Consider the following 88770-nt stretch of genomic DNA (forward strand, 5'->3'; position numbering starts at 1 on the left):
GCATCGTCTTCGACGGAGCACAGCAGGCGCTGCTCAGCATCGGCACCGGCGTGGTGGCACTCGCCTCGGGGCTGGCGCTGTACCTGACGCGTACGAAGCGGTCCTGAGTCGCCGAGTCCGGCGCCGCCCGCCGGTCAGCCCCGGGACGGCACCGTGAAGTCGCACCACACGCACTTGCCGGTCCCCCGCGCCTCCACGCCCCACGCGTCCACCAGCCGGTCGACCAGGAGCAGGCCCCGGCCCGAGACGCCTACCTCGCCGGTCTCACGGCGGCGCGGGAGGGCGCTGGAGCCGTCCTCGACCTCGACGCGCAGCCGCCGGTCGGCCCCGGTGATGACGCGCAGGGTGACGACGGCGGAGCCCTCGGTGTGGACGAGGGCGTTGGTGATCAGCTCGTCGGCGACGAGTTCGATGTCGTCGGCACGCTCCCCCGCGCCCCAGGCCCGTACGGCGGCCCGGATCATGTGCCGGGCCTCGGTCAGCGCCTCGGGGTCCCCGGGCGCGACCCGCTGGCGCAGCCGGCCCCCGGACTGCGGTGCGCCGGTGCCACGGCGGCGCAGGAGCAGCAGGGCCACGTCGTCCTCGGCGCTCCAGTCGTCGGCGGCCTGGCACAGCGCGTCGGCGAGGCGCCGCAGATCGCGGGGTCCGGCACCGACCAGCGTGGTGAGGGCCTGGAGGCCGTCGTCGAGGTCGACGCCCGGCTGTTCCACGAGCCCGTCGGTGCAGAGCAGCAGGGTCTGGCCCGGGTCGAGTTCGAGGGTGCCGACCGGGTAGTCGAGGCGGCCGAACTCCGCCGAGAGACCGAGCGGCAGCCCCCCTTCCACGGGGACCCGGCGGCAGGTGCCGTCGACCAGCCGGACCAGTGGGTCGAGGTGCCCGGCCCGGACCAGTTGGACGACCCCGGTGGACAGGTCGACCTCCGCGTACAGGCAGGTCGCGAAGCGTTCGGTGTCCAGTTCGTGCAGGAAGACGGAGGCGCGGGCCATCACCGTCGCGGGGTGGTGGCCCTCGGCCGCGTAGGCGCGCAGGACGATCCTGAGCTGGCCCATGACGGCCGCCGCGTGGGTGTCGTGGCCCTGGACGTCGCCGATGACGGCGCCGACCCGGCCGCCGGGCAGCGGGATCACGTCGTACCAGTCGCCGCCGATGTCCCGGCCGAGCGAGGCGGCGCGGTAGCGCACGGCGAGGTCGGCGCCTGGCACGGTCGGGATGGTGCGGGGCAGCATCGCCTGCTGGAGCCCCTCGGCGACGTCCTTGTCCTGCTCGTAGAACATGGCACGCTGGAGGCTCTGCGCGATGCTGCTGCCGAGCGCGACGAGCACGTCCCGCTCCTCCTCGGTGAACCCGTATTTGTCGTGGTAGAGCAGCCCGAGGGCGCCGATGGGCCGGGCCTGCGCGATGAGCGGGAGATACGCGGCGGAGGTGATGCCGAGGCCCGTGATGTGCGGCCACAGCTCCGGGTACGACTCGGAGAAGTCCTCCGGCGACTCGATGAACCGGGGCGCCAGGGTCCGTACGACCTCGCCCATGGGGTACGGCTCGTCGATCCGGGTCACCCGGGTGCCCGGGACGAAGCTGCCGGCCGGGCCCTCGGCGACGAGCTTGATCCGTCCGGCCTCGACCAGGCCCATGACCAGGCTGGTCGCGCCGAGGTGGGTGAGGCCCTGGGTGTCCTTGAGGACGTCGATGACCTCCTTGACGGTCCTGGCGTGGGCGAGCGCGGCCGTGGCGACCTGGACGACGCTGGTCATGCGCCGCCGCGCCGAGTCCTGCCCGCCGCGCTCCCGGCGGGCCGTGCTGTCGTTCAGCTCGTGGGTGGCGTCGCGGACGATCCCGACGATACGGCGGGGCCTGCCGGTGCCGTCGCGGCTGATGTACGCCTGGGTGCGGGTCCAGCGCAGGGTGCCGTCGCGGCGGCGGACCCGGAAGTAGGCGCCGTAGAGCACGCCGCCGCTCTTCAGCGCCTGGGCGACGTGGGCGTCGAGGCGGTGCGCGTCACCTGGCGCGACCCGCGTGGACAGGGTGGCGGGGCGGCCGTCGAACTCGTGCGGGAGCACGTCGAACAGTTCGTGCGCCATGGCGTCCATGTGCATGGCGCCGCTGTCGAGGTCCCAGTCCCAACTGCCCATGCGGTTGAGCGCCAGGATCGGTGCCGGGTGAGCGGGCCAGTCGTCCGGGAGTGACTGGTCACTCGCACCCCGATCAACCATGGGGCCACTTTGTCACCCCTTGCCCGATTCTTCGAGTTGTCCGGGGCCGAGTGGAGTCACCGAGTGGAGTCACGGACCGTCATCGGGCGGGTGTGGATCACAATGGGGGTGTGGAGTGGTTCACGGCACCCGACTACTGGCTCGCCCGACTGCTGTTCCAGCGGACGCTCGCGGCGGTGTACCTCGTCGCGTTCCTGGGCGCCGCGCTCCAGTTCCGGGCGCTGATCGGGGAGCGCGGGATGCTGCCGGTGCCCCGGTATGTGGCCCGTACTCCGGCCCTGCGGGCGCCGAGCGTGTTCCAACTCCACTACTCGGACCGGTTCTTCGCGCTCTGGGCGTGGGCGGGCTGCGCGGTGGCGGTGGCGCTGCTCGCGGGTGTGGACGGGCTGCTGCCGCTGTGGGGCGCGATGCTGCTGTGGGCGGCGCCGTGGGTGCTGTACCTGTCGATCGTGAACGTCGGCCAGACCTGGTACGGCTTCGGCTGGGAGTCCCTGCTCCTGGAGACGGGTTTCCTCGCGGTGTTCCTCGGCAACGACAAGGTGGCGCCGCCGGTCCTGGTGCTGTTCCTGCTGCGCTGGGTGCTGTTCCGGGTCGAGTTCGGCGCCGGGCTGATCAAGATGCGCGGCGACACCTGCTGGCGCAAGCTGACCTGTCTGTACTTCCACCACGAGACCCAGCCGATGCCGGGGCCGCTGAGCTGGTTCTTCCACCGGCTGCCGAAGCCGCTGCACCGGGCGGAGGTGGCGGCGAACCATGTCACGCAACTGGTCGTACCCCTGCTGCTGTTCACCCCGCAGCCGATCGCGTCCGGCGCGGCGGGCCTGATGATCCTCACCCAGTTGTGGCTGGTCCTGTCGGGAAACTTCTCCTGGCTGAACTGGACGACGATCGCGCTGGCCCTGTCCGCCCTGGACTTCTCGCCGTTCATCGGCGCCCGCACACTGCCGCCGGCCCCCCTCTGGTACGAGATCGTCGTCCTGGCCGTGACCGCGCTGATCGTGACGCTGAGTTACCGTCCGGCGCGCAATCTGCTCGCGCGCCGCCAGTTGATGAACTACTCCTTCGACCCGCTGCACCTCGTCAACGCCTACGGCGCGTTCGGCAGCGTCAGCCGGATCCGTCAGGAGATCGTCGTCGAGGGCACGGCGGACCCGGTGGCACGGGCGGACGGGAACTGGCGCCCTTACGAGTTCAAGGGCAAGCCCGGTGACGTACGGCGGTGGCCCCGGCAGTTCGCTCCGTACCATCTGCGGCTCGACTGGATGATGTGGTTCGCGGCGCTCTCGCCCGCCTATGCCAGGTCCTGGTTCGGTCCGCTGGTGGAACGGCTCCTGGAGAACGACCGGGACACCCTGCGGCTGCTGCACCGCTCACCCTTCCCGCCGGACGCGCCGCCGGTGTATGTCCGGGCCCGGCTGTACCGCTACCGGTTCACGACCTGGCGGGAGCTGCGGGCGACCGGGGCCTGCTGGGAGCGGACCTATGTGCGGGACTTCCTGCCGCCGACCCGCCTGGAGTCCACGGCTCAGAGGCCGTAGACACGGGCGGCGGTCCCGCCGAAGACCCGGGCGCTTTCATCGGTGCTCAGTCCGTTCGTCAACTCCCCTGCGGTCTCGGTGACTTGGGCGTACGTGGCGGCCAGGGTGCACACCGGCCAGTCGGAGCCGAACATCACCCGGTCGGGGCCGAAGGCGTCCAGGACCGTGTCCGCGTAGGGGCGGAGCCGCTCGACCGTCCAGGTGTGCCAGTCGGCCTCGGTGACCAGTCCGGAGAGTTTGCAGACCGTGTGGGGCAGCGCCGCGAGGGCGCGCAGATGGTCGGCCCAGGGGGTGAGGTCGCCGGCCGCGACGGGCGGCTTGCCCGCGTGGTCGAGGACGAAGGTGAGGCCGGGCAGGGACGCGGCGGCCCTTATGGCGGCGGGGAGTTGGTGGGGCAGGACGAGCAGATCGTAGACGAGTCCCGCGTCGGCGACGGCGGTCAGGCCCCGATGGACGTCGTCGCGCAGCAGCCACTCGGGATCGGGCTCGCCCTGAACCTGGTGCCGAATGCCCACCAGGTGCTGCCCGCCCGGCAGTTCACGCAGTGCGGCGAGAGTGTCGGCGACATCGGGCCGGGTGAGGTCGGTCCAGCCGACGACTCCGGCGACCAGGTCGCTGTCCGCCGCGAGGGCCAGGAACTCCGGGGTCTCCTCGGCGACGGTGACCGTCTGCACCAGAACCGTGGCGTCGACCCCGGCCGCACGCGCCTCGGGTGCCAGGTCCGCGAGCGAGAAGGCCCGGCGGATCGGTGCCATCGCCGGGCCGGTGATCCACTCCTGGTCCCGTACGTCCAGGTCCCACACATGGTGGTGGGCGTCGATGACCCGTGGTGGCGTCACGGCTGGCGGTGGCACGGCTGGTGGTGGCATCACAGCTCCCAGACGACGGGCAGGCCGGCCTCGGCGCCGTCGGCCGAGTAGTCATGGACGACGTCGAGGAGTTCCGTCATCCGTGCCTGCCAGGCGACGTTGACAGGCAGCGTCTCCAGTTCGGCGAGCAGCCGGGCGTAGTCCTCGCACTCCAGGACGTGGAAGAGGTCCGTGCCGCTGCGCCAGATCGTCCAGGAAGTGGCCCCGGCGGCCCGGATCGCGGCGGTGAGTTCGGCGGGGACCTCACGGTGGGCGGCCTCGTACCGCTCGACGCGGTCGGCGCGGACCTTGGTGTGCAGGGCGACTCTCACGAAGGCTCCTCCGTGGGTACGGGTGCGTGCTCGGGCAGCAGTCCGGACGCGCGCAGTTCGTGCCAGAACCCGGCGGGTACCCGGGCCTCGAACTGCCGTGCCGTGTCCTGGACTTCGGCGGCGGACCGGGTACCGACCAGCACACTGGCGACGGCGGGATGGGCCCGCGGGAAGGCGAGCGCGGCGGCCCGCAGGGTGGTCCCGTGCCGGGCGGCGATGTCCCGCAGCCGGTAGGCGCGGTCCAGGATCTCGCCGGGCGCGGCGGCGTAGTCGTACGTGGCCCCCGGGCGCGGGTCGGCCAGAAGGCCCGAGTTGAACACACCGCCGACGACGACGGAGGTGCCGCGCTCGGCGGCCCGGGGCAGCAGGTCGGACAGGGCGCGCTGGTCGAGGAGGGTGTAGCGGCCCGCGCAGAGCACCACGTCCACATCGGTGTCGACCACGAACCGGGTCAGCATCGCGGTCTGGTTCATCCCGGCGCCGATCGCGCCGACCACTCCCTCCGCGCGCAGCTTCTCCAGCGCCGGATAGCCCTCGCGGAACGCCTGCTCGGCGTGGTCGTCCGGGTCGTGCAGATAGACGACGTCCACGCGGTCCACGCCGAGCCGGGTGAGGCTGTCCTCCAGGGAGCGGCGGACTCCGTCGGCGCTGAAGTCCCATACGCGGCGGTGGGTCGCGGGCACGGCGAAACCGTGCGCCAGGTCGTCACCGTGGGTGGTGCCCGCGTCGGCATCGGTGGGGACGAGGAGGCGGCCGACCTTGGTGGAGAGGGTGTACCGGTCGCGGGGCACGTCGCGCAGGGCGGCTCCGACGCGTCGTTCGGAGAGGCCGATGCCGTAGTGCGGGGCGGTGTCGAAGTACCGGACGCCCTCGTCCCAGGCGGCCCGGATCGCCGCCTCGGCCTGGGCGGCGTCGACGGCCGTGTACAGATTGCCGATACCGGCGGCGCCGAACGACAGGTCCGTCACCTCGACGCCGCCGCGACCCAGGGTGCGGGTCCGCATGGCGGTCACTGTCCCACGGGACGCAGTCGCAGCCCCTGCATCCCACCGTCGACGGCGAGCGCGGTGCCGGTGGTGGCACCGGACAGCGGGCTCGCCAAGTAGGCGATGGCGCCCGCGACTTCGTCGGCCGTCACGAGCCGACCGGTGGGCTGGCGGGCGGCGAGGGCGGCCCGTTCGGCGTCCGGGTCGTCCGCCGAGTCGAGGAGCCGGCCGACCCACGGGGTGTCCACGGTGCCGGGGTTGACGCAGTTCACGCGGATGCCCTCGCGTACGTGGTCGGCGGCCATCGCGAGAGTGAGGGACAGGACGGCACCCTTGGACGCGGAGTACAGGGCACGCTGCGGCAGACCCGCGGTCGCGGCGATGGAGCAGGTGTTGACGATCGCCGCCCGCTCCGACGCGCGCAGGGCGGTGAGGGCGGCGCGGGTGGTGCGGACGATACCGAGGACGTTCACGTCGAGTACGCGGTGCCACTGGTCGTCGTCGTTGTCCTCGACGGTGCCCTGGGCGCCGATGCCCGCGTTGTTCACCAGCACGTCCAGGCCGCCGAGTGCGGCGACCGCGTCGGCCACGGCGGCGCGGACGGACGCGTCGTCGCTGACGTCGGCACGGAATCCGGTGAGCGGCTTGTCCACCTGTTCCGGGTCGAGATCGAGTACGGCGACCCGGGCGCCGCGTGCCGCGAGCAGTTCCGCGGTGGCGCGACCGATGCCGGAGGCGCCGCCGGTGACGAGGGCCGACAGCCCGGCGAAGTCCTGGGGGTGGGGGTGGCTCATGCCGCCGCTCCGTTCCGCTGGGCGAGGTCGGCGGCCCAGAAGGTGCCGCCGGGGAAGGTGAACTCCTCGATGGACTCCGGGCGCATGGTGGCCGAGAAGCCGGGCGCGGTCGGTGCCGCGTAGTGACCGTCACGGATCACGACCGGGTCGAGGAAGTGCTGGTGCAGATGGTCCACGTACTCGATGACGCGGTCGTCGGTGGTGCCGGTGAGGGCGACGTAGTCGAACATCGAGAGGTGCTGGACGAGTTCGCACAGGCCGACACCGCCGGCGTGCGGGCAGACCGGGACGCGGTACTTCGCGGCGAGCAGGAGGATCGCCAGGTTCTCGTTGACGCCGCCGACGCGGGCCGCGTCGATCTGGAGGACGTCGATGGCGCCGGCCTGGAGGAGCTGCTTGAACACGATGCGGTTCTGTACGTGTTCACCGGTGGCGACCTTGACGGGCGCGACGGCCCGCCGGATGGCGGCGTGGGCGAGGATGTCGTCGGGGCTGGTGGGCTCCTCGACCCAGTACGGCGCGAACTCGGCGAGCGCCTTGGTCCAGCGGATCGCCTCGTCGACGTTCCACCGCTGGTTGGCGTCGATCGCCATCCGCACATCGGGTCCGATGACGGAACGGGCGACCCGGCAGCGCCGTACGTCGTCCGCGAGGTCCGCGCCGACCTTCAGCTTGATCTGTGTGAAGCCGTCCGCGACCGCCTCCGCGGCGAGCCGGGTCAGCTTCTCGTCGCTGTAGCCGAGCCAGCCCGGTGACGTGGTGTACGCCGGGTAGCCGCGCCGCAGCAGCTCGGCGGAGCGTTCGGCGGCGCCCTCCTTGCCCCGGGTGAGCAGGTCGAGGGCTTCTTCGGGGGTGAGCGCGTCGGTGATGTACCGGAAGTCGATCTGGCGCACCAGCCATGCGGGTTCGGCGTCCGCGAGGAGCTGCCACAGGGGCTTGCCCGCGCGTTTGGCGGCGAGGTCCCAGACGGCGTTCACGACGGCGCCGATCGCCATGTGCATCACGCCCTTCTCGGGGCCGAGCCAGCGCAGTTGGCTGTCCCCGATCAGGTCGCGGCCCAGCGAGCCGGGGTCGGCGCAGAGTTCGTCCACCGGGCGGCCCACGACATGGCCGCGCAGGGCGTCGATCGCGGCGACCTGGACATCGTTGCCCCGCCCGATGGTGAAGGTGAAGCCGTGCCCCTCCTGGCCGTCGCCCGCGTCGGTGCGGAGCACGACATAGGCGGCGGAGTAGTCGGGGTCCGGGTTCATCGCGTCGGAACCGTCCAGCTCCCGTGAGGTCGGGAACCGGATGTCGTAGGTGTCGACCGCGATGACCCGGGCTTCGGAGGCGGTGGGGGTGGCGGATGGGGTCACAAGGGGCCTTTCCTGGAGTTGCGGTGGTCGGGGGGCTTACCCCTAGTCCTGCGCGCGGCCCGTGGTGACGCGGGCGATCATCAGGGCGACGAGGATGATTCCGCCGTAGATGGCCTGGATCCAGAAGGACGGGACCTGGGCCAAGGTGAGCAGGTTCTGTACGACACCGAGCAGCAGCACACCGGTCAGGGCGCCGAACATGGTGCCCTTGCCGCCGTCGAGGCTGATGCCGCCGATGACGGCCGCCGCGAACACGGTGAAGATCATGTTCTGGCCCTGGTTGGCGTTGATGGCGCCGACGTAGCCGGTCTGCATGAGGCCACCGACGGCGGCGAGCGTGCCGGCCACGATGAACACGCCGAGCATGACGCGCTCGACCCGGATCCCCGCGGCGCGCGCGGCGTCCGCGTTGCCGCCGATCGCGTACAGGGCGCGTCCCCAGCGGTGGTACTTGAGGACCAGTCCCGCGATGCCGAAGGCCGCCGCGGCCACCCAGACGGAGAGCGGGACCGAGAGGAAGGTGGAGGTGGCGAGGGTGTAGAAGGGCTCGGGCATGTCGAAGAGGGTCTTGCCCTTGGTGGCGCCGACGAGGACACCGCGCAGGATGATCAGCATGGCCAGGGTCACGATGAACGCGTTCAGCTTGAACTTGACCACGAGGATGCCGTTGAAGGCACCGATCGCCGCGCCGACGGCGAGGATCGCGAGCAGGCCGACCGCGACGGGCAGTTCGGTGCCGAATCCGGCCTGCACCGCCGGCAGTACTAGCAGGGCGCCGACGGCCGGAGCGATGCCGACGACGGATTCGAGGGACAGATCGAACTTGCCGGTGATGAGGACCAGGGACTCGGCGAGCACGACCATGGCGAGCGCGGCGGACGCGCCGAGGATGGAGATCAGGTTCCGCTCGGTGAGGAACGAGTCGTTGACGACGGCGCCTAGCACCATCAGCAGCAACAGCGCCGGCACCAGGGCGAGTTCGCGGGCCCGACGCAGCAGGACGGACTTGCCGGCGGGCCGGCCCCCGCCTTGCGCGGCGAGGGGTGCGGGGGTGGAGGCCGACGGGGCCTTCGTGTCAGCCATGTCAGCCATGGAGGTCAACTCCTTCGGTTCCCTGGGTCGCTTCGGCGCTTTCGACGCCCTCGATCGACGCGATGAGTTCGTGGTCGTGCCAGCCCGCCGCGTGCTCGGCGACGACCTCGCCGTGGAAGAGGACCAGGACGCGGTCGCAGCGCCGCAGGTCGTCGAGTTCGTCGGAGACGACGAGGACGGCGGTGCCGTCGTCGCGGGCGCTGTCCATGCGGCGCAGCAGGGACTCCTTCGACTTAACGTCGACGCCCGCGGTGGGGTTGATGAGGACGAGCAGTCGGGGGTCCGATGCCAGGGCGCGGGCCATGACGACCTTCTGGGCGTTGCCGCCTGACAGGTCGGACACGGGCTGGTGGGGACCCTCGGCGTGGATGTCGAGGCGCTGGATCAGCTCGCGGGCGAAGCTCCTTTTGCGGTCGGTGCCGATGAAGCCGTAGCGCCCGAGGCGGCCCAGGACGCTCATGGTGGTGTTGTCGCCGATGGTCATGCCGGGGACGAGTCCCTGTTCGTGCCGGTCGCGCGGCACACAGCCGACCCCGGCGCGCAACGCGGCCTGGACGTCCCCGAAGGGCAGGGGGTCCCCGGCGATTCGGGCGGTGCCGGACACCGGGGTGCGCAGGCCCGCGAGGGTCTCGGCGAGTTCGATCTTGCCGCTGCCGCTGGTGCCGGCGAGCCCGACGACCTCACCGCCGCGGACGGTCAGGTCCACAGGGGCGTACGCGTCACCGGCGAGCCCTTCGACGGAGAGCATGACCGGTGCGTCGGCGGGCACGGCGGTGCGTACCGTGGACTGTTCGGTGACGGTCTCCCCCGCCATGGCCTCGATGAGTGCGCCGCGCGGCAGTTCGGCGACCGGTGCCGTGGTGATCCAGCGGGCGTCGCGCAGCACGGTGACGGTCTGGCACACCTCGTACACCTCCTGGAGGTGGTGCGAGATGAACAGGAACGTGACGCCGGAATCCTGGAGCGCCCGCATCCGGGTGAACAGCCGGCCGATCTCCTTGTTGTCGAGCTGCGCGGTCGGTTCGTCGAGGACGATGAACCGGGCGCCGAAGCTCAACGCCCGTGCGATCTCGACCATTTGGCGGTCCTCGACCTTGAGGTCCGCGGTGCGTGCCTCGGGGTCGACATGGACGTCCCAGGTCTGAAGGACCTCGGCGGCCTCGGCGCGCAGGCGGCGCCAACTGATGAGGCCGCCGCGGCCGGTGGGCTGACGGTTGATGAACAGGTTCTCGGCGACGGTGAGTTCGGGGACGACGGTGGGCTTCTGGTAGACGCAGGCGACCTTGCGGCGCCAGGCGTCACGGTCGGCGAGCGGCGGTGCCGGTTCGCCGTCGAAGTGGACCGTGCCCGCGTCCGGGGCCTGGAGCCCGGTGAGCACGGTGACCAGGGTGGACTTCCCGGCGCCGTTGCGGCCGACGAGGGCGTGGGACTCACCCTCCAGGACGGTGAGGCGGCCGTCCTGGAGGGCGACGGTGGGTCCGTACCGCTTGACGATGCCGGTCGCCTCGACCAGCGGTCGTACGTTCGTGGGCCGGCTCATTTGACCGTGTTGCCCCAGAGCTTGGGGTCGTCGACGTTGTCCTTGGTGACCAGGGGTGCCGGGAGCTGGTCCTCAAGCAGGCCGTTGGGCAGCTTGACGATCACCGAGTCGTGGTCCGTCGGGCCGGGCTTGAACGTCTTCCCCTGCATCGCGGCCTTGATGTAGTACATGCCGTACTTGGCGTAGGCGTCGGCGGGCTGCGAGACGGTGGCGTCGATCTCGCCCTTGCGGATGGCGTCGAACTCCTGCGGGATGCCGTCGTTCGAGACGATGCTGATGTGGCCCTTCTCGCCCGCCTTCTTCAGCATGCCCTTGGACTTGAGGGTCTGGAGGGTGGGCGCGAGGTAGACGCCGCCCGCCTGCATGTAGATGCCCTTGATGTCGGGGTTGGAGTTGAGGAGGGTGTCCAGCTTGGAGGCCGCCGTGTCGGACTCCCACTTGGCGGGGATCTCCAGGACCTTGAGGTCGGGGTACTTCTCCTTCACACAGGTGCGGAACGCCTCGGAGCGGTCACGGCCGTTGACGGACGCCAGATCACCCATGATCTGGACGACCTTGCCGGTCTTGACCTGGTCCCCCAGGAACTCGCACGCCTGCTCGCCGTACGCGACGTTGTTGGCGCGCACCACCATCGCGACCTTGCCCTTCTCGGGGGCGACGTCCACGGCGACGACGGGGACGCCCTTGCGCTCGGCCTGGTCGAGTCCGGCGGAGATCGCGGCGCTGTCGAGGGGGGCCACGACCAGGCCCTGGACGCCCTGGTTGAGCTGGTTGTTGATGTCGGTGATCTGCTGGGACGGGTCACTGTTGGAGTTGACCGTCTTGAGCGCGTCGACCTTCTCGGACTCGGCCATCTTCGGCACGTAGTCGTTGTAGGACTGCCAGAACGGCGAGGTCAGCAGGGGCAGGATGACCCCGACCTTGCCGTTGCCCTTGCCGTCGCCGGCGTCGTTCCCGGAGCCTGCTGAGTCCTTCGTGCTGCCGCACGCCGTGAGCGCGAGGGCCGCGCAAGCGGCCACCGCCGTCGCACGGATCGCCCGTGGCGTGATTCTCCCGCTGTTCCGCACTGTCCTGCCGGCCATCTGACGGCTCCTCATCGAGGGGTTCGAGACCTGTGGTCGAGAACTGTGTTCAAAAGCTGTGTCGAGCACTGGGGTGGAACGCGACCGGGTGTCCCACAACCACGGCCGGGACGAATATTTATCAGACCACTTGACCCTCGCAACACCCCTGGGCGCCAGATTCTTCGTTGTTTCAGCCATAGTGGTCCGACCACATCGCTGGTTAGACTGCGGCACACCCGGCCTGCCGGGACGCTCGCCCGGCCCGCCGGGACGGCCTACGGAAGGAGTGGCGTGGACGAGACCGCCCCGCAGAAGGGCACCGTGACACAGCGGGCCATCGAGGAGATCAAGGGCATGATCGCCGAGGGCCGGCTGGAACCCGGGGCGCGGCTGCCGACCGAGCGTGACCTCGCGGCGCAGCTCGGTATCTCACGCAGTTCGATGCGGGAGGCGATCCGGGCCCTGACCGTCCTCGGGGTCCTGGAGGCACGGCACGGCTCCGGGATCTACGTCACACAGTTGGAGGCCGGTGACCTCCTGGAGACCTTCGGCGTGGTCGCCGATCTGTCGCGCGGGCCGCGTCTGGTGGAACTCCTGGAGGTGCGGCGGGTCCTGGAGTCCACGGCGACCGCGCTGGCGGCGGCCCGGATATCGGCGGGCGAACTGGCCGATGTCGAGAAGCATCTGGAGGCGATGAACGCCACCGACGACCCGGAGGAGATCCTGTCGCACGACCTCGCGTTCCATCGCGTGATCGTCGGTTCGGCGGGCAACGACACGATGGCGGCGATCCTGGAGGGCCTGTCGTCCCGCACGTTCCGGGCCCGTGTCTGGCGCGGCTACCAGGAGGAGGGTGCCTTCGAGCGGACGCGCCGCGAGCACGCCCGTATCCACCGGGCGCTGGTGGCGCGGGACCCCGAGGCGGCGCGGGCCGCGGCGGCGGCGCACGTCGGTGAGGTCGAGGAGTGGCTGAGATCGCAGCTCGACGCACAGCTCGATCCGTAGACCGGACCGTGCGCGCGGCTGCCGTACGGGCGGTCGGCTGCCGTATGGGCGGTCGCCTGCCGTATGGGCGAGCGGCGTGCTCACGGCCCCCGCCGGGTACGGGACTTGGGGGCCGTGAACACGTGGGTCACCGGGTCGTGGGCGAGGGTGTCAGGCGCAGGGTCATCAGCTCGAACGGCCGCAGCGTCACGGTGAGCGCGTCGCCGTCGCGTGCCGGTGCGGTGGCGTCGGCGAGCGGGCGTTCCAGCAGGTCCGTGACGGTGACGCCGGCCGACGGGAACCCGGGGGTGAGGGTCGCGCGGGCCCGGCCGCCCCGGGACTCGTGGAAGCGGACGACGACATCACCGCTACCGTCGTCGGCCAGCTTGACGGCGGTGACCACGACGGCGTCGTTGTCCACGGTCACCAGTGGGGCGACCGCGGCACCACCCCGGCCGGGCGCGGTCCGCCGGGGCAGGTTGACCCGGTAGCCCTCACGCACCGCGTCCCCGATCGAGGCACCCGGCACCAGCGCGTGCCGGAACCGGTGCATACCCTGGTCGGTCTCCGGGTCCGGGAAGCGCGGCGCCCGCAGCAGCGAGGCACGCACCGTGGTGGTCGTCCCGGAGTCCTCGGCGCGGACCGTGCGGGTGACGTCGTGACCGTACGTGGAGTCGTTGACGAGGGCGACTCCCCAGTCGGGCTCCGCCAGATGTACGAAGCGGTGGTTGCACGCCTCGAACTTGGCGGCCTCCCAACTGGTGTTGGTGTGGGTGGGCCGGTAGAAGTGCCCGAACTGGGTCTCGGACGCGTACCGTTCGGCGTGCAGGTCCAGGGGGAAGGCGAGCTTGAGGAACTTCTCCGTCTCGTGCCAGTCGACCTCGGTCGCGATGTCGAGCCGCTGCTCGCCGGGCTCCAGGGAGAGGATCTGGGTGACCTTCGACGCCCCGAAGCTACGGACGACACGGACCGACGCACCCTCACCCGCGGTGACCTCGTCGGCGTTCACGAGATCCGTCACGGTGTTGCGGTAGAACTCGTCCACGTCCCACGCGTCCCACATGTTCGGGAAGTCGGGGTGGATCTGGAGCAGGTTGGCGGCCCGCCCGGGAGCCACGGTCTCACGCTCGGCGGCGATGTCGTACGCGGAGACCACGAGGCCGTTGGCGTCGACGGTGACCCGCAGCAGCCCGTTGTCGAGGACGAAGCCGCCGCCGACGCACGGCGCGAGCGCGGTACCCCCGGTCACGGCCCGCTCCCCGGCGCCACCGGCCGGGATCCCGTCCCACGTGTGCGGCGCCGAGTTGAAGACGAGACCGCCGTCCGGGGCGAGGGCCCGATGCGCCCGGGAGATGATCCCGTTCAGCTCGTCGGCGACGGCAGCGTACGTCCGCTCGGCCTCGCGGTGCACCCAGGCGATGGACGAGCCGGGCAGGATGTCGTGGAACTGGTGCAGCAGCACCGTCTTCCAGATCCGGTCCAACTCCTCGTAGGGATAAGGGAGTCCGCTGCGTACGGTGGCGGTGGCCGCCCACAGTTCGGCCTCGCGCAGCAGGTGTTCGCTGCGGCGGTTGCCCTGCTTGGTCCTGGCCTGGCTGGTGAGCGTGGCGCGGTGCAGTTCCAGATACAGTTCGCCGACCCAGACCGGCGGCTCCGGGTACTCGGCCTCGGCCTTGCGGAAGAACGCCTCGGGTGTCTCCCAGGCGACGGTCGCCGCGCCCTCCAGGTTCCGCATCCGGGCGGCCTTGGCGATCATCTCCCGGGTGGTGCCGCCACCGCCGTCGCCCCACCCGGTCGGCGCGAGCGAGTGCCGGGCGACGCCCTTGTCCTTGAAGTTACGGGCCGCGTGCGCGATCTCGCTGCCCTTCATGGAGCAGTTGTAGGTGTCGACGGGCGGGAAGTGCGTGAAGATCCGGGTGCCGTCGATACCCTCCCAACGGAACGTGTGATGCGGGAACTTGTTGGTCTGGGACCACGAGATCTTCTGCGTGAGCAGCCACTTGGCGCCGGCCGCCTTGATAATCTGCGGCAGACCGGCGGCGAACCCGAAGGTGTCCGGGAGCCACGCCTCCTGGTTGTCGACACCGAACTCGTCGATGAAGAACCGTTTGCCGTGCGTGAACTGACGGGCCATCGCCTCCGAGCCCGGCATGTTCGTGTCGGACTCGACCCACATACCGCCCGCGGGCACGAACCGCCCGTCCGCGACGGCCTTCTTCACCTTCGCCCACACCTCGGGCCGGTGCTCCTTGACCCACGCCCACTGCTGGGCCTGCGACATGGCGAACACGAAGTCCGGCTCGTCCTCCAGGAGCGCGGTCATGTTCGACGTGGTCCGCGCCACCTTCCGCACGGTCTCGCGCAGCGGCCACAGCCACGCCGAGTCGATGTGCGCGTGCCCCACGGCGCTGATCCGGTGCGCGGAGGCGGCGGCGGGCTCGGCGAGTACGGGTTCGAGGCGGGCGCGGGCGGCGGCTGCCGTGCCGTTCACGTCCTGGAGGTCGACCGCGTCGAGCGCCTTCTCGACGGCCCGCAGGATGTCCCAGCGGCGCGCCGATTCGACGGGGAGTTCCGCCATCAGCTCGCCGAGCACCTCCAGATCGACGACGAGCTGCCACACCGTCTCGTCGAAGACGGCGAGGTCCATCCGCTCCAGGGTGTACTGCGGCTCGCTGCCCGCGGTCTCCTTGTCGCCCAACCGCGTGGGCAGGAAGGGGTGGTAGTCGAGGATGACCGGGTTGGACGCGGCCTCGATGTGCAGCCGCACCTCTTCGCCACCCTCGACGGGCGCGCCGATCCGCACCCACTGGTTGCGGGGGTTGAGGCCCTTCACCGGGCTGCCGTCGGCCCTGTACACCAGGCCCTCGCACTGGAAGCCGGGCATGTTCTCGTCGAATCCGAGGTCGAGCAGCGCCTCCACGGTCCGCCCGGCCCAAGCGTCCGGCACCGTCCCCGTCACCCGGAACCAACTGGTGCCCCACGGAGCGCCCCAGCGATCGCCGACCGCGATCGGTGACGGATCGGCGGCGAGCCCTTCGGCGACGGGGACCGGTTCGCCGGGCGCGTGCCAGATCGCGATGTCCAGGGGTACGGACTCGGGGTACACGGCGGGCCGGATGCGCTCGTCGAGCACGCGCTTGAGCCGGGCTTCGACCAGGGTGCGGTCGTCATGCATGAGGGTGCTCCGTGGGAGTCGGGTGCGGGTGGTTACCGGGGCGGGTGGTTACCGGGTGCGGGCAGCGGTCGTCATCGTCATGGGCTCACCTGGTCAATGATCACCTGGTCGGGTGTGACCACCTCGGTGATGCCGCGTGACGCGAGATGCGCGCGGTCCTCGCTGCGGCTCGCCAGGACGGTGGTGGGCCGGGCCCCGTCGGCGGTGAGCCGGGCGAACGCCTCGAACACGGCGCCGCCGGGCGCGCACACCGACCGGCGCACCGGCACACCCGCACCGCCGTCCGCCCCTGGCTCGTCCCCCGCGTCGACCACGAGGGCGAGGGTCCGGGGCGCGGGTGTGTGCTCCCGGCCGCGCCAGGCGTCGGCGATCCGTGCGACGGCCTCACCGGCCGGCTTGCGCCGTCGGTCGTCGGTGAGCAGGCCGAGGCTGTACTCCAGTGCGGGGAAGTCGGCGAGCGAGCGGGACACGTCGTGGGAGCACCACCAGGTGACGCCCCAGAGGTCCTGGCAGTCCAGGGCGTTGGTGACGGTCGCCTCGGTGAAGTCGGCGGCGTGCTCGGCGGGGATCAACGGCGCCGGTGCGCCGACCTCCTGCAACCACACGGGCCGGTGCGGGTCGAGCGCCCACGCCTTGGCGAGTTCCACGAGGTACGCGGCGTGGTGCTCGGTAGCCGTGCCGGTACGCCCGTACCGCTGGGCCGTGCCGTTGAACACCCAGGAGTGCACGGCCGTGACCGCGCCGAGCCGGGCGGCCTGCGCCGGGGTGAACGGCTGGTCGTCCTGGTACCAGGCGGCGTCGTACTCGGCGTGCAGATGCAGCTTCCCGGGGGCGCCCTCCTCGCACGCGTCGAGCAGCCGGGTCAGCCAACTCCCGGCCTGTGCGGGCGTGATGCGGTCCGGGTCGGGGTGCGGGCCCGAGGCGAACTGGTTGACCTCGTTGCCGAGGGTCATCCCGATGAAGTTGGGCCGGTCGGCGAGCGCCGATGCGAGGGTCCGCAGATACGCGGCCTGCCCGTCGACCACATCGGGGTCGGTGAAGAGATTGCGCCGGTGCCAGGTCCGGGTCCACGCGGGCAGGAAGTCGAAGCTCGACAAATGGCCTTGCAGACCGTCGACGTTGACGTCCAGACCGCGTTCGGCGGCGGCGTCGGCGAGCTGCACCAACTGCTCGACGGCGCGCGGCCGGATGAGCGTCCGGTTGGGCTGGAAGTACGGCCAGATCGGGAACACCCGGACGTGGTCGAGGCCGAGGCCCGCGATCGAGTCGAGGTCGGCGCGCACCGCGTCGAGGTCGAAGTCGAGCCAGTGGTGGAACCACCCTTGGCTGGGGGTGTAGTTGGCGCCGAAGCGCACGACAGAAGGCATGCGGATCCTGTGGTTCGGAAGGTACGGAGGTACGGAGGTACGGGTCAGCCCTTGACGGCGCCCTCGCCGACCCCGCGGAAGAAGTACCGCTGGAGGCAGGCGAAGAGGGCGATCAGTGGGGCCACGGCGATGATGGTGCCCGCGGCGACGAGCCGTTCGTCGTTGGCGAAGGTGCCGTGCAGATAGTTGAGCCCGATGGTCAGGGTGAAGTTCCCCGGGTCGCTCAGCACGATCAGCGGCCACAGGAAGTCGTCCCACGCACCCATGAACGCGAAGATCGCGACGACGGCGAGGGTGCCCTTCACGGACGGCAGCGCGATCCGCAGGAACCGCTGCCAGGCGTTGGCGCCGTCGACGTACGCGGCTTCCTCGACCTCGTAGGGCAGATTGAGGAAGGCGTTGCGCATCAGCAGTACGTTCATGGAGGCGACACAGGCGGGCAGGACGACACCGACGAGGGTGTTGTTCAGACCGAGGTCCCGCATCGTCGTGAACTGGGCGATGATGATGCTCTCGGTGGGCACCAGCATCGCCAGGACGAAGACCAGCGTGGCGGCGCGGCGGCCCCGGTAGCGGAGCCGGGCGAGCGCGTATCCGGCGAGCGAGGCGCCGACACAGTTGGTGACGACATTGGCGGTCGCGACCTTCAGCGAGTTGAAGGCGTAGTCCCAGACGGGGATCGTCTCGGCGACGCGCTCGTAGTTGTGCAGGGTCGGCGAGCCGGGCAGGAACTTCGGCGGGGAACTGAAGATGTCCTCGTGCGGGCCCTTCAGCGAGGTGGACAGCTGCCAGAGGAAGGGTCCGACGGTGAGCGCCAGGACGGCGAGCAACACGGCGTAGCGCAGGGCGAGTTCCCAGCCGGGCACGCGCCGGCCGTTCTCGTCGGTGAGCCGGGACACGCGGCGCCGGGGTGCGGCGGACGGGCTCCGGCTCTTCCGGGTCCCCTGTGTCCCCCGGACGCGCGGCCTCCCGTGGTCTTCGGGCGTCGTCGTGGTCACGCGTCCTCCTTCCGGTCGGCACGCAGGACGAGCAGCATCAGCACGACGGTGACGACGAAGACGACGACGGAGATCGCGGAGGCGTAGCCGACCCGTCCGGTCAGCCCTGTGCCGGTGCGCTGGACGAGCATCACCAGCGTCGTGTCCTCGCCCGCGGGCCCGCCGGCGGGTCCGGCCATCAGATACACCTCGGAGAACACCTTGAACGCGGCGACCGAGGAGAGCGCCCCCACCAGGACCATCGTGGAGCGGACCGCCGGGACGGTGACGGTGAGGAAGCGGCGGATCGCGCCCGCGCCGTCCACCGCCGCCGCCTCGTGCAGTTCGCGCGGCACATTGGCGAGCGCGGCCAGGTAAATGATCATGTAGTAGCCGAGCCCCTTCCAGACGGTGACGGCCATGGCGCTCAGCAGGAGCAGCCACTGGTCGCTGAGGAAGCCGACCCGGCCGACGCCGACGGTCTCCAGGAGGGAGTTCACCAGCCCGCGTTCGTCGAGCAGCCACACCCAGATCAGCCCGACCACGACGATCGAGGCGACGACGGGGGTGTAGAAGGCGGACCGGAAGAACGTGATGCCGGGGATGTTCTTCTGCACCAGGAGGGCAAGGAGCAGCGGCAGCAGGACAAGGGCCGGGACGACCCCGACGACGTACAGCGCGCTGTTGCGCAGGCCGATCCAGAACATGTCGTCGTGCAGCAGTTCACGGAAGTTGGCCAGGCCGACCCACTCACCGGGGACCAGGGTCCTTCGATCGGTGAAGGAGTTCACCACGGTGGAGACGAACGGGTACAGGATGAACACGCCGACGATCAGCATGCCCGGTGCCGCGAACAGCCAGGGGCTGGTGGGCAGTTGACGCCGTACGCGTGAGGCACGCCGCGACGCGGGTCTCGGGGCCCGCGCGGCGCCGGGGACGGCGGTCCGCGCGGGGGCGGGGGCAGGGCTTTTCATGACGGGGTCTCAGCTCTGCTGAAGCAGCCGGTCGCACGCCTTGACAGCGTTGTCGAGCGCTTCCTTGGGGCTCTCCTTGCCCTGGAGCGCCCGCGCGACGGCGTTACGCAGCTCGACCTTCATCTGCTCGCTGAACAGGACGGGCGTGTAGTTCTCGGCGGTCTTCAGGGACTCGGCGGCGGCGACCCTGACCCGGGTCTCGTCCGTGCCGTCCTGCTTGGTGAAGTACGGGTCGTCCAGGGACCCTTGGGTGCTCGGGAAGATCGCGACCTGCTTGGCGAACTCCATCTGGTGACGCGCGTCGGTGACCCAGTGCGCGAAGGCGACGGCGGCGGGCGTCCGCTTGGTGTTCGCGTTGACCATCACGCCCATCACATACATGTTGACCTTGCCGGTGCTGGTGATCTGGTCGGTGATCCCGATGTTCTTGTAGAGGTTCGGCGCGTCCTTCTTGAACTTGTCGAGGTCGAGGGCGCTGCCCGGGTTCATGGCGACGGCCTCGGTGAGGAACTTCTTCCCGGCGGACTCGGGGGTCGCGGTGAGCGCCTGCGGGTCGAGCGCCTTGGCGTCGTACAACTCCTTGTAGTGGGTGAGGAGTTCGACTCCCTTCGCGTCGTTGAAGGTGAAGCCGGTGCCCTCCTGGTTCATCAGGGGCACGCCGTAGCGGCCGAAGTCCTCGACGGTGGGGACGTTGGCGAGGGTGGCGACCTTGCCCTGGGACTTCTGCGCCAACTGAAGCCCGCTGGCGAAGACTTCGTCGTACGTCTTCGGGGGCTTCGACGCGTCGAGTCCGGCCTGCTCGAACAGGCGCTTGTTGTAGAAGAGGGGCCCGGTGTTGAGGTACCAGGGGAAGGCGTACGTGCCCTTCATGCCCGGTATCTGGTGCCCGGCCCAGGCGCCCGGCAGATACTCGTCGCGGAACTTGGCCGCCGACTTGTCGAGGTCGAGGGCGAGTCCGGCCTTGGCGAGCGGGGCGACGAGGTCCGGCGAGACATTGACGACATCGGGCAGCGTCCCGCCGGCGGCATCCGCGCTGATCTTGTCGGCGTAGCCCTCCCCTGGCTGGTCGACCCACTTGACCTTGGTGCCGGGGTACTTCTCCTCGAAGTCGGCGATCAGGCCCTCGAAGTACGGCTTGAAGTTGGCGCGGAGGTTCCAGGTCTGGAAGGTGATGTCACCCTCGATCTTCCCCGACGCGTCCGTCGAACCACCGCTTCCGTCCCCGGAGCCACAGGCGCTCAGCGGCAGGAGGACGGCGAGAGCGGCGGCAGCGGCGACTGCCCTGCGTGAGATGCGCACGGTGATGAGGCTCCTTTGCTGCGGTGGCGAATCATGCCGAGGCCGACCTTGCAGCGCGGCCGGATGAAAAGTCAATGGATTCACCGCAAATAAATGCACCCGTCCAGCAAAGACCCAGGTCAGAAGGTTGAAATCGCCTCTTGCGGTTCCGGACTAATGCGCTTTAGAGTGTGACTGCTCAAGCGCATTAGTCCGAGCGGGGCAAGGTGCGGTGAACCAGCACGGCGGAAGCCGGCACGGCAGCCAGAGGGGGCACGAGTGCAAGGCAAGAGGTCTCCCGCGCGCCGGCCGACGATGAAGGACATCGCGCGCCGCGCCGGGGTTTCGGAGAGCGCGGTGTCCTTCGCGCTCAACGACCGGCCCGGGGTCTCCGAGATCACCCGCGACCGGGTGCGCCGGGTCGCCGAGCAGTTGGGCTGGCGGCCCAGCACCGCCGCGCGCGCCCTGTCCGGAGAGGGCTCGGCGACGGTCGGTCTGGTGGTGGCCCGGCCCGCCGACACCCTCGGCGTGGACTCGTTCTTCCTCCAGCTCATCTCCGGCGTCCAGGAAGTCCTGGCGGAGCGTCACCTCGGGCTGCTGTTCCAGGTGGTGGAGGACGTGGACGCGGAGTGCGCGGTGTACCGGCGGTGGTGGGCCGAGCACCGGGTGGACGGTGTCCTGGTGGTCGACCCGCGCACCGACGACCCCCGGCCCGCGCTCCTCGACGAACTCGGCCTGCCCGCCGTGGTGATCGGCGGTGTGCCGGACACGGACCATCCGGGCCTGTCCACGGTGTGGGCGGACGACGCGGGCGCGATGGTCGCCGTGGTGGACCGGCTGTACGCGCTGGGGCACCGGCGGATCGTGCACATCGCGGGCCTGCCGGGCCTCGCGCACACCGAGCGCCGGATGCGGGCGCTGCGCGCGGAGGCCGAGCGGCGTGGGCTCGCCGAGGTCCGCTCGGTGCCCACGGACTACTCGGACGCGGAGGGCGCGGCGGTCACCCGAGGGGTCCTCGGGGCGGGCCGGCCGCCGACCGCGCTCGTCTACGACAACGATGTGATGGCCGTGGCCGGGGTCGCCGCCGCCGTCGGGCTCGGCTTCTCGGTGCCGGGTGATGTGTCGATCGTGGCGTGGGAGGACTCGGCGCTGTGCCGCATGGTCAAGCCATGGCTGTCGGCGCTCTCCCGCGACACGGTGTCCTTCGGACGGACAGCCGCGCGGGAACTCCTGGCTCTCCTGGACGGCGGCCCGGCGGGGACCGTACAGGTGCCGGTGCCCACCCTGATCGAACGGGAGAGCACGGGCCCGGCACCCGCGTGAACACGCGTACCGGGCCCGCACTTTGACGGTCTGTCATAGATGACAGCTCGGCGGATCCCTACTGCCAGTCCACCTTGAACACCCACACATGCTTCCCCGACCTGCGCGCCGCCTCCGGGACGTCGATGACGAGCGCACCGCCCCGGACCGTCCAGGTCAGCGGACGCCGGTACCCGAGCAGCGTGACCTTGTCACCGGAGCGGATCGGTACCGGTGCCTCGACGGTGAGCTTCGCGCCGGGCGCCGCCAGGGAGTGGATGTAGAAGGCGCGGTTCTGCCGGACCGTGAACCGCAGGTCCTGGCCGAGCTGCGCCATCCGCGACCAGTACGTGGTGTCGTAGATCGCCTCGCCGTTGACCTTCAGCCACTCCCCCGTCTCCCGTAGCCGGGTCTGCATGATCTCGGGGATCGTGCCGTCCGCGCGGGGGCCGATGTCGAGCAGGAAGTTGCCGTTCTTGCTGACGATGTCGACGAGGCTGTGCACGACCTCCTCGGTGGTCATGTAACGGTCGTCGGGCGTCGCCTGGTTGTAGCCGTAGCTGAACGGGTCCAGACCACGGCTGGACTCCCACTTCGCGACGACCGTGTTCTCGTACGTCGTGTACTCGGGCGTCGTGAAGTCGTGGAACGGGATCCCTGAGCGGTTGTTGACGGCGACCTCGTACGGCTGGGGGCGGTTCTTGCCGTGGTTGAAGTACTCGGCGATGACGTTCCGGCTGTCGTTGACGCCGCCGATGTCGCACCAGATGACCTGCGGGTCGTAGCCGTGGATCAACTCCCGCATCTGCGGGGCCTGGTAGTCCTTCACATAGTCCTTGCCCGCGGTGTAGCCGGTGTACGGGACCGGTGCCTGCGTGTACGGGTTGCGCGGCGCGTGGCCCATCCACGGGTTGTCCGGGTTGAACCACTCGGGCATCGAGAAGTACAGACCGCGGTGCAGCTCGGGCGTGTACCGCTTGGACGCGTCGAAGAGTTCCTTGATCAGGTCCCGTTTGGGGCCCATCTTCACGGAGTTGCGGTCGGAGACCTTGGTGTCCCACAGCGCGAAGCCCTCATGGTGCTTCGACGTCAGGACGTGGTACTGCGCGCCCGCGTCCCGGAACAGCTCCACCCACGCGCGCGGGTCGAACCGCTCCGCGCGGAACATCGGGATGAAGTCGTCGTACGCGAAGTCCCGCCCGTACTTCTGCTCGTGGTACGCGTACACCTCGTTGTCGGGGCTCTGGAGGTGGTTCCAGTACCACTCGGCGTACTGCTTGCCGACCGGCGACCAGGCGGGCACCGAGTACAGGCCCCAGTGGATGAAGATGCCGAACTTCGCGGCGTGGAACCAGTACGGCGCCTGGTGGCCGGCGAGCGAGTCGTCGGTGGGCAGATAGTCGGGGACGCCCAGGGTGAGGTCGCGACTGCTGGTCGCGGCCGTGGCGCCGCGCCCGGTGGCGAGGACCCGGCCGCTCTGGACGGTGCCGGGGCGCACCCCGGCGCGGTTGCGGATGCCGACGCGTACCCGGGCCTGTTCGCCGGGCAGCAGCCGGGTGACGCGCGCGGGTTCCGTGGTCCGGGCGCCGGGCACGTCCACGCTCACGGTCAGCCGGTCGGCGGCGAGTACGGCGACGGAGCCCGCGTTGACGACGGTCGCCTCGACGCTCTGCGCCCCCGACGACTCCAGGAGCGAGTTCGTCGTGTGCGCGTCCCGCAGGACCAACGCCCGTCCCACGGCGGCCGGTTGCAGGGACAGCGCGAAGACGTGCAGGGATGTCTTGTTCTCCTGCGCCGGGTTGGTGGTGGGCAGGGTAACGGCGACGGCTTCGCGCTGCGGGTCCAGCCAGATCTCGCCGACCCCCATGCCGACCCGGTGCTCGTCCTTCGTCCCGTCCGGCTTGTAGCGGTACGGCGCCGACAGCGCGCCGGAGCCGGAGTACCAGTCGGAGCCGCCGAGGCCCGCGCCCGAGGTGGAGCCGTCGGCGTAGTGCACGGTCGCGTGCCCGGACGCCTCGCCGTAGCTGCCCGCCGTCAGGAACACGGCCGAAAGATAGCGGCCCGGGGGCAGTTCGACGCGCTGGCCCATCGCGACGACGTTGTTCTTGGCGCCCGCGGCGGACGACGGGAACATGAACGGGACGCCGTCCACCACGACACGGCCCGCGGGAAGTTCCTCGCCGGGGAAGGTGTAGCCGGAGCCGTCGAAGTTGCCGCCGCGCGCTCCGGCGGTGTCGATGCCGTCGTTGTCGAACAGGGCGTCCAGGGGCACGGGCACCGGATCGGGCGCGGTGCCCCACGGGTCGCCCCGCCCCTCGCCGGCCTCGGTGCCGGGGAGCGCGGCCGGGGCGGCGGACGCAGGGTCCGCGGCGACGAGCGGTAGAGCAGCGGCTGCGGCCACACCGGCCGCCGCACCGAGGACCTGACGTCTGGGGTACGTACTCATCAGCGGCACTCCTTTGTGCACGATCGCGTGGGGTACGGGTGCAGTCATCGGAGGTTTGATGATTGGGGCGGCCTGAATATCTGTCAATGGGGCGTGCACAAGCTCAAGTTGAAGAATTGATCCGACGATCGTCCGGAGACGACGTCCCGGCACGGCGAGCGACACCACGAGCGGCACGGAGAGCGGCACACGAAAGACCGGCAGAGGCGTGAGATTCACGCCCCTGCCGGTCGGCAGACGTCCTGGAACCCGGGTGGGTCAGTCGACGCTCGGCAGGATGTGGGGCTCGGCGAGGTCGTCCTCGTAGCCGGCCAGCCGGATCGGCGCCGAACGGGACCACACTTCCAGGCTGCCCAGCTTCTCCGCCTTGCGGAGGGACGCCCGGTCGGTACGTTCCTTGGGACGTTGCTCGCTGTCTGTCTTCTCTGGTGTCACCGCGCACTCCTTATGTGTCGGGTAACCCTCGGGTCGCGTCGGCCCTGCCTTGTCTCCAGGCGCCGGACGCCCACTCGGGCTGAGTTGAGGGCAATGCGGACGCGGTGGCGCCTATGACTCACTGCGGAGGCGGGCCGTGGTGAGCGGCTCGTTCCCGGGACGGACGGTGGGTGTGGGTGGGACCCCTTGGTGTTGTCCGTCCGCTACAGCCTAACCAAATGAGCGGGTGGCCGCTCGATAGCGCCGAAAGAAGTGCGACCGTTCCAGGACGCCTGGTGTTCATTCGGCCATGATCTGCTGCCTTGTGCCGGTCTTCCAGTCACGAGGGAGGAGTGACGCATGGAGCTGCGCAGCGTCGAGGAGCTGATGGATCTGCTGCACGCCTGCCGTGGCGCGTGGGACACACCGGACCGCAGCGGGGATCCGGTGGATCTGCACGACCACGCGCTCCAGACGGCGGCGCTGCTGCGCCGGAGTCACCCGAGTGACAAGGAACTACAGGTCGCGGGCCTGACGCATGACATCGGCCAACTACTCCGTCCGGGTGACGACGCCCGGCACGCTCAGCACGCGGCCGACGCGGTTCGACCCCTGCTCGGCGAGCGGGTGGCCCGCCTGGTGGCCCTGCATGTCCCGGCGAAGCGGTATCTGGCGACGACCGAACCAGGGCACCCACTGACCCGGCAGAGCGTGCTGACCCTGATGACGCAGGGCGGGGCGATGAGCCCCGAAGAGGTGAGGGCGTTCGAAGCCGATCCGAACGCGGCGGACGCGGTGACCCTGCGGCAGGCGGACGACGCGGCCAAGGTCGTGGGCCTGGACGCCGGGGTCCTGGAGGACTGGCACCCGGTCCTGGAACTGGTCGCGGCGGCGGCCCGCCGCACGTCACGAAAGGTTCCCTGACGGACTCCCCGCTGGCCCGCCCCGGGTTCTCTGACTAGAGTCAGAGAATGAAAGCGGTACGGAACGAGGACGCCACAAGGAACGAGCACGCGGCGCAGATCGAGCAGGTACGGCGGTTCAACCGCACCGTCACGGAACGCGTGGGTGTGCTCCATGACCACTACCTGGGCGGTGACCGGCCCATCGGCGAGGCCCGGCTGCTCTGGGAGATCGACGAGAAGGGCCAGGACGTACGGCGGCTGCGGGAGCGTCTCGGGCTCGACTCCGGGTACGTCAGCCGACTGCTGCGCGCCCTGGAGCGCGACGGTCTGGTCACCGTGGAGCCGCACCCCGGCGACCGGCGGGTGCGCACGGTCCGGCTCACCCCGGCCGGCCGCACCGAACGCGCGCTCCTCGACGGCCGCAGCGACGCCCTGGCCGGCTCCCTCCTGGAGCCGCTCAACACCGGTCAGCGTGCCCGTCTGGTCACCGCCATGGCCGAGGTCGACCGGCTGCTGACCGCCGCGACGGTCACGCTGGACACCGTCGACCCGGACCACCCCGACGCGCGGCTCTGCCTGGCGTCGTACGCCGCCGAGGTAGGGGAGCGCTTCGACACCGGCTTCGACCCGGCCCGGAGCCTGCTGCCCGATCCGGGCGAACTCCGGCCGCCGCACGGCCTGTTCCTGGTCGCCCGGCTGCACGGCGAACCCGTCGGCTGCGCCGGTCTGAGACTGCCGACCGGCGCGCCGGCCGAGATCAAACGGATGTGGGTCGCGCCACGCACCCGGGGCCTCGGCCTCGGCCGCCGGTTCCTGTCCGAACTGGAGGCGCGCGCCACCCGGCACGGCTGCGACCTGCTGCGCCTGGACACCAACAAGGCACTCGACGCGGCGATCGGCCTCTACCACTCACACGGCTTCCAGGAGGTGGCCGCCTTCAACGACGAGCCGTACGCCCACCACTGGTTCGAGAAACGGCTCGGCGCGCCGCCGTCGTAGTTCGGCTGAAAACGGTCACCACTTGCCCGGCGCGTAGTCCTTCAGGAACACGCCGTACAGGTCCTCGCCCGACTCGCCCCGGACGATCGGGTCGTAGACGCGGGCCGCGCCGTCGATCAGGTCAAGGGGGGCGTGGAAGCCCGCGTCGGCCAGGCGGATCTTGTCGGGGTGGGGGCGCTCGTCGGTGATCCAGCCGGTGTCGACGGCCGTCATGAGGATGCGGTCGGTGTCGAACATCTCCTGGGCGCTGGTGCGCGTGAGCATGTTGAGGGCGGCCTTCGCCATGTTGGTGTGCGGATGACCCGCGCCCTTGTAGCCGCGGTTGAACACGCCCTCCATCGCGGACACGTTGACGACGTACGCCCGCCGGGAACCGGCGGCGACGGCGGCCGTCATCGCCGCGCGCAACCTGCTGATGAGGATGAACGGCGCGGTGGAGTTGCAGAGCTGGACCTCCAGGAGTTCGACCGGCTCGACCTCCTGCACGGCCTGGATCCAGCTGTTGCTGTCGTGCAGGTCCGGCACCAGGCCGCCCGCGTCGATGGCGGTACCGGCGGCGATCCGCTCCAGGGACGCCGAACCGGAGACCAGGGCCAGTTCCGTGACGTCCTGGGCGCTGAGTCCGCCGTCCCTGGCCGCGGGCAGTGCGGCGACCGCGCCGGACCCGAAGGTGCCGATCACCTGGGCCGACGGCAGCTCACCCGCGGGCAGCGGCGCGGACTCGGCGCCGAGCAGTTCGCTGTACGCCTGCGCGGACCGGCGTACCGTCTGCGCGGCGTTGTTGATGAGGATGTCCAGCGGGCCCGCCGCGGCCACCGAGTCGGCGAGGGCGACGACCTGCGCGGGGTCCCGCAGGTCGATGCCGACGATCTTCAGCCGGTGGATCCACTCGTCGCTGTCGGGCATCGCCTTGAAACGGCGGATCGCGTCGCTCGGGAAGCGCGTGGTGATCGTCGTGTGGGCGCCGTCCCGCAGCAGCCGCAGCGCGATGTACATACCGATCTTGGCGCGGCCCCCGGTGAGCAGGGCGCGCTTGCCGGTGAGGTCGGCGTGGGCGTCGCGCCGGGCGCGGTTCTCGGCGGCGCAGTCGCGGCAGAGCTGGTGGTAGAAGACGTCGACCTCGACGTACCGCTGCTTGCACGTGTAGCAGGAGCGGGGCCGCTGGAGTATCCCCGCGATCTCGCCGGTGGCGGTGCCGGAGGGCAGGATGCCCTGGGTCTCGTCGTCGATGCGCTCGGCGGAGCCTGTCGCGGTGGCCTCGGTGACGGCCTTGTCGTGCGCGGTCTTGGCGGCCCGCCGGTCCTGGCGCCGGCGCTGCTTCACGGTCCGGTAGATCCCGGAGGTGGCGCGGCGCACGAGGATCGCGTCGGGGTGGTCGACGTCCAGCTTGTCCAGCTCTTCGAGCACGCTCAGGCAGACGGCGAGGCGCTCCGGGTCGATGCCAGGACCGTACTGCGGGTCCACGCCCGTACCGGTTACGGGGTTGTCCTCTGTCACCGTCATTGCCGTTCCTCGTGCCGCTCGCGCCCTGAAGTTCCGAAAGCGGAACTTTACGGCAGGGGCGCCGGGTCACGCCAAACAGTTCAGTCAGTGGTAGTCGAGGTCACAGCCGTGAGCAGCGCCAGTTCCGCGCGGAGCGCACCCGCCAGGCCGTCGAGGTCGGGGACGGCGCGGGCGTCGGCGACGAGGCCATAGTGGACGCGGCCCCGGTAGGTGGAGACGGCGACGGCGAGTGCCTGTCCGTGGGCGAGCGGGGCGAGCGGGTAGACCTCGGCGAGCGGGCAGCCGCCGAGCCGCAGGCCGAGGCTGGGCAGCGGCACGCTGGTGACGAGGATGTCGAAGAGCAGCCGGGCGGCCTGCGCGACGACGGGTCCGCCGAGCCGGTGCCCGAGCGCGGGTACATGGTCGGCGAGCAGCGCGACGGCACCGGCACCCCGGTGCGGCCCGGCGTCCTTGTTGCGGTCCATCGCCGTGCGCACGGTCCGCAGCCGGGCCAGCGGGTCCGGGTCGTCCACGGGCAGCCGCACGAGATAGCCGGAGAGCCGGTTGCCCTGCGGATGGGCGCTGCGGGGACGGCGCCGGGACACCGGGACGAGGGCGCGCGGCAGGACGCCCGCGCTGCCGTCGCCGCGCTCGTCCAGCCAGCGGCGCAGGGCTCCCGCGACGACGGCGAGCAGCACGTCGTTCACGGTGCCGCCGGCCGCCTTGCGGACGCGGTGCACCTCGTCCAGGTCGAGGACGACGCCCGCGGTGCGACGGGTGCCGGTGGGGCGTGAGGTGAGGGCGGGTGAGGAGCGTACGTCCCAGGTGGCGCGGGCCACGGAGGCGCCGATGTCGAGGGCCCGGGTCACATCGGCGACGGTGCCGAGGAGCCGGCCGGGAAGCTTGCGCGGATCGAGGTCGCCGGGCGTCACGGACCCCAGGCCCGGCAGCCGGATACCACGACGCGGAGCCACGTCGGCCGGGCGCGGTGACGGGCGGGCGGGGGCCGCGTCCGTCAGGCCCGTCGGGTCCATCAGCCCGGCGGCGAGGGTGAGCGCGCGCAGCCCGTCGGCGAGGGCGTGGTGGAACTTGAACAGCACCGCGAAGGAGGTCCCGCTCGGGCCGGTGCCCGGCAGGACGTGCGCCTCCCACGGCGGCCTGCCCCGGTCGAGTGGCCGTTCCATGAGGGCGCCGGCCGCCGCGTGGAAGTCGGCGGCGGGGGCGGCGAGGTGGACATGGTCCAGCGGGTCGAAGCCGGGCGCGGGCTCACGGGCCGCGCCGCCGACCGGCACCCGTACGTCACGGATCCGCATGCGCAGCCCGGGAACGGTGGCGGCGCGGGCCGCGAGCAGTTCCGCGGCGTGCTCGGCGGTCCCGGGCGCGTCGGCCGTGAAGACGCCGAGGGCGGCCAGGTGCATGGGGTGCTCGGCGGACTCGATGTTCCAGAACGCCAGGTCGAGGGGGGCGAGCAGGTCAGTGGTCATTGGCTTGCTCTCGCGTCGACGGAGGTGCGGTTCATGTGAAGGAGGTGCGGTGGTGAGGTGCCCTGTCGGTGAGGGTGCGGTATCAGCAGTCAATCCCCGACGAGCAACTACGGTCAAGTACGAGCATGCTACGCACAGTTAACAACGTATTAAGTCCCGCCCCCATGGGGGAGGGGCGGGACTCCTGGGGCACGTTGGGCCGATGGGGGCACGGACGGGCCCCCATCAGGGCGGAAAGGGCACGCCGGACCCGTCAGGTACGGCGCGCCCGTCCGTCACTTCAGCGCCGGCGCGACCGCCTGCGTGTCGGTGCCCCAGTCCGAGGGCGTACCGCCGACCGTGAAGGCCAGCTCCCGCATCCCCCGGAGTGCGTCGGTCTTCAGATACGTCCTTCCGTAGGAGGCGCCGTCCACGCGCGCCGACTGGATGTACCGGGTGCTGTCCGAGGTGCCGGGGGCCCGCACGGTGAGGTGCCCCTTCGGGTAGTAGCGCCGGTCGAGGGTGAGGTCGACCCGTTCGAAGACGGGCGTGGACAGGCCCCAGGTGTCGGTGCCGGGCTGCACCGGGAAGATCCCGATGGACGACAGGACGTTCCAGGCGGACATCGTGCCCAGGTCGTCGTTGCCGGTCATGCCGGTCGGGGTGTCCGTGAACAGGGTGAGTGCCGCGTGCACCACGTCCGTGGTCTTCCACGGCTGGCCGGTGGAGAGGTAGGTGTAGGGCGCGATGAGGTCGGGCTCGTTCTGCGGGTTGTACTTGTCCGCGTTGTAGTAGTCGTACGGGCCGTTGACCCAGACCTCGCGCGCGGTCGTCGCCGGGTCCTTCAGCAGTCGGTCGTAGGCGAAGAAGGAGTCGAGTCGGCCGTTCGTGGCGTCCCTGCCGCCGATCAGGTCGACCACGCCCGCCAGGTCCTGCGGCACGAGCCACTGGTACTGCCAGGACGTGCCCTCGTGGAAGCCCTCGCTGCGGGCGGGGTCGGCCGATCCGGTGAAGGTGCCCGACGCGTCCCGCGCGCGGAAGAAACCGGTCGACGCGTCGAACACCGAGCGGTAGTTCTGCGCCCGCCGTGCGTAGCGCCGCGCGTCGGCGTCGTGGCCGAGGTCGCGGGCCATCTCGGCGAGCACCGCGTCGGACAGCGCGTACTCCAGCGTCGCGGACGCGCCGTGGTCGTAGTCCGAGTCACCGGGCTTGGCGTGCGGGCGGCCCTTGATGTGCGGGACGAAGCCGCCGGCGATGTACTCGCGGTTGGCCTCACGGCCGACCGCGGGGGACGCGGTGGGCGGCACCCCGTCGGCGTTCTTCTTCAGCGCCTGGTACGCCTCCTCCTCGTGCCCCTTGAGCAGCCCCTGCTGGTAGGCGTTGGTGAGGTAGGGCGTGACCGGGTCGCCGGTCATGATGTTCGTCTCGACCGTGCCGTAGCCCCACTTGGGCAGCCAGCCGCTGTCCCGGTCGATCCGGAGCACGGAGAGCGCCATGTCCCGCGATTCGTGGGGCGCGAGCAGCGAGAGCAGTTGGGCCTGCGTACGGTACGTGTCCCACAAGGACCAGTTCTGGTAGTACGTGAACCCTTCGGCTCGGTGGATCTTATGGTCCCAGCCGGTGTAGCGGCCGTCGACGTCGCCGCCGATGTTGGGCGCGAGGAACGACCGGTACAGCGACGAGTAGAAGGTCCGCCGCAGGGTCTCGTCGCCGCCCTGGACGCGTACGTCGTCGAGCCGGTCCTCCCAGGCGGCGCGCGCGGCGGCGCGGACCCGGTCGAAGGAACGGCCGCCCTCGGCGCGCAGGTTGAGCGCCGCGCCGTGGGCGTCCACGTACGACAGGGCGGTGGTCGCCTCGACGGTGCGGTCGCTCCGGGTGTCGAAGCGGACCCAGGCGCCGTTGCGTCCGGTGGTCGCGGACGACTGAGTGGAGCCCTCGGAGACGGTGTCGCCGTTCCAGGTGCCCGAGGTGGTGAACGGCCGGTCGAAGCGGGTGACCGTGTAGACGGTGTAGGGCTCGGTGCCCTGGCAGAAGCGGCTGCCGGTGATCGCGGTGCGGACCGTGCGGTTGTCGAGGATCTCGACCTTGGTGGAGCGGGTGCGGTGCAGCGACTGGCCCGCGTTGAGCAGGACGTTGGCCTTGTCCGTGGCGGGGAAGGTGTAGCGCTGCACTCCGGTGCGCTCCGTCGCCGTCAGTTCAGCGTCGATGCCCGTCTTGAGGCCGACCCGGTAGTAGCCGGGGCTCGCCTGCTCGTCGTCGTGGCCGAACTCCGCCGCGTAGGTCGCGTAGTCGGTCCGCGTCACGTCACCGGTGGTCGGCAGGACGGGCAGATCGCCGCCGAGTCCGCAGCCGACGCCCGAGAGGTGGACGGTCGAGAAACCGCGGATATGGGTCTCGGAGTAGTCGTAGCCGGTGTTGTGTCCGGTGTCCGGCGAGAGCTGCACCATGCCGAAGGGCACGGCGGCGCCGGGGTAGGTATTGCCTTCGTTCTCGGTGCCGATGAAGGGGTTGACCAGATCGGTGAGCCGGCCCGCCTTCGTACCGTGGCTCGGCTCGGCCGCCTGAACGGCGGGGCCGGCGAGGGCGCCGCCGAGCAGGGTCACGGCCGTCACCGCCCCTGCGGTCCGCAGACGCAGAGACCGGGTCCATCGCATCGTGAAAGACCTCCGGATGGGGTGGACATCGTTGTCGCGTTCCCGTCACTCCGAAGCCCGTGCGGGGCCACGGAATTGCACGACAATCAGACAACGTTGTCAGAGCGCGCTCATTCTCAGGCGCGCGAGGGGACACGTCAAGGGTCGAAACGGGACCGCTCCGGCCCGTCCCCCGTACGGGCGCGGACGAACCGGAGCGGAACAGGTGATGCGGGTGTGTCGGGACCTTTCGTTCGACTTTCGTTCGGCTCAGGAAGCCGGGCAGCCCGCGGGCACCGCGCGTGACGCGTCGTCGATCAGCGCCCGGTGCGCCGCCTTCAGCCGCTTCACATCGGGCTTGACCACCTTGCGGTCATAGGTGACCAGGCCGTTGAGTTCGCCCTCCACATCCGATATCTGCGTGTACACGGCGCCGTTGCTCCCCCGGCAGGCGAGCGCGCGCACCTCGTCGAGCTTGGTCAGGTAGTCGTCGGTGTAGGTCGCCGGGTCGACGTCCACGTAGGACTGCTGCACGGACCAGGCGTGACCGGGCACCGCGAGGCCGAGGCCGCCGTACTCGCCGCTGACCAGGGCCCGTTGGCCGTCGGCCCGGGGGATCTGGGGGCTCGGATAGCCGTGGGCGTCGGCGAGGTCGCCGTTGCCGCCGTCCACCGCGCCGCAGCAGTTGACGCCGCTCATGTTGTTGACCAGGCGGGTCGGGTCCCAAGCCTTGGCCTGGTCGGCGATCCGGGCCTGGTCGTACTGGCCCCAGCCCTCGTTGAAGGTGACCCACATGACCACCGAGGGGCTGTTCACATGCTCGTCGATCATCTCCTTCATCTCGCGCTCGTAGGTGGCGCGGGACTCCGCGTCGGGGTTGACGCCCGCGGTCATGGCCGGCATGTCCTGCCAGACCAGAAGGCCCAGCTTGTCGGCCCAGTAGAACCAGCGGTCGGGCTCCACCTTGATGTGCTTGCGGACGGAGTTGAAGCCCATCTGCTTGTGCGCCTTGAGGTCATAGGCGAGGGCTTCGTCGGTGGGCGCGGTGTGCAGTCCGTCGGGCCAGAAGCCCTGGTCGAGCGTGGCCATCATGAAGACGGGCTCGCCGTTGAGAACCGTGCGCGGGGTGCCGTCGACCTTCTCGACGGCGATGGACCGCATCCCGAAGTAGCTGCTGAGACGGTCGGCGCCGACGCTGACCTTGAGGTCGTACAGGAACGGGTCGTCCGGCGACCACAGGCGCGGCTTCGGGATCTTCAGGGTGAGCGGCGCGCCGGTCCGTCCGGTCACGGTGCCCACCTTCTTCCGGCCCTCGTACGCGGTGGCCGTGACCGGTACGCCGTCGCGTACGCCGCGCACCTCGACGGTCAGCTTCTCGCCCTTGACGTCGGGGGTGAGCTTGAGCGAGTCGGCGTGGTCGGCGGCGACCGGTTCCATCCAGACGGTCTGCCAGATACCGGAGGACGGGGTGTACCAGATGCCGCTGGGGTCCAGGCGCTGCTTGCCGATGGGTGGGTTCTCGCCGTCGCGGGAGTCGGTCGGGTCGTAGACGCCGACGATGAGTTCCTGGGTGCGGCCGGGCTTCAGCGCGTCCGTGACATCGGCGCTGAACTTGTCGTAGCCGCCCTTGTGCGAGGCGACCTTGGTGCCGTTGACATAGACGTCCGACTGCCAGTCGACCGCGCCGAAGTTGAGCTTCAGGCGCCGGTCGTCGCCGACCTTCCAGTTCTTCGGCACGGTGAAGGTGCGGCGGTACCACATGCGGTCCTCGTGCCGCTGGATGCCGGAGAGCTGGGATTCCACCGGGTACGGGACGAGGATCTTCTCGCCCAGTTTCTTTCCGACCGGGGGCTGCTCGCCCTCGGTGGCGGCGGCGAACTCCCAGGTGCCGTTGAGGTTCTGCCAGGCGTCCCGGGTGAGCTGGGGCCTGGGGTACTCGGGCAGGGCGTTGTTCGGCCCGACCTTGTCGGCCCACGGGGTGCGCAGCTCGTACTCGGAGCGGTTGGGGCCGCTGCTCCAGAACGCGCCGACCGCCTTGCCCTGGGCCGACGCCAGTCCGCCCTGGCCGTCGTAGCGGATGTCCGCGAGCCCGGAGGCGCCGCCGCCCTTCTTGCCGACGACGGGTTCCTTGAGCGTGACCAGCAGCGACCGGTTGTCCGACGGGTCGGCCTTGACCGCTCCGATGGGCCACTTGGCGCCGCCGATGACGGCGGTGAGGTGGTCGGTGAGATTGGCCGGCGGCTTCGTGAGGCGCTGGGCGAAGTCCAGCTTCAGGGTGCGGCCGGTCTTCAGGACGGTGGCGGCGACGGCCCCGTCGTAGGAGTAGCCGTCCGGCAGCCGGAACGCGGACGACGGGATCGCCGTCTTGCTGCCGCCGGGCGGGGTCCAGCGCACATGCAGGTTGGAGCCTCCGAAGTGCTCGAAGTACTCGACCTTGAACTCGTAGGCGCGGCCCGCGGTCAGTTCGACGGGCTGGGAGTGCTGTTCCCGGTCCCAGTCGTCGACCCAGTGGTCGATGGTGAGTTTGCCGTCGACCCAGAGCCGGAATCCGTTGTCGCCGATGATCGAGAAGGTGGTCGGGCCGGATTTCTCCGGCACGATCTTCCCGGTCCAGCGGACGCTCACGTCGTCGGAGCGTCCGGTGGCGGACTGGAGGCGGGATTCGAGGCTGTCGAAGTCGAGTTGGGGGTCGAATCCGGTGGCCTTCAACTCATGGAAGTCGAAGGCCCCGGAGGCCGACTGGGTGTAGTACTCGCCCTTCAGGCCATGGACTTCGACCTGGTCGTCGGCCGCGGAAGCGGACGGGGCGGATGTGAGTCCGGCGATGCCCAGAGCCCCTGCGAGCAGCAGGGCCAGGTGTCGTCCGAGTCGTCTCAGGCGCACGGATCCTCCTTTGCCGAGGAAGGGTGGCGGCTCGTCGCTACAGTCTGTACAACGTTGGAAGGAACGGCCGTTGGCATGACAGCACGGCCCCGGGCGCGCTGTCCAGGGTCATGACAAACGCCCCCGGTGAGGGGCGTCCATCGATGCGGAGGAGTGGGCGTGCGGGTGAGCCTCAAGGATGTCGCGGAACGCGCGGGCGTCTCGATCAAGACCGTGTCGAACGTGGTGAACAACTATCAGCACGTCACCCCGGCGATGCGGGCACGCGTTCAGCAGGCCATCGACGAGCTGGGCTACCGCCCGAATTTGACGGCCCGTCATCTGCGCAAGGGCAGGACCGGGATCATCGCACTGGCCGTTCCCGAGCTGGGCAACCCGTACTTCGCGGAGCTGGCGGGCGCGGTCATCGACGCGGCGGCCGAGCACGATCTGACGGTGCTCCTCGATCACACCCGCGGCGACCGTGAGCAGGAGATGCTGGTCAGCCAGGGGTTCCGGGCCCGGGTCATCGACGGTCTGATCCTCAGTCCGCTGGAGCTGGAGGCGGAGGACCTGCGCTCCCGGGACGACGATGTGCCGCTGGTGCTGCTCGGCGAGCGCGAGTACGACCTGCCGTACGACCACATCGCGATCGACAATGTCGCGGCGGCCGGGGTGGCGGTGCGGCATCTGCTGGGCCGGGGCCGTACCCGGATCGCCTATCTCGGGGCCCGTACGGACTCGGCGAACCGGCCCGCGCATCTGCGACTCGCGGGCTGGCGTGCGGAGTTGACCGCCGCGGGCCTGTCGGCGCCGGACTCGCTTGTCGCGCCGGTCGGTGGCTGGGACCGGGGCGACGGCGCCGAGGCGATGGCGCGGCTCCTGGACTCGGGGGTGCGGCCCGACGCGGTGTTCGCGTACAACGACCTGATCGCGATCGGTGCGATGCGGGTGCTGCACGAACGGGGGCTCAGGGTGCCGTGGGACGTGGCGGTGGTCGGCTTCGACGACATCGCCGAAGGCCGCTACGGGGCGGTGACACTGACCACGGTCTCACCGGACAAGCAGGCCATCGCACGGCTCGCGGTCGAGTCGCTGGTTCGCACCCTGGACCTGTTGGCGCGGGGGGAATCGGACCCGGTCGGACGGGAACTCACGGCTGAATTCCGGCTGGTGGAGCGGGAGAGCACGCTGGGGCGGCGGTGAGGTCAGGGGCGCGGATCGGGGTCCGCGCGGAAGGGGACGTGTTGCGCGGAGGGTTTACAGCATCCTTCCAACGATGTAAAAACTCCTGCGGAACGCCGAGTTGACGTACGAGCCCGCTTTTTCGTAAGCATGCCTGCGCATGCGTGAGCCAAGAGACCGCCTTCCCGTGAGCGCTCTCCGCGCCGCCGGACCGTGCCGTTATGGGGACTCCATGAAGCCGACCTCTCCTCTTCGCCGTACCTCTGTCAGGACCTCCCTGCTCGCCGCCGGACTGGCCGCGAGCCTCGCACTGGCCACCGGATGTGCCAAGTCCGAGAACGACTCGTCGGACACCAAGGACTCGTCCGGCAAGGGCGACGCGGGCCAGGTCGTCGCCTCGCCCAGCGCCGGCGGCAAGGGCTGCACCATCGACGCCTACGGCGCCGAGAAGATCGACCTCAAGAACGCGACCGTGGGCTTCTCGCAGTCCGAGAAGGAGGCCAACCCGTTCCGGATCGCGGAGACCGCGTCGATCAAGGACGAGGCGAAGAAGCGCGGCGTCAAACTGCTCACGGCCAACGCCCAGTCGCAGTTCTCCAAGCAGATCAGCGATGTGCAGGACCTCATCTCCAAGGGCGCCGACCTGCTGGTGATCGCGCCGCTCAACTCCGACGGCTGGGAGCCGGTACTGCGCGCCGCGAGCGCCAAGCACATCCCGATCATCACGATCGACCGGAAGATCAACGCGACCGCCTGCAAGGACTACGTCAGCTTCATCGGCTCCGACTTCGTGGAGCAGGGCAAGCGCGCCGCCGACCAGATGATCGAGGCGACGGGCGGCAAGGGCGAGGTGGCGATCCTGCTCGGCGCCGCGGGCAACAATGTGACCACCGAGCGCACCAAGGGCTTCGAGGACCGCGTCAAGGAGAAGGCCCCCGACCTGAAGATCGTGTTCAAGCAGACGGGTGAGTTCGCACGCGAGAAGGGCCAGCAGGTCACCGAGCAGCTCATCCAGTCCAAGCCCGGCATCACCGGGATCTACGCCGAGAACGACGAGATGGGCCTCGGCGCGGTCAACGCACTCAAGGGCGCGGGCAAGAAGGCGGGCGCCGTCAAGATCGTCACGATCGACGGGACGCGCAACGCCGTGCAGGGCATCGTGGACGGCTGGATCGACGGCGTCATCGAGTCCAACCCGCGCTTCGGACCGCTCGCCTTCCAGACCCTGGACACCTTCACGCAGGGCAGCGAGGTCCAGCAGGACATCGTGATCCAGGACAGCGCCTACACGAAGTCCAACGCCAAGTCGGACCTGGGCAAGGCGTTCTGACGTGACGACAGCTCCGGCTCCGCCGGCGACGGACGTGCTGTCCGTCGCCGGTCTCACCAAGACGTTCCCCGGCGTCCGCGCGCTGGACGGCGTCGACTTCACGGCACGCTCCGGCGAGGTGCACGCCCTGATCGGCGAGAACGGCGCCGGGAAGTCGACGCTGATCAAGGTCCTGACGGGGGTGTACGCGCCGGACGCGGGCGAGGTCCGTTTCCAGGGCCGCCCGGTGCGTTTCCACACCCCGCTCCAGGCCCAGGACGCCGGGATCTCCACGATCTACCAGGAGGTCAACCTCGTCCCGCTGATGACCGTGGCCCGCAATCTGTTCCTGGGCCGCGAGCCCCGCGGCCGTCTCGGTCTGATCGACTTCCGCCGGATGCACCGGGCCGCCGACGAGGCGCTGCGCGACCTCGGTGTCCGGGTCGACGTACGCCGGCCGCTGCGTGAACTCGGCGTCGGGGCCCAGCAGATGGTGGCCCTGGCACGGGCGGTGTCGGTGGACGCGCGGGTCGTCGTCATGGACGAGCCGACGTCGTCCCTGGAGCCCCGCGAGGTCCGCACGCTGTTCGGAGTGATCCGGATGCTGCGCGAGCGGGGCATCGCGGTGGTCTATGTCAGCCACCGCCTCGACGAGTTGTACGAGGTGTGCGACACGGTCACCGTGCTGCGGGACGGTCGGCTCGTGCACACGGGCCCGCTGGCCGGCCTCGACCGGCTGCGTCTGGTGTCCCTGATGCTCGGCCGCGAGATGGGCGAGGTGCGCCAGGAGGGCCTGACCAAGTTCAGCGGCGGCCATGACACCGACGCCGAACCGGTACTGCGCGCCGAGGGGTTGACGGTACGTCACCGACTGCGCGCGGTGTCCGTCTCGGTACGTCCGGGTGAGGTCGTCGGGCTCGGCGGGCTACTCGGCTCGGGTCGCAGCGAGACCGCGAAGGCGGTGGCGGGCGCGTTGCCGCCCGATGCGGGCCGGGTGATCGTCGCCGGGATCCCGGTACGCACCGGTTCGACACCGGCCGCCATCCGCGCCGGGATCAGTCTGCTGCCCGAGGACCGCAAGGCCGAGGGCATCGTGCCCGGTCTCTCGGTCCGCGAGAACATCGCCCTGGCCGCGCTGCCCGGCCTGTCCCGGTTCGGCCTGGTCGACGAGACCCGGATCGACCGGATCGTCGACACCTTCATGAAGCGGCTGCGGATCAAGGCGTCCGGGCCGCACCAGAAGGTCGGCGAACTCTCCGGCGGCAACCAGCAGAAGGTGCTCCTCGCCCGCTGGCTCGCCATGAATCCCAAAGTGCTGCTCCTGGACGAGCCGACCCGCGGTATCGATGTGGGCGCCAAGGCGGAGGTGCAGAAACTGATCGACGAACTCGCCGACGAGGGCCTGGGCGTGCTGCTGATCTCGTCCGACCCGGAGGAGCTGATCGAGGGCTCGGACCGCGTCGTCGTCCTCAAGGACGGCGCGGTGGTCGCGGAACTCACTGGCGACGACGTGACGGAGGACCGGCTGATGCGGGCCATCGCGGCGGAGCCGGACGCCACGGCCCTCACGGACCCCACGGTTCTCGCGGACGCCACGGCCCCCGCAGACGCCACGGCCGCCACGAAGGCCCCGGTCCCGACGGACACCCCGGCCGCCGCTCCCTCGTCGGCCCCGCCGCCGGAGGACCACCATGACTGAGCTGACACTCCCCCGCGCGGGCGCCGACCGTGAGCGCCTGCTGCGGCTCCTCCAGGACTACGGCGTCTATCTCGGCGTCGCCGTCCTGCTGCTGGTCAACATCGCCCTTACCCCGCACTTCCTGTCCGCCGAGAACTTCCGCACCCAGGCCGTCCAGGTCGCCCCCGTCCTCATCGTCGCGCTCGGCATGGCCCTCGCGATCGGCAGCGAGGGCGTCGACCTGTCGGTGGGCTCGGTGATGGCCCTCGCGACCTCACTCGTCTCGCTGTACCTGGGCTACGGGCCGTGGATCGCCGCCCTGGCCGCGATCATCGGCGGCATCGTCATCGGGGCCGCGAACGGCGCGCTGATCGCCTTCGTCGGCGTCCAGCCCATCGTGGCGACACTCGCGTTGATGGTCGCGGGCCGGGGCCTGGCCCTGGTACTGCTCCCCCAGCTCAAGGACGTCCGGGATCCGGGGATGGCCACGCTCGGCTCGGGCGATGTGCTCGGCATCCCTTATCTGGTGCTGATCGCCGCGGCGCTCGCGCTGCTCGTCGGATTCACCGTGAAGCGCACCACGTTCGGGCGTCAGCTCCTCGCCATCGGCGACAGCCGACCGGCCGCACGGCTCGCCGGACTTCCCGTACGGCGCGTGCTGATCCTCGTCTATGTGTGCGCGGGCGCGCTCGCCGCCGTGGCCGGGATCCTCGCGACGGCACGGCTCAGCGCGAGCGACCCGACCTCGCTGGGCAACCTGATGGAACTCTCCGCGATCACCGCCGTCGTGGTCGGTGGCACGCCGCTCACCGGTGGCCGGGTCCGGATCGGCGGCACCGTCGCCGGGGCGGTCCTGATCCAGTTGCTCACCGCCACACTCATCAAGCACGATCTGCCGCCGTCCTGGACCCAGATCGCGCAGGCCGTGGTGATCGTCCTCGCGGTCTACGCGGCGCGGGAACGGGGGAAGCGATGACGGACACCCTGACATCGAAGGCACGGCCGGTGAGCGTTCCCGAGGCCGAACCGGAGGGCGCGACCCGGTCCGAGCGGCTGAGCGCGCTCGCCCAGCAGCACGGCGCGCTGGTCACGCTGGTGGTCGCGGTGATCGCCGCGTCCTTCGCCTTCGACACGTTCCTGACGGGCGACAACCTGGAGAACATGGCGGTGTCGTCGGCGTTCCTCGCCGTCGTCGCGCTCGGTATGACCTTCGTCATCGTCACCGGTGGCATCGACTTGTCCGTCGGGTCGCTGTTCGCGCTCGGCGGGGTGCTCGCCGCCTGGGGCTCCCGGTACGGGACGGCGGTCGCGCTGCTTCTGCCGCTCGCGGTCTGCGGACTGATCGGTCTGGTCAACGGGTTGCTCATCGCCCGCTCCCGGCTCGCCCCCTTCATCGTGACCCTCGCCGCGATGCTGGGCGCCCGGGGCATTCTGCTGGCGGTCACCGACGAGGGCTCGACCACGTATCTCGTCGACAAGGACACCTTCTTCGCGACGCTCGGGCAGGGCAAGCTGCTGGGCGTCGGCGTCCCGGTGTGGATCACGGCGGCCCTGTTCGTCCTGGGCGCCGTGGTGCTGCGGCGCACCCGGTTCGGTCAGTACGTGTACGCGGTCGGCGGGAACGAGGACGCCGCCGCGCTGATGGGCGTCCCCGTGGCCCGTACGAAGATCTCCGTGTACGCCCTGTCGGGGCTCTGCGCGGGACTCGCGGGCGCCCTCAACGCGGCGTGGCTGGTGTCCGGTGTGACGATCCTGGGCTCCGGTATGGAGTTGGAGGCGATCTCGGCGGTCGTCATCGGGGGCACCCTGCTCAGCGGCGGGTTCGGCTTCATCAGCGGGTCCCTGGTCGGTGTGCTGCTTCTGAAGGTCATCCAGAACGTCATCAACCAGATCGGCTCGCTCGACTCGGCGTATCAGCAGGTGGTCAGTGGGGCGTTCCTCGCGGTGGTCGTGATCGCGCAGACCTGGCTCGGGCGCAGGCGCCGGGTGTTGTGAGATCGCGGGGGCGGCGCGCGCCACGAGGGCACGGGCGGCGCGCGCCGTGCAGGATGCGTGGGCGGCGCGCGCCACGAGGGCACGGGCGGCGCGCCGTGCAGGACGCGTGGGCGGCGCGCGCCGAGGGTCACATCACCCGCTGTCCCTTCCCCAGGGCGATGACCCCGCCCTTGGACACCGTGTACAACTCCTGGTCCCGCTCCGGGTTCACGCCGATCGTGGCACCGGCCGGCACCTCCACGTTCTTGTCGAGCACCGCGCCCCGCACCACCGCGCCCCGGCCGATCCGGACGTTGTCGTGCAGCACCGAGCCCTGGACCACGGCGCCTTCGCCGACGACGACGCCCGGCGACAGGACGGAGCGGGTGACCTGGCCCCGGATCACGCACCCGGGGCTGACGATCGACTCGCCCGCGATACCGCCGGAGCAGAACTTGGCGGGCGGCAACTGCCCCGCGTGGGTGTAGATCGGCCAGCGCCGGTTGTCCAGGTTGAACACCGGCTGGTCCGAGATGAGGTCCATGTGGGCCTCGTAGTACGCGTCGAGGGTGCCCACGTCACGCCAGTAGCCGTGATCGCGCGCCGTCTCGCCGGGCACATGGTTGCTGTCGAAGTCGTAGAGCTGGGCGACTCCGCGCTCGGTGAGGGACGGCAGGATCGAGCCGCCCATGTCGTGCACCGAGTGGTCGTCGTCGGCGTCCCGCTGGAGGGCGTCGATGAGGGCCTTGGTGGTGAAGATGTAGTTGCCCATGGACGCGAACACCTGGTCCGGCGCCCCGGGCAGCCCCGGCGGATCGGCGGGCTTCTCCAGGAAGTCCGCCACCCGGTGGCCGTCCGGCGCGGGCGTGATGACGCCGAACTGCGACGCCTCCGCGCGTGGCACCCGGATTCCGGCGACGGTGACGCCCGCGCCGCTCTCGATGTGCTGCTTCAGCATGTGCCGCGGATCCATCCGGTACACATGGTCGGCGCCGAACACGGCGATGTAGTCGGGCTGTTCGTCGTGGACGAGGTTCAGCGACTGGAGGATGGCGTCCGCGCTGCCGAGGTACCAGCGCGGCCCGAGCCGCTGCTGGGCCGGCACCGGGGTGATGTAGTTGCCGAGCAGGCTGGACATCCGCCAGGTGGTGGTGATGTGCCGGTCGAGCGAGTGCGACTTGTACTGGGTGAGGACGCAGATCCGCAGGATGTCGCCGTTCACCAGGTTGGACAGGACGAAGTCGACCAGGCGGTAGGTACCGCCGAAGGTCACGGCCGGTTTGGCGCGGTCCGCGGTGAGCGGCATCAACCGCTTGCCCTCGCCGCCCGCCAACACGATTCCCAGCACCGAAGGTCCTCCGCGCATGGACGCTCCCTCTGCCCGCTAAGCCGATTTCAGGGTTGACTCATACAACTCGGCCGTGCGCCGCGCCACCGCGTGCCAGCCGAACTCCCTTACCGCACGGTCGCGTCCGGCCGTGCCCATCCGCTCCGCCGTGTCCGGTTCGCCGACGATCCGGTTCAGGGCGTCGGCGAGACCTCGCTCGAAGGCGTCCGGATCCCGCTCCTCGTACGGCACGAGCAGGCCCGTCGAGCCGTCGGCGACGACCTCCGGGATACCGCCGACGGCGGAGGCGACGACGGGGGTGCCGCACGCCATCGCCTCCAGGTTGACGATGCCCAGCGGCTCGTACACGGAGGGGCAGACGAACACCCGTGCGTGGGTGAGGAGTTGGATCACCTCACCGCGCGGCAGCATCTGCGGGATCCAGTGCACCCCGGTGCGGACCGTGCCCAGTTCGTCCACGAGGGCGCGGAACTCACGGCCGATCTCGGGGGTGTCGGGGGCCCCGGCGCACAGGACGAGCTGCGCCTCGGGGGCGAGCCGACGGGCCGCGCGCAGCAGATGCGGCACGCCCTTCTGGCGGGTGACGCGTCCGACGAACAGGACGTAGGGGCGCTCGGGGTCGATACCGAAGCGGCGCAGGACGTCCGTGTCCGGGTCGGGGCGGTACAGCTCGGGGTCGATGCCGTTGTGGACGACATGCACCCGGCCCGGGTCGAGGGCCGGATAGCAGGCGAGGATGTCGTCGCGCATGGCGCCGGAGACGGCGATCACGGCGTCGGCGGCCTCGATCGCGGTGCGTTCGGCCCAGCTCGACAGGGCGTAACCGCCGCCGAGCTGCTCGGCCTTCCAGGGGCGAAGGGGTTCGAGGGAGTGCGAGGTCATCACATGCGGGACGCCGTACAGCAGCTTGGCGAGGTGCCCGGCGAGATGGGCGTACCAGGTGTGCGAGTGGACCAGTTCGCGGCCTTCGAGCGCGGCGGCCATCGCGAGGTCCACGGAGAAGGTGCGCAGCGCGTCATTGGCGCCGTCGAGCGCGGGCCAGGGCCGGTGGCGGACGAGACCGTCGGCCTTTCCCTCACCCCAGGAGTGCACTTCGAGGTCGACGAGCGAGGCCAACTCCCGGGCCAGGAACTCGACATGGACACCCGCTCCGCCGTACACGTCCGGCGGATACTCGCGGCTGAGCAGTCCCACTCTCACGCAGAACCCCCAGTCGTCGTGCCCGGCTCCTCCCTCATGGTCACCCACAGGAGGCCCCTGGGGAAGACCCCCGGGCCACGTGCTCCGCACACCACGGCACCCGACGTCCCCACAAGGAGCGATCAACTGTACGCGATGAGTGACGACCCTTAGGGCACTCCGGGATCTCCTCCCTCGGTCACCAACCCCAGGGAGGACAAGGCCCGGTGCGTACTCCATCGGCAGTAGGACCCATTGACAGCTCAGGGAGGACGACGGGAGCGCTTCGGCGAGAGATCGTAGAGATATGGAAGACGATCGTTCGCCGCGCCGGACGCGCCGCGCTCCGTGCGAGGGCCCCCGCAGCTCTTGGAGCCGCTCATGAGCGCCCTCGCGCTGGCCGCGCTGCTCTCCCTCGTCTCAGCCGTGGCGTACGCGGGCGGGGCGATCGTGCAGGAGCGGGTCGCGGTGACGTCGCCGCAGGGGGCGTACGCGCCGCTGCGCCGCGCCGTCTGGTGGGGCGCCGTCGCGCTGAACGGCCTCGGTGCGCTGCTGCACGTCGTGGCGCTGGCCTACGGTCCGCTGAGCCTGGTGCAGCCGCTGGGGGCGCTGACGATCGTGTGCGCGCTGCCCATGGCGGCGTTCTTCGTGGGCCGCAAGGCCGGGGCGACCGCGTGGCGCGGCGCGATCATGGCGACGGTCGGCCTGGCGGGCCTGCTGTCGCTGACGGGTATGGCCCACTCGCGGACGCTGGACGGCACCGAGCGGCTGCTGCTCGCGGTGGTGACCGGGGGCGCGATCGTGGCCCTGATGGTGGCGGCGCACGCGGTGCACCGGCACCCGGCGGTCCGCAGCATGCTGCTCGCGACGGCGGCCGGCATCGCGTTCGGCATCGCGTCGGTGTTCACCAAGACGGTGGCGGTGGACTGGACGGACGCGTCACCGAGTGTGGAGCTGACGAGCCTCGCGGTGATCGCGGTCCTCGCGACGGCGGGTCTGCTGCTTTCGCAGGCGTCCTACCGCGACGCGGGCCTCGCGGCGCCGCTGTCCACGGTGACCGTGGTGAACCCGGTGGTGGCCGCCGCGGTCGGCATCACGATGTTCGGCGAGACGTTCCGCTACGGCACGGCGGGCACGGTGCTCGCGCTCGGCTGCGGGGTCGTGGCGGCGGGCGGTCTGATCCTGCTGACGACCGAGCGGATCGGGTCGGCACGGCGCGAACAGGCCGCTGCCGAGGTCCTGCTCGCGGACGGGCCGGGCAACGCCACCGACCGGGGACCGGCCGCGGGCAGCGGTGCGGAGCCGGGTACCGCGCGGGAAGCGGGTACGGAGCCGGGCGCCGGGCGCGGCCCGGGTGGCGTCCTGGGACCCGACGGCGACAGGCACCTCGGAAAGGGTCACAGCACGGGCCACAGCTCGGGCCACAGCGCCGGTCACGACACGGGCCACGACGCCGGTCCGTCCATCGCGTTCGCCTCGGACGCGGAGGGGCGGTTGCCCGGTATGCCGGTGCAGCCGACGGCGGCGAGGCGCGAGCAGGCGTACCCGCGGCGGGTACTGCGCCCGCGGCCCCGCGTCAGGTCGTGACGCTCGTTCGGTGACCCTCGTTCGGGGACGCTCGTTCGGTGAGTCAGGGTTCGTGCGGCTGGTTGCGGCTGGTCAGATCCTGACGCCGCCCGCGCGGAGGTAGGCCAGGGGGTCTATGTCGGAGCCGAACGCGGGCCCGGTCCGTACCTCGAAGTGCAGATGCGGGCCCGTGACGTTGCCGGTCGCGCCGGAGCGGCCGATGCGCTGGCCGCTGACCACACTCTGCCCGGACTTCACGGAGATCGCCGACAGATGGGCGTACTGGGTGTAGCGGCCGTCGCCGTGCCGGATGACCACCTGGTAGCCGTAACTGCCGCCCCAGCCCGCCGAGACGATCTGGCCCGCGGCGACGGACTTCACGGACGTACCGGTCGGCACGGGGAAGTCGACGCCCGTGTGGTAGCCCTTCGACCAGTAGCTGCCCGTCTGGTGATAGGGCGTGCTGGGCGAGACACTGACGGGCGCCGAGAGAACGCTCTTGTGCTCGGCCGCCTTCGGCTTGGCGGCCTCCTGCTTCTTCGCAGGCTGCTGCTTCTTGACCGATTCCTGCTTTTTGACCGGCTGTTGCTTCTTGACCGGCTGTTGCTTCTTGACCGGCTGTTCCTTCTTGACCGGCTGTTCCTTCTTGACCGGCTGTTCCTTCTCGACCGGCTGTTCCTTCTCGACCTGCTTCTTCGCCGCCGGCTGCTTCTTCGCGGGTGCCTTCGGCTGCGCGGCCTGGCCGACGGAGAGTCGCTGGCCGGGGAGGATCAGGTCCGGATCGCCGCCCACGGTACGGCGGTTGGACTCGTACAGCTTCTGCCAGCCGCCGGGGATCCGACGGTCGTCGGCGATACCGGAGAGGGTGTCGCCGCGTACGACGGTGTACATCTCGGCGGTGCCGGCCCGGGACTGCGGAGTGGTCTCCGGCTTGACGTCCTTCACCTCGCGCGGAGCGGCCCGCTTCTCCGTGGTGGCCTGCCGCTTACTCGCGGTGGCTGATTCCTGCTGTTTCGCGGTCGCCGGCTGGATGTCCGGGGCATCACCGCCGCGCGAAAGTCCGGCGCGCACCGAGCAGGTCGGCCAGGCGCCGGGGCCCTGACCCTTGAGTACCTTCTCGGCCACGGCTATCTGCTGGTCCTTGGTGGCCAGGTCGGCACGCGACGCGTACGCGCGACCCCCGTACGCCTCCCAGGTCGACTGGCTGAACTGGAGCCCGCCGAAATAGCCGTTGTTGGTGTTGATGCTCCAGTTGCTGGTCGACTCGCAGGCCGCGACCTTGTTCCAGGTGTCCACGTCGGCGGCGTGTGCGACACCGGTGCCCAGGAGCGGCAGCGCCATGCCGGCGCCACCCGCCGTGACGGTGAGCGAGGCACGGTTGATGCGGTTCGGCTGGTATCTGCGGTGTCGGCCACGCACGGTCATGGCGGTCCCCCTCACTGTCCACAGGGGTGTCCCCCAAGGCATCAGGAGCCACGAAAGTAAGTGCTGCGAACAGGCCAGGACAAGAGGGTAATCGGCCGCTCACGTACGGCGAGGGTCGCTCAGTGTGAACTCCCGCGAGAGGGCGCCGAATTGTCCCCCGGCGCCCCCTCGCGTCGGGTCGTCAGCCTGTCAGGTACTGGGGCAGCCAGCGGAGTTGGACGTCCTGCTGGTAAGGGCCGCCGCCCTCGTGGTCGTTGAAGGAGTACACCTCCATCGCCCGCCCCTTTCCCGCATACGCGTTGAACGCCGCGAACACCGTCGACGGCGGGCAGGTCTGGTCCTCCAGGGCGGCCGAGAACAGCGCGGGCGCGCGGCCCCGCGCGGCGAAGTGCACGCCGTCGAAGTAGGAGAGGGTACGGAAGACCTGCTCCTCGCCGCCGCGCCGGGCCTTCAGATAGAGCGCGATCTCGCGGTACGGGTGCCGTTCGGTGAGTGTGGTGGCGCGCGGGAAGTCGCACAGGAACGGCACGTCGGGTGCTATCGCCGCGAGGTCGGGCACCAGACCGCCGACCGCGAGGGTGATGCCGCCGCCCTGGCTGACGCCGACCGCGGCGACGCGGCCCGCGTCGACCAGCGGGTGCGAGCGGGCCGCCTCGACCGCGCGCACGGCGTCCGTGAACAGACGCCGGTAGTAGTAGTCGTGCGGGTCCTCGATGCCTCGGGTCATATAGCCGGGGAAGGAGGGTCCGGAGCCGACCGGGTCCGGGGTCTCGCCGCCGGCCCGGCCGCTGCTGCCCTGGCCCCGGGTGTCCATCACGAAGTGCGCGAACCCGGCCGCCGCCCAGATCAGATGCATGTGCGGCAGGCCGCGCCCGCCGCCGTAGCCGATGTACTCGACGACGGTCGGCAGCGGAGCGGTCGTGCCCGCCGGGAGGATGAGCCAGCCCTTGACGGGGTGTCCGCCGAACCCGGCGAAGGTCACGTCGAAGACGTCCACGGCGGTGAGCGGCACGTCCACCGACTCGAACCGGGCGTCGAGGTCGTGCTCGCGGGCCTCGGAGAGCGTCTTCTCCCAGAAGGCGTCGAAGTCGTCCGGTTCCGTCGCGTCGGAACGGTAGGCACGCAATCGGTCCAGCGGGAGGTCGAAATGAGGCACTGAGGCTCCTTCGTCGTACACAGTGTCGACAGGACACGCTACGCCGCGGAGTGATACTGGCGATCACGACCGGCACCACCGATTTCAGGAGCTAACAGGCATGAGCACTACAGCCCAGATCGGCGTCACGGGGCTCGCTGTCATGGGACGCAACCTCGCCCGGAACTTCGCACGCAACGGCTATGCCGTCGCCCTGCACAACCGCACGGCGGCCCGGACCCGCTCGCTGGTGGCGGAGTTCGGCGACGAGGGCACCTTCGTGCCCGCCGAGACGGCGAAGGAGTTCGTCGCCGCCCTGGAGCGCCCCCGCCGTCTGGTCATCATGGTGAAGGCGGGCGAGCCGACCGACGAGGTGATCCAGGAGTTCGCCCCGCTCCTGGAGCCGGGCGACATGATCATCGACGGGGGCAACGCGCACTTCGCCGACACCCGACGCCGTGAGCGGGAGCTGCGCGAGCAGGGCATCCACTTCGTGGGCACCGGGATCTCCGGCGGCGAGGAGGGCGCGCTGCACGGACCGAGCATCATGCCGGGCGGCTCGAAGGAGTCGTACCACTCGCTCGGCCCGATGCTGGAGAAGATCTCCGCGAAGGCGTCCGACGGTGCTCCGTGTGTGGCGCACATCGGTCCGGACGGCGCCGGGCACTTCGTGAAGATGGTCCACAACGGCATCGAGTACGCCGACATGCAGCTCATCGGCGAGGCGTACCAGTTGCTGCGGGACGTGGCGGGGTACGGGCCCGCGCAGATCGCGGACATCTTCCGGACCTGGAACACCGGGCGGCTCGACTCGTATCTGATCGAGATCACGGCCGATGTGCTGTCGCACGTGGACGCCGCGACGGGCAAGCCGTTCGTGGACGTCGTGCAGGACCAGGCCGAGCAGAAGGGCACCGGGCGCTGGACGGTACAGATCGCGCTCGACCTCGGGGTGCCGGTGTCGGGCATCGCGGAGGCCGTGTTCGCGCGGTCCCTGTCGGGCCACGCGGAGCTGCGGGAGGCGTCGCGGGGACTCGCGGGACCGACCGCGCGGGCGCTCGGCGCGCAGGAGGCCGCGGCCTTCGCCGACCAGGTCGAGCAGGCGCTGTACGCGTCGAAGATCGTCTCGTACACGCAGGGCTTCCACGAGATCGCGGCGGGCAGCGAGGAGTACGGCTGGGACATCGACCTCGGTTCCGTCGCCACGATCTGGCGTGGCGGGTGCATCATCCGGGCGGCGTTCCTGGACCGGATCCGCGCGGCGTACGACGCCCGCCCGGATCTGCCGAGCCTGCTCTCGGACGAGGACTTCGCGCGGGAGATCGGCGCGGCGCAGGACGACTGGCGGGCGGTGCTGGTCGCGGCGGTGCGGCAGGGTGTCCCCACACCGGGCTTCGCGGCGGCCCTGGCGTACTACGACGCGCTGCGCGCGGAGCGGCTGCCGGCCGCGCTGACGCAGGGGCAGCGGGACTTCTTCGGCGCGCACACATACCGGCGTACGGACCGCGGCGGCTCCTTCCACACGCTGTGGGGCGGTGACCGTACGGAGGTGGAAGCCTGACGCGGGCCCCGCGCCGAGCGGGGCCCGCGCGCCGGTCAGCCGGGCTGCGGGAGCGGTTCCGGTCCCGGGGGTTCCGGGATCGGGGACGGTGACGGCGGCGGGACCGGGCCCGGTGGCTGGGGCGGCGGCGTGGGCCGCGGCCCCGGCGCGGGGCCCGGCTCGGGCCCTGGCTGGGGCCCCGGCTCCGGGAAGGGCTCCGGGTGGGGCGCGGGTCCCGGTGTGGGACCGGGCGGTACGGGGTCGGGGATCGGATGCGTCATCGGGGGCCTCCGAGGGTGTGGGGGGACGAGCCGGTACGAACCGACTCTTGGACTCTCCCACGCGTACCCGATGCCTTCGAGCCCACGCGACCGGGGATACCCCGGGAAGCCCTGCCCTCTAGCCTCGGTGGCCGTCGTGGCCTCGGTGCAGGACGGTGGCTGCTTCGGCCAGGCCCAGTCGGGGGCTGGTGAGTATCCGGGTCCGGGTCGCCGCGCGGTGTTCCGCCGGGGCCGTCGACACCTGGGCGAGGACGATCACGTCGGCGTCGGCGACGCCGTCCACTCCCTCCGCCACGGCGTCGACGTATCCCTCCGAGTCGCCCCGCGCGAACAGCTCCCAGGCCGCGTCCAGAAGAAGCACCCGGGTCGCGACGGGACGGCCCGCCCGGCGGGCCTCCTCCTCGATCAGCTCCAGCGTGGGCGCCACGGTCGAGGCCACCGTGGCGACGACGACCACCCGGGGCCCGGCGGCCACCGCGGCGGCGGCCATCGGCCGGTCCACCCGCAACACCGGCACCCCGTCCACGGGCCCCGGCGCCTCCGCGACACCCCCGATGGTGGAGCAGGTGCAGAGCACGGCCCCCGCCCCGTCCGCCACGGCGCGGCCCACCGCGCGCCGCACGTCGTCCGCCACCGACTCCGGTCCGTCCCGCCCGGCCCGCGCCAGCAGGTCCGGGTCCACGTAGTGGCGCAGTACGAGCCCGGGGTGGTCCTCGTCGCGTACGGCGTCGAAGACGGGGATGTGCAGGGGCGAGGTGTGCAGCAGGGCGAGCGGAGCCGCGGCGCCGGTCGTCACCACTGTTCGGGGTGGGCGGCCACGTACTCCCTGGCCGCGTCCAGCAGTTCGGGCGCGGCCACCGGCGCCTCGGCGGGATGGCGCGCGGCCCACTTCACGACGTACGGGCAGAGCGGCGCGACCGGCACCCCCTCGCGTGCGGCCATGGCGTACAACTCGCGTGCGAGGGACCCGGCGACGCCCTGCCCCTCGTACGCGGGCTCGACAATCGTGTGCACCGGTACGAGGGCGCGCCGCGGCTCCGTGAGGACGAAGTAGGCGATGTGTCCTGCCAGTTCGCCGCCCGCGTGCGCTTCGAGGCGGCCCGCGGCGCGGTCGTCCCGGATCTCGATGTCGGTCATCGGTCTCAGGCCACCGGAACGGATCCGGCCGGCCGGACATGCGGACCGCGCCGTTCGTCGCCGCCCGGCACGGGCTCGGAGGGATCGGCGCCGAGTGCCACGATCCGGTTGTCCCGGTCCACGTGCACGACGCGGGGCCGCAGCGTACGGGCCTCGGCGTCGTCGACCTGAGCGTAACTGATGATGATCACCAGGTCGCCGGGGTGCACGAGATGGGCGGCGGCACCGTTGATACCGATGACTCCGGTCCCCCGCTCCCCCTCGATGACGTATGTCTCCAGCCGGGCGCCGTTGGTGATATCCACGATGTGGACGAGTTCCCCGGGCAGCAGATCGGCGGCGTCGAGAAGGTCCGCGTCGATGGTCACGGATCCCACATAGTGCAGGTCCGCCTGGCTCACGGTGGCACGGTGGATCTTGGATTTGAACATGGTACGCAGCATGGAGATACTCCCCAACTTAGGCTCCCTGCCCGCGTTCTCGCAGGTCAAGGGCTGTTCTCTCCACCTTACAATGCGCACGGGTCGGCTTGTGGTCGGGTCGGCTTGGGGTCAGTTCGGCTGTCGGCGGGCTCGCCGTGCCTCCCGGTCGACGGCCCAGACGTCGGCGACCGGTCCGAGGTGGCCGAGCTTGTCGGGGTTGATCACCGCGCGGATGGTCTGGATCTGCCCGTCGAGCACGTCCAGGACCAGGGTCTGCAGGACCTTGCCGTCCCGGTCGCGGAAGATCGCGCCGGGCTGGCCGTTGAGTTCGTGCGGCTCGCACGTCACGTCGATCCGGTTCAGCACGGGGTAGACCGCGCCCAGCAGCCGGGCCACCTTCTCCGCGCCCATGACGGCCCTGGCCAGTTGCGGGGCGTTGCCGCCGCCGTCCCCGACCATCTGCACATCGGCGGCCAGCAGATTCCGCAGCCCGCCCACATCGCCGTTCTTCAGCGCGTCGAAGAACCGTGTCGCCAGTTCCTGCCGCTCCTGACGGTCCGCTGCGAACCGTGGCCGCCCGGCCTCCATGTGCCGTCGTGCCCGTACCAGCAGTTGCCTGCACGCGGCCTCCGAACGGCCGACCGCCGCGGCGACCTCGTCGAACCCGAAGGCGAACACCTCCCGCAGCAGGAAGACCGCGCGCTCCAGCGGGCTGAGCCGCTCCAGGAGCAGCAGCGCCGCCATGGACACCGAGTCGGCCAGCTCCACCGACCGCTCCGGGTCCTGATACGGGTCGCTCAGCAGCGGCTCGGGGAACCACGGCCCGACGTACTCCTCCCGCCGCACCCGCGCGGAACGGAGCACATCGATGGAGATCCGTGTCACCGCGGCCGACAGGAACGCCTTGGTCGACGTGGGCCGGGTCGCCGAGCCGTCGAAGCGCAGCCATGTCTCCTGCACCGCGTCCTCGGCCTCACTCACGCTGCCCAGAATCCGGTAGGCGATCGAGAACAGCAGGGGCCGCAGCTCCTCGAACTCCTCAACCTTGCTCACGCCGACTCTCCCGTACCTCGCGCTCGTACCCGTATGCGTACCCGTACTCGTTCACGTACTCGTGCGCGTGGTTCTCAGTGGAGCTGCCCGGCCTTGTAGTCGCCGGTGGCGGGCTGTTGGGTGATGACATTCAGCCGGTTCGCCGTGTTCATGAAGGAAATCAGGACGACCAGGGCGGCGAGTTGATCCTCGTCGTAGTGCTTGGCGGCGTTCGCCCACACCTCGTCGCTGACCCCGCCTGCCGCGTCCGCGATCCGGGTGCCCTGCTCGGCCAGGTGCAGTGCCGCGCGCTCGGCCTCGGTGAACACCGTGGCCTCCCGCCAGGCCGCGACCAGGTTCAGCCGTACCGAGGTCTCACCGGCCGCGACGGCCTCCTTGGTGTGCATGTCGACGCAGACCGCGCAGGCGTTGATCTGGCTCACGCGCAGCGCCACCAGTTCCTGTGTCACGGCCGGCAGCGGCGATTCCTTGATCGCCTTGCCCACCGACATGAAGGGCTTGAGGATCTTGCCGGCGATCGGGTTGGCGAGGTAGTTCAGTCGGGCGTCCATGGTGTGCTCCTCCGTGGTCATCGGTGCCTACACCCCTTGAGACGAGGTAGCCCGGCCCCCTGTGACATGGTCGCCATGGCCTCCTGTGACACGGCTGAGGGACTGCGCCGAGAGACTGCCGGGATGACTCTCCACTTCATCTCGGTCATCGGGAGCAGTCCCGGCGTGGGCAAGTCCACCCTCTGCCGTGCGTTGGCGCAGTGGCTCTCCGGCACGGGCGCCGACGCGCTGGGCGCGGCGGCGATGAACACACACGGGATACGGCGGCTGGTGTGCGTGACCTCGGACCTGCATCCGCGTGCCTGCGTCGAGGTGATCACCACGCAGGGCACCCCGAACTACGCCACCGTGTTCCTCAAGGAAGCCCTGCGCATCGGCAAGTGACGGAACGCCAGGTCGGGTTGACACCTCGCCCTCGTGGCCGGAAGGCCGAGCGCCCCCGGCCACGACAAAGGCGTCTCAGCCACCCGACCCGGAGTCCACGGCGTTGCGCCAGACCGTCAGGTCCAGCGTCATGTAGGTGCTCGGCGAATCCTCGCCCGAGAAGCCCTGGACCGTCACGAGCCCCATGTGCCCGGTGCCCGTGGTGACGCAGACCTGCCGGCCTTTCGACAGCTTGTCCACGTAGATGTTCTGTGTGTACCGCGTGTCCGCGCGGCAGGCTTCGAGCGATCCCTCCTGGCCCGGGTCGAGCAGCGCGAGGGTCCCGCCGGTGCTCTCCGCGTCGAGATATCCGCCCGTGTCGTAGGAGAGTTCGTATCCCCCGTCCTCGCCCTCCTGGGGCCGTACGGGGTCCTCGCCGAGGGTCAGGTGGTAGCCGGCGGTGAGGTTGATGCCCTTGTACGAGTTGGGCTTCGGGTCGGACTTGGCGTCGTCGTTGGGTGTGCTGTCGTCCGCCGGGGGAGCCTTGCTGCCGGCGTCCCCGCTCGTGCTGCTCTCCGGTGTGCCCTGCGCCGAGCTGTCGCCCTTGGTGTCGTCTCCCCCACCCCGCGACACGAGGTACGCCCCACCGGCGACACCGATGACCAGGGCGGCGGCGAGTGCGATGACGATGCCCCGCCGACCCGAGCGCCGCTTCGTCTGCTGGGGCGGGTGGACGTTGTAACCGGGGTACGTCGGCGCGCCCCCGGGGCCCTGGGTCGGGGCGTAGGCGTGGGGCTGCGTGGGGGCGGGTCCCATGGGGTGCTGTGCCATGGGGTGCTGTGCCGTGGGGTGTTGCGTCATGGGGTACTGCGGGGGCTGGTGCGTCGCGGGCGGGCCGTAGCCCGGGGGCGGGGTGGCCGGGGCCACCGGGGTCGTGGGGGTGTACGCCGGGGCGGCGGCCGGGGGCGGCGGGGTCTGGGCCGGGGCGGGGGCCGCGGCCCGTACCGTGATGTCGGCGGTGATCGGAGCGGGCAGCCAGTCCTCGGGGCGGCGCAGCACCGTCTCGGCGTTCGCGGACTGGCAGATCGTGATGATCTCGGCGATCGTCGGCCTGGCCGAGGGGTCCTTGGCGAGGCAGCGGGTGACCAGTTCCCTCAGCCGATCGGGGACTCCGGTCAGGTCGGGTTCCTCGTGGACGATCCGGTAGAGCACGCCGTGCGAGGTGCCCTCGCCGAAGGCCGGGGTTCCGGTCGCCGCGAACGCCGCCACCTGCCCGAGCGCGAAGATGTCGGTGGCCGGGGTCACCTTGCGTCCGGCGGCCTGCTCCGGGGCCATGAACGACGGGGTGCCGATGGTGATGCCACTGCCGGTGAGCGAGGTCGCGTCGGCCGCGTAGGCGATACCGAAGTCGATGACGCGGGGCCCGTCACCGGCCAGCAGCACATTGGACGGCTTGAGGTCGCGGTGCACGATGCCCGCGCCATGGATGATGTGCAGCGCCTCCGCCATACCGGCGATCAGCAGCAGCACCGTCTCGACGGGCAGCGCGCCATGCGCGACGACGGCGTCGGAGAGCGAGGGGCCCGGTACATACGCGGTGGCCAGCCACGGCTGCGCGCCGTCGGTGTCCGCGTCGATGACGGGCGCGGTGAACAGGCCCTGCACCCGCTGGGCGGACTTCACCTCCTGGGCGAACCGGCGGCGGAACTCCGGGTCTTCGCCGAATTCGGGACGGATGACCTTGATGGCCACGGCCCGCCCGCCCGGCGTGTACGACAGATACACCTTGCCCATACCGCCCGCGCCGAGCTTGGCGGCCAGCCGGTATCCGGCGATCGTGGTCGGATCGTCCGCCGCCAACGGCTGGAAGATCTCCGAGGGCCCACCCTGGCCCGGCTGCTGACCAACCATCACTTCACGTCTCCCCCGTGGAAATGCCCGATGCGAGCCGCACCCTATCCAAGGACGGCCCGTCACCGCATGTTCCCGTGAAGCGCGGGGAAGGCGGGCGCAGGCGCAGTGATCGAACGGTGCTTCGAACTGTGCGTCACCCCCGGACCCGGTGGTACGTCACATCGAAGTCGGTCCGCCATGAGTCGCCGTCGTCCGACCACTCCCAGCCGCCCCGGATGGTGTCGCCGCTCCCGTCGACGGTGGCGGTGAACCGCTGATGGAAGCCGGGTGCCGCACGCCACTGCTTCCAGATGCCGTCGCTCAGGCTCGTCCGGTAGACGCGTGCCACACCGCGCCCATCGGCGTAGAGCGTCGTGAAGTGCCCTTCCGTGTCGTCGTAGCCGGTCAGGGTGACGGTCGGAAAGGGCACGTTCGGGACCCAGTCGGCGGGGAGGGACGTATCGGGGCCCAGGTCAGCGCGCTGGACCAGGAAGGCTCCGCCCGCCAGCCAGGAGAACTCGGTCCGGACCGGCCCGACGCTCTCGCCGCGCGCCCACATGTCCCACTCGCCCACGAACATGTCCCACTGCCGCCATGCCGTATGAGGTGTCGGTTGCCGCATCTCGTTCTCCGATCGTCCGGTTCGGCTTGATTGCCTACCAGTGACGACCGGATCCGAGGGCTCGACTCATCGCCGCACGCCCGCCTTTCCTCACATCCGGCTCAGCAGATGTTCCGTGAAGGCGCGGGTGCCGGCCGTGCCGCCGAGGTCCGGGGTGAGTGCCGTGCCGCTCGCCAGGGTGTCGGTGAGGGCGTGGGTGATGTCGGCCGAGGCGTCCGGGTGGCCGAGGTGGTCGAGCATGAGGGCGGCGGACCAGATGGCACCGATCGGGTTGGCGATGCCGCGTCCCGCGATGTCGGGGGCCGACCCGTGGACGGGCTCGAACATCGACGGGTAGTCGCGCTCGGGGTTGAGATTCGCGGACGGCGCTATGCCGATGCTGCCCGCCACCGCCGCCGCGAGATCGCTGAGGATGTCCCCGAACAGGTTGGACGCGACGACCACGTCGAAGCGGCCGGGGTCGAGTACGAACTTGGCCGCCAGGGCGTCGATGTGTTCCTGGTCCCAGGTCACCCCCGGGTGGTCTGCGGCCCGTTCGGTGACGATCTCGTCCCAGAACGGCATGGTGTGGACGATCCCGTTCGACTTGGTCGCGGAGGTGAGGCGTCCGCCCCGCCGCTCGGCCAGGTCGAACGCGTAGTCCACGACCCGGGTCACCCCGGCGCGCGTGAACAGGGACTCCTGGACGGCCAGTTCATCGTGGAAGCCCCGGTTCGCCCGGCCGCCGACCTCGCTGTACTCGCCCTCGACGTTCTCGCGGACCACGACGAAGTCGACGTCGCCGGGCAGGGCGGCACGCAGCGGGCTCGGTATGCCCTCGAAGACGCGGATCGGGCGGAGGTTCACGTATTGGCGGAAGGTGCGGCGGATCGGGATCAGCAGGCCCCAGAGGGAGACATGGTCGGGCACGCCCGGGTAGCCGACGGCGCCGAGCAGGACCGCGTCGTGGGTCCGCAGCCTCTCCAGGCCGTCCGGCGGCATCATCGAGCCCTCGCGGAGGTAGCGCTCGCAGGACCAGTCGAACTCCTCGTACTCAAGGCCGATGCCGTGGCGGGCGCCGACGGAGTCCAGGACCTGGCGGGCGGCGGGCAGGACTTCGGCGCCGATGCCGTCTCCCGGGATCAGCGCGATGCGGTGGGTCGTCTTCATGAGGTCGATTGCAGCAACACCGCAGGTGGCGCGTCCAAGACGGATCGGCGATGCCCTAAATAGGCAGCGCCTATCACCCTCAGCTCCTCCAGCCCGGAACCCTTCAGGCTTCGTCCGCCTCGGGCGTCTCCCCCTCCTCGGCCGCCAGCTCCAGGCAGGCCCGTGCCGCCGGCGTCAGCTCCGTGCGTCTGCTGACCAGGGCGATCCGCAGCACCGCCCGGGGTTCCAGGTCGAGCACGAGGGCGCCGGTGCGCTCCGCCAGATCCCGCCACGCGTCGGTGACCACGGCGAGTCCGACGCCGCCGAGCACCAGCGGCAGGATCGAGACACGGTGCTCGCTCTCCACGGCGACGGTGAAGTCGACGCCCCGCTCCCGCAGCCCGTCCACGAAGGTGCGCATCCCGGTGCCCCGCTGTCCCGCGATGAGCCGGTGCCCGCTCAGATCGGCGTACGGAACGGGCCGCCCCGGTGGGAAGGGGCCGTCGGGCGGGGTGACGAGGACGAAGCGCTGTTCGCCCAGCGGATGTGCGGTCACCTCGCGCTCGGGCAGGGCTCCCGGTGTGGCGAGGAGCCCGAGTTCGCAGGCGCCGGTCCTGACGAGTTCCACCACGTCCCGTGGGGTGAAGGCGGCGCGGATACGGACGACGACGTCCGGGTACCGCTCGGCGAACCGGCGTACCAGACCGCTCAGCGGCTCCACCGCCTGGGACGGCATGGCGGCGATGTCCAGCGCCCCGCCGCGCAGTGCCCGCACGGTGCCCACGCTGGCCCGCGCCAGTTCCAGGCTCCGTACGGCGGCGCGGGCCGGCTCGACCAGGGCGGCGCCGGACTCGGACAGGACCGCCCGGCGTCCGATGCGGTGGAAGAGGCTGCTGCCGAGGTCGCGCTCCAGGGACTGGATGGCCTGGGAGAGGGTGGGCTGCGACAGATAGAGCGCGGAGGCCGCGCGGTTGAAGCCCCCGTGGTCCACGATGGCGAGAAAGTACTCCAGCTGTCTGACGTCCATGGCTCATCTTCGCCCATGTGGGACCACTGATAGGGCATACCTATTTGAGGCATCACCGAAGAGTCTTGGACAGATCTCCCCCGGGTTGCTGTCATCTGGGGCATGAACGACGAGTTGCTTCCCGGGTTCGCCCGGCGCCGGGTGGACGCCGACGGGGTGGGTATTCACCTCCGCGTCGCCGGCGAGGGTCCGCCGGTGCTGTTGCTGCACGGGTATCCGCAGACCCATCTGATCTGGCATCACGTCGCTCCCCTGCTCGCCGCCCGGTACACCGTGGTGGTCAGCGATCTGCGGGGATACGGCGACAGCGACAAGCCCGCGTCACTCGCGCCGGAGCACGGCACCTACGCCAAGCGCGCCATGGCGCACGACCAGTGGCTGGCGATGCGGGCGCTCGGTTTCGACCGGTTCGCGGTCGCCGGGCACGACCGGGGCGGGCGGGTCGGCCACCGGCTCGCCCTGGACCACCCGGAGGCGGTGTCGGCGCTCGCGGTCCTGGACATCGTCCCGACCCGGCACGCGCTGCTGCACGCGGACAAGGACTTCGGACGTGGCTACTACCACTGGTTCTTTCTCGCGGCCGGCGACGGGATCCCGGAGCGGCTGATCGGCGCCGACCCGGAGTTCTGGGTCCGTACCCGGATGAACGCCCGGCACCACGGCGGCACGCCCTTCCATCCGGCGGCCCTGGCCGAGTACGTCCGCTGCTTCGCCGACCCGGCCGCCGTCCATGCCTCCTGCGAGGACTACCGGGCCGCCCTGACCGTGGACCTCGCCCATGACGACGCCGACGCGGCGGCCGGCCGGACGATCGACTGCCCGGTCCTCGCGCTGTGGGGGGAGCACAGCTTCGTGGGCCGTACCTATGACGTGCCGGAGGTGTGGCGCGCGTACGCGAAGGACGTGCGCGGCGAGGCACTGCCCTGTGACCACTATGTCCCCGAGGAGGCCCCCGTGGACACCGCGCGGCTCCTGGGTTCCTTCTTCGGCCGGGAAGGCTGACTCCGATGACCTCCTCGCACCGCCCCGCAACGGCCCCGGACCCCACCGCCGAACGTGCGATCGGCCGCCTCGCCGACCTCGTGTCCCTGGAGACCCCGTCGGGCCATGCCGCCGGACTCTCCGCCCTGTACGACGCGTTGACCGAGTGGGCTCCCCCGGGCCTCGGCACGCCCCGGCGGCTCGTACGGGACGGGGTGCCGCATCTGTACTGGCCCGGGGACGACACGCCCGGGGGTGTGCTGCTGCTGGGGCACGCGGACACGGTGTGGCCGCTGGGCACGCTCGACGCGTGGCCGTTCGCCCGGGACGGTGAACGACTTTCGGGGCCCGGGGTGTTCGACATGAAGGCCGGTCTGGTGATCGCCCTTGACGCGCTGGAGCGGGCCGGTGACCTCGGGCATGTGCGGCTGCTGGTGACCGGCGACGAGGAGTCCGGGTCCGCCACCTCGCGGGCGCTGATCGAGGAGGCGGCCCGAGAGTGCGCGGCCGTACTCGTCCTGGAGCCGGCCGACGGCGACGCCGCCAAGGTGGCCCGCAAGGGCGCGGGGTTCTACCGGCTCACCGTGAACGGGCGGGCGGCCCACGCCGGTCTGGAGCCGGAGACCGGGGTCAACGCCCTGGTCGAGCTGGCCCATCAGGTCCTCGCCGTGAACGGACTCGGCGACGGCGTCCTCGGGACGACGGTCAGCCCGACCGTGGCCCACGCGGGCACCACGTCCAACACCGTTCCGGAGTCCGCGTATGTGGACATCGACGTACGAGCCTGGGAGCAGGCCGAACTGGAGCGTGTGGACGGGGCGTTGGGGTCGCTGACGGCGCGTCATCCGGAGGCTTCGCTGCGGGTGGGCGGGGGCGTGAACCGGCCGCCGCTGGAACGGGCCCGGTCCGCCGAACTCCTGGGGCTGGCCCGGCGGGTGGCCGAGGCGGGCGGTCTGCCGGCAGTAGGAGAGGCGCGGGTCGGTGGTGCGTCGGACGGCAACTTCACGGCCGCTCTCGGGGTGCCGACGCTGGACGGTCTCGGGGCCCGAGGTGGCGGACCGCACGCCCGGCACGAGTGGGTCGACGCCGGCTCGCTGGGGCAACGCGCCGCCCTGGTGGCCGGGTTGATCGAAGCGCTGAGGCCCTGACGATGGCCGCCCGGGTCAGCCGCCCGCGTCCACCGCCCCGCGCGCCTTGCGAGCGAGGCGGGCCTCCAGGGCATCGAGGAACAGCTCGATCGCCTCGTCGAACACCCGGGGGTCACCGATGCCGTTCAGCCGGTCCGCCTGTGCGGCGATCCGGGGATAGCGGTCGGCGGGCAGCTGGCGGTACTCCAACTGCCAGGAGAGCGCGTCGCGTTCGCGGGTCTCCTGGTCCAGGGCGAGGAGTCCGGCCTCCATGCTCGCCAGGGAACGCACCACGTTCCCGAACACCCTGAGGAACATGGTGGCTTCGTCCCCTTCGAGTCCGGCCCGCTCGATGGCGTCCAGGGCCACCTCGACATTGGCGAACTCGGTCGGCCGGCGTGTGGTGCGCGCCGCCATCTCCAAAGCGAACTGCGGATAGCGCAGATAGTGCTCGTGAATGTGGCGGGCCAGGCTGCGCAGATCGTCCCGCCAGGAGTCGGTCGCCTCCCATCGGCCCCCGTAGGACCGGGAGCGGAGGGTGTCGATCAGCTCCAGGACCAGTTCGTCCTTGTCCCTGAAGTGCCGGTAGATGGAGGTGGGATGGGCGCCGACCTCCCGGCCCAGTGCCTGGAAGGTCAGCGCGCCGAGCCCCTCACGGCCGGCCAGGCGTTCCGCCGCGTCGAGGATGACCTGCCGGCTGAGTGTGGCTCGGGGGAGCCGCGGACGCGGGGCGCGGGGGGACTCGCCACCTGAGGGCTGGGGGGCCATGGGTCTCCTCCTGTGAGGCCGTCGTCGGCCGTGGGGCAGGGCCCGACCTTGCCCCAAGCTTGGCAACGGCGCAAGTCAATGCCGTTGACTATCGGACTGCCTATAACCCTTGCTACGAATGTGGCAGCTCCCTACGATGTCGCTCACCGCGGCCCGTCGGGACGCGTGCCAGGGAAGGTCGATCACCATGAACCACCCTCTGAGCAGCAGTTCCCCGGGCTCCGGCAGACGGGTCCCGATACCCGTGCCGGTCGCGGTCGTCGTGCTCGGGCTCGCCCTGACGAGCTGCACCACGACCCCGGCCGGCCCGGTGGACGGCCGGAAGTCGGCCACGACGGCGGTCCGGGAGGGCGGCAGCCTTGTGTTCGGTGCCGAGCAGGAGCCCGACTGTGTGGACTGGATCGCCACCTGCGGCGCTTCGATCTGGGGGACGTACATGCTCCAGGCGCAGACGATCCCCCGGGTCTTCGACGTACGCAAGAAGGGCAAGGACTGGGTGCCCGTCCCGTCCGCGATGATGGCGTCGGATCCGGTCATCTCGACCGGCGCACGGCCCAAGATCACCTACCGGCTCGATCCGAAGGCGGTCTGGTCGGACGGCCGGCCGATCACCTCGGCCGACCTGAAGTACACCGCGTTGCAGATCCGTGACGGCAAGAACATCTTCGACAAGACCGGCTACACGGAGATCGCGTCCGTCGAAACGCCCGGTCCGAAGACCGCGGTGGTGACCCTGAAGCGGCCACTGGGCAGCTGGAAGGGCCTGTTCAGCGGCTCGTACGGGGTTCTGCCCAGCCATCTGCTCCGGGGCAAGGACCGCACCAAGCTGATGAAGGACGGCTACCAGTTCAGCGGCGGGCCCTGGAAGCTGGACAAATGGGTCAGGGGCACCTCGCTGACGCTGGTGCCCAACGACCGCTACTGGGGCAAGAAGCCGCATCTCTCCAAGGTGACCTTCCAGTTCACGAGTGACACGGCCGCCGCGTTCCAGGCGTTCCGCACCGGTCAGCTCGACGCGCTGTATCCCTCGCCGCAGCTCGATGTGATCGACCAGATCAAGCAGGGGCTGCCGAACGCGTCGGTGCAGACCGAGGCCCAGACCGGGAGCCTCGAAGCCCTGTGGATGAACAACGGGCGCTTCCCCTTCGACTCCCCCGCGGTGCGCCGCGCGGTCTCCTACGCGATCGACCGCGAGGCCCTCGTCGAACGGCTCTACGGGCCGCTCGGTGTGAAGCAGCCGGCGCAGAGCTTCAACTCGCCGCTCGTCTCGCGGTACGCGGCCACGGACTTCTCGGCGTACTCCCTCGATCTGAAGAAGGTCGAGGAGATCATGACGGCGGACGGCTGGGCGAAGGGCGGTGACGGCATCTGGGCCAAGGACGGACGCAAGGCCAAGTTCACCGTCACCACCATGGCCGGCAACAAGCGGCGCGAGCTGACCGAGCAGATCCTCCAGACGCAGTTGGAGAAGGCCGGGTTCGCGATGGGGATCCAGAACACCAGCGCGGCCAACCTGTTCGCCAAGGTGGCGCCGGCCGGCGACTTCGACCTGGGCCTGTGGACGCTGGTCGACACCTTCCCCGAACCGTCGCTCGGCGCCAGCTTCCTCGCCTCGTCCATCCCTTCGGCGGCCAACGGCAACGCCGGCATCAACTTCATGCGGGCCCGGGTCCCCGGTCTCGACCCGGTGCTCAAAGAGGTCGCGGCGGCGATGGACGACGCGACCCGCCGGACGGCGTCGCTGAAGGCCGAGCGGATCATCGCCGACGAGGTGCCCTCGCTGCCGCTGAGCGCCGTACCGAATGTGCTGCTGTGGAACAAGCGGGTCGGCGGCCCCGTCTCGATCAACCCGGTCGAGGGCCCCTGGTGGAACCTGGCCGACTGGGGAAGGGCCGAGTGACCCCGCCATGCTGACCTTTCTCGCCCGACGGCTGCTGTACTCCGTCCCCGTACTGGCCGTGGCGTCGTTCATCCTCTTCTGGGCCGTGCGGGCCACCTTCGATCCGCTGGCCAAGCTACGCCAGAGCCAGGACCCGACCGTGCTGGCCCGGGAGACCGCACGGCTGGGTCTGGACCGTTCGGTGACCGAGCAGTACGGGCTGTGGATGAAGGCGTTCGTCACCGGTGACTGGGGCACCAGTACCCGCACCGGTGGCGCGGTCCCCGGGATGATCGGCTCCGCGCTCGGCACGACCCTGCAACTCATCGGCTGGGGTGTCCTGTTCGCGGTGCTGCTCGCCGTCGCCATCGGCCTCTACTCGGCGTCCCGGCAGTACTCGCTCGGCGACTACACCTTCACCACGCTGTCCTACCTCGGGATCGCGATGCCGCCGTTCTGGGTGGGGCTGATCCTCATCCAGGTACTCGCGGTCTGGCCGCAGCAGCAGTTCGGCCTCGATCAACCGCCGCTGTACTTCGTCGGGTTGCACTCGCCGGGCAGCAGCGGGCTGAACCTCGACTACTTCCGGCATCTCGCGCTGCCCGTCCTCACGCTCACCGTCAGCCTGGTGGCGAGCTGGTCCCGGTTCAGCCGCGCCTCCCTTCTGGAGTCGCTGTCCGGTGACTATGTACGGACCGCGCGCGCCAAGGGAGTGCCGCGCCACAGGATCCTGATCCGGCACGCGCTGCGCAATTCCGTCGCCCCACTGGTCACCGTCGTCGCCATGGACGCGGCGCTGCTGTTCGGCGGTCTGGTGGTCACCGAGCAGATCTACGCGATCCCCGGCATGGGCCGGCTCTTCCTCGATTCCATGCTGGCCGGGGATGTGTTCACGCTGGTGCCGTGGATGCTCGTGGTCGCGCTCGCGATGATCCTCCTCAACCTCCTCGCCGACGTCGCCTATGCCGTCCTCGACCCACGGGTGGTCCTGAGATGAACGCCCCCACCGCACCGCCGTCCGCCGGCGCGCTCACGCCGGACGGCGCGGAGCCCGGCCCGCGGCGGACCACGCTCAAGCGGTTCCTGCGGCACCGCCTCGCCGTCGTCGGCCTGTTCGTGCTGCTCGCCCTCGCCGTGGGCTGCTTCGGCGCCGGCTGGGTGGCCCCGTATCCCCGTAACGCGCAGGACGTGCTCCTCGGCGCGACGCCGCCGTCGGGCGCGCACTGGCTGGGCACCGATCAGCTCGGCCGTGACTATCTGAGCGAGGTGCTGTACGCGGGCCGGATCTCGCTGGCCATCGGGCTGAGCGTGGCGGTCCTGTCCACCGCGGTCGGCACGCTCCTGGGCGGGCTCGCCGGATATCTCGGCGGCTGGGTCGAGGAGTGGACGATGCGGCTGACCGATCTGTTCCTGGTGGTGCCCGCCATCGCCGTACTCGCCCTGGCCATCCAGGGGCTCGGCTCCTCGCCGGTGACGATCGTGCTGGTGCTGACGGCGCTCGGCTGGACGCTGATCGCCCGGGTGGTACGGGCCCAGGTGCTCAGTCTGCGCGAGAAGGAGTACATCGACGCGGCACGGGTTCTCGGGGTGTCCGACCTGCGCATCCTCTGGCGCCATCTGCTGCCGAACCTGCTCGGCGTGATCGTCGTCAATGTGTCGCTGTCCGTGGCCGGTGCGGTGATCCTCGAATCCACCCTGAGCTTCCTCGGATTCGGGGTGCAGCCCCCTCGGTCGAGCTGGGGCAACATGCTCAGCCAGGCGTCGGGGATGGTCGGCACCTCGCAGTCGTATCTGCTGTACGCGCCGGGCGCGGCGATCCTGCTCACCGTGCTCGCGGTGAACTTCCTCGGCGACGGTCTGCGCGACGCCTTCGACCCTCAGGGGAGGCGATGATGCCACAAGCACCGCTGCCCAGCGATGAACCCTTGCTCCAGGTACGGGATCTGACGGTGCGTTACGCGAGTGACGCGGGACCGGTGACCGCCGTGGACAGGATCAGCTTCGACGTCGGTCCCGGGGAGACCCTGGGCATCGTCGGGGAGTCCGGGTCGGGCAAGAGCGCCGCTTCGATGGCGCTGATGGGGCTGCTGCCGCGTACGGCGGAGGTGACCGGGTCGGTCCGGCTGCGCGGCCGGGAACTGCTCGGACTCGCCGACCGCCGGATGCGGGAGATCCGGGGACGGCACATCGCGGTGATCTTCCAGGACGCGCTGTCCGCGCTCAACCCGATGATGACGGTCGGCGCGCAACTGGCCGAGGCGGTCCAGGTGCACCACCCGGACCGTAGTGCCCGCGAGCTGCGCCGGCGGGCCGAGGAACTGTTCGACCTGGTCGGCATCGCCTCGCCCGCGACCCGGCTCGACCAGTACCCGCACGAGTTCTCCGGCGGTATGCGTCAGCGCGCCCTCATCGCGATGGGTATCGCCAACGACCCCGACCTCCTGATCGCCGACGAGCCCACCACGGCGCTCGACGTCACCGTGCAGGCGCAGGTGCTCGACGTCATCGAGCGGGTGCAGCGCGGGACCGGTACGGCGGTGCTCCTGATCACGCACGACCTCGGCGTGGTGGCGGGGCTCGCGGACCGGGTCATGGTGATGTACGCGGGCGCCAAGCTGGAGGAGGGTCCCGTCGAGTCGATCTTCTACGAGCCGGCGCACCCCTACACCGGTGGTCTGCTCGCCGCGCTCCCCCGGGTCGACCGCAGGACCGGACGGCTGCTGCCGATCCCGGGGCAGCCGCCGGGGCCGCACGACCGTCCGGCGGGCTGTCTGTTCCAGCCGCGCTGCGCGCACGCCGACCCGGGTGTGTGTGCCTCCGTGACCGCGGCCACCACCCAGGTGACGCCGGGACACACCACCAACTGCGTGCGGGTGCACGAGATTGCGAGCGTGGGCCGGTGACCACGACAGCGGCGACCACGCGGGCGGCGACAGCCGGCGAACCGGCGATCGAGATCAGGGACCTGGTGGCCGAGTACCCGCTCAAGCGGCGGCTCGGCGGCCACGCCGGATCGGTACGGGCCGTCGCCGGTCTCAGTCTCACGGTTCCCCGGGGCCGGACCATGGGCCTGGTCGGCGAGACCGGGTGCGGCAAGAGCACGCTCGGACGCACCCTGGTCCGGCTGGTGCGGCCGACGAGCGGCGCGGTGATCGCGGGCGGCATCGACGTCGCGGCGGCCAAGGGCGCCGAGTTGCGCCGCCTGCGCGGAACCGTGCAGTTGGTGTTCCAGGACCCGTACGCGTCGCTCAACCCCCGTATGAGCGTACGGGCGTTGCTCACGGAACCGCTCACCGTGCACGGGCTGCACGAGGGGCGTACCGCTCGGCGGGTCGGCGAACTCCTGGAGCTGGTCGGGCTGAACCCGGCGCACGCCGACCGGTTTCCGCACGAGTTCTCCGGGGGTCAGCGCCAGCGCATCGGTATCGCCCGCGCGCTGGCCGTCGAGCCCGGGATCCTGGTCCTCGACGAACCGGTCAGCGCCCTGGACGTCAGCGTGCAGGCGGGTGTGATCAATCTGCTGGAGGACCTTCAGCGGGATCTCGGTCTGAGCTATCTGTTCATCGCCCACGACCTGTCGGTGGTCCGGCAGATCAGTCACGAGGTCGCGGTGATGTATCTGGGACGGGTGGTCGAACACGGCCCGGTCGACGCGCTGTACGAGCGTCCGGCGCACCCCTACACCCGGGCGCTCCTCTCGGCGGTGCCCGTACCGGATCCTCGGGTCGAACGGGCCCGCCGGCGGATCGTGTTGACCGGCGATGTGCCGAGCCCGATGTCGCCGCCGTCCGGGTGCCGTTTCCGTACCCGCTGCTGGCTGGCGACCGACCTGTGCGCGTCGACCGTTCCACCGCCCGTGGAGGTGGGTGCGGGGCACCGGGCGGCGTGTCACTACCCGGAGCGCGACGGGCTGCCCATGGCCGCCACCGCCACCTCCCCCACCTCCCCCACCTCCCCGACGTCCTCTACGTCCCCGGCTTCCGCGCCTTCCACCGGAACAGGAGTGTGACCATGCCGGTCACCTGGCAGCAGTACTTCCACGCCCGTCGGTTCCTCACCCTGCGCCGGGGGCGCGGCGAGGAGGACCTGGAACTGGTCGTCACCGACACGGAACACGGCCCCGGGCTCGCCCTGTGGGATGTCGCCCGCGATGAACTGCGGTACCTGGAGGGCGACTTCGGGGATGTGCAGGAGGCGGTGCTCACCTCGGACGGGCGGGCCGCACTGGTCCTGCGGGACGAACACGGCTCCGAGGTCGGGCATGTCTGGCACACCCCGCTGGACGGCACGGCGGCCACGGATCTCACACCCGACCTGCCGCCCTACGTGCTGCGCGGCATAGACGTCGCCCGGTCGTCCACCCGCATCGCCCTCACGGCCGTCTCGTCCGAGGGCTTCCGCCTCCTCGTGACCGACAGTGAACGGCCCACGGACCCCAGTGTGTTGTACTCCTCGGCGAACGAGGCGTGGAACGGTCTGATCGCCGCCGACGGACGGTTCGCCTCCGTCGACACCACCGACCACAACCCGGGGGTACGCCGTTTCGCGGTCACCGTGGTCGGTGTCGAGGACCCGGGGTTCACGGCGACGCTCAGCGACGGCCCCGACGCCCCGGTACGCGGGGTGCGGTTCTCGCCCGTGCCCGGGGACCCGAGAGTGCTGGTCAGCACCGAGCGCGGTGGGTACGCGCGTCCGTGCGTGTGGAATCCGGTGGACGGCAGCCGCGTGGACGTGGAAGCCCCCGGACTCCGGGGTGATGTGGTCGCGCTCGACTGGTCTCCCGGGGCGACGCGTGTCCTGGCCGTCCATGTCGACGCCGGGGTGCACCGGGTCATGGAGTTCGACCTGACGACCGGTGCGCTCACTCCCGTACCACATCCGGACGGCGCGTACTTCGAGCCCGATGTGGCCGCCGCGCATCTGAACATCTGGGCGTCGCACTACGGCGCCGACGACGAGATCCGGCTGCTGCGGCAGCGGTTCGACCTGCCGCTGAGCATGCTGCGGATCGACCGGTCGGGGACACGGGAGCTGTCGTCGCCGCTCACGGGTCCGGCCGGCCCGGCGGGTACCCCCTTGCGGTCCCTCACGGTGACGTCGACCGACGGGACGGACGTACAACTGTGGGCGGCACGCCCGCCGGGCGCCACCGAACCGGGACCACTCGTCCTCTACTTGCACGGCGGCCCCAACATGGTGACCGTGGACCGCTTTTCACCGGACGCGCAGGCGTGGCTCGCCGACGGGGTCGCCTACGCGGCGCTCAACTACCGGGGCTCGGTGACCTTCGGGCGCGATTTCCGGGAGGGGTTCCTCGGCACGGTCGGGGACCGGGAGACCGAGGACATCGAGGCGGCGGTGCGCCGGCTCGTCGACGACGGCTACGCGCGCAAGGACCAGATTTTCGTCACCGGCGTCTCGTACGGCGGCTTCCTCACCCTGCTCTCGCTCGGACGGCTGCCCGAACTCTTCGCGGGCGGGCTGGCCTTCGTCCCGATGGCGGACTGGGTCACCGGGTACCGCGACATGAACCCGGCACTCCGACCGGCCTGGCGGGGCTTCATCGGCGGTACCCCCGAGGAGGTCCCGGACCGGTATCGCCACTCCTCGCCCATCACCTACGTCGACCAGGTCCGCGCCCCGGTCTGGATCAGCCAGGCCACCTATGACACCCGCACTCCCCCGGCCCAGGTGTACGGCTACGCCCGCGCCTTGGAGGCCACGGGCGGCGATGTGAGCGTGGACTGGTACACGGGCGGCCACGAGACAACAAGCCGGACAAGGTCCATAGCGGAACACACCCATATGACAACCTTGGTCAAGTCGGCCCTCACCGGCGCCCGCTGGTCCCACTCCCCGGTGACACCACCAGAGCGGACGACCTGAGCAGCAGCAGGAGCCCGCCTTCGTGACAGCGCTTCAGGAGCATCTGCGGCGCGGGGCCCGCCGGATTCTGGAGGCGTTTCCGGCGGCGGTAAAGGACGAGATGGCCGTCACCTCGTGGCCGTCATACCGGTGTCGGGGAGGCGTCGGTGGTTGCCCGGGTCTTCCCGGTGGCCTCGTCCGCGAACTGGGTGCGGTACAGCTCCGTGTAGCGGCCCTCCTGATTCAGGAGGTCGTCGTGGGTGCCCTGTTCCACGATGTGGCCGTTCTCGATGACGAGGATCTGGTCGGCGGTGCGGACCGTCGAGAGACGGTGGGCGATCACCAGGGCCGTCCGGTCGGCCAGGGCCTCGGCGAGGGCCGCCTGGACCGCCGCCTCGGACGTGTTGTCGAGGTGGGCGGTCGCCTCGTCGAGGATGACGACACGCTGGCCGGCGAGCAGGAGCCGGGCGATGGTCATGCGCTGGCGTTCGCCGCCGGAGAGCCGGTAGCCGCGTTCGCCGACGACGGTGTCGAGCCCGTCGGGCAGGGACCGTACGAGGTCGTCCAGGCGGGCCCGGCGCAGCACGTCCCACAGGTCGTCGTCGGTGGCGTCGGGCCGGGCGAGCAGCAGGTTGGCGCGGACGGACTCATGGAAGAGATGGCCGTCCTGCGTGACCATGCCGAGCGTGGCGCGCAGGGAGTCCGCGGACAGGTCGCGTACGTCGACGCCGCCGATCCGGACGGCGCCCGCGTCGGCGTCGTACAGACGGGGAAGGAGCTGTGCGATGGTCGACTTGCCCGCTCCGGACGAGCCGACGAGGGCGACGGTCTGGCCGGGTTCCGCACGGAACGAGAGCCCGTGCAGGACCTCGGCGCCGCCCCGGCTGTCGAGTGAGGCGACCTCTTCGAGCGATGCGAGGGAGACCTTGTCGGCGGACGGGTAGCCGAAGCGGACGGCGTCGAACTCGACCGAGACCGGGCCTTCGGGGACCTGACGGGCGTCGGGCCGTTCCGCGATGAGCGGCTTGAGGTCGAGTACCTCGAAGACCCGCTCGAAGCTGACGAGGGCGCTCATCACCTCGACACGGGCCCCGGCGAGCGCGGTCAGCGGCGCGTACAGCCGGGTCAGGAGCAGCGCGAGGGCGACGACGGCGCCGGGTTCGAGGCTGCCGCGCAGGGCGTAGAAGCCGCCGAGTCCGTAGACCAGGGCGAGCGCGAGCGCGGAGACGAGGGTCAGGGCCGTGACGAAGGTGGACTGCGCCATCGCGGTCCGTACCCCGATGTCCCGCACCCGCCGGGCCCGCGCCGCGAACTCCGCCGACTCGTCGTCGGGCCGCCCGAAGAGTTTGATCAGCGTGGCCCCCGGCGCCGAGAACCGCTCGGTCATACGGGTGGCCATCGCGGCGTTGAGATGCGCGGCCTCCCGCTGGAGCCGCGCCATCCGGGTGCCCATACGGCGCGCGGGCACCACGAACACCGGCAACAGGGCCAGCGCGAGGAGCGTGATCTGCCACGAGAGCGTGAGCATCACGGCCAGCGTGAGCAGCAGGGTCACCAGATTGCTGACGACGCCGGAGAGCGTGTTGCTGAAGGCGCGCTGGGCGCCGATCACATCGTTGTTGAGGCGGCTGACGAGGGCGCCGGTGCGGGTACGGGTGAAGAAGGCGACGGGCATGCGCTGGACGTGGTCGAAGACGGCGGTCCGCAGATCCAGGATCAGGCCCTCGCCGAGGGTCGCCGACAGGCGCCGGTTGAGGAGGCCGAGCCCTGCCTCGGCGAGCGCGATCAGTGCGATGAGGAGCGCCAGGCGGACGACGGTGCCCTCGTCCCCGCCGGTGACGATCGCGTCCACGACCCGTCCCGCGAGGACCGGCGTGGCCACGGCGAGCAGCGCGGTCACCATGCCGAGCAGGACGAACTGGACGATACGGCGGCGGTGCGGGCGGGCGAAGGCGGCGATACGGCGCAGGGTCGCGCGGGCGAAGGGCCGCCGGTCCTGGTGGGCGTGCATGACGCTCTGCAACTGCGTCCAGGCTGTGGTCTCCATACTCATGAGAGGGACCGTAGAACCTCAACCAACCTTAGGGTCAAGTCGGGGGGTGGGTTCGAGGGGCAACCGAGCATCATCATCACCCCCCGCACACGTAGTTGACCGGCGTGTCGGCGGCTGTCCGCCCGCCCGCAACCCCACGTTGGTCCGATGCGGAAAAGCTTCTTGGATGTGACGGCCGCTCGCGTGTCCCCCGCGCTCCCCCGACGCATCCCCCGGTTCCCCGGACGCTTTCCCCGGCGTCTGCCCGTCCGGCAGGTGCTCTGTCTGCTTCCGCTCGCCCTGGTCGCCGTGGTGGCCGTGCGGCACTGGTCGGTCCTCACCGAGGGGTTCGGCAAACTCGGCACCGGTGAGTGGCCCTGGCTGCTCGCCGCCGCCACGACGACCTGCCTCGCGTGGGTCGCCGCCGCCGTCACCCGGCAGGGCGCCGTCGTCCAGCGGATGCCCGTGTTCCGGCTGCTGGCCACGCAGTTCGCGGCCGGCGCCGCGAACCATCTGCTGCCCACCGGACTCGGCGCGAGCGCCGTGAACCTCCGCTTCATGACGGTCTGCGGTATCCCGCTCGCCCGCTCGTCGGCCGCGCTGGCGCTGTACATACTCGCCGAGGCCATCAGCCGGGTGACCCTCCTGGTCGCCCTGCTCCTCGCCTTCCCCAGCGCCCTGCGCCTCAGCACCCTGCTGCCCGAAGGGGTGGTCGGCCCGCTCCTGCTGGCGGTCGCGGCGGCGGCGGTCGTCGCGGCGGCGGTCCTGCTCCTGGTACGCCGGCTCAGGACGGCGGCCGTGTCGTTCCTGCGGACCGCGCTCGGCGAGGCCCGTACCGTCCACACCAGGCCCGCGCGGGCCCTCGCGCTGTGGGGCGGTTCGCTGGCCTTCCCGGCGCTCCAGGCCGGGGGGCTCGTCGCGGTCGGGCAGGCGCTGGGGTTGCAGATCCCGGCGGCGTACATGGCGGTCGCGTATCTCGCGGCGACGGTCGCGGTGGCCCTGGTGCCGACGCCGGGCGGGATCGGCTCGGTGGAGGCCGCGCTGATCGTGACCCTGGTCGCGGCGGGCGGCGACGCGGCGGTGGCGACGGCGGTCGTCCTCACGTACCGCATCATCACGGTCTGGCTGCCGCTGCTGCCGGGGGCGCTCACGCTCGGGGTGCTGGTGCGGCTCAAGGTGATCTGAGAGCCTCGCCGGGCCGCCGTACCGCCACGGCGGAAGCCGAACAGAGGGGTCACCGCCATGCCCGTCCGGGTCGAACGCCAGGAGTACGTCACCACGGTCGTCCTCTCCCGCCCCGAGGCACGCAACGCCGTGGACGGTCCGACGGCCGCGGAACTCGTCGCCGCCTTCCGGGAGTTCGACGCGGATCCGACGGCGCGCGTCGCGGTGCTGTGGGGCGAGGGCGGCACCTTCTGCGCGGGCGCGGACCTCAAGGCGATCGGTACGGAACGCGGCAACCGGGTCGCGGTGGACGGTGACGGTCCGATGGGGCCGACCCGGCTGCGGCTGTCGAAGCCGGTGATCGCCGCCGTCAGCGGTCACGCGGTGGCGGGCGGCCTGGAACTGGCGCTCTGGTGCGATCTGCGGGTCGCCGACGAGGACGCGGTGTTCGGTGTGTTCTGCCGCCGCTGGGGTGTGCCCCTGATCGACGGCGGCACGGTGCGGCTGCCGCGGCTGATCGGCACCAGCCACGCGATGGACATGATCCTCACCGGGCGCCCGGTCCCGGCACCGGAGGCCCATGCCATGGGCCTCGCCAACCGGCTGGTGCCGCCGGGGCGGTCCCGCGCCGAGGCCGAGGCACTGGCGGCCGGCATCGCCCGCTTCCCGCAGGAGTGTCTACGCGGCGACCGGGCGTCGGTCCTGGAGCAGGAGGGCCAGCAGGAGGCCGCAGCGATGGCGGGTGAACTCCGGTACGGGATGGGCGTGTTGGGACAGAGCCTGGAGGGCGCGGCCCGCTTCACGTCGGGCGCGGGACGGCATGGGGACTTCGGGGACATCTGAGCGGACGGTTCCACGGGTGCCCGGGACTCGCGGCCCCGGTCACCCCGCACCCTCCACCGTGACCCGGACGTCCCCTCCCCCGGTGTCCACACCCCGCGTCCACCCGCCGGACAGGTGAACGGCCCGGTTCGGCACCGCCGTTCGCCAGGTGCGCTCCCGGTGCAGGGTCCTGCCATCCTGGGTGACGAGCAGCGTGGGGCGGTCGAGGAAGCGGGCGGTGCGCAGTACGAAGGGCCGGGGGGAGGGCAGTTCGGGGTCGACGCGGTTCGGGGCGATCCAGCGCAGCGGCGGCGCGGCCTCGACCCGTACGGGCGGACCGGCGGGCCAGGTGCCGTCGGCCGCGAGATGGTGGAGCACGGATTCGGCGGCGAGCGTGCCCTCGCGGACGACCGTGCCCGCGCTCTCCACGGCGTGCAGCAGATTCCCCACCGCGAAGACGCCGGGCCGCGAGGTACGCAACGCGGTGTCGACGGCCGGCCCCCGGGTGCCCGAGTCGACGGTGAGGCCGCCGCGCCGGGCCAGTTCGTGTTCGGGCACGAAGTCGCCGGTGAACACGACCGTGTCGCAGGCGAGCGTGGTGGTCCTGCCGTCGTGGTGGCGCACGGCGACCCCGGACAGCCGTCCCCGGCCCATGAGTTCGGTGACGACGGAGTCGGTGAGCAGCGGCACGCGATGGCGCAGCCGGGTGGTGCGGGCGTACGCGGGTGACGCCTGGTGGCGGGGCAGCTCGGTGACCATCGCGACGACGTCGGTTCCGGCGCCGCGCAGGGTGTCCACGGCATGGTAGGCCACCTGCTCGGCCCCGACGACGACCGCGCGGCGCCCGACATCGAGCCCGTACAGACGCACCGACTGCTGCACCTCGCCCGTGGTGAACACCCCGGCGGGCCTGCTGCCCGGTACGAGGCGTGCCGCGCGCGGGCGTTCCCGGGCGCCGGTGGCGAGGACGACGGCCCGCGCGCTGATCGACTCGGGCCCCCGAGGGCTCGTGGTGTCCAGGGTCAGCGGACCGGCCCAGCCGAGCGCGGTGACCCCGGTACGGAGTTCGGCACCGGCACGGACGGCCGTGTCGATCCAACGGCGCGCGGCGGTCGGCCCGTCGGCGGGCCGCTTCGCGGTGCCGAAGCCACCGTGAAAACAGTGGCGGGGCACACCGCCGGGACGCCGCTCACGTTCCAGGACTTCGACACGACCCACACCGGCGGCGGCGAGCCGCGCGGCGACAGCAAGCCCCGCGGGCCCGGCCCCGACGACCAGGACATCAACAACACGGGAGCCGTTCACGGCCGCCACCTTTCCCGCCGCTCGCCGGGCCCGGGATCGACAGGCTCCGCCCCGTCAACCTCCCGTTCGAACAGATCCCGTACCGCAGCCCCGCAGTGGAACCCCTGGCAGCGTCCCGCGCGTGCTCGGGTTCTGCGGCGTAGGCCGTCCAGTGATGCCGGGGGCAGCGTGGAGGTCAGGGCGTCGCGGATCTCGCCCCGGGACACCCGCTCGCAGTGGCACACGATCGTCCCGTACTCGGGGTCGGCGGCGATCAGTTCGGCCCGCTGGTGAGGGCGCGGGAACGCCTCGCCGAGGTTGGGCATCCGTACGGGCTCCAGGTCCCCGGCCGGTCCCAGGTCCAGGCCCGCTTCGGTGAGCAGGTCGGTGACGTACGCGGCGATGGCGAGGGACGCGGTGAGTCCGGTGGAGCGGATGCCGCCGACAGTGACGTAGCGATGTTCGGGGTGAGCCAGGATCCGGTAGTCGTCGTGTTCGGTGGCGGCGCGCAGCCCCGCGTAGACCGCGGTGACCTCCTCGTCGACGAGGGCGGGCAGGATCCGGCGGCCCTTCTCGCGCAGCAGGGCGAGTCCTTCGGCGGTCGACCCGGTGTCCCCCTTGTCGTCCAGGTCCTCGGCGGTCGGCCCGAGCAGGACGTTGCCGTACACGGTCGGCGCGACCAGGACGCCCTTGCCGAGTGCGGTGGGGACGGGCAGCAGGATGTGGCGTACCAGGTCACGGGCGAGCTTGTCGTACACGACGAGTTGGCCTCGGCGCGGGCGTACCGTGAAGTCGTCGTGGCCGAGCCGCCGGTCGAGGTCGTCGGCGTGCAGCCCGGCGGCGTTGACGAGGTAGCGGGTGCGCAGGGTGCCCCGGCTCGTGGTGAGGATGTGGGCGGCGCCCCCGCCCTCCTGATCCGCCTGGTCCCCATCCACCTGCTCCACACGGCAGTTGAGGTGCAGGTCCACGCCCGCGCGGACGGCCTGGGTCGCGTAGGCGAGGGTCGTGGTCCAGGGGCAGATGATGCTTTCGCCGGGTACGTCGAGGGCGCCGAGGACGCCGGGTCCGAGGTGGGGTTCGCGGGTGCGCACCTCGTCGGGGCCGATGAGGCGGGTGTCGTGGCAGCCGTTGCGTTCCGCCTTGACGGCGAGCGCGGGGAGCGCGGCGAGTTGCTCCTCGTCCCAGGCGACGAGGAGGGCGCCGACCCGTTCGACGGGGATGCCGCAGTCGGCGGCGTAGGCGGTGAGGCGGCGCGCGCCGTCCCGCACGAGCCGGGCCTCCAGGGAGCCGGGCACGGCGTCGAAACCGGTGTGCAGGATCGCGGTGTTGGCCTTCGAGGTCGCGTCCCCGACGTCGTCCCGCGCCTCGACCAGTGCGATACGCGGTGGACGGCCGTCAGCGGCGCCCCGGTACCGGGCCAGTTCCCGGGCGATGGCCGCACCGACGACCCCGGCGCCGACCACGGTCACGTCGTACGGGATGTCCGGCAGCGCGCCCGACCTGGTGACGCTCATGTGCCAACCCGGGGCACGGCGGGACGCACCGTCGCGGGGCCGTTCACGACGCGCCGCCGCCCGACCGGATCAGCGTGTCCACGGCCCGCCGGAACCCGGCGAGCCGCTCCGCCGCCTCGGTCGCCGTGATCCGTGGCTCGTACACCGTGACCGGGCGCCAGGCGGGCACCGCGTCGTCCACGGTGACGTCAGGGTCGAGCCCCATCCGGGCCAGGGCGGCGACGCCGAGCGCGGTGACATCGGGCAACGCCGAGACCTCGACGGGGCGTTGCAGCAGATCCGCCTGGGTCTGCATGAGCAGCGCCGAACGGGTCAGCCCGCCGTCCACGCGCAGCGCGGTGAGCGGGGTGCCGAGATCCGCGGCGGCGGCGTCGGCGAGGGCGGCGACCTGCGCGGCGACGCCCTCGCACAGGGCGCGCACCAGATGGCCGGCCGTGGTGTCGAGGCCGAGCCCGGTCAGTGAGCCGCGCAGATCCCCGCGCCACCAGGGCGCGGCGAGTCCGGCGAGCGCGGGCACGAAGGTGACGCCGCCGCTGTCGGGCACGGCCGAGCCGACCGGGTCGAGGTCGGCGGCGCCGGAGATCACCCCGAGGTCGGTGAGCCAGCGCACCGCCGAAGCGGCCGTGTACACCTGCCCGTCGAGGCAGTAACTGGTCCGCCCGGCGAGACGCCACGCGACACAGCTCACGAGCCCTGACGGGCCGCGCCGTGGTCGGTCGCCGGTCTGCGCGAGCAGGAAGGCGCCGGTGCCGTAGGTGCATTTGGCGGTGCCCGGTTCGGTGACCCGCTGGGCGAGCAGCGCGGCCTGCTGGTCCACGAGCAGCCCGGTCAGCGGGAGTTCGGGGCCGAAGGCGCTGGTGGTGCCGACGGGTCCGGCGGCGTCGACGATCTCCGGGAGGTGTTCGCCGGTGAGGCCGAAGGCGTCGAGCGCGGCCGGGGACCAGTCGACGCGGTCCAGGTCGAGCAGTTGGGTACGGCCCGCGGTCGCCGCGTCGGTGACATACGCGCCGGTGAGCCGGTGGACGAGCCACGCGTCGCTGGTGGTGACCACACCGTCGCGGGTGAGATGGCGGCGGATCCAGGTCATCTTGGGCGCGGCGAAGTACGGGTCCAGCGGCAGTCCGGTGAGCTGCCGCAGTTCGTCGGCGCGGGGTGCGAGGTCGGCGCAGACCGTCTCGGCGCGGCGGTCCTGCCACACCAGCGCGTCGGTGAGGGGCCGTCCGGTGCCGGGGTCCCAGGCGAGGACGGTCTCGCCCTGGTTGGCGAGGCCCACCGCGGCGACCGGTTCACCGGCGGCGGCGAGCGCCGCGCGCCCGGCGGCGACCACCGACTCGTACAGCTCGGCCGGGTCGACCTCGACGAGGCCGCCGGACAGATGACGGGGGCGTACCTCGGAGGTGCCGGCGCCGATCACTCCGCGCTCCGGGCAGACGACGAGCGCCTTGGTCCCGGAGGTGCCCTGGTCGACGGCCAGGACGGGTGCCGTCATCGTCCGCTCCCGGTGCATACGCGGCCACGTTCGGTGATCATCGGGCGTCAGCCTGCTCCGCGCACGGCCGCCCGTCAAGCACCCCCATCCGACACTCCGTCAACTTTCCTTCAAAGAACCCCTGTTGAGCGGGGCGATGGATCTCACTTGAGTAAGATCCGTAAAGCGCCCGGAAAGTGGAAGACACCCCTCTACACTGTCGCCCGTCCATCGCATCCCCCCACCGAATGCGCGGAGGACCCTTGTTGTCTGACCCCGTCCCCCCGGGTTTCACGGGGGCGCGGCTCTGATGTCCCGTGACGGCTTCCGCCCCGCGTACCATCCCGCGGGGCATGACGCCGGGCTGCGTGTCGCGCTCCAGGATCTGCGGGCGGGTCGCTGGATGTCGATGCGGGATCTCCTCGACTCCACCGCCGACCGCTCCCTGTGGACGCAGCGCACCCAGGTCCTCGCCGCCGCCGCGGCCGGTACCGATCTGGTGCGGGCGTGGCGTGCCGAGGAGCCCGACAGTGTCTCCGCGGCGGTGATGGAGGGCCGGGTCGCCGTCGAGCGGACGCTGCGCGCGCATCGCGGTGAGCACCGGCAGACCCATGAGCTGTGGCAGCAGGCGTGGGAGGCGTGCCGGCTCGCGGCGCAGGCGGCCCCCGACGACCCGGTGCCGTGGGTGTGTCTGCTGGCGCTCGCACCGCTCGACACCGGGCAGCAGATGGAGGAGCACCGGGCGGCGCCGCCCGAGCCGATGCTGCCGTACGGGCCGTGGGGTCTGCTCGCCGAGGCGGACAAGCGGGACCCGCACAACCGCGAGGCGTACCACCGGATGCTCCAGTTCATGTATGTGCGCCGGGCGGGCGGCCGGCTGTCGGAGGCCGTCAACTTCGTGCAGTGGGCGGTGACTTCGGCGCGGCCCGGTTCGGCGCTGCACGTACTGCCGCTGTATGTGCGGGTCGAGCGGTACCGCAGGGAGGGCGGCCGGGAGGCGGCGCTCGATCTGCACTGGGTCGCCGAGGACGCGACGCGTGAGGCGCTGCGCGCGCTGAGTGGATGGTTCGACCATGTGGCGCCGGTGGAGAGTTCCCTGCTCGATCTGAACCATCTGGTGCACGCCCTGTGGGGTGCGCTGCGATTCACCGAAGGCGCCCGGGTGTTCGAGGCCCTGGGCCCGTACTGGACATCGGTTCCCTGGGCGTACCGCACGCCCGACGCGGGTGACTCCGCCGCCGCGATCGAGCTGTTCACCCAGGCCCGCGCGCGCTGTCTGGGCGCGGACCGCGGCCGGGGCCGTTCATGAACCGGCACGGCGGGCCCTGACCCGTCACCGCCCGCCCTCCCCCGGACGGGGCCGGCCGAACACCGCTCTTTGCGCGACCGGCCTTGAGCACCACAGCTTCCTCCCTCCCCTTCCCCCCACCTTTCTCCCGGAGGTACTTGTCATGTCCCGTACGCGATGGTCGGACCCGGGCGCCACGGCGCACGAGGACGAGGAGCAACGGCTGCGGGAGCTGGGCTACAAACCGGTTCTCGCCCGCCGCATGGGCGGTTTCGGCAACTTCGCCATCAGCTTCTCCGTCATATCCGTCCTGTCCGGCTGCATGACCCTGTACGGGTTCGGGCTCGGCACCGGCGGGCCCGCGGTCATGCTGTGGGGCTGGGCGGGCGTCGGCCTGTTCGTGCTGTGCGTGGGTCTGGCACTGGCCGAGGTGACGAGCGCCTACCCGACGTCGGGCGCCCTCTACTACATGGCCGACCGGCTCGGCGGACGGCGCTGGGGCTGGTACACGGGCTGGCTGAATCTGCTCGGTCTGCTGGGTGCCATCGCGGGCATCGACTACGGCGCCGCGCTGTTCACCGGCGCGTTCCTGAACCTCCAGTGGGGCTTCGAGCCGACACCCGGTTCCACGATGCTGATCTTCATCGCGATCCTGCTCCTGCACGCGCTCCTGAACCTCTTCGGCGTGCGCCTGGTCAGCCTCCTCAACTCGATCAGCGTGTGGTGGCATCTGGCGGGTGTGGCGCTGATCGTCGGCGCCCTGTGGATCGTGCCGGACCACCACCAGTCGCCGTCGTTCGTATTCACCGAGTTCGTCAACGACACCGGCTGGTCCAACCCGTTCTACGTGGCCGCGATCGGTCTGCTGCTCGCCCAGTACACGTTCTCCGGGTACGACGCCTCGGCGCATCTGTCCGAGGAGACGTCCAACGCGTCGGTGTCCGCGGCCAAGGGCATCGTCCGCGCGATCTGGGTGTCGTGGATCGCCGGTTTCGTACTGCTGATGGGGCTGACGTTCGCGATCCAGGACTACAAGGGCACCCAGGAGAGCACGACCGGGGTGCCGCCCGCGCAGATCCTGCTGGACGCGCTGGGCTCGGGCGGTGCCACCGCGCTGCTCCTGGTGGTGATCGTGGCGCAGCTCTTCTGCGGCAACGCCGAGGTGGCCGCCGCGAGCCGGATGGTGTTCGCGTTCAGCCGTGACAACGCGCTGCCCGGTTCGGCCCTGTGGCGCAAGGTGAGCAGCCGGACGCAGACCCCGGTCCCCGCGGTGTGGCTGTCGGTCGCCGTCGCGTGTGTGCTGGCGCTGCCGTCCCTGTACTCGGCGACGGCGTACGGCGCGGTGACCGCGATCAACGTCATCGGGATCACACCCGCGTACGCGATCCCGATTCTGCTGCGGCTGCGGGCGGGTGACCGCTTCCGGCCCGGACCGTGGAGCCTGGGCCGGTGGAGCCGTCCCATCGGCTGGATCGCGGTGGTGTGGGTGGCCTGCGTGACGGTGCTGTTCTGTCTGCCGCAGTCGTCGCCGGTGACGGGCGGCACGATGAACTACGCGTCGATCGCGCTCGCCGTGGTCCTCGTCCTGGCCAGCGTCTGGTGGTACGTGGCACGGCGCTCGTACGGAACGCCGTCCGCCTACGGCTCGGACCGGGAGCAGGCGGAGATCGCGGAGGGCATCGTCTAGCCGCCCGGCTCCGCGTCCAGAAGGAGTCGTCCAGAGTCTGAGTCGTTCAAAAGGAGTCCTCTTTAATTCATCAGTCCGTGGGGTTCTCAACGAGCCGACGTTATGCAAGAGTCCTGCATAACCCGCGCCGGGCCCCGAACCCGGCGCGGCCTTGTTCACGACAACGCGTATGACGGGGTGGTGGGATGCGGGGCGATGCGCGAGGTCACGATCTGGCGGCTCTCCGGGGACTCAACACCGCCGTCGTGCTGCGGGCGCTGCGCGGGCTGAGCCCGCAGACGGTGAGCCAACTGGCCGCCGCCACGGGCCTGTCACGACCCACGGTCGAGGCGCTGGCCGATGAACTCATGGGCCGGGGCTGGATCGCCGAGGCCGAGGACAGGCCCGCCGAGCGCGCCCCCGGCCGCCCGGCCCGCCGGCTCCGGTTCCGTGCCGAGGCGGGCCATGTCGTCGGCGTCGACTTCGGGCTGCGCAAGATCGTGCTGGTTCTGTCCCGGCTCGACGGCGAGGTCGTCGCCACCGACATCGACGCGGTCGCCCCTTCGATGACCGGCGCCGACCGCATCACCTTCCTGCGGGAGCGGATCCGCCGTTTCCTGCGCGAGCACGGGCTGCGGCCCGACGAGGTGTGGGCGATCGGCATCGGAGTGCCCGGCATGGTGGACGAGACCGGGCGGATCCGGTCGGTGATCGTCCCGGACTGGACCGACGTCGACCTCTCCCGGCGGCTCGCCGACGACTTCCCGTGCCGGATCCTCGTGGAGAACGACGTCAATCTCGCCGTGCTCGCCGAACACTGGCGGGGCGCGGCCGTACTCGCCGACGATGTCGCCTGTGTCCTCGCGGGCCGCCGGATCTCCTGCGGCCTGATCATCGACGGCCGGCTGCACCGGGGCCGCCGGGGCGGCGCCGGAGAGCTGGGCATCCTGCCCCAACTCGGTATGGGCAAGGCCGCGAAGTCCCTCGTCTGGGCGGGCGCGCGGCTGGACGGCGAGTCCGAGACGGACGCCCTGGCCCGCGCGGTACGAGAAGGGGACCCGGACGCGCTCGCCGTACTCGACGGCTATCTCGCCGGACTCGCCCCCGGGATCGCCGCCCTCGTCCTGGCCGTCGACCCGGAACTCGTCGTGCTGTCCGGCGCGATGGCACCGGTCGGTGAGCCGCTGGTGCCGCTGCTCACGAAGCATCTGCGCGAACTGACCCTGCATGTACCGCGGATCGTGGTCAGCACCCTCGGCAGGGAAGGGGTCGCGCTCGGCGCGGTGCGGCGCGCCCTGGACGCGGTCGACGCCGAACTGCCGGACCGCGCCATACCGTTACCGCCCCGCTGACACCCCATCACCCCCCGCTCCCTCCCCCAGCCATTCCCCTCACCCCTCCCTCCCCCTCACCCCTCCCTCTCCCACTCCTTCACTCCTCAACTCCCGTGAACCGAGCTACCGGAGGCGCGTATGCGCAGGAGAACGCTTCTCGCCGGTGCGCTGGCCGCACCGGCCCTCGCCGCCTGTGACCGGGGCGGCGGATCCGACACCGCCGCGTCCGGCGGCCGGACGGCCATCTCGTACGGCATCTGGGATGTGGCCCAGGCCCCCGGCATGCGGAAGATCATCGCCGCCTTCGAACGGGAGCACCCGGACATCGCGGTGGAGATCCAGCTCACGCCCTGGGCGTCGTACTGGACGACCCTGAGGACGTCGATGCGCGGCGGCACCGCGCCCGACGTGTTCTGGATGAACGCGGTGAACATACAGCTGTACGCGTCGAACAGCGTCCTGGAACCCCTCGGCGCCCATATCGCGCAGGACCGCACCCCGGTCGACCGCCACCCCAAGGCATTGGTCGAGCTGTACGCGTACGACGGCGAACAGTACGGCCTGCCCAAGGACTTCGACACCATCGGCCTCTGGTACAACAAGGAGCTGTTCGACAAGGCGGGCGTCAGTTACCCGGACGCGACCTGGACCTGGGACGACGTACGGGACGCGGCCCGTGAGCTGACCGATCCGTCGGCCCGGGTGTACGGCATCGCGGCCGAGATGGACCGGCAGCGCTGCTTGTATCCGTCGATCTTCGCCGCCGGCGGACAGGTACTGCGCGACGGTCGGTCCGGATACGCCGATCCGGAGGCGATCGACGGGCTGCGGTACTGGACCGACATGGTGGACCGGGGCTGGTCACCGCCGCAGAGCGCGATGGCCGAGGTCACGGCCCGCAATCTGTTCCTGTCGGAGCGGGTCGCGATGAATCATGACCTGTCGGCGATGGCGTCGTTCATGCACGGGACGCCCGCCATCAAGGACCACGGAGGCGTCGCCGTGCTGCCGAAGGGCCGCCGGCGCGCCACCGTCATCCACGGTCTCGCCAATGTCGTCTCGGCCAAGAGCCGTAACAAGGAGGCGGCCTGGCGGTTCGTCGACTTCATGGCCCGCAAGGAGGCGGCGGAGATCCAGGCGGCCGGCGGCGTGACCATCTCGTCCTACGCCGGGACGCAGGACACCTGGCGGGCGTCGATGCCGGAGTTCGACCTGAAGTGCTTCATCGACATGCTGGACTACGCGTTTCCGTTCCCCCGCTCGAAGAACACGGCCGTCTGGGAGGACCTGGAGTATCTGCTGCTCGGCGCGCCGTTCAGCGGCAAGGGCGGTATCGAGTCCGCCGCGCGGACGCTGGCCCGGCAGATGGACCGGGCGCTGGACGAAGAGCGAAAGGTGGGCCGATAGATGGCGGTGTTCCCCTCGACCGCGGCGGCGGAAGCGGATTCCCGCGCCGCCCGTGACGGCACCCGCACCGGTTCCGGCTCCGGCTCCGCTCGGGGCAAGGGCCGGGGCCCCAACTCCCGTACGCAGAAGACGGCGTACGTCTTCGTCGCACCGCTCGCGATCGGCTTCCTGCTCTTCTACATCTGGCCGCTGATCCAGACCTTCGGGTACAGCTTCACGGCGTTCGGGCCGTTCGGCGGCAACACCTGGATCGGCGGCGACAACTACGCGCGCGTGGTGCGGGACGTCACGGTGTGGCGGGCCATCGGCAACACCCTGCTGTACGGGGCGATCGGCCTGCTGGCGCTGCCGCTCTCGGTGCTGGTCGCGGCGCTCCTCAACCGGCGCGGGCTGCGCGGGGTCACCGTCTACCGGGCGTTGTACTTCATCCCGTTCGTGACCCTGCCGGTCGCGGTCGGCCTGGTCTGGAACTGGCTCTACAACGGCAACTTCGGCCTGCTGAACGAGATCCTGTCGTGGTTCGGCGTGGCCCGGCACTACTGGTCGTCCGACCCGACGACGGCCCTGTGGGCGATCGGTGTGGTGATGGTCTGGCAGAGCGTCGGCTACTACTTGATCATCTTCATCGCCGGGATCAAGGGGATTCCCCGTGACTACTACGAGGCCGCCGAGCTGGACGGCGCGGGCCCGGTGCGCCGGTTCTTCCGGATCACACTGCCGCTGCTGAGTCCGAGCATCTTCTTCGCCGCCGTGATCTGCGTGATCAACTCGCTCCAGACCTTCGACCTCATCTACGTGATGATGAGCAACTCGAACCCGGCGCTCGCCTCCACGCAGTCCGTGGTCAGCCTCTTCTACCAGTGGGCCTTCCAGCAGAACGCGCAAGGTGCGGCGACCGCTCTCGCCTTCCTCCTGATGGTGATGACGGCGGCCCTCACCTTCGTCCAGTTCCGGCTCCAGAAGAGGTGGGTGCACTATGGCTGAACCCGTGGCGGGCACCACGACAGCGGTCCGCGTCCGGCGCTTCTCGCCCGGATCCGCGGCCACCCACCTCGTGCTGTCCCTGGGCGCCCTGGTGATGGTGTTCCCCTTCCTGTGGCAGCTCCTGACCGCGTTCAAGTCGCTGCCCGAGGCGGTGCACGCGCCGCCGACGTTCCTGCCCGAACACTGGGACCGGTCGGCGTTCAAGGAGGTCTTCAGCGCACTGCCGTACGCGGACATGCTCGGCAACAGCGTCATCAACACGATCGGGCGGACGGCGGGCCAGCTGGTGTTCTGCTCCCTCGCCGCCTACGCGTTCGCACGGATGCGGTTCCGTGGCCGCAACGTCCTGTTCGCGCTGTTCCTGTCCGTGCTGATGGTGCCGCCGTCGCTGCTCGTGCTGCCGCAGTACGACGTGATCCAGCGGCTCGGACTGCTCAACACCCCGCCCGCGCTGTTCCTGCCGGGCATGTTCAGCGCGTTCGGCACCTTCCTGCTGCGGCAGTTCTTCCTCTCGCTGCCCAAGGAGCTGGAGGAGGCCGCGCGGATCGACGGAGCCGGTCCCTTCCGGATCTTCTGGTCGGTGATGCTGCCGCTGATGCGTCCCGCTCTTGCCGCACTCGCGGTGATCACGGCGATGTGGTCGTGGAACGACCTGCTCTGGCCACTCGTCGTCAACACGGATCCGGCGAAGATGCCGATCAGTGCCGGACTGACCTCGCTGGAGGGGCAGTTCGAGACCAACTATCCGGTGATGATGGCCGGTTCGCTGATCGCGAGTCTGCCGATGATCGTCCTCTATCTGCTGCTCCAGCGGCACTTCGTGCAGGGCATCGCGTCGAGCGGCACAAAGGGCTGAGCGCAGGGCGCACACCCAGGGCACCGAACCACCACCCGCGACCGGAAGGGCACATGACCACTCGCCAACTGCCGGAAGGGCACACGCACTCCATGACGGGCCTCGACGTGGGGCTGATCGGTGCGGGCGGCATCGCCCGCGCCCATCTCCCGGGCTGGCTGGCCCTCGGCGCACGGGTCACCGTGCTGTCCACGGACGGCCATGCGCAGAAGCTCGCCGAGACCCACGCCGACCAGGGCGTCACCGCTGCCCGTGACCTCCTCGAACTCCTCGACCGCTGCACGGTGGTCGACCTCTGCACCCCGACGTACACCCACCGTGATCTGGCGCTCGCGGCCATCGCCGCGGGCAAGCACCTCGTCTGCGAGAAGCCCCTCGCGCTGACGGTGGCGAAGTCCACCGAGATCGCCGACGCGGCCGAGGCCGCCGGGCTCCTGCTGTTCCCGGCGCATGTCGTGCGGTACTTCCCCGCGTACGAGACGATGGCGCGGGCCGTGGCCCGAGGTGACATCGGGGCGCCCGCGGTCCTGCGGTTCACACGCTCGGGAATGTATCCGGTGTGGGCGCCCTGGTTCTCGGACCCGGCGCTGTCCGGCGGGATCCTGGTGGACCAGATGATCCACGACTTCGACTTCGCGCGGCTGGTCGCCGGTGAGGTCGTACGGGTGCACGCGCAGGTCCGTGGCCGTCAGGAGCCGGGGGCGCGGGCCGGTGATGTCGCGGTCGGCACGGCGGTGCTGACGCATGAATCGGGTGCGGTCAGCCATGTGCTCGGCGTGTGGGGGCAGCCGGACCTCCCGTTCCGCACCACGTTCCGGATCGCCGGTCCCGGTGGCGTCCTGGAGCACGACTCGACGGCCGTACCCGGGTTCCGGGTTCTGTCGCGGGGGCTTGGGGAAGCCGGTGAGGGCATTCCGGGCAGCCCGATGACGGAGAGCCCGTATCTGACGGAGCTGAGGGAGTTCGCGGCGGCCGTCGCGGGTGGTCCGCCGCCCCGGGTGACGGCGCGGGACGGGGTGGAGGCGGTACGGATCGCGACGGCGGCGGCCGAGTCGGCGCGCAGCGGTGCGGCGGTCGAGGTGTCGGCGGTCGAGATGTCCAGGTCACGGGAGGGTGCGCTGTGAAGGTCGGAGTGCTGTCGTTCGCCCATGTCCACGCCGGGGGCTTCGCCCGGCTCCTCGCCGCGATGGACGGCGTGGAGGTACGCGCGGCCGACCCGGACACGGATCTGGCGGCGCCGGGCGAGGTGCGCGGCCGGGCGTTCGCCGCCGAGATCGGCGTCGACTACGCGGACACGTACGAGGAGTTGTTCGCCTGGGGCCCGGACAAGGTCGTCGTCTGCTCCGAGAACGTACGGCACCGGCCGCTGGTGGAGTGGGCGGCGGCGCACGGCGTGGACGTCCTGTGCGAGAAGCCCCTCGCCACGACCGCCGAGGACGGCGCGGCGATGGTGGCCGCGTGCCGGGCGGCCGGGGTACGGCTCGCGGTGGCGCACCCGGTGCGGTTCAGCCCCGCCTACCGGGCGGTCCGGGAGGCGGTGCGCTCGGGTTCGGCGGGCAGGGTGCTCACGGTGGCCGGCGCCAACAACGGCTATATGCCGGCGGGCGCCCGCCGCTGGTTCGGTGATCCGGCGCTCGCGGGCGGCGGCGCCCTGATGGACCACACCGTGCATCTCGCGGACCTCCTGGACGACCTGTTCGATGCGTCGTCCGCCGATGAGGTGTACGCGCAGGTCAACAATCTCCTGTACGAGGACGAGGTCACGACGGAGACCGCGGGACTGATCACCGTCCGGTACGCGAACGGCGCGGTGGCGACCATCGACTGCAGTTGGAGTCAGCCCCGGCACCATCCGGCGTGGGGCGGGCTCCAGTTGCAGGTGATCGGGGAACGGGCGACGGTCGAGATGGACGCGTTCGACCAGAAGGTCCACGGCTTCAGCGAAACCACCCGCGCACCCGTCGAACTCCCTTACGGGGTCGACCTGGACGCGCTGATGCTGCGGGAGTTCCTGTTCGGCCCGCCGACACCGACGGCCGACGCGATCCCGGTCACGGACGGCGAGGCGGGGCTCCGGTCGCTGCGGATCGTGACGGCGGCGTATGAGTCGGCGCGGACGGGGCGGGCGGTTCGGGTGGGGTGACGGACGAGGGGCGTACCGGGGTGACGCGGGTGGGATGAAGGCCGGGGCGACAGCCCCCGGCCTCCGCCGGTCCGCGCGGTGCGGTGCGGTGCGGTGCGGTGCGGTCACAGTCGGCCGTGCCGCAGCCCCTTCTCCACGTCGTCCAGGGCCGAGACGAGGTGGGGTCCCACCCGGTCCCAGGCCCAGGCACGGTCGGCCGGGGTGGCACGCCTGGGTTCCACCTCCACCAGCATGATCAGGTAGAGGTAGACCCGGTAGAGCGCCAGCCGCAGCCGGACCGAGTCGCTGAAGTCGGCCTCGCCGCCCGCGCTCGCGTAACCGGCCAGGAAGTCCTGGTCGTCCTCCATGTCGGCGAGGAGCGCGAGCGAGACGAACTCCGCCACCGGGTCACCCCAGAACATCCGCTCACCGTCGATGAGGCCGCTCAGCCGACGGTCACCCGGCGGCCCGGCGAGCAGCAGATTGCCCTGCCACAGGTCGAAGTGGACCAACGCGGGCCGGGTGACGTCATCGAGTACGCCGGAGGCCGCGGCGAGCACCTTCCTGATCGCGTCGACGGAACGCGGAAGGCGCGCCGCGTACCGCTCCGCGTCGTGCAGGACGGCATCGGTCATCCCCGTGAACGCCTCCCGCCAACCGGCGGCCAGGGGGCCCAACGGCTGCCCGGGGTAACCGAATCCGGGTCCGGTGACCGTGTGGAGCCGCGCGGTGATCTCCCCCAACTCCCGCCGCAGTCGCCACCGTTCCCCGTCCGCCAGGGAGGCGGCGACCTCGGACCAGGGGTCACCGGGACGCGCCGTCATCAGCAGGTAGGGGCCGATGTCGTCCCCGGTATCCGTCTTCGCGGCGACGACCCGGGGCACGATGCCCGTACTGTCGGGGGCCTCGGCGGCCGAGTAGAAGGCGATCTCACCGGTGAGCAGGGCCTGTTCGTACGCGAGGCACGCGCCCGGCCGGGGCGGCAGCTTGAGTACCCAGTCCCGCTCCCCGCCGAGCGAGACGCGGACGACGGTGTTGTAGGTGCCGCCGGCCAGCGGTGTGTACCGGGCGTTCTGCCTGCCCGGCACGCCGGCGTCCCGCAGGACGGCGTCGGCCGCGTCCACGACCGCCTCGTACGAGGTCTTCACCTGTGCTCCTCCGTTGCTCCTCGTGGCGCGGCCCATCCGTACCGGCCGCTCCCTCATCCGAGCAGACCCTGACGAAGCAGAACAGGTATGCGGTACGCGTACATCGCCGACCCGGAGGGCAACCTCATCAAGTTCTCCCAGGACCGGTCACTCAAGCATCCGCGGAACTCGCGGACCGGTCCCGCCAGTACGTGAACGCGCGCTCCGGATCGTCGAGCGAATTCCACGGGAATGGCGTCATGTCGCGGCCGATGCGCCGGAACACCTGGCCCGCCTCGGGCAACAGCCGGGCCCGTACCAGGGCGAACGCCAGGACGTTCAGATCGGCGACGACCTCGGCGTGCGGAGTCGGCGCCGGGTGGAACCAGTGGTGCAGGGCGGTCTCGATCTCGCGGGCCGCCGTGGGGTCGTGCCACAGCCGGTTCGCGCTCAGGGCATCCCGCCCGCCGACGTTCAGCCGGTGCGCGAAGTGCTCGGCGCGGGCCGTCAGCGGGAGCACGACCAGGGGCGAGTCATGGGGCGCGTGCGAGGCCGCGCGCCAGGCGAAGCCCATCATGTCGAAGACCGAGCCATGGCTGCGCGGCGACAGATACCGCAGCACTTCGTGGTGCGCGGCCCGGCTCCACCGGTCACGAGCCGCGATCTCCCGCCACACCGGCACGGCCTCCCGCAGCGGCGCGTCACGGGACCGGAGCAGCCCCAGTAAGGCGAGCCAGGGCGTGGGGTCCTCGGGGTAGCGTCCGGCGGCCTCGACACAGCTCGCGCGGGCCGTTTCGACGGCCGCCTCCGTACCGGTGCGGGCCCGCGTCGCCCGTACACAGGCCCGGACGACCACCGCGTCATGGTCGTCCGGGCACTGTGCCGCCCACCGGTCGGCGACCGCCGGGGGCAGTACGGGGGCCAGCACCGACACCCGGTGCGCCCTGCGGTCCCAGTCCGCTCCGGTGACCCGCAGCAGCTCCGCGACGGGCCGCCACGCGATGCCCGTACGGTCCGCTCCCAGGCCGTGGAGTTGGTGCGTGGGCCGGATCTCCCTCAGTGCCCGGTGCAACTCGCGGTCGTCAAGTTCGGGGCGGATGAGCACCGTCGCTCTTCTTCGTGCCATGGCGGTTGTCCTTGGGGAGTGCGGGCCGGGGGGGGCCGCCGGGGGGGGCGGGCGCCCCCGGGGGGGGCGGGGGGGGGCCCACCGCCCCGGAGCGGGGGGGGGCGCCGGGGGGTGGGGGCG

Annotated in this window: 72 protein-coding genes (1 of these 72 running past the window's edge); 32 read left to right on the top strand and 40 right to left on the bottom strand. The window is 71.0% G+C overall.

What is annotated here, in order from left to right; genetic code table 11:
- On the top strand, window positions 1-107 hold the 3' portion of the coding sequence (locus tag ACFVT5_RS32165) for a hypothetical protein (RefSeq protein ID WP_389895260.1). Its footprint begins 58 nt before the window's first position; only the last 107 of its 165 coding nucleotides appear in the window; its start codon lies off the left edge, out of view; its stop codon occupies window positions 105-107.
- A 27-nt stretch (window positions 108-134) separates the two neighbouring features.
- Here ACFVT5_RS32165 and ACFVT5_RS32170 read toward each other — a convergent pair whose 3' ends face one another.
- Window positions 135-2210 (bottom strand): SpoIIE family protein phosphatase, encoded by a 2076-nt coding sequence (locus tag ACFVT5_RS32170; RefSeq protein ID WP_389895262.1) that lies wholly within the window; start codon window positions 2208-2210, stop codon window positions 135-137.
- 110 nt (window positions 2211-2320) lie between these two features.
- Here ACFVT5_RS32170 and ACFVT5_RS32175 point away from each other — a divergent pair, with 110 nt between their 5' ends.
- Entirely contained in the window at window positions 2321-3748 is a 1428-nt protein-coding gene (locus tag ACFVT5_RS32175) for a lipase maturation factor family protein (RefSeq protein WP_389895264.1), read from the top strand.
- On the opposite strand, the gene ACFVT5_RS32180 is transcribed toward ACFVT5_RS32175, so the two are convergent.
- The 8 genes from ACFVT5_RS32180 to ACFVT5_RS32215 are packed head-to-tail and all read right to left on the bottom strand — an operon-like array spanning window position 3736 to window position 11777.
- On the bottom strand, window positions 3736-4617 hold the full coding sequence (locus ACFVT5_RS32180; RefSeq protein WP_389895266.1) for an amidohydrolase family protein: 882 nt from the start codon (window positions 4615-4617) through the stop codon (window positions 3736-3738). The two genes, ACFVT5_RS32175 and ACFVT5_RS32180, sit on opposite strands and share 13 nt — an antisense overlap.
- Window positions 4617-4928, bottom strand: a complete 312-nt coding sequence (locus tag ACFVT5_RS32185; RefSeq protein WP_389895268.1) for an L-rhamnose mutarotase — start codon at window positions 4926-4928, stop codon at window positions 4617-4619. Before ACFVT5_RS32185 ends, ACFVT5_RS32180 begins: the two co-directional genes overlap by 1 nt.
- A complete protein-coding gene (locus ACFVT5_RS32190; protein WP_389895270.1) occupies window positions 4925-5932 on the bottom strand; it encodes an aldo/keto reductase in 1008 nt (335 codons plus the stop codon). The genes ACFVT5_RS32185 and ACFVT5_RS32190 overlap by 4 nt, the downstream gene beginning before the upstream one ends.
- Before the next feature lie 5 nt (window positions 5933-5937).
- Window positions 5938-6708, bottom strand: coding sequence for an SDR family NAD(P)-dependent oxidoreductase (locus tag ACFVT5_RS32195; RefSeq protein ID WP_389895272.1), 771 nt, complete (start codon window positions 6706-6708; stop codon window positions 5938-5940).
- Window positions 6705-8063 (bottom strand): L-fuconate dehydratase, encoded by a 1359-nt coding sequence (locus ACFVT5_RS32200; RefSeq protein ID WP_389895274.1) that lies wholly within the window; start codon window positions 8061-8063, stop codon window positions 6705-6707. Before ACFVT5_RS32200 ends, ACFVT5_RS32195 begins: the two co-directional genes overlap by 4 nt.
- A 42-nt stretch (window positions 8064-8105) precedes the next feature.
- On the bottom strand, window positions 8106-9146 hold the full coding sequence (locus ACFVT5_RS32205) for an ABC transporter permease (protein ID WP_389895644.1): 1041 nt from the start codon (window positions 9144-9146) through the stop codon (window positions 8106-8108).
- Window position 9147: 1 nt separating this feature from the next.
- Complete coding sequence (locus ACFVT5_RS32210; RefSeq protein WP_389895276.1) at window positions 9148-10695, bottom strand: sugar ABC transporter ATP-binding protein; 1548 nt, start codon at window positions 10693-10695, stop codon at window positions 9148-9150.
- Window positions 10692-11777: a sugar ABC transporter substrate-binding protein gene (locus ACFVT5_RS32215; protein WP_389895278.1), complete on the bottom strand. Its 1086-nt coding sequence runs from the start codon at window positions 11775-11777 to the stop codon at window positions 10692-10694. The genes ACFVT5_RS32210 and ACFVT5_RS32215 overlap by 4 nt, the downstream gene beginning before the upstream one ends.
- A 273-nt stretch (window positions 11778-12050) precedes the next feature.
- Between ACFVT5_RS32215 and ACFVT5_RS32220 the strand changes: the two genes are divergently transcribed.
- Window positions 12051-12764: a FadR/GntR family transcriptional regulator gene (locus tag ACFVT5_RS32220; RefSeq protein ID WP_389895280.1), complete on the top strand. Its 714-nt coding sequence runs from the start codon at window positions 12051-12053 to the stop codon at window positions 12762-12764.
- 127 nt (window positions 12765-12891) lie between these two features.
- Here ACFVT5_RS32220 and ACFVT5_RS32225 read toward each other — a convergent pair whose 3' ends face one another.
- The 5 genes from ACFVT5_RS32225 to ACFVT5_RS32245 all read right to left on the bottom strand — a co-directional run bounded on the left by ACFVT5_RS32225 (window position 12892) and on the right by ACFVT5_RS32245 (window position 20535).
- The gene (locus ACFVT5_RS32225) at window positions 12892-15918 is read right to left on the bottom strand and encodes an alpha-mannosidase (protein WP_389895282.1); all 3027 of its coding nucleotides are present in this window, start codon (window positions 15916-15918) and stop codon (window positions 12892-12894) included.
- Between the two features lie 77 nt (window positions 15919-15995).
- Window positions 15996-17285 carry a glycosyl hydrolase gene (locus tag ACFVT5_RS32230; protein ID WP_389895284.1) on the bottom strand — a complete coding sequence of 430 codons (1290 nt, stop codon included), beginning with the start codon at window positions 17283-17285 and terminating at the stop codon, window positions 15996-15998.
- A gap of 44 nt (window positions 17286-17329) precedes the next feature.
- A complete protein-coding gene (locus ACFVT5_RS32235) occupies window positions 17330-18184 on the bottom strand; it encodes a carbohydrate ABC transporter permease (protein WP_389895647.1) in 855 nt (284 codons plus the stop codon).
- Window positions 18185-18279: 95 nt separating this feature from the next.
- Window positions 18280-19236 (bottom strand): carbohydrate ABC transporter permease, encoded by a 957-nt coding sequence (locus ACFVT5_RS32240; RefSeq protein ID WP_389895286.1) that lies wholly within the window; start codon window positions 19234-19236, stop codon window positions 18280-18282.
- A 9-nt stretch (window positions 19237-19245) separates the two neighbouring features.
- Window positions 19246-20535: an ABC transporter substrate-binding protein gene (locus tag ACFVT5_RS32245; RefSeq protein WP_389895288.1), complete on the bottom strand. Its 1290-nt coding sequence runs from the start codon at window positions 20533-20535 to the stop codon at window positions 19246-19248.
- Between the two features lie 258 nt (window positions 20536-20793).
- Here ACFVT5_RS32245 and ACFVT5_RS32250 point away from each other — a divergent pair, with 258 nt between their 5' ends.
- Window positions 20794-21837, top strand: coding sequence for a LacI family DNA-binding transcriptional regulator (locus tag ACFVT5_RS32250; RefSeq protein ID WP_389895290.1), 1044 nt, complete (start codon window positions 20794-20796; stop codon window positions 21835-21837).
- A 58-nt stretch (window positions 21838-21895) separates the two neighbouring features.
- Here ACFVT5_RS32250 and ACFVT5_RS32255 read toward each other — a convergent pair whose 3' ends face one another.
- Together ACFVT5_RS32255 and ACFVT5_RS32260 are read right to left on the bottom strand one after the other, a co-directional pair.
- Complete coding sequence (locus ACFVT5_RS32255; protein WP_389895292.1) at window positions 21896-24262, bottom strand: alpha-L-fucosidase; 2367 nt, start codon at window positions 24260-24262, stop codon at window positions 21896-21898.
- Between the two features lie 258 nt (window positions 24263-24520).
- Window positions 24521-24697, bottom strand: a complete 177-nt coding sequence (locus tag ACFVT5_RS32260; RefSeq protein WP_389895294.1) for a hypothetical protein — start codon at window positions 24695-24697, stop codon at window positions 24521-24523.
- Window positions 24698-25036: 339 nt separating this feature from the next.
- Here ACFVT5_RS32260 and ACFVT5_RS32265 point away from each other — a divergent pair, with 339 nt between their 5' ends.
- Together ACFVT5_RS32265 and ACFVT5_RS32270 are read left to right on the top strand one after the other, a co-directional pair.
- Window positions 25037-25600 carry an HD domain-containing protein gene (locus ACFVT5_RS32265; protein ID WP_389895296.1) on the top strand — a complete coding sequence of 188 codons (564 nt, stop codon included), beginning with the start codon at window positions 25037-25039 and terminating at the stop codon, window positions 25598-25600.
- Between the two features lie 47 nt (window positions 25601-25647).
- Window positions 25648-26580: a GNAT family N-acetyltransferase gene (locus ACFVT5_RS32270; protein ID WP_389895298.1), complete on the top strand. Its 933-nt coding sequence runs from the start codon at window positions 25648-25650 to the stop codon at window positions 26578-26580.
- 15 nt (window positions 26581-26595) lie between these two features.
- Here ACFVT5_RS32270 and ACFVT5_RS32275 read toward each other — a convergent pair whose 3' ends face one another.
- The 4 genes from ACFVT5_RS32275 to ACFVT5_RS32290 all read right to left on the bottom strand — a co-directional run bounded on the left by ACFVT5_RS32275 (window position 26596) and on the right by ACFVT5_RS32290 (window position 35041).
- Window positions 26596-28083, bottom strand: a complete 1488-nt coding sequence (locus ACFVT5_RS32275; protein ID WP_389895300.1) for an SDR family NAD(P)-dependent oxidoreductase — start codon at window positions 28081-28083, stop codon at window positions 26596-26598.
- An 80-nt stretch (window positions 28084-28163) separates the two neighbouring features.
- Window positions 28164-29546 carry a wax ester/triacylglycerol synthase family O-acyltransferase gene (locus ACFVT5_RS32280; RefSeq protein WP_389895302.1) on the bottom strand — a complete coding sequence of 461 codons (1383 nt, stop codon included), beginning with the start codon at window positions 29544-29546 and terminating at the stop codon, window positions 28164-28166.
- Window positions 29547-29821: 275 nt separating this feature from the next.
- The gene (locus ACFVT5_RS32285) at window positions 29822-32179 is read right to left on the bottom strand and encodes a GH92 family glycosyl hydrolase (protein WP_389895304.1); all 2358 of its coding nucleotides are present in this window, start codon (window positions 32177-32179) and stop codon (window positions 29822-29824) included.
- A gap of 249 nt (window positions 32180-32428) precedes the next feature.
- On the bottom strand, window positions 32429-35041 hold the full coding sequence (locus ACFVT5_RS32290; protein WP_389895306.1) for a PA14 domain-containing protein: 2613 nt from the start codon (window positions 35039-35041) through the stop codon (window positions 32429-32431).
- Window positions 35042-35200: 159 nt separating this feature from the next.
- Between ACFVT5_RS32290 and ACFVT5_RS32295 the strand changes: the two genes are divergently transcribed.
- From ACFVT5_RS32295 to ACFVT5_RS32315, 5 genes are all read left to right on the top strand, one after another.
- Window positions 35201-36226 (top strand): LacI family DNA-binding transcriptional regulator, encoded by a 1026-nt coding sequence (locus ACFVT5_RS32295; protein ID WP_389895308.1) that lies wholly within the window; start codon window positions 35201-35203, stop codon window positions 36224-36226.
- A gap of 211 nt (window positions 36227-36437) precedes the next feature.
- Complete coding sequence (locus ACFVT5_RS32300; RefSeq protein WP_389895310.1) at window positions 36438-37535, top strand: ABC transporter substrate-binding protein; 1098 nt, start codon at window positions 36438-36440, stop codon at window positions 37533-37535.
- A 34-nt stretch (window positions 37536-37569) separates the two neighbouring features.
- Entirely contained in the window at window positions 37570-39213 is a 1644-nt protein-coding gene (locus ACFVT5_RS32305; protein WP_389895649.1) for a sugar ABC transporter ATP-binding protein, read from the top strand.
- Window positions 39206-40168: an ABC transporter permease gene (locus ACFVT5_RS32310; RefSeq protein ID WP_389895312.1), complete on the top strand. Its 963-nt coding sequence runs from the start codon at window positions 39206-39208 to the stop codon at window positions 40166-40168. The genes ACFVT5_RS32305 and ACFVT5_RS32310 overlap by 8 nt, the downstream gene beginning before the upstream one ends.
- Window positions 40165-41187, top strand: a complete 1023-nt coding sequence (locus tag ACFVT5_RS32315; RefSeq protein ID WP_389895314.1) for an ABC transporter permease — start codon at window positions 40165-40167, stop codon at window positions 41185-41187. The genes ACFVT5_RS32310 and ACFVT5_RS32315 overlap by 4 nt, the downstream gene beginning before the upstream one ends.
- Window positions 41188-41314: 127 nt before the next feature.
- Here ACFVT5_RS32315 and glgC read toward each other — a convergent pair whose 3' ends face one another.
- Entirely contained in the window at window positions 41315-42532 is a 1218-nt protein-coding gene (gene glgC / locus ACFVT5_RS32320) for a glucose-1-phosphate adenylyltransferase (protein WP_389895316.1), read from the bottom strand.
- Between the two features lie 18 nt (window positions 42533-42550).
- A complete protein-coding gene (gene glgA, locus ACFVT5_RS32325; protein WP_389895651.1) occupies window positions 42551-43714 on the bottom strand; it encodes a glycogen synthase in 1164 nt (387 codons plus the stop codon).
- A 360-nt stretch (window positions 43715-44074) separates the two neighbouring features.
- On the opposite strand from glgA, the gene ACFVT5_RS32330 reads away from it, so the two are divergent.
- A complete protein-coding gene (locus tag ACFVT5_RS32330) occupies window positions 44075-45280 on the top strand; it encodes a DMT family transporter (protein WP_389895318.1) in 1206 nt (401 codons plus the stop codon).
- 72 nt (window positions 45281-45352) lie between these two features.
- Here the strand turns inward: ACFVT5_RS32330 and ACFVT5_RS32335 are convergent, their stop codons facing one another.
- Together ACFVT5_RS32335 and ACFVT5_RS32340 are read right to left on the bottom strand one after the other, a co-directional pair.
- Window positions 45353-46684 carry a transglycosylase family protein gene (locus tag ACFVT5_RS32335; RefSeq protein WP_389895320.1) on the bottom strand — a complete coding sequence of 444 codons (1332 nt, stop codon included), beginning with the start codon at window positions 46682-46684 and terminating at the stop codon, window positions 45353-45355.
- A gap of 181 nt (window positions 46685-46865) precedes the next feature.
- A complete protein-coding gene (locus ACFVT5_RS32340; RefSeq protein WP_389895321.1) occupies window positions 46866-47840 on the bottom strand; it encodes an acetylxylan esterase in 975 nt (324 codons plus the stop codon).
- 100 nt (window positions 47841-47940) lie between these two features.
- On the opposite strand from ACFVT5_RS32340, the gene gndA reads away from it, so the two are divergent.
- Window positions 47941-49380, top strand: a complete 1440-nt coding sequence (gene gndA, locus ACFVT5_RS32345) for an NADP-dependent phosphogluconate dehydrogenase (protein WP_389895323.1) — start codon at window positions 47941-47943, stop codon at window positions 49378-49380.
- Between the two features lie 378 nt (window positions 49381-49758).
- Here the strand turns inward: gndA and ACFVT5_RS32350 are convergent, their stop codons facing one another.
- The 5 genes from ACFVT5_RS32350 to ACFVT5_RS32370 all read right to left on the bottom strand — a co-directional run bounded on the left by ACFVT5_RS32350 (window position 49759) and on the right by ACFVT5_RS32370 (window position 52803).
- Entirely contained in the window at window positions 49759-50436 is a 678-nt protein-coding gene (locus ACFVT5_RS32350) for an arylsulfatase (RefSeq protein WP_389895325.1), read from the bottom strand.
- On the bottom strand, window positions 50433-50777 hold the full coding sequence (locus tag ACFVT5_RS32355; protein WP_389895327.1) for a GNAT family N-acetyltransferase: 345 nt from the start codon (window positions 50775-50777) through the stop codon (window positions 50433-50435). Before ACFVT5_RS32355 ends, ACFVT5_RS32350 begins: the two co-directional genes overlap by 4 nt.
- Before the next feature lie 5 nt (window positions 50778-50782).
- On the bottom strand, window positions 50783-51220 hold the full coding sequence (gene panD, locus ACFVT5_RS32360; protein ID WP_389895329.1) for an aspartate 1-decarboxylase: 438 nt from the start codon (window positions 51218-51220) through the stop codon (window positions 50783-50785).
- 108 nt (window positions 51221-51328) lie between these two features.
- Complete coding sequence (locus tag ACFVT5_RS32365) at window positions 51329-52252, bottom strand: RNA polymerase sigma-70 factor (RefSeq protein WP_389895331.1); 924 nt, start codon at window positions 52250-52252, stop codon at window positions 51329-51331.
- 74 nt (window positions 52253-52326) lie between these two features.
- On the bottom strand, window positions 52327-52803 hold the full coding sequence (locus ACFVT5_RS32370; RefSeq protein WP_389895654.1) for a carboxymuconolactone decarboxylase family protein: 477 nt from the start codon (window positions 52801-52803) through the stop codon (window positions 52327-52329).
- 123 nt (window positions 52804-52926) lie between these two features.
- On the opposite strand from ACFVT5_RS32370, the gene ACFVT5_RS32375 reads away from it, so the two are divergent.
- On the top strand, window positions 52927-53187 hold the full coding sequence (locus ACFVT5_RS32375; protein WP_389895333.1) for a hypothetical protein: 261 nt from the start codon (window positions 52927-52929) through the stop codon (window positions 53185-53187).
- 75 nt (window positions 53188-53262) lie between these two features.
- Here the strand turns inward: ACFVT5_RS32375 and ACFVT5_RS32380 are convergent, their stop codons facing one another.
- From ACFVT5_RS32380 to ACFVT5_RS32395, 4 genes are all read right to left on the bottom strand, one after another.
- A complete protein-coding gene (locus ACFVT5_RS32380) occupies window positions 53263-55077 on the bottom strand; it encodes a protein kinase (RefSeq protein WP_389895335.1) in 1815 nt (604 codons plus the stop codon).
- Between the two features lie 136 nt (window positions 55078-55213).
- Window positions 55214-55681 carry a hypothetical protein gene (locus ACFVT5_RS32385; protein WP_389895337.1) on the bottom strand — a complete coding sequence of 156 codons (468 nt, stop codon included), beginning with the start codon at window positions 55679-55681 and terminating at the stop codon, window positions 55214-55216.
- 90 nt (window positions 55682-55771) lie between these two features.
- The gene (locus ACFVT5_RS32390) at window positions 55772-56830 is read right to left on the bottom strand and encodes a tartrate dehydrogenase (protein ID WP_389895339.1); all 1059 of its coding nucleotides are present in this window, start codon (window positions 56828-56830) and stop codon (window positions 55772-55774) included.
- A gap of 103 nt (window positions 56831-56933) precedes the next feature.
- Window positions 56934-57836: a LysR family transcriptional regulator gene (locus ACFVT5_RS32395; RefSeq protein ID WP_389895341.1), complete on the bottom strand. Its 903-nt coding sequence runs from the start codon at window positions 57834-57836 to the stop codon at window positions 56934-56936.
- 102 nt (window positions 57837-57938) lie between these two features.
- Here ACFVT5_RS32395 and ACFVT5_RS32400 point away from each other — a divergent pair, with 102 nt between their 5' ends.
- The gene (locus tag ACFVT5_RS32400; RefSeq protein ID WP_389895343.1) at window positions 57939-58838 is read left to right on the top strand and encodes an alpha/beta fold hydrolase; all 900 of its coding nucleotides are present in this window, start codon (window positions 57939-57941) and stop codon (window positions 58836-58838) included.
- A 5-nt stretch (window positions 58839-58843) separates the two neighbouring features.
- A complete protein-coding gene (locus tag ACFVT5_RS32405) occupies window positions 58844-59965 on the top strand; it encodes a M20 family metallopeptidase (RefSeq protein ID WP_389895345.1) in 1122 nt (373 codons plus the stop codon).
- Window positions 59966-59980: 15 nt separating this feature from the next.
- On the opposite strand, the gene ACFVT5_RS32410 is transcribed toward ACFVT5_RS32405, so the two are convergent.
- Window positions 59981-60712: a TetR/AcrR family transcriptional regulator gene (locus ACFVT5_RS32410; RefSeq protein WP_389895347.1), complete on the bottom strand. Its 732-nt coding sequence runs from the start codon at window positions 60710-60712 to the stop codon at window positions 59981-59983.
- A 187-nt stretch (window positions 60713-60899) separates the two neighbouring features.
- Between ACFVT5_RS32410 and ACFVT5_RS32415 the strand changes: the two genes are divergently transcribed.
- From ACFVT5_RS32415 to ACFVT5_RS32440, 6 genes are read left to right on the top strand one after another with little or no spacing between them, the layout of a single operon-like run.
- Window positions 60900-62612, top strand: coding sequence for a peptide ABC transporter substrate-binding protein (locus ACFVT5_RS32415; RefSeq protein WP_389895349.1), 1713 nt, complete (start codon window positions 60900-60902; stop codon window positions 62610-62612).
- A gap of 7 nt (window positions 62613-62619) precedes the next feature.
- Window positions 62620-63588, top strand: a complete 969-nt coding sequence (locus tag ACFVT5_RS32420) for an ABC transporter permease (RefSeq protein ID WP_389895351.1) — start codon at window positions 62620-62622, stop codon at window positions 63586-63588.
- The gene (locus ACFVT5_RS32425) at window positions 63585-64484 is read left to right on the top strand and encodes an ABC transporter permease (protein ID WP_389895353.1); all 900 of its coding nucleotides are present in this window, start codon (window positions 63585-63587) and stop codon (window positions 64482-64484) included. Before ACFVT5_RS32420 ends, ACFVT5_RS32425 begins: the two co-directional genes overlap by 4 nt.
- The gene (locus ACFVT5_RS32430; RefSeq protein ID WP_389895355.1) at window positions 64481-65494 is read left to right on the top strand and encodes an ABC transporter ATP-binding protein; all 1014 of its coding nucleotides are present in this window, start codon (window positions 64481-64483) and stop codon (window positions 65492-65494) included. The genes ACFVT5_RS32425 and ACFVT5_RS32430 overlap by 4 nt, the downstream gene beginning before the upstream one ends.
- Window positions 65491-66600 (top strand): ABC transporter ATP-binding protein, encoded by a 1110-nt coding sequence (locus ACFVT5_RS32435; RefSeq protein WP_389895357.1) that lies wholly within the window; start codon window positions 65491-65493, stop codon window positions 66598-66600. The genes ACFVT5_RS32430 and ACFVT5_RS32435 overlap by 4 nt, the downstream gene beginning before the upstream one ends.
- A gap of 2 nt (window positions 66601-66602) precedes the next feature.
- The gene (locus tag ACFVT5_RS32440) at window positions 66603-68477 is read left to right on the top strand and encodes a prolyl oligopeptidase family serine peptidase (protein ID WP_389895359.1); all 1875 of its coding nucleotides are present in this window, start codon (window positions 66603-66605) and stop codon (window positions 68475-68477) included.
- Window positions 68478-68598: 121 nt separating this feature from the next.
- Here ACFVT5_RS32440 and ACFVT5_RS32445 read toward each other — a convergent pair whose 3' ends face one another.
- Complete coding sequence (locus tag ACFVT5_RS32445) at window positions 68599-70503, bottom strand: ABC transporter ATP-binding protein (protein WP_389895657.1); 1905 nt, start codon at window positions 70501-70503, stop codon at window positions 68599-68601.
- A gap of 174 nt (window positions 70504-70677) precedes the next feature.
- On the opposite strand from ACFVT5_RS32445, the gene ACFVT5_RS32450 reads away from it, so the two are divergent.
- On the top strand, window positions 70678-71673 hold the full coding sequence (locus ACFVT5_RS32450) for a YbhN family protein (protein ID WP_389895361.1): 996 nt from the start codon (window positions 70678-70680) through the stop codon (window positions 71671-71673).
- A 57-nt stretch (window positions 71674-71730) separates the two neighbouring features.
- On the top strand, window positions 71731-72495 hold the full coding sequence (locus tag ACFVT5_RS32455) for a crotonase/enoyl-CoA hydratase family protein (RefSeq protein ID WP_389895363.1): 765 nt from the start codon (window positions 71731-71733) through the stop codon (window positions 72493-72495).
- A 39-nt stretch (window positions 72496-72534) separates the two neighbouring features.
- Here the strand turns inward: ACFVT5_RS32455 and ACFVT5_RS32460 are convergent, their stop codons facing one another.
- Genes ACFVT5_RS32460 through ACFVT5_RS32470 form a run of 3 tightly spaced genes read right to left on the bottom strand, consistent with a single transcriptional unit; the run spans window position 72535 to window position 76761 of the window.
- A complete protein-coding gene (locus tag ACFVT5_RS32460) occupies window positions 72535-73779 on the bottom strand; it encodes an NAD(P)/FAD-dependent oxidoreductase (protein WP_389895365.1) in 1245 nt (414 codons plus the stop codon).
- Entirely contained in the window at window positions 73776-75272 is a 1497-nt protein-coding gene (locus ACFVT5_RS32465) for an FAD-dependent oxidoreductase (RefSeq protein WP_389895367.1), read from the bottom strand. The genes ACFVT5_RS32460 and ACFVT5_RS32465 overlap by 4 nt, the downstream gene beginning before the upstream one ends.
- Window positions 75273-75315: 43 nt before the next feature.
- Window positions 75316-76761 (bottom strand): FGGY family carbohydrate kinase, encoded by a 1446-nt coding sequence (locus ACFVT5_RS32470; RefSeq protein ID WP_389895369.1) that lies wholly within the window; start codon window positions 76759-76761, stop codon window positions 75316-75318.
- Window positions 76762-77050: 289 nt separating this feature from the next.
- On the opposite strand from ACFVT5_RS32470, the gene ACFVT5_RS32475 reads away from it, so the two are divergent.
- The 8 genes from ACFVT5_RS32475 (at window position 77051) to ACFVT5_RS32510 (ending at window position 86418) form a co-directional block, all read left to right on the top strand.
- A complete protein-coding gene (locus tag ACFVT5_RS32475; RefSeq protein WP_389895371.1) occupies window positions 77051-78049 on the top strand; it encodes a hypothetical protein in 999 nt (332 codons plus the stop codon).
- Between the two features lie 142 nt (window positions 78050-78191).
- On the top strand, window positions 78192-79715 hold the full coding sequence (locus ACFVT5_RS32480; protein WP_389895373.1) for an amino acid permease: 1524 nt from the start codon (window positions 78192-78194) through the stop codon (window positions 79713-79715).
- Window positions 79716-79900: 185 nt separating this feature from the next.
- Window positions 79901-81046 (top strand): ROK family transcriptional regulator, encoded by a 1146-nt coding sequence (locus ACFVT5_RS32485; protein WP_389895375.1) that lies wholly within the window; start codon window positions 79901-79903, stop codon window positions 81044-81046.
- Between the two features lie 120 nt (window positions 81047-81166).
- Window positions 81167-82435, top strand: a complete 1269-nt coding sequence (locus ACFVT5_RS32490; RefSeq protein WP_389895377.1) for an ABC transporter substrate-binding protein — start codon at window positions 81167-81169, stop codon at window positions 82433-82435.
- Window positions 82436-83419, top strand: a complete 984-nt coding sequence (locus ACFVT5_RS32495) for a carbohydrate ABC transporter permease (protein WP_389895379.1) — start codon at window positions 82436-82438, stop codon at window positions 83417-83419. It abuts the gene before it with no gap.
- Window positions 83412-84275: a carbohydrate ABC transporter permease gene (locus ACFVT5_RS32500; RefSeq protein ID WP_389895381.1), complete on the top strand. Its 864-nt coding sequence runs from the start codon at window positions 83412-83414 to the stop codon at window positions 84273-84275. The genes ACFVT5_RS32495 and ACFVT5_RS32500 overlap by 8 nt, the downstream gene beginning before the upstream one ends.
- 53 nt (window positions 84276-84328) lie before the next feature.
- Window positions 84329-85399: a Gfo/Idh/MocA family protein gene (locus tag ACFVT5_RS32505; protein WP_389895383.1), complete on the top strand. Its 1071-nt coding sequence runs from the start codon at window positions 84329-84331 to the stop codon at window positions 85397-85399.
- Window positions 85396-86418 carry a Gfo/Idh/MocA family protein gene (locus ACFVT5_RS32510; protein WP_389895385.1) on the top strand — a complete coding sequence of 341 codons (1023 nt, stop codon included), beginning with the start codon at window positions 85396-85398 and terminating at the stop codon, window positions 86416-86418. Before ACFVT5_RS32505 ends, ACFVT5_RS32510 begins: the two co-directional genes overlap by 4 nt.
- 104 nt (window positions 86419-86522) lie before the next feature.
- Here ACFVT5_RS32510 and ACFVT5_RS32515 read toward each other — a convergent pair whose 3' ends face one another.
- Window positions 86523-87545, bottom strand: coding sequence for a phosphotransferase family protein (locus ACFVT5_RS32515; RefSeq protein ID WP_389895387.1), 1023 nt, complete (start codon window positions 87543-87545; stop codon window positions 86523-86525).
- A 151-nt stretch (window positions 87546-87696) separates the two neighbouring features.
- Window positions 87697-88650 (bottom strand): hypothetical protein, encoded by a 954-nt coding sequence (locus ACFVT5_RS32520; protein WP_389895389.1) that lies wholly within the window; start codon window positions 88648-88650, stop codon window positions 87697-87699.
- Window positions 88651-88770: the final 120 nt, after the last annotated feature.

This window comes from Streptomyces sp. NPDC058001, from assembly GCF_042886315.1.
Lineage (GTDB): Bacteria > Actinomycetota > Actinomycetes > Streptomycetales > Streptomycetaceae > Streptomyces.

Coding starts and splice junctions, on each gene's coding strand:
- ACFVT5_RS32195 (WP_389895272.1), bottom strand. CDS start 6,708: ATGAGCCACCCCCACCCCCAGGACTTCGCCGGGCTGTCGGCCCTCGTC.
- ACFVT5_RS32430 (WP_389895355.1), top strand. CDS start 64,481: ATGATGCCACAAGCACCGCTGCCCAGCGATGAACCCTTGCTCCAGGTA.
- ACFVT5_RS32385 (WP_389895337.1), bottom strand. CDS start 55,681: ATGCGGCAACCGACACCTCATACGGCATGGCGGCAGTGGGACATGTTC.
- ACFVT5_RS32300 (WP_389895310.1), top strand. CDS start 36,438: ATGAAGCCGACCTCTCCTCTTCGCCGTACCTCTGTCAGGACCTCCCTG.
- ACFVT5_RS32475 (WP_389895371.1), top strand. CDS start 77,051: ATGTCCCGTGACGGCTTCCGCCCCGCGTACCATCCCGCGGGGCATGAC.
- panD (WP_389895329.1), bottom strand. CDS start 51,220: ATGCTGCGTACCATGTTCAAATCCAAGATCCACCGTGCCACCGTGAGC.
- glgC (WP_389895316.1), bottom strand. CDS start 42,532: ATGCGCGGAGGACCTTCGGTGCTGGGAATCGTGTTGGCGGGCGGCGAG.
- ACFVT5_RS32415 (WP_389895349.1), top strand. CDS start 60,900: ATGAACCACCCTCTGAGCAGCAGTTCCCCGGGCTCCGGCAGACGGGTC.
- ACFVT5_RS32275 (WP_389895300.1), bottom strand. CDS start 28,083: ATGACGGTGACAGAGGACAACCCCGTAACCGGTACGGGCGTGGACCCG.
- ACFVT5_RS32405 (WP_389895345.1), top strand. CDS start 58,844: ATGACCTCCTCGCACCGCCCCGCAACGGCCCCGGACCCCACCGCCGAA.
- ACFVT5_RS32375 (WP_389895333.1), top strand. CDS start 52,927: ATGACTCTCCACTTCATCTCGGTCATCGGGAGCAGTCCCGGCGTGGGC.
- ACFVT5_RS32380 (WP_389895335.1), bottom strand. CDS start 55,077: ATGGTTGGTCAGCAGCCGGGCCAGGGTGGGCCCTCGGAGATCTTCCAG.
- ACFVT5_RS32205 (WP_389895644.1), bottom strand. CDS start 9,146: ATGGCTGACACGAAGGCCCCGTCGGCCTCCACCCCCGCACCCCTCGCC.
- ACFVT5_RS32495 (WP_389895379.1), top strand. CDS start 82,436: ATGGCGGTGTTCCCCTCGACCGCGGCGGCGGAAGCGGATTCCCGCGCC.
- ACFVT5_RS32470 (WP_389895369.1), bottom strand. CDS start 76,761: ATGACGGCACCCGTCCTGGCCGTCGACCAGGGCACCTCCGGGACCAAG.
- ACFVT5_RS32215 (WP_389895278.1), bottom strand. CDS start 11,777: ATGGCCGGCAGGACAGTGCGGAACAGCGGGAGAATCACGCCACGGGCG.
- ACFVT5_RS32180 (WP_389895266.1), bottom strand. CDS start 4,617: ATGCCACCACCAGCCGTGCCACCGCCAGCCGTGACGCCACCACGGGTC.
- ACFVT5_RS32280 (WP_389895302.1), bottom strand. CDS start 29,546: ATGACCACTGACCTGCTCGCCCCCCTCGACCTGGCGTTCTGGAACATC.
- ACFVT5_RS32425 (WP_389895353.1), top strand. CDS start 63,585: ATGAACGCCCCCACCGCACCGCCGTCCGCCGGCGCGCTCACGCCGGAC.
- ACFVT5_RS32395 (WP_389895341.1), bottom strand. CDS start 57,836: ATGGACGTCAGACAGCTGGAGTACTTTCTCGCCATCGTGGACCACGGG.
- ACFVT5_RS32330 (WP_389895318.1), top strand. CDS start 44,075: ATGAGCGCCCTCGCGCTGGCCGCGCTGCTCTCCCTCGTCTCAGCCGTG.
- ACFVT5_RS32480 (WP_389895373.1), top strand. CDS start 78,192: ATGTCCCGTACGCGATGGTCGGACCCGGGCGCCACGGCGCACGAGGAC.
- ACFVT5_RS32500 (WP_389895381.1), top strand. CDS start 83,412: ATGGCTGAACCCGTGGCGGGCACCACGACAGCGGTCCGCGTCCGGCGC.
- ACFVT5_RS32420 (WP_389895351.1), top strand. CDS start 62,620: ATGCTGACCTTTCTCGCCCGACGGCTGCTGTACTCCGTCCCCGTACTG.
- ACFVT5_RS32445 (WP_389895657.1), bottom strand. CDS start 70,503: ATGGAGACCACAGCCTGGACGCAGTTGCAGAGCGTCATGCACGCCCAC.
- ACFVT5_RS32520 (WP_389895389.1), bottom strand. CDS start 88,650: ATGGCACGAAGAAGAGCGACGGTGCTCATCCGCCCCGAACTTGACGAC.
- ACFVT5_RS32505 (WP_389895383.1), top strand. CDS start 84,329: ATGACCACTCGCCAACTGCCGGAAGGGCACACGCACTCCATGACGGGC.
- ACFVT5_RS32225 (WP_389895282.1), bottom strand. CDS start 15,918: ATGCATGACGACCGCACCCTGGTCGAAGCCCGGCTCAAGCGCGTGCTC.
- ACFVT5_RS32270 (WP_389895298.1), top strand. CDS start 25,648: ATGAAAGCGGTACGGAACGAGGACGCCACAAGGAACGAGCACGCGGCG.
- ACFVT5_RS32190 (WP_389895270.1), bottom strand. CDS start 5,932: ATGCGGACCCGCACCCTGGGTCGCGGCGGCGTCGAGGTGACGGACCTG.
- ACFVT5_RS32355 (WP_389895327.1), bottom strand. CDS start 50,777: ATGACCGACATCGAGATCCGGGACGACCGCGCCGCGGGCCGCCTCGAA.
- ACFVT5_RS32370 (WP_389895654.1), bottom strand. CDS start 52,803: ATGGACGCCCGACTGAACTACCTCGCCAACCCGATCGCCGGCAAGATC.
- ACFVT5_RS32485 (WP_389895375.1), top strand. CDS start 79,901: ATGCGGGGCGATGCGCGAGGTCACGATCTGGCGGCTCTCCGGGGACTC.
- ACFVT5_RS32210 (WP_389895276.1), bottom strand. CDS start 10,695: ATGAGCCGGCCCACGAACGTACGACCGCTGGTCGAGGCGACCGGCATC.
- ACFVT5_RS32315 (WP_389895314.1), top strand. CDS start 40,165: ATGACGGACACCCTGACATCGAAGGCACGGCCGGTGAGCGTTCCCGAG.
- ACFVT5_RS32440 (WP_389895359.1), top strand. CDS start 66,603: ATGCCGGTCACCTGGCAGCAGTACTTCCACGCCCGTCGGTTCCTCACC.
- ACFVT5_RS32335 (WP_389895320.1), bottom strand. CDS start 46,684: ATGACCGTGCGTGGCCGACACCGCAGATACCAGCCGAACCGCATCAAC.
- ACFVT5_RS32410 (WP_389895347.1), bottom strand. CDS start 60,712: ATGGCCCCCCAGCCCTCAGGTGGCGAGTCCCCCCGCGCCCCGCGTCCG.
- ACFVT5_RS32455 (WP_389895363.1), top strand. CDS start 71,731: ATGCCCGTCCGGGTCGAACGCCAGGAGTACGTCACCACGGTCGTCCTC.
- ACFVT5_RS32490 (WP_389895377.1), top strand. CDS start 81,167: ATGCGCAGGAGAACGCTTCTCGCCGGTGCGCTGGCCGCACCGGCCCTC.
- ACFVT5_RS32240 (WP_389895286.1), bottom strand. CDS start 19,236: ATGAAAAGCCCTGCCCCCGCCCCCGCGCGGACCGCCGTCCCCGGCGCC.
- ACFVT5_RS32310 (WP_389895312.1), top strand. CDS start 39,206: ATGACTGAGCTGACACTCCCCCGCGCGGGCGCCGACCGTGAGCGCCTG.
- ACFVT5_RS32230 (WP_389895284.1), bottom strand. CDS start 17,285: ATGCCTTCTGTCGTGCGCTTCGGCGCCAACTACACCCCCAGCCAAGGG.
- ACFVT5_RS32390 (WP_389895339.1), bottom strand. CDS start 56,830: ATGAAGACGACCCACCGCATCGCGCTGATCCCGGGAGACGGCATCGGC.
- ACFVT5_RS32465 (WP_389895367.1), bottom strand. CDS start 75,272: ATGAGCGTCACCAGGTCGGGCGCGCTGCCGGACATCCCGTACGACGTG.
- ACFVT5_RS32285 (WP_389895304.1), bottom strand. CDS start 32,179: ATGCGATGGACCCGGTCTCTGCGTCTGCGGACCGCAGGGGCGGTGACG.
- ACFVT5_RS32265 (WP_389895296.1), top strand. CDS start 25,037: ATGGAGCTGCGCAGCGTCGAGGAGCTGATGGATCTGCTGCACGCCTGC.
- ACFVT5_RS32400 (WP_389895343.1), top strand. CDS start 57,939: ATGAACGACGAGTTGCTTCCCGGGTTCGCCCGGCGCCGGGTGGACGCC.
- ACFVT5_RS32170 (WP_389895262.1), bottom strand. CDS start 2,210: ATGGTTGATCGGGGTGCGAGTGACCAGTCACTCCCGGACGACTGGCCC.
- gndA (WP_389895323.1), top strand. CDS start 47,941: ATGAGCACTACAGCCCAGATCGGCGTCACGGGGCTCGCTGTCATGGGA.
- ACFVT5_RS32255 (WP_389895292.1), bottom strand. CDS start 24,262: ATGAGTACGTACCCCAGACGTCAGGTCCTCGGTGCGGCGGCCGGTGTG.